This window comes from Nicoliella sp. ESL1120, from assembly GCF_058508515.1.
In genome coordinates this window covers 1-115,343 of record NZ_CP196384.1, presented here as the reverse complement: position 1 = coordinate 115,343, position 115,343 = coordinate 1, and the positions used below count along the sequence as shown (strand labels likewise).

120 protein-coding genes, 2 pseudogenes, 1 CRISPR repeat array, 4 riboswitches and 3 other annotated features (1 of these 130 running past the window's edge) are annotated in these 115,343 nt (G+C 37.8%); of the genes and pseudogenes, 46 read left to right on the top strand and 76 right to left on the bottom strand.

Annotation, left to right across the window (positions count from 1 at the left end; translation table 11 throughout):
* Positions 1 to 61, bottom strand: partial view of a glutamate--cysteine ligase gene (locus ACSYTE_RS07435; protein ID WP_491717428.1) — the beginning only. The gene continues 1,295 nt to the left of window position 1, outside the view; only the first 61 of its 1,356 coding nucleotides appear in the window; it begins with the start codon at positions 59 to 61; its stop codon lies beyond the left edge, outside the window.
* Positions 62 to 225: 164 nt separating this feature from the next.
* Between ACSYTE_RS07435 and ACSYTE_RS07430 the strand changes: the two genes are divergently transcribed.
* The 5 genes from ACSYTE_RS07430 to ACSYTE_RS07410 all read left to right on the top strand — a co-directional run bounded on the left by ACSYTE_RS07430 (position 226) and on the right by ACSYTE_RS07410 (position 2,680).
* Positions 226 to 543: a PadR family transcriptional regulator gene (locus tag ACSYTE_RS07430; RefSeq protein ID WP_491717427.1), complete on the top strand. Its 318-nt coding sequence runs from the start codon at positions 226 to 228 to the stop codon at positions 541 to 543.
* Complete coding sequence (locus tag ACSYTE_RS07425; protein WP_491717426.1) at positions 536 to 739, top strand: hypothetical protein; 204 nt, start codon at positions 536 to 538, stop codon at positions 737 to 739. The genes ACSYTE_RS07430 and ACSYTE_RS07425 overlap by 8 nt, the downstream gene beginning before the upstream one ends.
* Before the next feature lie 183 nt (positions 740 to 922).
* Positions 923 to 1,921 (top strand): DUF4097 family beta strand repeat-containing protein, encoded by a 999-nt coding sequence (locus ACSYTE_RS07420; protein ID WP_491717425.1) that lies wholly within the window; start codon positions 923 to 925, stop codon positions 1,919 to 1,921.
* Positions 1,922 to 1,992: 71 nt separating this feature from the next.
* Positions 1,993 to 2,514 (top strand): GNAT family N-acetyltransferase, encoded by a 522-nt coding sequence (locus tag ACSYTE_RS07415; RefSeq protein WP_491717424.1) that lies wholly within the window; start codon positions 1,993 to 1,995, stop codon positions 2,512 to 2,514.
* The gene (locus ACSYTE_RS07410) at positions 2,507 to 2,680 is read left to right on the top strand and encodes a hypothetical protein (protein WP_491717423.1); all 174 of its coding nucleotides are present in this window, start codon (positions 2,507 to 2,509) and stop codon (positions 2,678 to 2,680) included. Before ACSYTE_RS07415 ends, ACSYTE_RS07410 begins: the two co-directional genes overlap by 8 nt.
* Positions 2,681 to 2,750: 70 nt before the next feature.
* On the opposite strand, the gene ACSYTE_RS07405 is transcribed toward ACSYTE_RS07410, so the two are convergent.
* The gene (locus ACSYTE_RS07405) at positions 2,751 to 3,377 is read right to left on the bottom strand and encodes a DapH/DapD/GlmU-related protein (RefSeq protein ID WP_491717422.1); all 627 of its coding nucleotides are present in this window, start codon (positions 3,375 to 3,377) and stop codon (positions 2,751 to 2,753) included.
* Positions 3,378 to 3,655: 278 nt separating this feature from the next.
* Positions 3,656 to 4,696: a PTS sugar transporter subunit IIC gene (locus tag ACSYTE_RS07400; protein ID WP_491717421.1), complete on the bottom strand. Its 1,041-nt coding sequence runs from the start codon at positions 4,694 to 4,696 to the stop codon at positions 3,656 to 3,658.
* A 160-nt stretch (positions 4,697 to 4,856) separates the two neighbouring features.
* Here ACSYTE_RS07400 and ACSYTE_RS07395 point away from each other — a divergent pair, with 160 nt between their 5' ends.
* On the top strand, positions 4,857 to 5,108 hold the full coding sequence (locus ACSYTE_RS07395; protein ID WP_491717420.1) for a hypothetical protein: 252 nt from the start codon (positions 4,857 to 4,859) through the stop codon (positions 5,106 to 5,108).
* Between the two features lie 335 nt (positions 5,109 to 5,443).
* A complete protein-coding gene (locus tag ACSYTE_RS07390) occupies positions 5,444 to 5,626 on the top strand; it encodes a hypothetical protein (RefSeq protein WP_491717419.1) in 183 nt (60 codons plus the stop codon).
* Positions 5,627 to 5,687: 61 nt separating this feature from the next.
* Here the strand turns inward: ACSYTE_RS07390 and ACSYTE_RS07385 are convergent, their stop codons facing one another.
* Entirely contained in the window at positions 5,688 to 6,497 is an 810-nt protein-coding gene (locus ACSYTE_RS07385) for a carbon-nitrogen hydrolase family protein (protein ID WP_491717418.1), read from the bottom strand.
* A 136-nt stretch (positions 6,498 to 6,633) separates the two neighbouring features.
* Positions 6,634 to 6,725: riboswitch (TPP riboswitch) on the top strand.
* A gap of 83 nt (positions 6,726 to 6,808) precedes the next feature.
* Between ACSYTE_RS07385 and tenA the strand changes: the two genes are divergently transcribed.
* The 4 genes from tenA to thiM are packed head-to-tail and all read left to right on the top strand — an operon-like array spanning position 6,809 to position 9,738.
* Entirely contained in the window at positions 6,809 to 7,513 is a 705-nt protein-coding gene (gene tenA / locus ACSYTE_RS07380) for a thiaminase II (protein WP_491717417.1), read from the top strand.
* Complete coding sequence (gene thiD / locus ACSYTE_RS07375) at positions 7,513 to 8,325, top strand: bifunctional hydroxymethylpyrimidine kinase/phosphomethylpyrimidine kinase (protein ID WP_491717416.1); 813 nt, start codon at positions 7,513 to 7,515, stop codon at positions 8,323 to 8,325. The genes tenA and thiD (ACSYTE_RS07375) overlap by 1 nt, the downstream gene beginning before the upstream one ends.
* Positions 8,312 to 8,956 carry a thiamine phosphate synthase gene (thiE, locus tag ACSYTE_RS07370; protein ID WP_491717415.1) on the top strand — a complete coding sequence of 215 codons (645 nt, stop codon included), beginning with the start codon at positions 8,312 to 8,314 and terminating at the stop codon, positions 8,954 to 8,956. The genes thiD (ACSYTE_RS07375) and thiE overlap by 14 nt, the downstream gene beginning before the upstream one ends.
* On the top strand, positions 8,956 to 9,738 hold the full coding sequence (gene thiM / locus ACSYTE_RS07365; RefSeq protein ID WP_491717414.1) for a hydroxyethylthiazole kinase: 783 nt from the start codon (positions 8,956 to 8,958) through the stop codon (positions 9,736 to 9,738). Before thiE ends, thiM begins: the two co-directional genes overlap by 1 nt.
* 61 nt (positions 9,739 to 9,799) lie before the next feature.
* On the opposite strand, the gene ACSYTE_RS07360 is transcribed toward thiM, so the two are convergent.
* Positions 9,800 to 10,564: a sulfite exporter TauE/SafE family protein gene (locus tag ACSYTE_RS07360; RefSeq protein WP_491717413.1), complete on the bottom strand. Its 765-nt coding sequence runs from the start codon at positions 10,562 to 10,564 to the stop codon at positions 9,800 to 9,802.
* Between the two features lie 85 nt (positions 10,565 to 10,649).
* Positions 10,650 to 11,606 carry an NAD(P)-dependent oxidoreductase gene (locus tag ACSYTE_RS07355; RefSeq protein ID WP_491717412.1) on the bottom strand — a complete coding sequence of 319 codons (957 nt, stop codon included), beginning with the start codon at positions 11,604 to 11,606 and terminating at the stop codon, positions 10,650 to 10,652.
* A gap of 221 nt (positions 11,607 to 11,827) precedes the next feature.
* On the opposite strand from ACSYTE_RS07355, the gene ACSYTE_RS07350 reads away from it, so the two are divergent.
* Positions 11,828 to 12,919: a PTS sugar transporter subunit IIC gene (locus ACSYTE_RS07350; RefSeq protein WP_491717669.1), complete on the top strand. Its 1,092-nt coding sequence runs from the start codon at positions 11,828 to 11,830 to the stop codon at positions 12,917 to 12,919.
* Between the two features lie 157 nt (positions 12,920 to 13,076).
* Here ACSYTE_RS07350 and ACSYTE_RS07345 read toward each other — a convergent pair whose 3' ends face one another.
* Positions 13,077 to 14,159, bottom strand: coding sequence for an Ldh family oxidoreductase (locus tag ACSYTE_RS07345; RefSeq protein ID WP_491717411.1), 1,083 nt, complete (start codon positions 14,157 to 14,159; stop codon positions 13,077 to 13,079).
* Positions 14,160 to 14,280: 121 nt separating this feature from the next.
* On the opposite strand from ACSYTE_RS07345, the pseudogene thiD (ACSYTE_RS07340) reads away from it, so the two are divergent.
* Positions 14,281 to 15,106 (top strand): annotated as a pseudogene (gene thiD / locus ACSYTE_RS07340) (bifunctional hydroxymethylpyrimidine kinase/phosphomethylpyrimidine kinase).
* Positions 15,107 to 15,134: 28 nt separating this feature from the next.
* On the opposite strand, the gene ACSYTE_RS07335 reads toward thiD (ACSYTE_RS07340), so the two are convergent.
* The 3 genes from ACSYTE_RS07335 to ACSYTE_RS07325 all read right to left on the bottom strand — a co-directional run bounded on the left by ACSYTE_RS07335 (position 15,135) and on the right by ACSYTE_RS07325 (position 19,528).
* Complete coding sequence (locus ACSYTE_RS07335) at positions 15,135 to 16,298, bottom strand: aminotransferase class I/II-fold pyridoxal phosphate-dependent enzyme (protein ID WP_491717410.1); 1,164 nt, start codon at positions 16,296 to 16,298, stop codon at positions 15,135 to 15,137.
* Positions 16,299 to 16,363: 65 nt separating this feature from the next.
* Positions 16,364 to 16,607 (bottom strand) — a binding site (T-box leader).
* A gap of 155 nt (positions 16,608 to 16,762) precedes the next feature.
* A complete protein-coding gene (locus tag ACSYTE_RS07330; RefSeq protein ID WP_491717409.1) occupies positions 16,763 to 17,590 on the bottom strand; it encodes a 2-keto-4-pentenoate hydratase in 828 nt (275 codons plus the stop codon).
* A gap of 522 nt (positions 17,591 to 18,112) precedes the next feature.
* On the bottom strand, positions 18,113 to 19,528 hold the full coding sequence (locus ACSYTE_RS07325; RefSeq protein ID WP_491717408.1) for an amino acid permease: 1,416 nt from the start codon (positions 19,526 to 19,528) through the stop codon (positions 18,113 to 18,115).
* A gap of 359 nt (positions 19,529 to 19,887) precedes the next feature.
* On the opposite strand from ACSYTE_RS07325, the gene ACSYTE_RS07320 reads away from it, so the two are divergent.
* Positions 19,888 to 20,955 carry a family 20 glycosylhydrolase gene (locus ACSYTE_RS07320; RefSeq protein WP_491717407.1) on the top strand — a complete coding sequence of 356 codons (1,068 nt, stop codon included), beginning with the start codon at positions 19,888 to 19,890 and terminating at the stop codon, positions 20,953 to 20,955.
* A gap of 49 nt (positions 20,956 to 21,004) precedes the next feature.
* Here ACSYTE_RS07320 and ACSYTE_RS07315 read toward each other — a convergent pair whose 3' ends face one another.
* The 3 genes from ACSYTE_RS07315 to ACSYTE_RS07305 all read right to left on the bottom strand — a co-directional run bounded on the left by ACSYTE_RS07315 (position 21,005) and on the right by ACSYTE_RS07305 (position 23,808).
* Positions 21,005 to 22,051, bottom strand: coding sequence for a hypothetical protein (locus ACSYTE_RS07315; RefSeq protein ID WP_491717406.1), 1,047 nt, complete (start codon positions 22,049 to 22,051; stop codon positions 21,005 to 21,007).
* 129 nt (positions 22,052 to 22,180) lie between these two features.
* Complete coding sequence (locus tag ACSYTE_RS07310; RefSeq protein WP_491717405.1) at positions 22,181 to 22,765, bottom strand: hypothetical protein; 585 nt, start codon at positions 22,763 to 22,765, stop codon at positions 22,181 to 22,183.
* Between the two features lie 113 nt (positions 22,766 to 22,878).
* Entirely contained in the window at positions 22,879 to 23,808 is a 930-nt protein-coding gene (locus ACSYTE_RS07305) for an NADP-dependent oxidoreductase (protein ID WP_491717404.1), read from the bottom strand.
* 178 nt (positions 23,809 to 23,986) lie between these two features.
* On the opposite strand from ACSYTE_RS07305, the gene ACSYTE_RS07300 reads away from it, so the two are divergent.
* Together ACSYTE_RS07300 and ACSYTE_RS07295 are read left to right on the top strand one after the other, a co-directional pair.
* Entirely contained in the window at positions 23,987 to 24,811 is an 825-nt protein-coding gene (locus ACSYTE_RS07300; RefSeq protein ID WP_491717403.1) for an SDR family oxidoreductase, read from the top strand.
* A 27-nt stretch (positions 24,812 to 24,838) separates the two neighbouring features.
* Entirely contained in the window at positions 24,839 to 25,876 is a 1,038-nt protein-coding gene (locus tag ACSYTE_RS07295; protein ID WP_491717402.1) for a zinc-binding dehydrogenase, read from the top strand.
* Positions 25,877 to 25,948: 72 nt separating this feature from the next.
* Here ACSYTE_RS07295 and ACSYTE_RS07290 read toward each other — a convergent pair whose 3' ends face one another.
* Together ACSYTE_RS07290 and ACSYTE_RS07285 are read right to left on the bottom strand one after the other, a co-directional pair.
* Positions 25,949 to 26,326: a DUF2255 family protein gene (locus ACSYTE_RS07290; RefSeq protein WP_491717401.1), complete on the bottom strand. Its 378-nt coding sequence runs from the start codon at positions 26,324 to 26,326 to the stop codon at positions 25,949 to 25,951.
* Between the two features lie 70 nt (positions 26,327 to 26,396).
* Complete coding sequence (locus ACSYTE_RS07285; RefSeq protein WP_491717400.1) at positions 26,397 to 27,233, bottom strand: hypothetical protein; 837 nt, start codon at positions 27,231 to 27,233, stop codon at positions 26,397 to 26,399.
* Between the two features lie 292 nt (positions 27,234 to 27,525).
* Between ACSYTE_RS07285 and ACSYTE_RS07280 the strand changes: the two genes are divergently transcribed.
* The 4 genes from ACSYTE_RS07280 (at position 27,526) to ACSYTE_RS07265 (ending at position 30,563) form a co-directional block, all read left to right on the top strand.
* Entirely contained in the window at positions 27,526 to 28,368 is an 843-nt protein-coding gene (locus ACSYTE_RS07280; RefSeq protein WP_491717399.1) for a histidine phosphatase family protein, read from the top strand.
* Between the two features lie 139 nt (positions 28,369 to 28,507).
* Complete coding sequence (locus tag ACSYTE_RS07275) at positions 28,508 to 29,131, top strand: FadR/GntR family transcriptional regulator (protein ID WP_491717398.1); 624 nt, start codon at positions 28,508 to 28,510, stop codon at positions 29,129 to 29,131.
* 1 nt (position 29,132) lies between these two features.
* On the top strand, positions 29,133 to 29,876 hold the full coding sequence (locus tag ACSYTE_RS07270) for a sulfite exporter TauE/SafE family protein (protein WP_491717397.1): 744 nt from the start codon (positions 29,133 to 29,135) through the stop codon (positions 29,874 to 29,876).
* Between the two features lie 18 nt (positions 29,877 to 29,894).
* Positions 29,895 to 30,563: a type 1 glutamine amidotransferase gene (locus tag ACSYTE_RS07265; protein WP_491717396.1), complete on the top strand. Its 669-nt coding sequence runs from the start codon at positions 29,895 to 29,897 to the stop codon at positions 30,561 to 30,563.
* 60 nt (positions 30,564 to 30,623) lie between these two features.
* On the opposite strand, the gene ACSYTE_RS07260 is transcribed toward ACSYTE_RS07265, so the two are convergent.
* Positions 30,624 to 31,376 (bottom strand): 3-oxoacyl-ACP reductase, encoded by a 753-nt coding sequence (locus ACSYTE_RS07260; protein WP_491717395.1) that lies wholly within the window; start codon positions 31,374 to 31,376, stop codon positions 30,624 to 30,626.
* 48 nt (positions 31,377 to 31,424) lie between these two features.
* Positions 31,425 to 31,514, bottom strand: a riboswitch (TPP riboswitch).
* A 95-nt stretch (positions 31,515 to 31,609) separates the two neighbouring features.
* On the bottom strand, positions 31,610 to 32,266 hold the full coding sequence (locus ACSYTE_RS07255; protein WP_491717394.1) for an NAD(P)H-dependent oxidoreductase: 657 nt from the start codon (positions 32,264 to 32,266) through the stop codon (positions 31,610 to 31,612).
* A 615-nt stretch (positions 32,267 to 32,881) separates the two neighbouring features.
* On the opposite strand from ACSYTE_RS07255, the gene ACSYTE_RS07250 reads away from it, so the two are divergent.
* Both ACSYTE_RS07250 and ACSYTE_RS07245 read left to right on the top strand, forming a co-directional pair.
* Complete coding sequence (locus tag ACSYTE_RS07250; protein WP_491717393.1) at positions 32,882 to 33,019, top strand: hypothetical protein; 138 nt, start codon at positions 32,882 to 32,884, stop codon at positions 33,017 to 33,019.
* A gap of 189 nt (positions 33,020 to 33,208) precedes the next feature.
* Positions 33,209 to 33,802 carry a hypothetical protein gene (locus ACSYTE_RS07245; RefSeq protein WP_491717392.1) on the top strand — a complete coding sequence of 198 codons (594 nt, stop codon included), beginning with the start codon at positions 33,209 to 33,211 and terminating at the stop codon, positions 33,800 to 33,802.
* 57 nt (positions 33,803 to 33,859) lie between these two features.
* Here the strand turns inward: ACSYTE_RS07245 and ACSYTE_RS07240 are convergent, their stop codons facing one another.
* Positions 33,860 to 34,462 carry a DUF3862 domain-containing protein gene (locus ACSYTE_RS07240; protein WP_491717391.1) on the bottom strand — a complete coding sequence of 201 codons (603 nt, stop codon included), beginning with the start codon at positions 34,460 to 34,462 and terminating at the stop codon, positions 33,860 to 33,862.
* A gap of 82 nt (positions 34,463 to 34,544) precedes the next feature.
* On the bottom strand, positions 34,545 to 34,826 hold the full coding sequence (locus tag ACSYTE_RS07235; RefSeq protein ID WP_491717390.1) for a type II toxin-antitoxin system RelB/DinJ family antitoxin: 282 nt from the start codon (positions 34,824 to 34,826) through the stop codon (positions 34,545 to 34,547).
* Between the two features lie 206 nt (positions 34,827 to 35,032).
* On the opposite strand from ACSYTE_RS07235, the gene ACSYTE_RS07230 reads away from it, so the two are divergent.
* Entirely contained in the window at positions 35,033 to 35,341 is a 309-nt protein-coding gene (locus ACSYTE_RS07230; protein WP_491717389.1) for a hypothetical protein, read from the top strand.
* A 179-nt stretch (positions 35,342 to 35,520) separates the two neighbouring features.
* Positions 35,521 to 35,847: a hypothetical protein gene (locus ACSYTE_RS07225; protein WP_491717388.1), complete on the top strand. Its 327-nt coding sequence runs from the start codon at positions 35,521 to 35,523 to the stop codon at positions 35,845 to 35,847.
* Positions 35,848 to 36,117: 270 nt separating this feature from the next.
* Positions 36,118 to 36,616: direct repeats of the CRISPR family, unit length 36 nt; unit sequence GATCTAAACCTCATTGAAATAACCTGCATCTAAAAC.
* A gap of 118 nt (positions 36,617 to 36,734) precedes the next feature.
* Here the strand turns inward: ACSYTE_RS07225 and csn2 are convergent.
* From csn2 to ACSYTE_RS07190, 7 genes are all read right to left on the bottom strand, one after another.
* Positions 36,735 to 37,406 (bottom strand): type II-A CRISPR-associated protein Csn2, encoded by a 672-nt coding sequence (gene csn2, locus ACSYTE_RS07220; RefSeq protein ID WP_491717387.1) that lies wholly within the window; start codon positions 37,404 to 37,406, stop codon positions 36,735 to 36,737.
* The gene (cas2, locus tag ACSYTE_RS07215) at positions 37,403 to 37,708 is read right to left on the bottom strand and encodes a CRISPR-associated endonuclease Cas2 (protein WP_491717386.1); all 306 of its coding nucleotides are present in this window, start codon (positions 37,706 to 37,708) and stop codon (positions 37,403 to 37,405) included. The genes csn2 and cas2 overlap by 4 nt, the downstream gene beginning before the upstream one ends.
* Positions 37,686 to 38,597 (bottom strand): type II CRISPR-associated endonuclease Cas1, encoded by a 912-nt coding sequence (cas1, locus tag ACSYTE_RS07210; RefSeq protein WP_491717385.1) that lies wholly within the window; start codon positions 38,595 to 38,597, stop codon positions 37,686 to 37,688. The genes cas2 and cas1 overlap by 23 nt, the downstream gene beginning before the upstream one ends.
* Positions 38,598 to 38,599: 2 nt before the next feature.
* Complete coding sequence (gene cas9, locus ACSYTE_RS07205; protein ID WP_491717384.1) at positions 38,600 to 42,655, bottom strand: type II CRISPR RNA-guided endonuclease Cas9; 4,056 nt, start codon at positions 42,653 to 42,655, stop codon at positions 38,600 to 38,602.
* A gap of 323 nt (positions 42,656 to 42,978) precedes the next feature.
* Positions 42,979 to 43,992 carry a YdcF family protein gene (locus ACSYTE_RS07200; RefSeq protein ID WP_491717383.1) on the bottom strand — a complete coding sequence of 338 codons (1,014 nt, stop codon included), beginning with the start codon at positions 43,990 to 43,992 and terminating at the stop codon, positions 42,979 to 42,981.
* 110 nt (positions 43,993 to 44,102) lie between these two features.
* Entirely contained in the window at positions 44,103 to 45,074 is a 972-nt protein-coding gene (locus ACSYTE_RS07195) for a glycosyltransferase family 2 protein (protein ID WP_491717382.1), read from the bottom strand.
* Positions 45,075 to 45,091: 17 nt separating this feature from the next.
* Complete coding sequence (locus tag ACSYTE_RS07190) at positions 45,092 to 47,353, bottom strand: glycosyltransferase family 39 protein (RefSeq protein WP_491717381.1); 2,262 nt, start codon at positions 47,351 to 47,353, stop codon at positions 45,092 to 45,094.
* Between the two features lie 132 nt (positions 47,354 to 47,485).
* On the opposite strand from ACSYTE_RS07190, the gene ACSYTE_RS07185 reads away from it, so the two are divergent.
* From ACSYTE_RS07185 to ACSYTE_RS07175, 3 genes are all read left to right on the top strand, one after another.
* Positions 47,486 to 48,172 (top strand): response regulator transcription factor, encoded by a 687-nt coding sequence (locus ACSYTE_RS07185; RefSeq protein ID WP_491717380.1) that lies wholly within the window; start codon positions 47,486 to 47,488, stop codon positions 48,170 to 48,172.
* A 2-nt stretch (positions 48,173 to 48,174) separates the two neighbouring features.
* A complete protein-coding gene (locus ACSYTE_RS07180) occupies positions 48,175 to 49,491 on the top strand; it encodes a sensor histidine kinase (protein WP_491717379.1) in 1,317 nt (438 codons plus the stop codon).
* A 269-nt stretch (positions 49,492 to 49,760) separates the two neighbouring features.
* The gene (locus tag ACSYTE_RS07175; protein WP_491717378.1) at positions 49,761 to 50,375 is read left to right on the top strand and encodes a cadmium resistance transporter; all 615 of its coding nucleotides are present in this window, start codon (positions 49,761 to 49,763) and stop codon (positions 50,373 to 50,375) included.
* Between the two features lie 61 nt (positions 50,376 to 50,436).
* Here ACSYTE_RS07175 and ACSYTE_RS07170 read toward each other — a convergent pair whose 3' ends face one another.
* The 9 genes from ACSYTE_RS07170 to ACSYTE_RS07130 form a co-directional block, all read right to left on the bottom strand.
* Complete coding sequence (locus ACSYTE_RS07170; RefSeq protein WP_491717377.1) at positions 50,437 to 50,646, bottom strand: CsbD family protein; 210 nt, start codon at positions 50,644 to 50,646, stop codon at positions 50,437 to 50,439.
* Between the two features lie 96 nt (positions 50,647 to 50,742).
* Positions 50,743 to 51,558 carry a DUF1129 domain-containing protein gene (locus ACSYTE_RS07165; RefSeq protein ID WP_491717376.1) on the bottom strand — a complete coding sequence of 272 codons (816 nt, stop codon included), beginning with the start codon at positions 51,556 to 51,558 and terminating at the stop codon, positions 50,743 to 50,745.
* Entirely contained in the window at positions 51,551 to 51,895 is a 345-nt protein-coding gene (locus ACSYTE_RS07160; RefSeq protein ID WP_491717375.1) for a PadR family transcriptional regulator, read from the bottom strand. Before ACSYTE_RS07160 ends, ACSYTE_RS07165 begins: the two co-directional genes overlap by 8 nt.
* 230 nt (positions 51,896 to 52,125) lie before the next feature.
* The gene (locus tag ACSYTE_RS07155) at positions 52,126 to 52,329 is read right to left on the bottom strand and encodes an ATP-binding cassette domain-containing protein (protein ID WP_491717668.1); all 204 of its coding nucleotides are present in this window, start codon (positions 52,327 to 52,329) and stop codon (positions 52,126 to 52,128) included.
* A gap of 137 nt (positions 52,330 to 52,466) precedes the next feature.
* Positions 52,467 to 52,982, bottom strand: coding sequence for a hypothetical protein (locus tag ACSYTE_RS07150; RefSeq protein WP_491717374.1), 516 nt, complete (start codon positions 52,980 to 52,982; stop codon positions 52,467 to 52,469).
* On the bottom strand, positions 52,982 to 54,079 hold the full coding sequence (locus tag ACSYTE_RS07145) for an ATP-binding protein (protein WP_491717373.1): 1,098 nt from the start codon (positions 54,077 to 54,079) through the stop codon (positions 52,982 to 52,984). The genes ACSYTE_RS07150 and ACSYTE_RS07145 overlap by 1 nt, the downstream gene beginning before the upstream one ends.
* Positions 54,072 to 54,749, bottom strand: coding sequence for a response regulator transcription factor (locus ACSYTE_RS07140; RefSeq protein ID WP_491717372.1), 678 nt, complete (start codon positions 54,747 to 54,749; stop codon positions 54,072 to 54,074). The genes ACSYTE_RS07145 and ACSYTE_RS07140 overlap by 8 nt, the downstream gene beginning before the upstream one ends.
* A 63-nt stretch (positions 54,750 to 54,812) precedes the next feature.
* Positions 54,813 to 55,094, bottom strand: coding sequence for a hypothetical protein (locus tag ACSYTE_RS07135; protein ID WP_491717371.1), 282 nt, complete (start codon positions 55,092 to 55,094; stop codon positions 54,813 to 54,815).
* 87 nt (positions 55,095 to 55,181) lie between these two features.
* A complete protein-coding gene (locus tag ACSYTE_RS07130; protein ID WP_491717370.1) occupies positions 55,182 to 55,853 on the bottom strand; it encodes a hypothetical protein in 672 nt (223 codons plus the stop codon).
* A gap of 151 nt (positions 55,854 to 56,004) precedes the next feature.
* Here ACSYTE_RS07130 and ACSYTE_RS07125 point away from each other — a divergent pair, with 151 nt between their 5' ends.
* Complete coding sequence (locus ACSYTE_RS07125) at positions 56,005 to 56,946, top strand: phosphoglycerate dehydrogenase (protein WP_491717369.1); 942 nt, start codon at positions 56,005 to 56,007, stop codon at positions 56,944 to 56,946.
* Positions 56,947 to 57,026: 80 nt separating this feature from the next.
* Here the strand turns inward: ACSYTE_RS07125 and ACSYTE_RS07120 are convergent, their stop codons facing one another.
* Positions 57,027 to 57,611, bottom strand: coding sequence for a helix-turn-helix domain-containing protein (locus ACSYTE_RS07120; protein WP_491717368.1), 585 nt, complete (start codon positions 57,609 to 57,611; stop codon positions 57,027 to 57,029).
* 246 nt (positions 57,612 to 57,857) lie between these two features.
* On the opposite strand from ACSYTE_RS07120, the gene ACSYTE_RS07115 reads away from it, so the two are divergent.
* The 5 genes from ACSYTE_RS07115 to ACSYTE_RS07095 all read left to right on the top strand — a co-directional run bounded on the left by ACSYTE_RS07115 (position 57,858) and on the right by ACSYTE_RS07095 (position 59,137).
* On the top strand, positions 57,858 to 58,100 hold the full coding sequence (locus tag ACSYTE_RS07115; RefSeq protein WP_491717367.1) for a hypothetical protein: 243 nt from the start codon (positions 57,858 to 57,860) through the stop codon (positions 58,098 to 58,100).
* A 72-nt stretch (positions 58,101 to 58,172) separates the two neighbouring features.
* Positions 58,173 to 58,388 carry a hypothetical protein gene (locus tag ACSYTE_RS07110; protein WP_491717366.1) on the top strand — a complete coding sequence of 72 codons (216 nt, stop codon included), beginning with the start codon at positions 58,173 to 58,175 and terminating at the stop codon, positions 58,386 to 58,388.
* A 9-nt stretch (positions 58,389 to 58,397) separates the two neighbouring features.
* Positions 58,398 to 58,640, top strand: coding sequence for a hypothetical protein (locus ACSYTE_RS07105; RefSeq protein WP_491717365.1), 243 nt, complete (start codon positions 58,398 to 58,400; stop codon positions 58,638 to 58,640).
* 12 nt (positions 58,641 to 58,652) lie between these two features.
* Entirely contained in the window at positions 58,653 to 58,871 is a 219-nt protein-coding gene (locus tag ACSYTE_RS07100) for a hypothetical protein (RefSeq protein ID WP_491717364.1), read from the top strand.
* A 17-nt stretch (positions 58,872 to 58,888) separates the two neighbouring features.
* A complete protein-coding gene (locus tag ACSYTE_RS07095) occupies positions 58,889 to 59,137 on the top strand; it encodes a hypothetical protein (RefSeq protein WP_491717363.1) in 249 nt (82 codons plus the stop codon).
* A gap of 72 nt (positions 59,138 to 59,209) precedes the next feature.
* Here the strand turns inward: ACSYTE_RS07095 and ACSYTE_RS07090 are convergent, their stop codons facing one another.
* Positions 59,210 to 59,860: a hypothetical protein gene (locus tag ACSYTE_RS07090; protein WP_491717362.1), complete on the bottom strand. Its 651-nt coding sequence runs from the start codon at positions 59,858 to 59,860 to the stop codon at positions 59,210 to 59,212.
* 166 nt (positions 59,861 to 60,026) lie between these two features.
* On the opposite strand from ACSYTE_RS07090, the gene ACSYTE_RS07085 reads away from it, so the two are divergent.
* The 3 genes from ACSYTE_RS07085 to ACSYTE_RS07075 all read left to right on the top strand — a co-directional run bounded on the left by ACSYTE_RS07085 (position 60,027) and on the right by ACSYTE_RS07075 (position 62,422).
* The gene (locus tag ACSYTE_RS07085) at positions 60,027 to 61,124 is read left to right on the top strand and encodes a hypothetical protein (RefSeq protein WP_491717361.1); all 1,098 of its coding nucleotides are present in this window, start codon (positions 60,027 to 60,029) and stop codon (positions 61,122 to 61,124) included.
* On the top strand, positions 61,117 to 61,407 hold the full coding sequence (locus ACSYTE_RS07080; RefSeq protein ID WP_491717360.1) for a hypothetical protein: 291 nt from the start codon (positions 61,117 to 61,119) through the stop codon (positions 61,405 to 61,407). Before ACSYTE_RS07085 ends, ACSYTE_RS07080 begins: the two co-directional genes overlap by 8 nt.
* Before the next feature lie 142 nt (positions 61,408 to 61,549).
* Positions 61,550 to 62,422, top strand: a complete 873-nt coding sequence (locus ACSYTE_RS07075) for a DMT family transporter (RefSeq protein WP_491717359.1) — start codon at positions 61,550 to 61,552, stop codon at positions 62,420 to 62,422.
* A 60-nt stretch (positions 62,423 to 62,482) separates the two neighbouring features.
* Here ACSYTE_RS07075 and ACSYTE_RS07070 read toward each other — a convergent pair whose 3' ends face one another.
* From ACSYTE_RS07070 to ACSYTE_RS07050, 5 genes are all read right to left on the bottom strand, one after another.
* Positions 62,483 to 64,438: a S53 family peptidase gene (locus tag ACSYTE_RS07070; RefSeq protein WP_491717358.1), complete on the bottom strand. Its 1,956-nt coding sequence runs from the start codon at positions 64,436 to 64,438 to the stop codon at positions 62,483 to 62,485.
* An 18-nt stretch (positions 64,439 to 64,456) separates the two neighbouring features.
* Complete coding sequence (locus ACSYTE_RS07065; protein WP_491717357.1) at positions 64,457 to 65,431, bottom strand: alpha/beta hydrolase fold domain-containing protein; 975 nt, start codon at positions 65,429 to 65,431, stop codon at positions 64,457 to 64,459.
* 161 nt (positions 65,432 to 65,592) lie between these two features.
* Positions 65,593 to 66,141: a DUF3278 domain-containing protein gene (locus tag ACSYTE_RS07060; protein WP_491717356.1), complete on the bottom strand. Its 549-nt coding sequence runs from the start codon at positions 66,139 to 66,141 to the stop codon at positions 65,593 to 65,595.
* Positions 66,128 to 66,337, bottom strand: coding sequence for a helix-turn-helix transcriptional regulator (locus ACSYTE_RS07055; RefSeq protein WP_491717355.1), 210 nt, complete (start codon positions 66,335 to 66,337; stop codon positions 66,128 to 66,130). Before ACSYTE_RS07055 ends, ACSYTE_RS07060 begins: the two co-directional genes overlap by 14 nt.
* Before the next feature lie 106 nt (positions 66,338 to 66,443).
* Entirely contained in the window at positions 66,444 to 67,844 is a 1,401-nt protein-coding gene (locus tag ACSYTE_RS07050) for an aminotransferase-like domain-containing protein (RefSeq protein WP_491717354.1), read from the bottom strand.
* A gap of 99 nt (positions 67,845 to 67,943) precedes the next feature.
* On the opposite strand from ACSYTE_RS07050, the gene ACSYTE_RS07045 reads away from it, so the two are divergent.
* From ACSYTE_RS07045 to ACSYTE_RS07020, 6 genes are all read left to right on the top strand, one after another.
* Positions 67,944 to 68,636, top strand: coding sequence for an AzlC family ABC transporter permease (locus ACSYTE_RS07045; RefSeq protein ID WP_491717353.1), 693 nt, complete (start codon positions 67,944 to 67,946; stop codon positions 68,634 to 68,636).
* A complete protein-coding gene (locus tag ACSYTE_RS07040; RefSeq protein ID WP_491717352.1) occupies positions 68,633 to 68,962 on the top strand; it encodes a branched-chain amino acid transporter permease in 330 nt (109 codons plus the stop codon). Before ACSYTE_RS07045 ends, ACSYTE_RS07040 begins: the two co-directional genes overlap by 4 nt.
* A 204-nt stretch (positions 68,963 to 69,166) precedes the next feature.
* Positions 69,167 to 69,880, top strand: coding sequence for a class I SAM-dependent DNA methyltransferase (locus ACSYTE_RS07035; protein WP_491717351.1), 714 nt, complete (start codon positions 69,167 to 69,169; stop codon positions 69,878 to 69,880).
* 103 nt (positions 69,881 to 69,983) lie between these two features.
* Positions 69,984 to 70,622 (top strand): VTT domain-containing protein, encoded by a 639-nt coding sequence (locus ACSYTE_RS07030; RefSeq protein ID WP_491717350.1) that lies wholly within the window; start codon positions 69,984 to 69,986, stop codon positions 70,620 to 70,622.
* Positions 70,623 to 70,734: 112 nt separating this feature from the next.
* On the top strand, positions 70,735 to 71,169 hold the full coding sequence (locus ACSYTE_RS07025) for a GNAT family N-acetyltransferase (protein ID WP_491717349.1): 435 nt from the start codon (positions 70,735 to 70,737) through the stop codon (positions 71,167 to 71,169).
* A 227-nt stretch (positions 71,170 to 71,396) separates the two neighbouring features.
* Positions 71,397 to 72,155 (top strand): hypothetical protein, encoded by a 759-nt coding sequence (locus tag ACSYTE_RS07020; RefSeq protein ID WP_491717348.1) that lies wholly within the window; start codon positions 71,397 to 71,399, stop codon positions 72,153 to 72,155.
* 278 nt (positions 72,156 to 72,433) lie between these two features.
* On the opposite strand, the gene ACSYTE_RS07015 is transcribed toward ACSYTE_RS07020, so the two are convergent.
* The 17 genes from ACSYTE_RS07015 to hisJ all read right to left on the bottom strand — a co-directional run bounded on the left by ACSYTE_RS07015 (position 72,434) and on the right by hisJ (position 87,272).
* Positions 72,434 to 73,642 (bottom strand): dicarboxylate/amino acid:cation symporter, encoded by a 1,209-nt coding sequence (locus ACSYTE_RS07015; RefSeq protein WP_491717347.1) that lies wholly within the window; start codon positions 73,640 to 73,642, stop codon positions 72,434 to 72,436.
* Between the two features lie 10 nt (positions 73,643 to 73,652).
* Positions 73,653 to 74,849 carry a hydantoinase/carbamoylase family amidase gene (locus ACSYTE_RS07010; RefSeq protein ID WP_491717346.1) on the bottom strand — a complete coding sequence of 399 codons (1,197 nt, stop codon included), beginning with the start codon at positions 74,847 to 74,849 and terminating at the stop codon, positions 73,653 to 73,655.
* An 8-nt stretch (positions 74,850 to 74,857) separates the two neighbouring features.
* Positions 74,858 to 75,625: a thiazole synthase gene (locus ACSYTE_RS07005; protein ID WP_491717345.1), complete on the bottom strand. Its 768-nt coding sequence runs from the start codon at positions 75,623 to 75,625 to the stop codon at positions 74,858 to 74,860.
* 1 nt (position 75,626) lies between these two features.
* Entirely contained in the window at positions 75,627 to 76,289 is a 663-nt protein-coding gene (gene thiF / locus ACSYTE_RS07000) for a sulfur carrier protein ThiS adenylyltransferase ThiF (RefSeq protein ID WP_491717344.1), read from the bottom strand.
* 2 nt (positions 76,290 to 76,291) lie between these two features.
* Complete coding sequence (gene thiS, locus ACSYTE_RS06995) at positions 76,292 to 76,489, bottom strand: sulfur carrier protein ThiS (RefSeq protein ID WP_491717343.1); 198 nt, start codon at positions 76,487 to 76,489, stop codon at positions 76,292 to 76,294.
* Between the two features lie 48 nt (positions 76,490 to 76,537).
* Positions 76,538 to 76,632, bottom strand: a riboswitch (TPP riboswitch).
* 82 nt (positions 76,633 to 76,714) lie between these two features.
* Positions 76,715 to 76,808: riboswitch (TPP riboswitch) on the bottom strand.
* Between the two features lie 147 nt (positions 76,809 to 76,955).
* Positions 76,956 to 78,350 (bottom strand): amino acid permease, encoded by a 1,395-nt coding sequence (locus ACSYTE_RS06990; protein WP_491717342.1) that lies wholly within the window; start codon positions 78,348 to 78,350, stop codon positions 76,956 to 76,958.
* Between the two features lie 253 nt (positions 78,351 to 78,603).
* Positions 78,604 to 79,671: a histidinol-phosphate transaminase gene (gene hisC, locus ACSYTE_RS06985; RefSeq protein WP_491717341.1), complete on the bottom strand. Its 1,068-nt coding sequence runs from the start codon at positions 79,669 to 79,671 to the stop codon at positions 78,604 to 78,606.
* Between the two features lie 16 nt (positions 79,672 to 79,687).
* On the bottom strand, positions 79,688 to 80,014 hold the full coding sequence (hisE, locus tag ACSYTE_RS06980; protein ID WP_491717340.1) for a phosphoribosyl-ATP diphosphatase: 327 nt from the start codon (positions 80,012 to 80,014) through the stop codon (positions 79,688 to 79,690).
* The gene (gene hisI / locus ACSYTE_RS06975) at positions 80,007 to 80,345 is read right to left on the bottom strand and encodes a phosphoribosyl-AMP cyclohydrolase (RefSeq protein WP_491717339.1); all 339 of its coding nucleotides are present in this window, start codon (positions 80,343 to 80,345) and stop codon (positions 80,007 to 80,009) included. The genes hisE and hisI overlap by 8 nt, the downstream gene beginning before the upstream one ends.
* Positions 80,342 to 81,103: an imidazole glycerol phosphate synthase subunit HisF gene (gene hisF / locus ACSYTE_RS06970; protein WP_491717338.1), complete on the bottom strand. Its 762-nt coding sequence runs from the start codon at positions 81,101 to 81,103 to the stop codon at positions 80,342 to 80,344. The genes hisI and hisF overlap by 4 nt, the downstream gene beginning before the upstream one ends.
* Positions 81,097 to 81,816, bottom strand: a complete 720-nt coding sequence (gene hisA / locus ACSYTE_RS06965; protein ID WP_491717337.1) for a 1-(5-phosphoribosyl)-5-[(5-phosphoribosylamino)methylideneamino]imidazole-4-carboxamide isomerase — start codon at positions 81,814 to 81,816, stop codon at positions 81,097 to 81,099. The genes hisF and hisA overlap by 7 nt, the downstream gene beginning before the upstream one ends.
* Positions 81,813 to 82,424, bottom strand: coding sequence for an imidazole glycerol phosphate synthase subunit HisH (gene hisH / locus ACSYTE_RS06960; protein ID WP_491717336.1), 612 nt, complete (start codon positions 82,422 to 82,424; stop codon positions 81,813 to 81,815). The genes hisA and hisH overlap by 4 nt, the downstream gene beginning before the upstream one ends.
* The gene (hisB, locus tag ACSYTE_RS06955; RefSeq protein WP_491717335.1) at positions 82,424 to 83,008 is read right to left on the bottom strand and encodes an imidazoleglycerol-phosphate dehydratase HisB; all 585 of its coding nucleotides are present in this window, start codon (positions 83,006 to 83,008) and stop codon (positions 82,424 to 82,426) included. Before hisB ends, hisH begins: the two co-directional genes overlap by 1 nt.
* Positions 83,009 to 83,020: 12 nt before the next feature.
* A complete protein-coding gene (gene hisD / locus ACSYTE_RS06950) occupies positions 83,021 to 84,298 on the bottom strand; it encodes a histidinol dehydrogenase (RefSeq protein WP_491717334.1) in 1,278 nt (425 codons plus the stop codon).
* The gene (gene hisG / locus ACSYTE_RS06945; RefSeq protein WP_491717333.1) at positions 84,285 to 84,929 is read right to left on the bottom strand and encodes an ATP phosphoribosyltransferase; all 645 of its coding nucleotides are present in this window, start codon (positions 84,927 to 84,929) and stop codon (positions 84,285 to 84,287) included. Before hisG ends, hisD begins: the two co-directional genes overlap by 14 nt.
* On the bottom strand, positions 84,923 to 86,077 hold the full coding sequence (locus ACSYTE_RS06940) for an ATP phosphoribosyltransferase regulatory subunit (RefSeq protein WP_491717332.1): 1,155 nt from the start codon (positions 86,075 to 86,077) through the stop codon (positions 84,923 to 84,925). Before ACSYTE_RS06940 ends, hisG begins: the two co-directional genes overlap by 7 nt.
* A gap of 65 nt (positions 86,078 to 86,142) precedes the next feature.
* Positions 86,143 to 86,374: a binding site (T-box leader), on the bottom strand.
* 43 nt (positions 86,375 to 86,417) lie between these two features.
* Entirely contained in the window at positions 86,418 to 87,272 is an 855-nt protein-coding gene (hisJ, locus tag ACSYTE_RS06935) for a histidinol-phosphatase HisJ (RefSeq protein ID WP_491717331.1), read from the bottom strand.
* A gap of 157 nt (positions 87,273 to 87,429) precedes the next feature.
* Between hisJ and ACSYTE_RS06930 the strand changes: the two genes are divergently transcribed.
* Both ACSYTE_RS06930 and ACSYTE_RS06925 read left to right on the top strand, forming a co-directional pair.
* Positions 87,430 to 88,788: a glutamate--cysteine ligase gene (locus ACSYTE_RS06930; protein WP_491717330.1), complete on the top strand. Its 1,359-nt coding sequence runs from the start codon at positions 87,430 to 87,432 to the stop codon at positions 88,786 to 88,788.
* Between the two features lie 203 nt (positions 88,789 to 88,991).
* A complete protein-coding gene (locus tag ACSYTE_RS06925) occupies positions 88,992 to 90,350 on the top strand; it encodes a glutamate--cysteine ligase (RefSeq protein ID WP_491717329.1) in 1,359 nt (452 codons plus the stop codon).
* Between the two features lie 44 nt (positions 90,351 to 90,394).
* On the opposite strand, the gene ACSYTE_RS06920 is transcribed toward ACSYTE_RS06925, so the two are convergent.
* Positions 90,395 to 90,967, bottom strand: a complete 573-nt coding sequence (locus ACSYTE_RS06920; protein WP_491717328.1) for a TetR/AcrR family transcriptional regulator — start codon at positions 90,965 to 90,967, stop codon at positions 90,395 to 90,397.
* A gap of 89 nt (positions 90,968 to 91,056) precedes the next feature.
* Here ACSYTE_RS06920 and ACSYTE_RS06915 point away from each other — a divergent pair, with 89 nt between their 5' ends.
* The gene (locus tag ACSYTE_RS06915) at positions 91,057 to 92,007 is read left to right on the top strand and encodes an alpha/beta hydrolase (protein ID WP_491717327.1); all 951 of its coding nucleotides are present in this window, start codon (positions 91,057 to 91,059) and stop codon (positions 92,005 to 92,007) included.
* Between the two features lie 53 nt (positions 92,008 to 92,060).
* Here the strand turns inward: ACSYTE_RS06915 and ACSYTE_RS06910 are convergent, their stop codons facing one another.
* Positions 92,061 to 92,642, bottom strand: a complete 582-nt coding sequence (locus ACSYTE_RS06910) for a TetR/AcrR family transcriptional regulator (protein WP_491717326.1) — start codon at positions 92,640 to 92,642, stop codon at positions 92,061 to 92,063.
* Positions 92,643 to 92,748: 106 nt separating this feature from the next.
* On the opposite strand from ACSYTE_RS06910, the gene budA reads away from it, so the two are divergent.
* The gene (gene budA / locus ACSYTE_RS06905; protein WP_491717325.1) at positions 92,749 to 93,465 is read left to right on the top strand and encodes an acetolactate decarboxylase; all 717 of its coding nucleotides are present in this window, start codon (positions 92,749 to 92,751) and stop codon (positions 93,463 to 93,465) included.
* A gap of 51 nt (positions 93,466 to 93,516) precedes the next feature.
* Here the strand turns inward: budA and ACSYTE_RS06900 are convergent, their stop codons facing one another.
* From ACSYTE_RS06900 to ACSYTE_RS06830, 15 genes and pseudogenes are all read right to left on the bottom strand, one after another.
* Complete coding sequence (locus tag ACSYTE_RS06900) at positions 93,517 to 95,448, bottom strand: copper-translocating P-type ATPase (protein ID WP_491717324.1); 1,932 nt, start codon at positions 95,446 to 95,448, stop codon at positions 93,517 to 93,519.
* Entirely contained in the window at positions 95,448 to 95,720 is a 273-nt protein-coding gene (locus tag ACSYTE_RS06895) for a cupredoxin domain-containing protein (protein WP_491717323.1), read from the bottom strand. Before ACSYTE_RS06895 ends, ACSYTE_RS06900 begins: the two co-directional genes overlap by 1 nt.
* 14 nt (positions 95,721 to 95,734) lie before the next feature.
* On the bottom strand, positions 95,735 to 96,106 hold the full coding sequence (locus ACSYTE_RS06890; protein WP_491717322.1) for a cupredoxin domain-containing protein: 372 nt from the start codon (positions 96,104 to 96,106) through the stop codon (positions 95,735 to 95,737).
* Positions 96,107 to 96,242: 136 nt separating this feature from the next.
* Positions 96,243 to 97,400, bottom strand: coding sequence for an aminotransferase class V-fold PLP-dependent enzyme (locus tag ACSYTE_RS06885; protein ID WP_491717321.1), 1,158 nt, complete (start codon positions 97,398 to 97,400; stop codon positions 96,243 to 96,245).
* On the bottom strand, positions 97,390 to 98,538 hold the full coding sequence (locus tag ACSYTE_RS06880; RefSeq protein ID WP_491717320.1) for an aminotransferase class I/II-fold pyridoxal phosphate-dependent enzyme: 1,149 nt from the start codon (positions 98,536 to 98,538) through the stop codon (positions 97,390 to 97,392). The genes ACSYTE_RS06885 and ACSYTE_RS06880 overlap by 11 nt, the downstream gene beginning before the upstream one ends.
* Before the next feature lie 30 nt (positions 98,539 to 98,568).
* A complete protein-coding gene (locus ACSYTE_RS06875) occupies positions 98,569 to 99,849 on the bottom strand; it encodes an O-acetylhomoserine aminocarboxypropyltransferase/cysteine synthase family protein (protein ID WP_491717319.1) in 1,281 nt (426 codons plus the stop codon).
* Positions 99,824 to 100,699 carry a homoserine O-acetyltransferase/O-succinyltransferase family protein gene (locus ACSYTE_RS06870; RefSeq protein ID WP_491717318.1) on the bottom strand — a complete coding sequence of 292 codons (876 nt, stop codon included), beginning with the start codon at positions 100,697 to 100,699 and terminating at the stop codon, positions 99,824 to 99,826. The genes ACSYTE_RS06875 and ACSYTE_RS06870 overlap by 26 nt, the downstream gene beginning before the upstream one ends.
* A gap of 565 nt (positions 100,700 to 101,264) precedes the next feature.
* Complete coding sequence (locus ACSYTE_RS06865; RefSeq protein ID WP_491717667.1) at positions 101,265 to 101,636, bottom strand: GNAT family N-acetyltransferase; 372 nt, start codon at positions 101,634 to 101,636, stop codon at positions 101,265 to 101,267.
* A 263-nt stretch (positions 101,637 to 101,899) separates the two neighbouring features.
* Positions 101,900 to 102,610 carry an aspartate/glutamate racemase family protein gene (locus tag ACSYTE_RS06860; RefSeq protein ID WP_491717317.1) on the bottom strand — a complete coding sequence of 237 codons (711 nt, stop codon included), beginning with the start codon at positions 102,608 to 102,610 and terminating at the stop codon, positions 101,900 to 101,902.
* 524 nt (positions 102,611 to 103,134) lie between these two features.
* Positions 103,135 to 104,100, bottom strand: a complete 966-nt coding sequence (locus tag ACSYTE_RS06855) for a ketopantoate reductase family protein (RefSeq protein ID WP_491717316.1) — start codon at positions 104,098 to 104,100, stop codon at positions 103,135 to 103,137.
* Between the two features lie 522 nt (positions 104,101 to 104,622).
* Positions 104,623 to 105,522, bottom strand: a complete 900-nt coding sequence (gene metF / locus ACSYTE_RS06850; RefSeq protein WP_491717315.1) for a methylenetetrahydrofolate reductase [NAD(P)H] — start codon at positions 105,520 to 105,522, stop codon at positions 104,623 to 104,625.
* A complete protein-coding gene (gene metE, locus ACSYTE_RS06845) occupies positions 105,509 to 107,785 on the bottom strand; it encodes a 5-methyltetrahydropteroyltriglutamate--homocysteine S-methyltransferase (RefSeq protein WP_491717314.1) in 2,277 nt (758 codons plus the stop codon). Before metE ends, metF begins: the two co-directional genes overlap by 14 nt.
* A 91-nt stretch (positions 107,786 to 107,876) precedes the next feature.
* Positions 107,877 to 108,134: a binding site (T-box leader), on the bottom strand.
* Positions 108,135 to 108,454: 320 nt separating this feature from the next.
* Positions 108,455 to 109,246, bottom strand: a pseudogene (locus ACSYTE_RS06840) (DNA/RNA non-specific endonuclease); the annotation flags it as partial.
* A 225-nt stretch (positions 109,247 to 109,471) separates the two neighbouring features.
* The gene (locus tag ACSYTE_RS06835; protein WP_491717313.1) at positions 109,472 to 110,494 is read right to left on the bottom strand and encodes a hypothetical protein; all 1,023 of its coding nucleotides are present in this window, start codon (positions 110,492 to 110,494) and stop codon (positions 109,472 to 109,474) included.
* 160 nt (positions 110,495 to 110,654) lie between these two features.
* Positions 110,655 to 115,343 (bottom strand): DUF5776 domain-containing protein (locus ACSYTE_RS06830; RefSeq protein WP_491717312.1); only part of this gene is annotated, 4,689 nt, incomplete at its 5' end.

The window sequence follows — 115,343 nt, the reverse complement described above, 5'->3', positions numbered from 1 at the left end:
TATTTAATAGCGTGTGAACAAGGCGCTGCTTAACAATTTGATTCCCGATTTTATTCAACAAGTTAATCACTTCCCTTTTTAATTTAAATCTTTTTAAATAATGCTTCTAATTTAAATTATAACTACAATACCACCATTTGACTCATAAATACATTTTTTTATCCATTTGGGTTTGAAAAATAATACTATTCATCATATACCATATAATATTAGAGGGGCGATAACATGGCGATTAAAATTAGTACTGATTTGCTCGATGGTTGTGTGTTGGGCCTCCTTAACCAGGATGATTTATATGGCTATGAGCTTACGAAACGGGTTCAAAAGTCAATAACGGTTTCCAACTTGACGATGTATCCAGTAATGAGGGGTTTAAATAAAGATGGATTGGTAACAACTTATGATCAGCCTTATAAGGGACGGAATCGTCGCTATTATAAAATCACCGATTTAGGGATTGAACATTTAAAAATGATTCGATCTGAATGGATTGATTTTAAAAAGGGAATTAATGAATTAATAGGAAGTGATGAAATTGAATAGATATATTGAAAAGTTAAGAAAACTCCTGGGTCGGTTAGATGAGTCTGATTTGGTCGATAGTATTGATTACTACCAAAACTATTTAGCAGATGACTATGTCAATACCGATACTGATAGTCGGATGGCTACCAGGAGGGAAACAAAGGGTAGTTCAACACCATCGATTTGGTTAATAATAATTGCGATCGTGGGCTAGCTGTAATCATCTTTGCCGGAATCGTTACGTTCTTTGCGGTATTTTTCTGGGCACTTACCTATCTGTTGACCTTTTTTACAGTCAGCATCTTGTTGATTGGTGGGGGATCAAAAGGTTCAGCACTTGGCTTGCTCATAAGACGATTAAAAGAAACGATGCAGAAAAGCAGAAGAGGGGTTAATGATGAAAAAATTTACGATTACAGGATTAATATTGCTACTTTTTGGCATCGTGATTTCAGTATTTGGGCTTTCACGAGTTGGGTTCAACTGGCACAATTTACATAATGAATTCTTTTCAGTCAGTGAAAAATCATACGGTAAAGCATCTACCAAGAAATTAGCCGCCTTTGATCGCATTCGGGTTACTGAAAAGGCACACGTCACTATCAAGCAGGGGGATAGCTATCAAGTCAGTGGCGCGGATGCCAACGGGTATCACACTAACTATGCGGTCCAAAACGGCGAGTTAGTAATTAGCGGTAATAATAAGGAAAAGGGCGGTTTTAACATTATGGGTTGGACCACGCCCCAGTATAACGCTAAAATTACGATTATCATCCCTAAGGATAAGGCATTAAGCAGTTACCAGCAGGCAAATGCAAATTCTGATTTAGTGATGGATAATATTAAGATCACAAATAAGTTATCATTGACTGACATTAGTGATGTCACCTTGAATAAAGTTAGCGCCGAGGGAATTAACATTGATTCTGCAGATGGCGATATTAACGTTAAGAACAGTCATTTTAGTGGCAACAGTAGCATTGAAACTACTGATGGTGACATTAAGCTGACTTCCAACCAGTTCAACACTCTAAAGGTTAGTTCAACGGATGGGGATATCAAGTTGAACAATAACACTACTAAAAACGGGATTAGTGAAGTCGGCAGCACTGATGGTGATGTTACTTTAGGTCAAAATAAGTGGAACGACTTAAAGGTTAGCAGCGCTGATGGTGATGTTACATTCGACCACCAGGACGTTCAAAGCTCCCTAAGCATTAAAACCGAGGATGGCGATATTGATGGGGTGGTTGATCGTACAGACAATGCTAAAATTAGTGCTCACGCAAGCGATGGTGACATCTCAATTGATAAGGGTTTGCAAGATACATTTTCTAATAAACCTTATCGGCTTGATTCAGTTGATGGAGATATCAAAATTAAATCTAATAATTAATCAAAAAGGGTGCATTATTGGCGGTTTTTAACTATAATATAAGATATTAAGCCAATGGAAGGATTTATAACATGAACTTAGATGATGAAAATATCGATATTGAATTTAACGCCGCTACTAAATCAGATTTGCCATACATTGTGGATGTATATAACGAATCAATTCCAGGCAGAATGGCAACCGCAGATCTCGAACCAGTGTCAGTGGCTGATCGTGTTGATTGGTTCAGACAACATGATCCTAACCACCGTCCGTTATTAATAATTAATTACGACGATGACAGGGCTGGTTGGCTCAGCTTAAGCAGTTTCTATGGTCGTCCCGCATATGAAGAAACGGTTGAAATCAGCATTTATATTGATAATCAATTTCAACACAAGGGCATCGGAAACGCTGCTGTGAACCACGCTGAAAAAATCGCTGCCCGCCTGGGTGTGAAAAATATCGTTGCATTTATCTTTGCTCATAATGATCCAAGCCTCCATTTATTCCATAAGAATGGTTATGAAGACTGGGGCCACATGCCTAACGTTGCCGTAATGGATGGTAAGCAACGGAGCCTAAATATTTTAGGCAAGCGGATCGTTGATTAGTATGAATAGTCAAACCCAAGCATTCCTAATCTTACTTTCATTAGCCATTTTAACGTGGTTGCTGATTTTCATTAACCATGATCCAGACAGCCGACGAGATCATCGGTTAATGGCAATTGCGATGACGGTGGCAGTTGTTATCTTTGGAATTGTTATATTAATATAAAAAGCAGGGCCAGGGGCTCTGCTTTTTAATATGTTAAAGGGGACGATAGTAACAAGTTCACTAAATCCTATTAATCATTAATATGTTTAGCAACAAATTCATCAATCGGTAATCTAAAGTCCAAGTAGTATTTTTCTAATTTTTCTCGCGACCAATCCCACCAGGCGATTTTTGCTAAGTCAGTCTTGATTTCATCAGGGAATCGATCCTTAATTTTCTTACCAGGAACCCCACCAACAATTGTGTATGGTTCAACATCATGGGTCACGACTGCACCAGCACCGATTACAGCACCATCACCAACGGTTAATCCGCTTTGAATCAATACACCGTGCCCAATCCAAACATCATTACCAATCTTAGTTCGGATTGCCTTACGCTTAGTTAGGTATTCTTGATCCTTAGGCTCAAATCCATAGGCACCACCGTTATAAGAAAAGATGTGCTGAGCGGCACGATCATAAGGATGATTAGTAGGGCCGATTCTTACCATTGCGGCAATACTATTAAACTTACCTAGATCTGTGTTTTGCATAAAACAATATTGACCAGTGTAATCATAGTCACCAAATGTACAGTTATCAATTAAGTTACTTTCACCAATTTCAATCCATTGACCGAACTGAGTATCCTTAATTTTACTATTTTCGCCAATTGTTGGATTATCCTTAGATAGTTTAGGAAAATTAATATGCATTTATTAGCACCTTCTTGTTTATAAATTATGTTAATTATAAGACGATTATACTAGAAATGATATCATTAACATGCTTATTTTTAAAATGGAAAATTTGAATTATAAATTTAACCATTAATAAGATATTAAGTTGTTGCATTTAGAATTGACATTTTCCTATTAAATACAACTTCAGATAATAAATGTTATGTAAAGTAAATGCAAATATCATTAATTCTCAATTCCCTAACTTGCTTTTAACAAAAAAATTCCAACTGATTCAGTTGGAATTTTTTTCATTATTTATAATTTAAATAAAAATCATCAGCAGACATGTAATGGATTTTTGTCATAAAGATATACTTACTCAGGTAACCAATAACAATTGGTACGATCAAGAATGTAATAATAATGATCATAATTTCAGCACCGCCTTTAAGGGCGTTAATTGGGCCTACCAATCCAGCTGAACCAAATCCAGCACTTAAGGGCGTTCCCTTAATTTCAAAAAATGCACTAATTCCACCAGCGATTCCAGCATTAATGGCCAATGGCAATAATACTTTGGGCTTTTTTAAAACATTAGCCATTTGAATCTTAGGAGTTCCGATAAAGTGTGCAATACTGGTACCAAATGAATTAACTTTACTACCATAAATCGCTAGTGCAATTGCGGCAGCAGTGATTCCAATATTTGCAGATCCTGACGCAATACCATTTAGTGATATTGCGGTAGCAACTCCTACTGAAGAAATGGGACTTAAGATTAGGATTGCAAAGATAATTCCAATTACAGTTCCCATTATAATTGGCTGCAGTTCAGTTGCATATAATGCTAGATCACCAATTAATTTTGTAATCATTCGCACTGGTTTGAGGGTCAATAGACCAATACCACCAGCAATAATAATTAATAAAGTTGGTAATAATAAGACGTTGTAACTTCCGAGCCATGGACTAATTAACTTAATTATAATCACCCCAATTGCAATGGTGAGCATAATGTTGATTACATCACCAGTTCCCTTTACAGAGAATCCCCCTACTGGACTAATCATCCAGTTACCAGCTCCCATCGCTCCAACTAATGCTAACGATGCACTTTCTAGTGGCTTCATTTTAAAATACATTGCGACACATAATCCAGAAATGGCTGGTAGCAGGACCATTGCAAATGAAACTAATGAATTGATAATCGATAAACTCGGAAAAAAGCGTTGAGCGTAATTAAGAATTTCATTTAACAGCGCTGCAGGCATTAGGGTAACCACTACTGCGATGCTGACACCATTTAGGACGTTTAAAGTCCCCTCTTTAATTGCGTTTGCGTTTTTAATCATATATTAACTCCTTATTTTATATATTTTAATATCATACCATATTAAACATCTAATTAAAATCTAATACTAATTTAATTAATTTATCTTAGTGATTATTTTAAAGCCCTTTGAATCAACTGTGTTAAAATTAGGCTAATATTAATTAAGGAAGGTGAACTATGTGGATAAGCAAAAGTATGTTGAAGCACTAAAGCACGAATCACCTGATGTAGTATTGGGTAGCCTCATGGATGAACTTGGTTATCCTGATATTAACGGAATTGCGGATGCATGTGATGTTGCTCAATCAACTAGCAATCAAGATGATTTAGACCAAATCGAAACGAATCAACCGATGTTTTATAATTATAAATCACATCGGCTAGTAAATAAAGCTGATGTGTTAAATATTCTTAATCAGCTGAAAAAATAAAATAAGCACCTGGTCAAAAGAAAATTGATCAGATGCTTATTTTATTTGTAAATTATTATTCAGTTTAATTGAACAACTTCGTATGATTATATAGCTATAAAGGCGAAGTCAATCACTGAGCGCGTCTCAGTAACAGACAATAAATCATCCAAATTGGCTTGTATATCACGGTTACTATCTAATAGTGATATAGAAAACCATTCAAAATAATAGTAGATTACTTATTCTACACTTAGTGAATTGATTCACAATTTAAAATTAAGTTATTACATGATTGTTGATTTAAATTGCTCATGTGCTAAAATGAATTGACTAATTTAAAGGGATGGTGTGAAGTGATTATCGTATTATTAATAACGATTTTGATGCTCTGGTTAGTATGGAAGTTTTTCAGTAGTTGGCTTTGGTGGATCCTATTATTTGCAGCTATCATCTGGATGTTGAAAGTGTTTTTCTGGGGAGCAATCATCTTAGTGGTATTAGGAGTTATTGGTGCATTCTCAAATAACAATCAATAATAAAAAAACGGTAGTTCCATAGTGAAATGGAGCTACCGTTTTTATTATTGGATAATTTATTCTAATCATATAGTTCTGGCATCCGTTGTGCAGCAGATGGTAATTTTTGGCGCACCTTCTTAATCACATCTAAATCAATATCAGCATACAAGATGGTTTCGTTAGTTCCTGCTTGGGCAGCGACGATTCCCATTGGATCGACTACTTGACTCAATCCAACTCGGTTGTCACTATCGGGTTTATCGCATCCCACAATGAAGGTCGTGTTTTCAATTGCACGAGCTTTCAATAAGGAACTCCAGTGATATTCTTTTAGTGGCCCGCTAACCCAAGCTGTTGGAATGATAATAATATCAGCGCCATGAATTGCTTCATAACGCGCTACTTCTGGGAACCGAAGCTCATAACAAACAAATAAGCCAATTTTACCGAATGGCGTATCAATCGGTTCAAATAATTTATTACCAGGCTTAATCTGATCAGACTCCTTAGTCCCAAATGCATCGTAGAGATGCGTTTTATGATAGGTGCTAACAATGTTACCCTTATCATTGATGACAACGATCGTGTTATAGACCCGTTTATCATTATTATCATCATTAGTTTCACGCATCCCGAATATGATCCAGACATGCTTTGTCATCGCTGTTTGTCTTGCATTGGTTACAAATGGGCCATCCAGGGCTTCAGAATGTTGATTAATTTCATCCAATCCAGCCGTTGGTGATATGGTGCTCATGAACATTTCTGGAAAGACAACTAATTCAGCGCCGTGTTCCGCAGCTTGATTAACAAAGTCATTAAATTTAACTTGATTAACATTTTGGTCAATATCGGAATATGCTTGGGCTAATGCAATTTTATAAGTCAAATGATCACCTACTTAATATTATTTTAATTGAATTCTAATCTAACCATTAAAGAATGTCAATCTTAACTCCATTATGTGTTTGTGAATAGACACTAAATAGTAGATATGGTATATTAGTTTTGTAATTAAATAATCTAACTGTCCACTGGGGTGCCGTATGGCTGAGATAATACCCATTGAACCTGATTCTAGATAATACTAGCGTAGGAACGTGGCTGAAGTCGAAATAAAAACGATTAATAGGCGCTTTCTGAATTGCTCAGGAAGCTTTTTTTATTTCCCAGGATGGTTATTAATTAGGAGGATTCAACATGTTTTCAGATCAATTGAAACAACAAGCACAACCAATTCTAAAGGTAATTTTCGAACATCCCTTCATCAAGGGGATTGCTAATGGTGAGGTCCCTGCCAAGGCATTGAAATTCTATGTTCAACAAGATTATCAATACCTTAGTGAATTCATTAAAATTTATGGTAATGCGATTGCTAAATGTAATGACCGTGAATTAATGAATTTCTTTAATGGTCAAATTAGTTTTATCTTAAATAGTGAAATTCATCCCCATCATATTTTCTGTGACATTGCGGGGGTCACATATGAAAGTCAACAACACGCTACCCCATCGCCTAAGGCATATTTATATGAATCACATATGCATCGGGCAGGAGAAACGGGTTCGTTACTGAATATTTTAGCCGCTTTTCAACCATGTCCTTGGACCTATTCAGAAATCGCTGATCACTTGGTTAGTGAAGGGTATGCTACTAAGGATAATCCCTATTATGATTGGATTATGTTCTATGCTAGTAAGGAAAACGATAAGACCATGAGTGATACTGTGTTTGAATTTGTTGATCGATTTGCTGAACATGCTTCTAATGAAGAACTAGCAGAAGCAAGTCAATATTTCTTAAAGAGTTGTGAACTAGAATGGCAGTTCTGGGAACAGGCGTTTTATCAACAAGACTGGCAATTTAAGGAATCTCTAGAAGCTGCTAAGGAGGAATATAAGTAATGAAAGAATTTCCTGAAACATTAACGATTGCTGGAACTGATTCTGGTGGCGGTGCTGGGATGATGGCTGATATTAAAACCATGCAGGAATGTCATGTGTTTAGCACTAGCGTGGTGGTCGGAGTAACCGCTCAAAATACATTGGATGTTCAAAAGGTATATCCCCTTCCCCTCGAGATGGTGGATGCTCAGTTTGCTTCAATCGCTGATGATTTTGTGATTAAGGCGGCTAAGACTGGGGCGCTATTTGACTCTAAACACGTTGCATGCGTTGCTAAAAATATTAAGAAATACTCGTTCGGCAGCTTAGTGGTGGACCCAGTTATGGTTGCTAAAGGTGGTGCGAAACTACTGAGCGATGATGCGATCGATACTGTGATTTCAGATCTCATCCCGTTAGCTGACATTATTACGCCTAATATGCCTGAAGCTGAAACGATCGTTAAACATAAGATCGAAGGTAAAGAGGCAATTAAAGATGCTGCTCGAGAAATTCAAAGATTGGGCGCTAGGAATGTCGTTATTAAGGGTGGCCATAGCGATGGTCCCGAGAACGCTGATTATGTACTATTGGCCGATGGCACCGATTTTTGGATGACTGGTAAACATGTTGACTCTAAGCGCAAGCACGGTACTGGTGATACCCTTTCATCAGTAATGGTGGCAGAACTTGCCAAGGGTTGTCATGTTGAAAAAGCAATTAAGTGTGCTAAAGCCTACATGAATGAGATCTTGCAACATGAAATTCATGTTGGTCAAGGACACGGACCACTAAATCATTGGGGAGCTGAAGGAACAGATGTTAAAATTTAATACGGATATGTTGAAGGTCTACTTTATTGGTGGTACCCAAAACATTGATGGAGATAAGGATAAATTTATTGAGCAATTAACGCTGGCTTGTCAAAATGGAATTACTATGTTCCAATACCGTGAAAAAGACCATGGATCTTTGAGCGGTGATGATCGCTTAGCATTAGGAAAACAAGTTCGTCAGATTACTAGCAAGTACTCGATTCCATTAATTGTGGATGATGATTTTGAGTTAGCGCGCCAAATTGATGCTGATGGAATTCACGTTGGCCAAAGTGACACACCAATTCAAGACGTCGTAGCTGAAGCAAATGGGATGATTGTTGGTCTATCAGTTCATAATATTGATGAATTAGTTGCTAGCGGTGACTTAACGGGCGTTGATTACTTAGGTGTCGGCCCAGTCTTTTCAACTCACAGTAAGGATAATGCTAAGGAACCGATTGGTTTAGATGGCCTATTTCAGATGAACCAAGCGACATTGAAGCCCATTGTTGCCATTGGTGGAATCCATGAAAATAATGTAGCATCAGTTCTAAAGCATTCCGTTAGTGGCGTTGCCGTTATTTCTGATATTATGCAAAGTAAAGACGTTGCCCATACGATTCAGGTATTGAAAGGAGAAGCATAATGTTAACGATTGAATCAATTCATAAGCTTAATCCAGTGATTTTAAACGTTGCCAACATGGTGACCCCCCAACACGTAGCGGATGCAATCAATTTTTACGGAGGCTCACCCATCATGTTCACTGATGAACGCGAGGCAGCTGCCCTAACTAACATTGCATCAGCAGCTGTTTTCAACATGGGATCCACTAATGAAGATACGTTGAAAAATGTAATCGCAAGTGGGAAGGTCGCAAATAAACGTGGAATTCCCGTTGTGATCGATCCAGTTGCCATTGGTGCAACTGAACTACGCCAGGATAATTTTTTCCGTGCTGCTAAGGAAGTCAAGTTCAATGTGATCCGTGGTAATGCTGGTGAAATCGCCTATCTTGCAAACGTTAACTGGACTGCAAATGGGATCGATGCTGGAAATGGCGATGCAGATGTTGCGTCAATTGCCCAAAAAGTGGCTCAAAAATACGATTGTTGGGTCGTTTTATCTGGAGAAAGAGATATCGTTACAGATGGCAATACAACCTACTCAGTCGATAACGGCCATCCATATTTTCAAACAAACGTTGGTTCTGGTGACATGCTAGATGGGATCTTAGCTACTGCGATTGCAGTTGAAAATGATCTTAAATCGTTAGTTCGAGCAACTGCTACCTTTAGTATCGCTGGTGAAATTGCGGGGGAAAAATACCCTAACCAACCAGCATCATTTTTCGTTGAATTATATAACCAACTAGCAACGATCAATGATAATGAAATCGACACGCGAATGAAAATCCATCAATTATAATTTACAATTTTTGATTACGACACACAAAAGCGCCCTACCATTAGGTAAGACGCTTTTTATTTTAATATGCTTGAATAAATAATTGGATTGCAAGGCCGAATGCTAAGATGGCCACGATCCATTTGATTACCTTTTCAGGGATGATCCGTACTATCTTAGGGCCAATGTAACTACCGATCAACAATCCAGATCCCAGTGGTAACACTAAAATCCAGTAAACATGGGATTGAAATGCATAAATAATCATGGCAACCAAATTACCGAAGAATGATGAAACGTTTCTAATCGCGTTGTAAACAGCGTATTTCTCATTAGTGATTTTTGATAAGATTGCATTAACGATAATTCCAGAAGCGGCCCCAAAATAACCAACATAGGCTCCCGTTAAAAAGATGGCAACTGAGTATAGGATCTGTCCTAATTTACCAACTTCACGTTTCTGAAGCTCTGCTCCCTTTTTCTTTGGCCATATCATCGTAAGTGCAGCAAATAAGATGAAGAATGGTACTAACTTGGTAAAAGAAGCACTTGAAAAATGAAGTAATAGGAACGTTCCCATGATACTACCACCAAAAATAAAGATGGAGGTGGTAATTAACTGCTTTACGTGTCCCTTCAATTCCGGCATTGATGACAATCCAGAACCGATCCCGTTAAAAATAACTGATGAACTATTGGTGACATTCGCATAGACTGGTGGTAATCCAGCAACGTATAATAACGCTGGATAAGACACTAGTGAAGCCATGCCGACCGTACTACTTACGATTCCCGCAAGAAAGCCGAACGGAAAAAGTAGTAGGAGTTGACTAATACTAAAATGCATTTTTTCACTACCTTTTTATGTAATATTATTCAATTATAGTCCCAAAAGGGTCCCATTTTCCAGTTAAAAATGGGACCCTTTTATTTTATTTGTTCAAATTAACCTCATTGACCAATAATGCACCGTCATATTCATACTCGCGAAGATTTTCTGAGAAAATTTCTAACGATTGTTCACCATACTGATCGAACAAACTAGCAATGTGCGGAGAAATAAATACATTTTCCATTTGCCAAAGCGGGCTGTTATCTGGTAATGGCTCTTGATCCACTACGTCTAAGGATGCTGCACTTACAATTTGTTGATTCAATGCATCGATCAAATCATTTGTAACGACGCTGCCACCGCGTCCCACATTGATGAATATGGGATGATTAGTTAAACGGTTGAAAAAGGATTGGTCAAAGAACTTATCGGTGGCTGGAATCAAGGGGAGTGAATTAATAATAATATCCGCATTCACTACGTCCGCATTAAAGTCCGTCATGGTGAATGTTTCATCAAAGAACTTAGCTTGATGTCCATTGCGATTGATTCCAATAGTTTTAACGTTAAACACATGTAAAATTTCTGCTACCCGCATCCCAATTGCACCAGTCCCATAAATTACCACACTGCGATCTTCTAGGATCTTGAATGGATGCGTCGGTTTTTCCCATCGGTTCATTTTGGTGATCCGCTCTAAGTTCCGATATTGATTAAAAATCATCCCCATGATCGTTTCAGCAATCGGTTCAGAATGAATTCCCTTGACCGTAGCTAATCTAATCCCCCGTTCCCTCATTTTTGCAAGTGGGAAATAATCTACCCCGACTGAAAGGGCTTGGATCCATTTTAATTGACTTTTCGGATTATTAATAATTGCTGGAACCAATTTATGATCGTAACCAATGATGACGTCAATTGAATTTAAATCCATTTCAGATAATTGTTGATCAGCAAAAAAGAGGTTTTCTTTCATCAAACCAGGATGTTTAACCATTTTTTGTTTCATTTGTTCGATATCAAAGTTTTCATTAGGTGCACCAACTAAAATATTCAAGATGAACACTCCTTTATTATTAGTAAACTAAATAATTATACACTGATTTATTTATGAAATCTAAAATTTTGCTTGACGAATTAAAAAGATTATGTTTTAATTATAAACATCGAAAAGAAATTTAATCTAATTCTAATATTTCTAATCGATACATAATATATATTTCATAGTAAAGGAGTTGATTCAATATGATGAATTCGACAGAAAAAGATTCACCACAGATGAATGCTGCTAACATGTCAGATGTTAAAGCAAAGTCTAGTTTCAAAGAAAGTGCTTATCTAGTTTTTAATGGGGTGTCCAATGCAATTTTAGTCACCTTGGGAGTTGGATTATTACTTGGTGCCATTTCGAACTTTGTTCATTGGCAAGCACTTGGTCAAATCGGCTTGATTTGTCAATACTTATTAGCACCAGCAATTGGTGCGGCGGTGGCCTCACAGTTAAAGACGAATACTTTGGTTCTTTTTAGTGCAATGGTTGCTGCTACTATTGGTGCGAACAATGTCTTCTTCACTAGCGGTCCAATGAATGCGACGACTGCAACCGGACATTTATTAGCTCAACCAGCTGGCTCTGCGATCTTCATGATTGGTCAACCAGTTAGTGCCTTGGGTGGAGCAGTTGTTGCAACACTTGTTGGTAAATACTTAACCGGGAAAACCCCATTGGATATGTTCTTAGTTCCATTCGCAGCTACCTTAGTAGGAACGGTTTCAGCATTAGGAATGGCTGCTGTTACTACTCCCGCCCTGGTTTGGCTTTCCGGAGTAATTGCTAAAACAATGACGATCAACCCATTCTTGGGTTCAGTAGTGATCTCAATTGTTTGGTCAGTCTTCATGATGACCCCTGCATCTTCTGCAGCCCTTGCCATCGCAGTTATGCTTGATCCCCTTTCGTCAGGGGCTGCGTTGTTAGGAACGACTGCTCAATTTGTCAGTTACACTGTAATGTCATTTAGAGAAAACAAGCCTGGTGCAAACATCGCCCAAGGCTTGATCACTCCAAAGGTTCAATTTGGTAACATCACTGAGAACCCTTACATTGCAATTCCAGGAATGGTTTCAGCAGCAGTTGTTGCTCCAATTGGGACGCTTTTCTTCCACTTCTCAGTTTCATTTAAGTTAGCTGGGCTTGGTTTGAACTCACTGATTGCCCCAATTACGCTAGCATCCCAAAACATGGGAATGTTCGTTATGTACTTGGTTCTCGGTGTTGTTGTTCCCGCAGTTATCGCTTACGTTCTTGGTAAGTTCCTACGGGCTGCTAAGAAGATCAAGAAGGACGATATGCACATCGACCTAGTTTAAATCGATCAAATTATTAACCACAATTCTTTTAATAAAAACACCGCTAAACTGAAGGCTAAGTTTAGCGGTGTTTTTATGTTTGGAAAATGATTAAAGCATAAAAAATCGGGACATAATTACTCTGCTTACCAGTAGATAATTATATCCCGATTTCAGATTAAAGTGCCTGTGGTGCTGGGATTGATAGTTCCGTAGCAATTTGTTGAATTTGTGCTGACGTTACATCATCGATTGATACCCCATGTTTTTGATTATGCGCATAGTTTTTATATTCACGATCACCAGGAATCTTAATTTCAGTTTCTGGGAGGTGATCTAAGTTTCTAATACGGTTAAACATATCGGTCGCCTTAGTTCTTAGATCAGCTAAGTTGCCAAAAAACGAGGGATCAATTGTAATTAAACATTGACTAAAATCATGTTTTCCAACATTAGTATCAGCAGAAATTGACCCTTGTGCTAAGATTCCAGTTAAAATTTCAACAACTAGTGAGTTGCCGAACCCCTTATAGTTAGAATTGTGTTCGTTTACACCACCAAGCGTTAAAACACCGCCCCCCTTTTGAGTTGGCGTTAATGCTGCAGTGGCTAAAATATCTTCCGCTTGTTTTGCATCTGAGACGACGTTGCGTTGCTTGTCAACCGCCCACTCACCAGGAAGGGGTTGTTTTTTCTTGTCTAAAACTTGAATCTTTCCACCAGAAACGACCGAAGTTGCTCCATCAAATACAAATGGATGTGGTTCAGCTGGGAAAGTAAATGCGAATGCATTCGAACCTAGAAAAGCTTCTAATGCATTTGTCGGCACGACCAATGGCCTTGTATTCGTGAACGCAATGCCGATTAATCCTTCTGCCACTGCCTTTCTTGCCCAATAGCCAGCAGTTCCAAAGTGGTTGGAATTGCGGATGACGGCCATCGAAATTACCGTTTCCTTTGCTTTTTGAATTAGTTTATTCATTGCAACATTACATGCAATTTGGCCCATATTTTGATTTGCGTCCACTAACATACTGGTCGGAGCCTCTTTAAGAATCTTAACCTGATTTTGCGGTTGAATTGTCCCATCATCCACCATTTTTAAGTACCATGCTAACCGCTGGATTCCATGGGATGAGATTCCCCTTAAATCAGCATCCACAAGTGTATCTGCCAATAGTTTACTGTCTGCTTCTGAAAACCCCTTCTTATTAAAAACTTGTTCTAAATATCTTAATTCATCAGTTGCTTTAATTTTCATATTAAAATCCTCCTAGGTATGTAGTTACTTGGTGCCAACTTATTTTTAAATTAACGCCCCCCTTCAATTTTGATATAATTAATACTAATGTTAACTGAATTTAGAAACGAGGTGCATTCGAATGCAACAATTTCCAGAAGCCCTAACGATTGCTGGGATCGATAGTGACGGTGGTGGTGGCATGCCGATCGATCTTAAGACGATGATGGCAATGAAGGTATATGGTCTTTCCGTAGTGACCACCACTGTCGCAGCTAATTCATACGGGATTTTAGATAGTCATATGCTACCGATGTCATTCATTCAAAATGAATTTAAAGCCTTAAGTGCTGACTACGATATTAAGGCTTGTAAAACTGGATTATTAGAAAATGCTGAATTAATTAAATTAGTGGTTAATAATTATCATCAGCATGACTTCGGTCCTCTGGTTGTAGATCCAGTCATATTAGCCAAAACCGGTGAGGTGTTATTGGATCAAATTGCGATTGACACCTTAAAGGAGGCATTAATCCCGATCGCCACCATTATTACTCCTAACTACTATGAAGCAGAGGTGTTGACTGGTTCTAAAATTCAAAAAAAAATCAGATATGGTTAAGGTCGCCAATCAACTATTGGAGCTAGGGTGTGAAAATGTAATGATCAAGGGGCGTCATGATCGTAATGGTCAACAACAAGAAACCGTGAATGATCTTTTATTGTTAGCATCTGGCAAACAAGTATGGCTAAATGGCCCCTACTTTAAAACGAATCGTAAAAATGGGACTGGGGATGCGCTTTCTGCTGCCATTGCTGCTGGATTAGCAAGGGGACACTCAATTGAAAAATCAGTTCGTGATGCTAAAAGCTACGTTGATTTAGCAATCAAAAACGAAATTATTGTTGGTCATGAATTCGGTCCAATCAACAATTGGGCTGGAAAAGAAAATGATAAACCTTATTAATAGATTTATCATTTTAGTCGTTATGAAATTAGTGTTCATCAACAAACTTTTGAACGCGATTCACAACTTCAGTTAGGTCTTCAGTACTAGCGGCATAGCTAAATCTGACATAGCCATCGCCACCAGGGCCAAAGATTGCACCTGGCATGATTCCAATCAATGCCTCTTTTGCAAGTTGATAACCGAATTTATAGCTGTCTTGTTCAAATTGTTCTGGAATTTTGGCAAAAATATAAAACCCCCCACTCGGTTCAGGGCTGGTAAATCCAGCACGCGTTAAACCATCACGAAGTAACTTTCGCCGTTTTAAATAGGTCTTTTTCATTTCGATCCCGTCATTTTGCCCATTTTTAAATGCTTCACTAGCAGCGTATTGGGCATTATCGGTTGCATTAGTATTAATCAAGGTATGAACGGCGTTGATTTTACTAATAATATTTGCAGGCCCGCAAACGATTCCGATTCGCCAGCCAGTCATTGCGAATGTTTTGGAGGCTCCGTTCATAACGATCGTTTGGTCAGGGAGTAGCTTTCCAAAAGAAGTATGCGGTTCATCATACGTTAGCTCACTATAGATTTCATCACTAATCAAAAAGACCTCGTGTTGCTTAATAACATTAGCTAATGCAACTAATTGATCTTTGGTATATGTATTACCAACTGGATTATTAGGGTAATTAATAATAATTGCCTTTGCATTGGGATGTTCTTGAAAAGCATTTTTGAGTTTTTCTGGTGATAAAATAAAGTCATTATCAGATGTATCAATGAATACAGGAGTGGCCTTATTAAACTTTACGTTAGCAGCATATAATGGATAGGTAGGGGTCGGAATTAACACCTCGTCTCCTGGATTTAAAATGGTCGTAAAAACATCGTGAATCCCTTCTGCTAAGCCAACAGTGGTGGTGATTTGAGTATCTGGATCATAATTTAGACCATATTTATCTTTTAAAAATTTAACTGCGTTCTGGCGCAGCGGTTTGATTCCCCTGGGGTCAGTATAGTGACTTTCATCATCCTCAATTGCTTTAATAGCAGCATCCTTGATGTGTCGAGGAGTGGCAAAATCAGGTTCTCCATATGTCAATGAAATTAAACCAGGGATGTCGGCAATTTTTAAATTAAATTCGACAATCTCGTTTGACTTCATTTGTTTTACCGTATTGTTAATTTTACTTGATAGGTCCATTTTCAACGCCTCACTATCTAAATGATTTAATTTACAGATAAACAAAAGCCCCCATTTCTACACTGTCTAGAAACGGAGGCTCCGTGGTACCATTCTAATTTAGACTCGTTATATTATGAGTCACCTTATTAACGTTTTTGAAAGATTCAAAAACGTGTGCACCGTTAATGGGGTGCCAAGGCATTATTATCTAATATCGATAATACCAAATCACAGGTCATTTTCATTAACCAACAGCTAATCCATTTACATCGACCATGGACTTTCTTAGTAGTGTCACTTAATTACTCTCCTGCTCAAATTGTTTATGCAAATATTTATTTTTCTAATTATATTATAATCATTTTCAAATTATTTTCAAGTGATGTTAATTTAGATTAACTTATTGAAAAATAAAAAGCGGATTAATTTCTTGATCGTGAAATTAATCCGCTTTTTATTTTTATTTATTGGCTTAAAATTGATTATTCCTTAACGTTAACGGTAACATCGCTAAATCCATTATCGAACTTAGCAGTCCAATCACCAGCAGTTAAGCGTGGTGGTAATAAGAAAGTACCTGATGATACACGTTGACCAGCTTTAAATGATTGGCCTTGTTCGTGTAATTTCTTCACAAGCCATTGAAGTGAATTTAATGGGTTGCCTAATACTTCAGATGAAACCCCATCGACTTCTTCTTTACCATCATGATAAAGTTTGGTATGGACGTTTTCTAAGTCCTTCAAACTGAATTCGCTGGTATCTCGTTCTTCACCGTAGACTACGTATCCACCAACAGCGGCATCTGCCATGACTAAGTATTTAGATAATGATGGGAACCAGTCAGAGAAGCGGCAATCAGGAACTTCAACTCCTGAAGCAACGGTCGTCTTACGAGCTAAATCTTCAAGTGAATCGTTAACTGATAGGTCTTCTTTGGCCTTGAAAACCAATTCAACTTCAGCAAGTGGATCCATTAAATCACTACTTAATGATAATGTTGCTGGTGACTTAACGAAATGTTCTTGAACTTGAGCTCCATATAGTGGTTCGGTAGAATCGAACATGTCTTGGGTTTGCTTGCTAGTTAGACTAACTTTGTAACCACCTAATGGTTGTGACTTAAGTTCCATTAATCGACGTTGTACTCGATATGATGCATCTTCATCACTAAGTAAGTTTGCCCATTCATCCATCTTAAGAGCTTCGCGGTTAGTATAAGCATTGAAAAGTGCTTGTGCTAATTTTTCTTCAGCGTCATTTAATTCTACTACAGTTAAGTTTTCTTGGTTAGTGTTAGTGTTTGTCATAATAAATCGCTCCTTAATTTTTAGAACGAATCAATTGAAATGATTCGTACTATCATCCTAATGTAATTTTTAATCTGAATCTCGCTGTCATCTGAGTTGTTGCTAATGTCTGATTTCATACGAACCACTTCTTTCTTATTATTATTTCAGAAAAGCAAAAAGCGCCCTTAGCCTCCCAAATTAATTGGGATCCTAAGGGCGCTCACGCGCGTTACCACCTTAATTCGCCAAGCAATAATCGCTTGACCTCGACGTACGGTTAATTTAAAAATCAACGATACGCTGGCATGATAACGGGTGCTTCCGGTAGGACTTACTTTAAGTTCAGTCTACTAACTAAAGAATGATAACTACTCATAATCTCAATGCATTGTCACATCAACCCAATGCTTTCTGAAAGATCGATTAATTCGTTTTTTCTTATAATCGCTATTTGTTTATCTGATTGTCTACAAGTATATACCCTAAAATTATAAAGTCAACACTTTTTGACATTTTATTTTAATTTATTTTCATTTTATTCTAACTTTGCTTTTCTAGCTTGGAGTGATGCTTGCCATATAGGACATATACGACCATCCCAATTGCGAACCAAACGACGAATCTGACCCATGTTTCCCAGTTCAATCCTAAGATCAACAGGATACAAAATGCAATTGAAATCAATGGAACGAAAGGAACCCCTGGAACCTTGAAGCCTCTGTGAATTTCTGGGTGTTTTTTGCGCATCCAAATAATTCCAGCTGATACAAGGATAAATGCGACTAATGTTCCGATATTAACCATTTCTGAGAGGACATTTAAGTTAACGGCTCCAGCAACTAGTGCAGTGATAATTCCAAAGAACCACGTTCCCTTTACTGGCACTTGTTTCTTCTTATTAACTTCACCAAAGAATTTAGGGAATAAGCCGTCCCGCCCCATTGAGTAACTAATTCTAGTTTGGCCGTATAGGGAAACCAGTGTAACGGTCGTCATTCCGAGGATGGCCCCGACACTCACGATTACTGATAGCCATGTTTGACCAGTCGATCTTAATACGGCAATTACTGGATCGTTCAAGTAGTTAGCAAATGCAGTGTATTTAACTACCCCAGTCATGATTAATGTCATTAGGATATATAAAACAGTTGAAATAATCAACGATAGCATAATTCCTCTTGGAAGGGTCTTGCTTGGATTAACGGTTTCTTCAGCACTAGACGAAACGGCATCAAAACCGATAAATGAGAAGAATACGATCGAAGCCCCTGGAATAATTCCTGAAGCAACACCATGGTTGAATGAATACCAGCCATAAGGAGCAAATGGTTTCCAATTGTAACTCTTGATCGCCCAGAAGGTCGAAACAATAAATAATACAATCACCCCAATTTTTACGAACACCATGATGTCATTAATTCGCTTGGTTTGGTTAATCCCCTGTGAGATGATGAACGTAAGAACAATAATCAAAAGAAAAGCAGGGACATTGAAGTATGAAGTTACTCCAGGAGTCGTACCAGCAGCGCTTGCTAACGATGGTGGAATATTAATCCCAAAACTATGTAGTAAGCTCGTTAAATACCCTGACCAACCTACAGCAACGGCGGAAGCACCTAATGCATATTCCAAAATTAGATCCCATCCAATAATGAATGCAATGATCTCACCAAATGCTAGGTAAGAATACGTATAAGCTGATCCAGAAATTGGTGCGAACGATGCGAATTCACCGTAACATAGTCCAGCAAACCCACAACAAATCGCAGCAATAATGAACGATACGATAATCGAAGGGCCAGCAGTTAGGGAGGCCTTCCCTGTCAATACAAAAATCCCTGTCCCAATAATTTCACCAATTCCTAATAAAGTTAAGTCCATGGTCTTAAGGCTTCGCTTTAATGGGGATGCATTGGCAGTTATTTTTGTTAAATCTTTTTTCCTAAAGATATCCATTAATATCACCCCATGAAATATAAAAGTTGAATTAAAATTAAATTATAAATATCTAATTTTTACTAATATTATTCTAATTTTATTCATATGTCAAGGATTAATGTAATAAAAAATAACATAACTCGCTATTACATGTATATATATTAATTATTAACTATCATCATCATAAAAGATCGGTAAAGAAAATGATTTATAATGTAACCCACTTTTAATATAAATATATATATATTAAAATATGTTATGAATAAGTTAGTGATATAATTATCCATAAAGAGAGATGATGATATATGAATAAATCCGGATTCAAATCATTGATGATGGTTTTTATCGTGTGCCTAATCGGGGGATTGGGATTAGGTATGAGTTTTAAAAGTGCCAGCGCTTCCAGTACTAGGTGGCACGGCCTTGATTATGATGATGCAAGGAACCCCACTAATGTTAAGCAGATCAAAATCATGATTAATAATGTAGCTAAACACAAGGGCAATTACCTTAAATTGCATCTGACTGACGATACGGATTTTGCAATTGAAAATGATACAATTGGTCAAACAGTTAAAAAATACCCTAAAATGAAGGATGGTCTTTACTATAATTCTGATACCAAAAAACTATTTATGAGCAAAGCACAATTTAAAGAGTTGGTTAAATATGGGTTAAAAAAACATATTACTGTGATTCCTGAAATTGATGTTCCTTCGCATACGGTTGGGTTACATAATGTTTTAAAGGTAACTAATCCGAAGTTAGATAAGGAAGTATACGATACTGCGTATGAACAACTTAGCTATGGTAAAACGGCAACTAAAGACCTTGTGAAAGCTATTTTTCAGGAATATTTACCGTTGATTCCAGCAGGTAGCCCGATTGGCACTGGTGGTGATGAACTATCCGTAGCGAGTGCAAAGCATAAGCAAGCATTGCTCAAGTTTGATAATGAACTAGATGAAAGCCTCAAAGGTTATCAAATGTGGATGTATAATGATAGTGCTCAAAAATTAACGTTCAAAAAGCTAAACTTAGATATTGTAATTGAATACTGGAGTCAAACTGGTGACCAAGATGTTAAGTCATATACGAAGGATAACTTGGCCAACAATGCTTCTGCTTCCCAATTACTTAGTAATGGGTATAAATTAGTCAACATTAATTCATACTTTCTATATTTACTACCTGAAAAGAGTTTTGTTACCAAGGAAAATTACAAGTACTACTTAAAGGATCTAGACACCTATTTTGGTGAAAATATTTTTAACGAAAAAAATTTTTATACAAAGGTAAAAGCTTCCAAGAATATCATTGGATCTGCCTCTAGTATCTGGTATGATGACAAGCCAGAAATGACCCCAGCTAAGACAGTTAAAGAATTAATGCCATGGGTCAACGCATTTTTAGATTGGGTCCACAAGGGTAAGCTTACTAAATAAAAAAACTAGTCCAGCTGGACTAGTTTTTTTATTCCATATTTTCAAATATTTATTTTAATAATTTATGGTGCCATTTTTGACCATCATAGCTATTATGATACCAATTTTGACTATTAAATTCATAACTATAATATCTAGTTTTACTAAAATCACCATTTTTAGCGGACAATCCAATATTCCAAGATTGGTAGTTAGTATTGTATATGGTATCACCAGCCCTTAACACCACTTTCTGAATCCCGCTTGTGGTTGGCTTTTCTAACGATGTGATCCCATTATTACTAGTGGTGTTGTAAGGTAAAATATTTGAATTACTTGCATAATAAACATGTTTACCAATTTTTACTTGAACTGTTTTATCTTTATATGCACGGACTTTAAATACCTTAGTAATATCTTTTCCCTTATAATTAATAAAATTATTTTTTAAGACCCGCTTAATTTGGGTAGTAAGTTTTTTATCTTTCGAACTGTCGGTATCAGTATCATTATCTTGATTCATTAATTTTTCATAGCGTTTTAACCCAGAATATGATTGAGAAAAAATGCTGTTATTCCCAAGACCATCTGTTAAATTAGCTAATGAAAGATATCCTGATTGCCATTTATCATTCGTAAATGAATTACTGGTTAATGTTTTAACGTTAATTTTACTAATTGGATCGTTGTTACTAGTTAATTCAAAGTTGATAATATCATTATAATTAATCGTCCAATATGGCTTTGTGAACGAAAAAGTGCTTTTTCCATAAATTAGATCATTTTTGCTTTTCGTAATTGCAAAATACGAATTGCTAGGCGGACTATAGGAACGCATCCCCTTGGCATAGATGATTGTATTTTCTGGAATGATTTTTGTTTTAGTGACGATCTTTTGACCTGAAGAATCACTTGGGTAATGAACTAGTTTTGCTTGAACTGGTTTGGTCAATTTAATTTCACGCCAGTAGTCCCAATAAAATTTAATCGATGCTGGAACCTGGTCATTAGATACGATGATGCCATCTTCATTTTTTACTTCGGCATGAACTGCATTTGTTACCAGTAGAAATAATGTTGCAGATAACAACATGGTGGTCGTGATTTTTTTAATCATGAATTCCCCATCCCCTTCAATACATTATCTAATTTAGTCTTTTTACGCTTAAACTAGCTAATAATTAAAAAATAACCTCTGGATGAAGAACCATCATTCAGGGGTTATTTAAATTTTCATTTCTAATGATTATTTTTTAGCAACCACAATGGCGATGCTTTCGTGGGGGAATTTACTATTATTTGGATTGTATCCATAAACGAACCCAACTCCGAGACGCTTAAAGCCCTTAGTCTTAATGAATTTATTATAATTCTTACCAACTTTACCACTACTACCAGCGTTGAATAATGGTTGTTCTACCCAACTTGCTGTCTGGGCAGCATTTAAACGTTTATTGTTCCAAGCTCTAGAAGTAAAAATAGATTTATTGTGGTTTTTAGCATAGTACTTACCTGCAATTTTATTGAATGCTTTATCATTAAATGCTCTATGTTTACCACCAAAGATATACTTCATTGCTTTGCTGGCATATGTCTGTGCTTCCTTGTTTAATTTCTTATCAAATTTCATTTGTTTGGCACCACGAATATTAATATATTTTGCTTCGTTAGCATCATCTAAAATCATTTCCTTAACAAGGGGGACGTAATCTTTTTGAACGTGCTCTACGTGTTTAGCAGCAGAGACGTTCGTAGGATTTGAATATGTAAGTCCAAAGACAGTCCCACTAGCCAGAATTGTGGAAATCAATAAAGTTTTTATTTTTTTCATAATATTCACCTCATAAATATTTTAATTTAATAAATATATTTAATCAATTATTGTGATTAAATGATAATAATCATTTAAATCGTTTCATAATTATTATCTTAAAAATTGATTAATTAAAATATAACTACAATCTTACCCGTTGTATGCCCTGCTTCACTTTCTTCGAACGCCTGCTTAACATTCACCAAGCTAAAATCATATTGCTTTGAAATGGTCACCTTGACTTTATTATCAGCAATTTGTTCTGCAATTGCAGCTAATTGATTCGGCTTAACTTCAGTCTGAATGAAATCACCATTAATGGATAGTTGCTTACAAATATCCTGGTCAGGCATCCCACTAGTTGAAACGATTGCTCCACCGACTTTAATCAGCGAATAACTAGCCGCCAGCGTCTTGCCACCAATCAAATCTAAAATTTTATCAAACTTATCAACGTCTTTAAATGCATCGGAATTGTGATAATCAATTACCTTATCAACTCCTAACCCCTGCAAAAAATCATTATGATCAGGACTAGCGGTCACTGAGACATTGGCTCCAGCATTTTTAGCAAATTGAATTGCAAACATCCCCACTGCTCCTGCGCCACCTTTGATCAATAACCGTTCACCTGCTTGAAGGTGCAATTTATCGAATAATGATTGATAGGCAGTTAAACCAGCCACTGGAATCGTTGCCCCATCTTCAAATGATACTGAACTCGGTAGAATCGCGGTTAAACTATCTAAAGTAACAGTTTCTTCTTGAAGCGTTCCCTTATAGGTATTAACAAATGATACGACCCGATCACCTGGTTTGAATTTGGTAACAGATGATCCAACGGATTCAACCACCCCAGTGACATCGATCCCAGGCGTTGCTGGAAATTGCATGGACATCATCTGTTGCATATAGCCCATCATTAACTTCCAGTCCATTGGATTAATGCTGACCGCCTTAGTTTTAACGATGATTTCATGTTCAACAGGGTTCTTAGTAACTTTGTCTGCTAACTTTAGAACTGAATTATTACCATATTCATTGTATTCAATTGCTTTCATCTTAATTCCACCCTTATGATAATTTACTACTATGCTTAAATGCTAGTATTATCAAAAACTAAAGTCAATTGAATGTATTTTAATAGTGAATCCTAAATTAATAAATAAAAAACGTTGACTTAAACCCAACTTTAAGCTGTAAGCTAATAACATCAAATCAAGAAAGTAGATGAATATTTTGGCAAAAGATGTAATGATTGTAACGGGTGCTGGTCAATTAAGTATGGCGATTGCTAGACGGATGGGTGCCGATAAAAAGATTATCCTAGGGGATAAGAACCCTAATAATGCTAACCGAATTGCTGAAACGATGACGAATGCGGGCTTTGATGTCGAGGCCGTAGAAATGGATCTATCGTCACGGGCATCAATTCAGGAAATGATCCAGACTGCTCAACAATATGGTGAAATTAAACAACTCGTTAACGGGGCGGGACTATCACCTAGCCAAGCATCGATCGAAGCGATTTTAAAGGTCGATCTATACGGAACGGCAGTTTTATTAGAAGAAGTCGGTAAGGTTATTGCCAAGGGCGGAACTGGGGTCACCATTTCCAGTCAATCTGGATTTAGAATGCCCGCCCTTACTGCTGAAGAAGATCAACAACTTGCTTGTACCCCAACTGAACAACTATTGGATTTAGCCTTACTACAACCCGATAATATTGAAAATACCCTTAAGGCTTATCAACTGGCCAAGCGTTGTAACGAAAAACGAGTGATGGCAGAAGCCGTTAAATGGGGCAAGCGTGGTGCGCGGATTAACGACATTGCTCCTGGAATCATTGTTACCCCCCTTGCAATTGACGAATTTAACGGGATTCGCGGTGATTTTTATAAAAAGATGTTCGCTAAGTCCCCTGCTGGACGGCCAGGTACGGCTGATGAAATCGCTAACGTTGCTGAGCTATTAATGAGCGACCGCGGGGCCTTCATCACTGGTGCGACCTTCCTAGCTGATGGTGGTGCGACTGCAGATTTTTACTACGGTGATAAAGATTAAAAACTAATTTTAAGGGAGAATTTAAATATGAAACAAACACGTTTTGTGAAAGCTGGGAAAGTCGAAGTGAAAGACGTTGCCAAACCAGAAATTGAAAAAGACGATGATGTTATTTTACATGTTGTGCAAGCTTGTGTCTGCGGATCAGATCTTTGGACATACCGTGGATTAGATAAGAAAGCACCTAATTCATTGAACAACGGCCATGAAGCAATCGGAATTGTTGAATCAGTTGGAAAAGCCATCACCACGGTTAAGCCTGGTGACTTTGTGATTGCACCGTTCACCCATGGGTGTGGCCATTGTGCAGCTTGTCGGGCTGGCTTTGATGGGAATTGTCAAAGCCATTCTGATAATTTTAGTAACGGGTATCAATCAGAATATGTGCGCTTCCAACATGCAAATTGGGCTTTAGTGAAGGTTCCTGGCAATCCAGAAGATTATAGCCAAGGAATGCTCAATTCATTCTTATCCCTATCCGATGTAATGGCCACTGGATTTCATGCTGCTAAGACAGCCAACGTCCAAAACGGTGATACAGTTGTGGTTGTTGGGGACGGCGCAGTTGGACTTTGTGGAATCATTGCTGCTCAATTACTCGGTGCTAAGCGGATCGTTGCCATGAGTCGTCACGCTGATCGTCAAGCATTAGCCAAAGAATTTGGGGCGACCGATATTATTGAAGAACGTGGGGATGAAGCAGTCGAAAAAGTCATGGAAATTACCCACAACGCTGGTGCCGATGCCGTACTCGAATGTGTCGGAAGTGAATTATCGACTAATACCGCTTTGAAGGTTGCACGTCCTGGTGCCCACGTTGGTCGTGTCGGCGTTCCCCATGGTAACATTGACTACCCAGTTGCATTCTGGAATAATGTTGTCATTGCTGGTGGAATTGCATCCGTAACGACTTATGATAAAAACATCCTATTAAAAGCAGTATTAGATGGTCAGATCAATCCTGGAAAAGTATTTACAGCTAGTTACAACATTGATGATGTTGATGATGCTTATAAAGCAATGGCTGAAAGAAAAACAATTAAGTCAGTTGTTACTACTAAATAATTTAATAAAAAATACCCAATAATTGTTATTAATTTTTAACAACCATTGGGTATTTTATTTAGATTGAAGCAACTACTTAGGATCGATTTCGACGGTTGCAGAAACAGGGCCTGCCTCAACCATTGGTGGATAGTAAGGACTGCTGCCATACTTATCCTGATAGGCTTGGTTGATCTTTGCATCTAATTGTGAATTACCAGCAGCTGATTTGAAGGTTACTTCAAATTCTTGTCCCGCCAATTTGATCTTTCCGGCCCCCTGCTTAATTGCTGATTGGTACCAACTCGAATGTTGACCGTTATAAGCACGAACGTAAAGGTTACCATCAGCAACGACCGACCAAATGAACGTCGGTGTCCCGTAAGTCTTGCCATCGTCGTAAAATGGTGAGATGTGCATATCATCTGCAGTAGCAAAAGCTTCTAACTGTGAAGCATTCCATTTTGTCATAATATTGCCCCCTTCTGTGATTAAGACTATTAAACCACCTAGAGTTAACTATAAGTCAAGCACCACGCACCTAGACGTTGAATACCATGACCAAGAGCAAGAAGATAATGAAACCAAAAAACGCTACCACGAAGAGTGTCCAAATAATAATTGGTAACCCGAAAATAATCGTTAATGTCCAAACGAAAATGTTCTCTATATAACTTGGCTGATCTTCTGGGAGTTCTTTATCAACAGTGTTTTCGAGTTCACTGACCGTACATGGTGCATTCGTTCCAGTTGCCCATATTGCTCTGGCAGGACAGTTCGGACATGCTGAAAAAGTGCTCGGATACACAAAATTACATCGGGAGCACTTTACATTTGGTGCTTGGTCAAAATGTGGTGAAGCCTTCCGCTCATCAGCATGGGTCGGATGATAATCGATTGAACCACACTCGGGACAGGTTATTTGGGTGTCCTGGTAAATACGTTTGCAGCGATAGCATTGCACCTCCACCCCACCTGGTTCGTCATCAGCAACTGGTTTGGCGTTAGCATTGGAAGCATCACAATAAGGACACGCTTTAAGCAAATCATTATAAATATAACCACATTTTTGGCATTTTAACTTTTTTGCCGATGCTAAATTAACGTCAGCATAGTTAATTTTATTGAATTCTGGATGGTCGTATGGGGTTGTTTCACCTAACGTTGCATCGCAATCGAATCTAGGACAAGCATTTAATATTGGGTAATCAAGATCATCAATGCAATAAATGTAGTCACATAAATTACACCTTAAATAAATCCCCTCCCAGGTGCTAAAAAATTTTTTATTTTTATTACTATCTATTTTGTAGCAATATGGGCATTCATTTTTTGAATCAACTCTAATAAACCCACATTTAATACATTTAATGTTCATATTTTAAAATCCTTATTTATGATGATGTTTAATTCATAATTATAGGTTATAAATTAGTTATAAACAATTGTTCTTTTTTTATTTTAGTTAAAGTAAATATTTGCTTGTGATTATGTGCAGTCCTCTATCATGTTAGCCCCCATTAATTACTTATTTTTTACATTTTTATGCTAACTTTTTTACAATTTCAGAGATATGATAAAGATGCATCAAAAAATTAAATAGAAAAAAGGCGATTATTTTGAAGCATTTTAGTAAATTGATTCCCATCAGTGTAATTGGTATTTCGTTATTGACAGTAAGTAGTTCGACTCTCAACGTTAGTGCAAAAGCAAGTTCTAACAAGAATGAAGTTACGATCTACCTAGCTCGCCATGGTGAAACTACGGGAAACGTAATGGAGCTTGCAGAGGGTTGGGATGATTATCCATTAACCCCTAAGGGCGCAAAAGTGGCTGAAGAAGTTGGTGCTGGATTACGCGGGATCAAGTTTACTGATGCAGCGTGCGGAAAGTTAATTCGACACTTAGATACGGTTAAAGACATGTTGGTTTACTCTGGTAATGGTAAAGTTACCGTTAACGAAACGCCCCTATTTAGAGAAGCTGGTAACGGTGAATACGAATTAGACAATTATGACCAAGAAGATGCTGTTTTAAATAAGTACTACAACGCCACTAGTCGTGCAGAGCTACAAAAGAAATTTGGAACTGATTTTGTAGTTAAGATGCATGATGCATTGTACGAAATTGACAAAGATAGTACCAAACTCCCTAAAGCTGATCGAGCAGAAAGTGGTACTGCAATCGTTAAACGTGAAGCCAAAGGCATTAAAGAAGTAGCTGAACGGACTGCTAAGGAAAAGGGTAAAAACGCCCTTGTCGTTAGTTCCGGAGATATCATTACTGCATACTTATCAAAATATGATCACAATATGAGTGCTGCTGATAAGAAATTAATTACCGATGAAGCAATGCCTAACTCAGGAATCACAAAGGTTTATTACAATGTTAAGACCAATAAAGTTAGATTTGGTAAAGTCGGCGATACCAGCTACGTCAATAAGGGCATTAAATACTTAAAGGATCACAAAGTTAAGGATCAAAAAACAATTGATGTAAAATATCAAGATTAATCATTAAATATTAAAACGACCTAATCATCTTTATTATTAGGTCGTTTTTTTTTAGCAAAAAACAATAATCACCCTTGTAATAAAATACATCTGATGTATTATATAAATGATATGATGTATTTAAGGAGGGAAAGTTAACATGCAATCTAAAAATATAAGTCTTGGCACGGAAACGATCCAAAAAATCATTATGTATATTAAGGAACACCACTTAACTACTGGTGATAAGTTACCCAAAGAAGCTGAATTAATGAATGAACTAGCGGTCGGTCGCTCCACTATTAGAGAAGCAATGCAAATCCTCGCCCATTCAGGCGTGGTTAGCATTAAACAAGGATCAGGAACATACGTTCAACAATTGGAGCTGATCGACGAACAAAATCCCCTGCTATGGCGAACTGAGAAAATGCTTGAAAAAGAGGCCATTGTTGAATTGGTTGATAATGATATTACTCCTGAAGAATGGATTACACTCAAAGCATATCTTAAGAGAAGGAATCAATTATTATCACAAGGCAAGTTCAATGAATACCTTGAACAAGATATCCTATTCCATGAACAAATCGTCAAAATGGCACAAAATGCGTATTTAATTAAGTGGTTCAAGGAACTAAAGCCACTATGGAAAAGTCATCTAAGTCAATCAATTGCTAAGAATCCACACTATAAAGGGAAAATTAAGCATCATAATCAGTTGTTCGATGCATTGATGGATCGAAATGCAGAAGCTGCCATCAAGTTAATTCAGGAAGTAGGCAAATAAAATGTTATCAATCCCAACAATTATTTTCTTAATTATCGGTGGACTGGCGGCTGGGGTTTTAAATGGGATTGTCGGGATGGCGGTCTTAACGATCTATCCCATCCTGTTGTCAATTGGCGTTTCTCCCATCATGGCAAATGTAACGGCCACCATTAGTATTATATTCAGTGGTTGTACCTCGGTCCTATCATCTGCTAAGGAAATCAAAAGTTATCGCAAACAAGCTGGGGTCATCACATTACTTTCAGTATTTGGTTGCATAATTGGCACGTTCATCCTAATCAAAAGCAGCAATGCTCAATTTAAACGGATCGTCCCGTTTATCATTATGTTTGCCGGAATCATGATGTTGATCCCCAAAAAAGACCAGCCCCATGACAACCGCTTCATACGAAGCATTCAGTACCTGTTTCTCCCCATCATCGGTCTTTATAACGGCTACTTTGGTGCGGGTTCAGGAATTTTAGAAACCGCAGTGTTGTCCAGAATTATTCATGCCCCGTATTATGTCTACAATGCGATTAGAAACGTTTTGTCACTAGCTAGTAACATTATCAGCGCCATTATCTTCATTTTGATTTTACCAGTGGACTGGATCGTTATCATTCCACTAGCGATTGGACTAGTGGTCGGCGGCTATTTAGGACCGATCATTGTTAAATTCATCCCTACTAAAGTGATGGAAATTTGCGTGGGGATTTTTGCAATCGGATTATCAACCTATCTATTTATTACTACCTATTAGAAAAGTGAGGTTACCAATATGAGAATCAATATCTTACAACACACTCCAAATGAAGGCCCAGGCTCAATTTTAGACTGGGCGCAAGCACACGACCATGAAGTCTATACCTATCATCCATACCAATTCGGCTACTTACCCACTGCAGATGAAACCAATATGTTAGTTATTTTAGGAGGACCGATGAGTCCCAACGATAACTTTCCCTGGATTCAACAGGAACGCGATTTAATCAATACCCTTTTAAAGCGGAATACGCCAATGCTTGGGGTCTGTTATGGCGCGCAACAAATCACCAAGGCCATGGGATACCCAGTTGGTAAATCGCCAGTCAAGGAAGTTGGTTGGGCAGCTGTTAAACTAGAAAGTAATGCCATTTCTGGATTACCAAAACAAGTCACTGCCCTTCACTGGCATGAAGAAATGTTCAAAATTCCAGCAGGGGCAGAACGTTTATTTTCCACCCCTGGCTTAAAGAACCAAGGGTTCGTGATGAAGCATCGAATTGCTGGACTCCAATTTCATTTGGAACCCAAGGCTAATAACGTTCGTGAGATGGTAGTGAATGATTTTCCATATATTAAGGACTCGATATTAGGCCAAAGCGCTCAAGAAATATTGAACACCCCAGTTCCAATTGAAAATAAGGCAGTCATGTTTAGAATACTAGATTACATTAATGAACAATAATCAATGAAAAAAGGCAGTAGCATTCACGAATGTGATTACTACTGCCCTTTCATTTGATATTTAGTTCATTGTTAATCCACCATCAACAGTGTAATTTTGACCTGTAATCCCATCACTTTCGTCTGATCCTAAGAATACCACCATCTTAGCAACCTGTTTCGGAGTAGTTACTGATTTAAGTGGTGTTTGATTGGCAATTAAGTCAAACACCTCGGGAGTAGTAACAGCACTGGCATTAGTGGTTCTAAGTAATCCTCCTGATACCATATTAAAACTAATCCCAGCACTCCCTAGCTCGGCTGCTAAGTTTCTAGTAAATCCAATCAATGCTGCCTTTGCAGTGGTGTATTCATGGTAAGGAACCACCGGATTTTGAAACAGGTTCGTCCCGATATTAATGACCTTTCCATAATGATTTTTAATCATATTAGGAAGCGCACTTTGGGTAACGTTAAAAGCACCCTTCAAGGTCCCGTCAATTTGTTTTTGGTAGTCATCCCATGATAAATCTTGAAAAGCCTTTTGCTTAACGGGATCAAATTTAAACCCGACTAAAGCATTATTAACAACGACGTCTAGGCTTCCAAAATGATCAATTGCCTGCTTAACTAGTTCATCGATTTGACTTCTGTCCCTAACGTCGGCCTTGATCGCAATTGCATGGTCTGATCCAATTTCTTCAACTACTTGGTCAGCAGCGTCTTGATGATGGTAATAATTTACCACGACGTTAAAGCCCCGTTCACCAAATTGTTTCGCAGTTTCAGCGCCTAATCCTGAACTTGCTCCTGTAATTAAAACTGTTCTTGCCATTTGAAAAATCTCCTTAAAAGACTAATCGAATGAAGCAATAGCTTGATTTTATACACCTTTAATAATCCCTCCGCTAGCATTACCTAGATCAGGTTCATGGGTATCATCTCAGCCATTCCAGCACCCCATTAATCGGTATATTATTTGAATCCACTTATATATTAAGCGATAAAAATGAATTAATCAACTCCATATAAAAACACAATCCAATAACGAATTGTGCTTCATCTTAATTATTTAATAACTCGGTAGACAGCCTCCATTGGTTGGCGTTTCTTAGGCGTAATTGCTTGGTCACGATAACCAAAACTGACCATTACAGAAACGCTCCACTTTTTAGGATCGAAAGCTCCATAATCAGACAGAATCCGATCAATGTTGGCACGGTTAAAGCCCTCGATTGGACAACTATCAATGTCTAACGCTGCAGCGGCATCCATCATGTTCGCCAATGGAATGTAGGTTTGCTTTGAAGCCCAATCAAATAATTCTCGGTCAGTATTTAACTTAAAATCATTTTCCTGAAAACTAATGATTTTTTTAGAGAACGGTGAATCAATATCAAACGGGTGGCCTTGAACATCTTCGCTCATATGCTTAATATGAGGGGAATGAATATTCATATCCTTACGAGCTAAAATTACAACAAATTTGTCAGCGCCGTCAAGGCTCTTTTGCGCCCCCCAGGCATCGTTATACATTGCCTGCTTCAATTCTTTGTTTTCGATCAACAAAAATTGCCAAGGTTCAAGTCCCATTGAACTAGGTGATAATCTAGCGACCTCCATAATGGTATGCCAATCCCTATCGGAAATATGTTTGTTCGGATCATACTTTTTAGTCGCATACCTACGATGGGCTAAGTTAATTAAAGCTTCGTTTTTATCCATAATTGTCATCCTTTTTAATTGATATAATAATAAATTATCATTGATAACAATGTGCCGCAATTAATTCGCCCTCGCTCAGCTAATTATCGATCAGATTTTAATGGATTAGGCCTTTAAATCAAGGCATCATCATGATTAAGCGATAATTTGAAAATAATTATAAATAAATTAGATAAAACCCTTTACATTCTAATTTAATTGCGTTATATTATTATCAACAACAAATCAAAGGGGATGTTTCCAATGCAAACTGAAGGCTTTACCGCAGATTAAATTGTAAGGGATGTGTTTCCACCAATGAGATTATAAGTGAGTTACCCAGCTAATGAAAGAGAGGTACCTACCATTCACTTAAAACATCGATTTACCGCAGATTCTAAATAAGAAAGAAGTGTTTCCACCATTTTGCTAAATAAGATTCAAACTCATAATAATAATGCCTGATAGATCATCTAAAATGGTCTATCAGGTATTTTGATTCCCGCCCTTTTCCCTATCAACGGATGATTAAAAAATAATTAAAAAAGATTAGAAAAAATCGTTCAAAAGGGTTTACTTTATCATTTAAAAGGTATATTATAATGACAATAAATCAAAGGGGATGATTCCAGTATCATGAAGAACGATTTACCCCAGATTTTATTCAAGGGAGATGTAATCACCAACTTAGTACAAAGTTCGTTTTACCCAGCTAATGAACAGGAAGGTGTTACCATTCACTTAGAAAGTCGATTTACCGCAGATTCTAAATAAGAAAGAAGTGTTTCCACCATTTCGTTATTAAAGATTCAAATCCATAATAATAATGCCTGACAGATCATGAATAATGGTTTGTCAGGTATTTTGATTTTAAGCTATTTTATTGCCAAGCTAAATTGAAATATTTAGAACGCATATTTTTACAACTGCACATAAATCATTCATAATATACATATCAATCGAATGAGTCAGGAGATTTTGCCAATGGATAAGCATAAGATCAATAAGTATATCGGAAACGATAAACCATTAGAAATTTATTCAAAATCACGTGATAATTATAAGTATGAAAACTTTGCGCTTGGTTATATCGTAAGGGACTTGGGGATGTACTTAATTTTACAAACGATCGATGACTATGGATTTCTTGATTCATATACAATCATCTTAAAGGATGATATTTCAAAAATTTCATTTGGAACTACTTATTCAAAACTGTTTGACCGTTACGTTGCTTTTACGAAGGAAAATCAACTTTACGATCCGTTTAATCTCCAGCAACAATTTAAAAAATTTAAAACTGATGATTTTTTTAAAATTATTGATTATTGTTTTAAACATCAAATAACCCTTTCGGTTTATAGTACCGAGCACGATTATGTGCAACAGGGTCGTATCATGACGATTGAAAATGACTCAATAACTTTGAACGAAGTTGAATTTAGTGAATTAAATGGATTTAACGATGTTGATGAAAATGAACCCATTAATTTAGTTGATATTACTGCGATCGATATTTTAAGTAAGGAAAGTTTCTTATTCGATCGATTGAGCTAAAAACAATTAATAAAACAGGCCAGCTGCTAATTCAATTGCAACTGCCCTGTTTTTATTTTACTTTAATTCACTATTGGTAATTTGAGTCACTTTATCATTACTAAACACCAAACTGATGGATTTACCATTTTCACCTGTAAGATAGACAACGGTTTTTAACGGTGTTCCGCCACTGGCACTTTCTGATTCCGCAGAAGGCTGCCCTAACTTTTCAATTACACTATTATAGCTATTGCCGATTTTAATTGAATTGATCTTATTATTGTTCAATACGCTTAATTTATTAATATCAGAATTGGAGAATCCCTTAGAAACCACACGATCATTTTCAAACGTAACCGTAACATCTTTTGCTTTAAATTGATTACTCAACCTACTAAAGAGATAACTTTTTACTTCTTTTCCACTACTAACCTTGGTAGTAGTAACTGATGATGGCTTACCAAGCACCTTTCTGACGTATGCAGATGTTGAACCACTGTTATCAACAAAGCTACCAACTTTAATGGACTGAAAATTGTGATAATTTAGACTAGCTTTATGAGAAACTTTAGAAGGATTTGCTCCCCTACTGCCCTTTTTATCTGTATTAGAATTGCTACAACCAATTAATATAAACGTTAGCAATAAACCAGCCGCAATTGAAAATAATTTTTTCATATCTGTAGCTCCTTAAAATTATTTACATCTTAATTATACATTAGGTACAAACTTTGAAAAAGGATAAGACAATGCTAAAAATTTAAATAATTTTTTTATCATCATTAGCTAACTTATTCATCAACTCATCAAGGCTTTTAATAGAATTAAACTCATATTGCGTCAATGGTTCATTCTGATCTTCTTCGCTAAATTGAGAATCAGCATCTAAGGTTGGCTTAAAAGGTAACGAACGCTCCCTTAAAGATTGTTTTAAAAACATATTGATGGCTGTACTCATATTAAATCCCATTTCATTAAACATTTTAGCAGCGTCATTTTTTAAATCGGCATCAACTCGAACTATAATTTGTGATTGCTTCATTTAATATCATCATTCCTTTTTAATAACTATTAATTATACTATACATTGAGTATAAAAACAATTATAGTAAATCGAATAATTCTTAATAATTATTTTTAATTTAATTAATGATATTATGCTTAAAAATAAATATTATAAATTATATTTATTTTAACTACCCTATCTGTGATATAATGGAAATTGAAATTTTTTGGAGGTTAAAAATCATGAATAAAGCTAATATTTCATTAGTTAAAATAGTATTAAGTAATTCAATTGCAATCCAAGCACCCATTTCTGCAATGGCCGCATCAATCAACGGTAATTGGCACGGGAATGATTATGACGTAACGATTTTCGGTGATAAACAAAAACATATGCGCGTTAATAACACTTACGTTAACTTAAAAAGAGTTGACGAAAATAAATGGCAAACTCAATCAAACGGTGCATTCAAAAACTTTAATCTAATCTATAAACATGGGAATTTATACGTTGGTGGCGACTTGCATTACTACTACAAGTTACATAGATAATTAAATTAAAAATTTTTTATATATCATTTTTCTAGGTGGAAAGCTTTAGATGTTGAATTTAAGGCTTACCACCTATTTTTTGATATTAATTGGTAATAAAAATTTAAAATTAAATGTATTTAACCAAATTAATAAAAAATGTTACAATTAAATAAATACATATATGGAGGATTAAGGTTATGGCAACATATTTAATCATCGGTGGGATTGGATTAGTCATTTTATTCATTGCTTACTGTATATTAATAATTAAATCATCGAATAAAAGGGTTAAATCCGAAATTGATTCCGCCCCACAAATTGCTGAGGAAATGAACCCCGGTCAAAAAATAGTTAAAGAGCTTTCAACTACTGGTAGCGAGGCAATTTCGAAATTCCTGGAATCATTTCCAACTGATCAATTTTCTACCCATGTTCAAACTCGACACATTCGTAGAAATGATAGGGATTATTATACTACCCTTGTTACTATCGTTAAATTTCAAGATCATCAAAAAAGAAGATAAAAAAGATTGCTAAAAGCCCATAGGACTTTGGTAATCTTTTTTTATTTATGGGCGGGAAGTTGCTGGTATTGAACTAGGGACTTGCCGTTTTTATTTGTTTTAGATTTTATTAAAAAATTGCCATATAATAATTAGATAGAATCTAATTATTATATGGCAATTAGTTTTTGAGGGAAAATATTATTATAAAATTTAAAGTAAATCAAACTTAATATCTAGTACATAATTCATCTAGAAACGCCATTTAACTATATTGTTTCAGTTAAGAATAATCTAAAACTCATTGAAATAACCTGCATCTAAAACAATTGAGTCATTATATCGCCCTTTAGGCCAGATCTAAACCTCATTGAAATAACCTGCATCTAAAACTAGTATATTACAGATTTAGAATTAAAATTGTGATCTAAACCTCATTGAAATAACCTGCATCTAAAACCTTTACAAAATGGTGATCCACAATATCTTGGATCTAAACCTCATTGAAATAACCTGCATCTAAAACATCATCAAGGGCATCAAGAACCTACAAGCAGATCTAAACCTCATTGAAATAACCTGCATCTAAAACCCAGTGTTAGTCGATCTCAGTAGGAACTTTGATCTAAACCTCATTGAAATAACCTGCATCTAAAACCGGAATCAAAAAAAGAAAAAATCCCGCTTGGATCTAAACCTCATTGAAATAACCTGCATCTAAAACTTAACATGCGAAATCGATTCGTTGAACCGCGATCTAAACCTCATTGAAATAACCTGCATCTAAAACCATTAAATTATAATATAATTTCACTAAAAGGCTATTAAAATAAGATTTCTAAAGATTGAAAAATTAATTTATTTATAATATATCTAAACTCATAAATTATTATACTATAAATAAAAATTCATGTCCCTTTCCATTCACAAAAATCTTCATCAATAAATAAATAATTATAATTATTATTCCATACCCTTTTATGACTATTAAAGTTAAGGGTAAGTATCGTCTTTTTGGACTCGTTTAGTAATTGATTAGTTAATTTTAATTCTGATTCGCTTAAGTAACTAGTTAAATTTAATAAAATAATTAACTTATTATCCTGTAAACTAGTGATGGTCTTAACTAAAGTTTCCAATATTTGATATGGTTCAACTAATTCATCATGAATAAATGATAATTTAGATTGTTTTAATAATTTATCTATATTGGACGTAAAATTCATTCTAATTGGTAAATCAAGAAAATAAGCTTCTTGTAGAAAAATTGAAAACATTTTCCTTTGATTATCAAAAACATCAGCAATGACATTATCTTGTATATCTTGTTCTATTTTCTTTTCAATTTTGGAAATAAATATTTTATCTAAATCAAGATTAATTAAAATATCTCCATAATAATCATACGCATACTTAGGACTAATAACATTGTAGTCTTCGTCACTAAAAATAAGTTCGTCATCATAACTTTTAACTTGATTAATAATCTTAGAATTTAGGGAAGGGCTAGCAATATCTATAATATTCAAAGAGTTATCTAGTATACTATACGGTTCAAAAGGATAAATAGTAATTTTCATAATATTAAAGTCCGATCACTAGAATTAATAGCATCATCATTCTTTTTACCAGAAATAAACTTCATATCTTGATATTGTCGTTCGGTTAACATAAATGATTGAACAAGCCCTTCCTTAGGTGCCAAAACAGTTAATCTATTCTCTGTAAATTTAGCAGATTGACGACTCGTACATACTTTTACATAAACAGAGAATTGCATCATAAAGAAACCTTCTTTTAATAATTCCTTTCTAAAATGACGGTAATTTCTTCTTTGTTCACTAGTTTCAGTTGGCAGATCAAACATTATCATTAAACGCATTATTCGATACCTCACTTGGAATTCCCACCTCAATTTTTATAGAATCTTTTTTCTGATTTAAATAATCAAGACAATTTCTAACGTGATCGTAAATTGCATTTCTTAATATAATCTTTTGGTTATTATAAGTGACCTCTACATCTAACAATCTAATTAAACTAAATTTAACTTCTGGAGTTAATTCTTTAAATTTTTGATTACCTACCCATTGATCAACTATTGGACGAAACGGTTCCATTAAATCCGAACCTAAATTAAAGTAATTTACATCACTATGATGGTGAATTCCTAACTGAGTTAGTTGACCATAAGTGGTAATTTGAAGATTAACTGAAGATAAAATAATCGAATAGCCATAGTTAAGGGCATCGTTAATTGGAGAGATTCCATCCCTACTAAAATCATTTCCAAATAGTAGTAAAAAGTACTTTCTTGCTGTAACCGCTTCGCGATTAGTAATATCATCTAACTCTACACTATCTAACTCTAATACTAGCGAATCAGAGTTAATTCCAAAAAAATTAAGAACTTGAATTTGGTTACTAATCTTACTTATCACAATTTGGGTCCATAACTTCTTAGACAATAGATTTTTATTAGACCAATCAAACTGCTTTTTTAATAAACTAACGTTATTGAAATTTCTAGTATAGTTAATAACTTCTGATATTGGCTGATTAGAATTGTCACTAAAAATAATTTTGACATTATTTTTTGATAGTTCACAAATAGCAGCTGAAGTAATTACGACCTGTAAAGAAGAAACTATTAAAACTTGAATATCCTTTATATGGACATGATTAATTTCAGTATCTGTTTGGATTAATAAATTTCCTAAACTCAAAGATATCTTAGCGTGCTGAGTTACAACAACTGTTCTCCATCCCATTATTATTTTCCTCTTAGACTTGAAATTTTAATTTCTTTATTTAATAATCCTGTTGGCGAAGAATAAATTATCTTGATTGAATCTTTTAAGGTCACTGGTCCCTTACTAATTTCACAATAAAGTCTTCCGAATCTGTTACCTAATTTAATAGCCCCTAAGTCTTCAGAATGAGCATCTGTATGAAGTGCACCTAAAATTTTACTAACTATTTTAATCTTATCGTTTCCCTTATTATCTCCATTATAAAGAGGCAACGAATAGAATATTTTTTCACTCTCTTTAATTGATTCTAAATATCTTCTTTTATGGTACATCGGGAAATAATTAATGATCTGATCACAAATATAATCAAAAATACTATTCATCTTTTCATCATCTATATCATCTTTCTCATCAATTTTCATTTTCTTTAGTGGCCTTTCAAGCGATAACTGCATTGATCTATTCATACAAAATTGTTGATTACTTCGATAATCACCGCTTATTCTATAGTTTCGATTGTATCCATCAACATAGTCTCTGAATGATTGTTCCTTGTATACCTTTGGAATTAGTATTTCGAATTTTTCATTAACAAAACTAGAAATATATTTTTTTAAATAATCTAGCTTATTCGCTGATCTATTTAATTCACATACGACTGAAGTTAAAACCTTGCATATCTTTATGGTTTTCTTTTTCTTTCCAATAATTCTAATAATTGAATAATAAGAAATTTCTCCATTTGAATATCCTCCATAAAGATTTACAGGTTTATTCTTCTTTATAGGGAAAGATGGTTTAGGCTTTTTATTATCAGCTTTTAGTATTGTTTCTTTAAACATTTTATTAGTATCAGTAAAAACTCTATGCGTAACTAAGATACACTTCCAATTAAAAATTTGATCAAGATATTTAATTTGCTTTTGTTTATCCCATATAATTTCACCAGTATCTTTTGAAACTAGCTTGTCCTTCTTAAATTCTCCAAGAACATTATAATTATTAATTCCATTTAGCCTATCTAAGGATACTTTATTCTTGGGATAGTCTCCATACATTACAAATTGATTCCATGTCTTGGAACGACGCATTAAATAGTTTCCAATCATAGCAGCTAGGTATGCATCAAAAGCATGATGAAAATCATTAACAACTCTAATTTTAGGGAATTTAAATTCTCTTCTAAAGTCGGACGAAAGCTTTGCCTTTACATTTATAATTTTCGTTTCTGGATACTGGTTACTAATAATATTACTTACCAGTTTAATTACCTGTCTTGTTTCTACCAGCTGACGAGCAATAAATCGATTAGCTTGTTGATTAAATGTCTCCCTACGCATAGTTAAATTATTATACTTGGTCTTAGTAATAAATCCTCTAGTTTCCAGACTCTTCCAATGACTAATCATACTACTTCCAAATACATCCATTGCGAGTTGATTTTTCTTTACATGTTCATTGTTAATTCTAGAGGTTAAAACCCTGTTGTTTAAAGAATCATCTTTAATTAACGATTGAGGAATAATGTGATCAATATCATAATTATCTATACTATTAATGTCTAGCTTGTATGATTTATCATAAATATCACGACCGTCTTGTTGGAAATAAAGCATTAAGGCATCAGTAAAAGTAGCCCCAGAATCAACCTTTTCTTTATATTCTTTTTTAACATCCTTAGAGAACTTTTTTGACATTGTAGCTAGTTGTTCAGATCTAGATACTGTCTTTTTCCCTTTTTTCTTGTTATCTCTAGCAGCTTCAATAAAAATCCAGGAAGGTTCATAACCCATTACTTTTACAATATCCTTAACTACTAAAATTACCTGACTAATAGATCGTTTATTTTGTGGTGAAGTAAACAAATCCTTAATTGTATCTTTTAATCCACCATCAATTTTTCGATTTCTATCTAAGGTTTTATTATTAATATCAATTATCTGGGATTTAAATTCAGGACTATTAACAATCTGCATAAAGTTACGCTGAGAATTCCAAAGATGATCCATAATTGATTGATCATTATCATCTTTAATCTCTAACAATAATTTATTAGATAGCCTTCCCCAACCACGATAGCGAATGTTGGAAATTATACTTCTTTGGTTATCACTTAACCACTCAATTCGGTTTAATTGTCTTTTGAAAATTTTATTATCTTCAAAAGTTGTTGACCATGTAATTATTTTCTCAATATCATTAAAATATTTATGGTTATCAATCTTTTCATTAATGATGTTTTTTAAGTCAATGTATGATGAAAGAGAATTATTAAAATGTTTGCCATCTGATAATCCCTTAATTATCACATCGGTTGGTACTTCTGAATTCATCTTCAGATTTTCAATAATATCTTTATCCGTTACGCTTTTCTTAGATTTAAATACTTGATTAAAAATTCTTTGCTTTTGATTAACAGTTAGTAGTTCTCCACCTTCTTTACTACCATTAAACAGAACCCTGATTCGATTTAATTCATTTAAAACTGTAAATTTTTGATATGTGAGACTTTTCTCTGAAATTACTTCCTCATCAATTAAGTAACTATCAGTAGTCTTCATTCGCTCAATAAAATTCATAGCAGACTTATCACGATCTACAATCTCATCAAAATTCCATGGGGTTATTTCCCGATTATTTTTACTGTTATTTTTTCTTTCCATCCAAGCAAATTTTGAATCTTTAGAGCTTACTAGTGGTCCCACATAGTATGGCACTCTAAAACCAACTAGTTCATCTAAGGCATATGGAAAGGCCTTTTTTCTAACGGCATCACTAGTTGGATTTGGAGTTGATAATTTTTTATGGAATTCAGCTTGATTTTTAATTATTTCATCCATCTCACGTTGATGAACTTGATATGGAATCGATGAATTAGCAGCGGTTCTTTGCTTTACCAAATAATTTGGATTATTCGTATTTGCAGCAGCTATAATTCGTTTAGAAAAATCATCCTTTCTTTCCTTCAGTATCTTCTTCAGTTTTGGATAAAAAGTTTCAATCTTACCGTCGGAATTATAAATATCATAAGCTGACATTAACTCCTTACCAATTTTAGGATTTGCCTTACTAAATGCCTTTAGCTGATTTAATTGTTTCCCATATTGTTCATATGAACTAATCATTTTTTCAGATAGACTCTGATTCCCTGGGATAATTCCAGAAAGCTGCACTTCAGCATGCAACTTTTTCATTTCATTAATCAAATCATACACATCGGGAACTTTAGATAAGTAACTACTAATGTCATCTACTTTATCATCCCAATCCTTAATATATGTCGGAAATTTACTTTGATCTTCATCAGAAACATCAAGTCCAAATAATTCTTCAAAGTTAGTTTTATTTCCTAAGATACCACTAATTAAATTATTTAAAATATTTTCATCAAGCTTGTTTTCTATTATTTCATCAACAATATCTTTTTTCTTATCTGCATTAGATTTTTTATGATCAAAAGCAATTTTCTTAACCAAATCAAAATCACCACTGAAACCGTTAAAATCCTTGTTAATTTTTAAGAGTTGTTCTTTGATACTATCAAATGATTCTTCCCAGTTAGAATTTTTAACATTAAAACTATCTGCTGAACCATCCATTAAAAAATTCCCACGATACTTAACAATATGATGAATTGCTAAATAAACTAATCTAATATCAAAGGGCTCATGCTTGGTCATCAGAGCATTTCTTAGATGATAAATCGTTGGATAAAGCCGATGGTACCTTTTATCTGTCATCCCAGCTATTAAATTGCTTGCATAACCATGTCGATTAGGATCATCAGGATGTTCACTAAAGTATTTTAGCCGTTGGAAAAAATTAGGGTCTTTTTCAATAATTTCATCATAAAAAAAGTTATCTAATATTTTCAATCGCCATTTTCTTCTTTTGTAACGCCTTCTAGCAGCTCTGTATGTTCTAGTTTTAGCTGCTGTCTCACCTTCATCGAAAAGGCGAACTCCAATGGCATCCTTTCCTTTAACTCTGAGAATCTTACTATTACCATCAACGATTGTCCATCCAACTGATCCGACACCCATGTCTAATCCAATTCCATAAGGTTTTTTATCCATAATAGCCTCCTAAAATTAAATCAATCTAATAAAATATACTAAAATCATAGAAAAAAAGGAGAAAAATCATTAAATGTGATTTTTCTCCCCTCAACGTTTTATATGTATGGCACTAACGAAGTGCCTAAAGATACTTAAATAAGCATCTAAAAAGAAAACTCAGCAAAAGCCTTGTTTGATTTTAACGTTACGCAGATTACTTCAATGAGTTTTAGATTAATTAAATTATATACCAATAGTATTTTTAATGTCAACAATAAACTATATTAATTTATTGTTTTTGAATTAATTTAAATTAAATTATGATGATTGTGAATTCTTCCCTATCTCAACACCATCCCCAACACCGAAACAACTAATATCAAACCAAACATCACCGCATGAAACTGCTTATGATTCATCAACAACGCAATGTATTCACGAATCGTTGCGTTCGGTACAAAAAAGCGACTCGTTTTAGCACCAAGGCCTTGAATATTCAACCCTGCTTGTTGCGCATAGATTCCTGCTCTAAAGATATGATAATCATTGGAAACATAAATCCCCTCGTTAAGCGGAATATGCATTGCTTCAAGGATTTTCTTCGAATACAACATGTTCTGCAGCGTCGTTTTTGACTTCTTTTCAGCTATTACATGTGCTGATGGAACACCTTTTTGAATGGCATAATCACGCATCGCTTGGCCCTCAGGCACCGTTTCATCGCCCCCTTGACCACCTGAACAGATCAATAATGGTGCATGGCCAGTCTTGGCAAGTACTTGATGATAAAATTGGATGCCCTTATCGATCCGCGAAGCTAGTAATGGGGAAACTTGATCACCATTCAATAGTCCTGCTCCTAAAACAATAATGAACTGTTTGTCTAGTCGCAGTTTTTTGAACGTAAACAACGTTGCTGCGGCCATAAACGAAATCACACAGAATAGCACGTATAGGACGGATAAGATTATGAACGTATTAATGAATACACCAAGCGGTCCCATTCGATGTTTATCAAATACCAAGTTCACAATTGGAAATAAAAGCGTAATGACACCAATAAATAGAGTTAACATATTGGCTAACGTGTGGTTTTCGCGTCGCCAGACGATCCAAGCATTCCAGAGCCAAAAGAAACCCTGGAAGAAATAGATTAATGCTGCGATCAACACTAAGATTAAGAAAAAGATTACATACAAACGCACCAAAACCGAGTTATTAAAACTAAGAATCAAAATTGAAAGCGTAATAAAAACCCCACCAGCGGCAATTGTGGCTAAAAAACCATTTAGCAAGCGAACAGGGTTACTACGGTAACTTAAACATAGTAATCCAATAAATAAAACTGTAATCATAGCTGAAATCATGTAAACAGCGATTGGAAACACCCCTTCTTTTATGAATCTAATAAATTCATTTTAGCATAAAAAAGAGCCCCTCCAGATTAAGGAGAGACTCTTCTTCATTACATTACATGTTCATTGATCTGTTTTATCTCTGGACGGCGTTCTTTTTGAAACCCCGACGTCTTAGCAACCACGTATAATGGCCGTTCACGTGAAGTTTCAAAGATTCGGTAGAGATATGCACTCATAATTCCTAACATTAATAGGGAAATTCCGAATAGTTCAAACATTGATACGATCGCAAATTGCAAGGTTGCAAATCCGGTAAAGAGGGAGACTAAGCCGTAAATCAAACCGATTGCAATCATTAATCCACCAACGACGTTCACTAGTTTTAGTGGTACATCTGAAAATGACGTGATTCCATTCATTGAAAGGTGCAACATTTTTGATAACGGATACTTAGTAGTTCCCGCCGTTCTTTCGTCACGTTCGTACTCAACTGCGGTTTGTTTAAAACCAACCCAACTGACCATCCCGCGAACAAAAGGATCTGGCTCATCCATCTTGGACAAGACCTTAACTACCTTGCGATCCATTAATCTAAAGTCACCCGTATCCAGCGGAATATCGATATCAGCTAGTTTATGCAAAATCCGATAAAAAGCGGATGCACTAAATTTCTTAAACCAGCTTTCACCATCACGTTGCAGTCGTTTTCCATATACTACGTCGTAGCCTTCCCGCCACTTATTGATCATTGCAGGAATTACGGAAGGTGGATCTTGTAAGTCCGCATCCATCACCACGACTGCATCTCCAGATGTATAACGAATTCCTGCGGTAATCGCTAATTGGTGGCCGAAGTTCCGTGAAAATTGAACTAGGCGAATGTTGTCATATTGTTGTTCAGCTTCCTGAATAATTGTGGCACTCCGGTCCACGCAACCATCATCCACAAAAATTAATTCGTATTCTTCAGGTTGGCTGGCAACGTAGTTTTCTAAAATTTCAATCGTATGCTTAATTCCGGCTTCTTCATTGAACACCGGCAGGACAATTGAAATTAAAGGATTTTCAGTTCTTGCCATGCCCTAACCTCCTATTGTTATTTGTAAATCGTTGATAAGTCGTAAAGCGTACCGCTATTACCACCCATCATACCACCACCAGTAGGCATTTGTTGATTATTGCTCTTACCCTTTGTGCTGGATGGCTTCATAGATGGCCGCTTGCCATTAAACTTACCACTTGGTTTCATTCCACTAGGGCCACCACTCATTTTGCCGCTTTGTGTTGGCATTTGGCCCTTAGTTTTAGTACTTCCAGTTAATTTAGAACTAGTATTCGTAGTAGTTGTAGTGCCACCGTAATCACTAGCCTTAACCTTCTTCGCATGTTTCTTGATCCAGTTGACAATTGCACTATTAGCAGAACCAGACTTACCACCTGAGTAGTAGTACTTCAATTCGCCACTCTTAACCAACTTCTTAAATTGGCTCAGTGTAATTGCAGGATCGGTCCCATTAAATCCACCCATTGCCATAACTGCTTTACCAGTCTTGATAATGTATGGCGCAGCGGTACCAGAATCATCAGTCGCAAAGAGGTACTTCGCATTGCCTTGATTCTTTTCAAGATAATTGAGCAACTTAGTGTTAACGCTTCCGTTTCCGATACCACCACCGGCACCACCTTGACCATTGCTACTGAGTAGATCAGGCCCTGCAGTTGGGATGGCAGCTGATTCACCAGCAATCGCTGGTGTCATTGACCAAAACGCTGGGGCTAACATAATGGTTACCAAACCACCAATGGTAAACGACTTCAAAGGCTTACCTGGTTTGAGCAATAGAATCAATCCAAAGCCAATTCCAGCGATGATGAGCAACCAAGTTGCCCAAACGTAGTAACTACTTACATACCATGCTTGTAGTAATGCGGTTGCTACCACTGAGAATGGTAGCAAGTAGCGTTTCCAGTCTTTAAAACTAGCCGCTGCTTTGAGTTGTTTGAACATCGTTACCAATCCGATTCCAAAGAATGCGGCGATTGGTGGGGCAAGCATGATCGTGTAGTATGGATGGAAGAAACTGGCAACGGAGAAGAATCCATATACCGGTACTAGCCAACCAGCCCACATCACGACTTGCTTTTGGTTCGCGGTTAATTGATACCATTTCCGCTTGCGATCTAAGAAGAATACAAAAGCACTAATCATCCCAACTAACGAGAATGGTAATAACCAACTAATTTGTGGTCCTAATTGGTCTTGGAACAATCTTAATGGTCCAGCGGTTCCGATGTTAAATGCGCCACCGGCACCTCCCATGCCACCGCCGTTCATTCCACCACGACGGTTTCCACGACCGGTCATCCCAGTTGGAGGAGTTCCCCCAGCTTGACCATTAGCAGACCGTTTCCCAGTGGTATTCCCACCAGGTTGTCCACCTTGTTGCATTCCATTATTTGACTTCGACTTGCTAGTGCTCCCCATTCCTGGGAACGCACCACCAGTTCCAGTCGTTTGTCCTAATAGTCGTTCCGTTCCGTTGTAACCAAATGCTAATTCTAGCACGGAGTTATGTTCAGAACCACCTTCGTATGGGCGCTTGCTTGCAGACGTCATGTCGACTGACAATGGCCAAATTAAGGTAAAGACAACTAATGCAACGGTTGCTAATGAAAGGTGAGCCAACTTCTTCTTCCAATTATAATGCGAAGCTAACCAGTAAAACAATAACATTCCTGGTAAAATCATAAAGGCTTGCAACATCTTAACGTTGAATGCCACCCCAATGACTGCAAAACTGGTTACTAGATACCAAAGTTTATGCTTATCGACTGCCTTTTGCAGCAGGTAGATTGCGAATAATAGGAAGTAAATTAACGTTGCATCCATGTTATTCGTCCGCGAGTCAGCAACTGCAATTGGCGTAAGCGTCATTGCAAGTGCAGCTAAGTTCCCAGCAACGCGGCCAAACTTTGGTTTTACCAAGCGGTACATGAGGTATACCGATCCAAGTCCAAAGAGGACTGATGGTAAAACGACACTCCATTGATGAACCCCAAAGATTTTAGCACTGATCGCCATAAACCAAAGTGCAACTGGTGGCTTATCAACCGTAATATATCCAGCGGGATCAAAACTAGCATACCAGAAGTTTTTAAAATTCTGGGTCATACTAGTAATGGCGGCCGTATAGAAATCATTGGCACTCCCTGCTTCCCAAATTTTCCATGAATAAAGTATTGCAGCAACGACCAGCGTGGCTACTAAGAACCAATCCAGCCGAAATCGTTTTTGCTGTATTTTTGCATCGTGATGCTCAGCTCGTGTTGTTTCAACTTGATTTGATTGATCTGGCATTTCACATCATGCTCCTTTCGAATTGAATAACCATAGTTTAAGACCCGAACCATAAATTAACCTTAAAAAACTAAATTAAAATGATATTTATTTCATTTCCGTTTACAATAGTTGATATTAGGAGTGATTTTGATGCAAAACTTACAAATATTAATTGTGGAAGATGATGAGGCATTAGCCAAGAGTATCGCTGGCTTCTTAGAACCACTTGGTCAAGTCAACATTGCAACCGACGGGTTGATTGGCCAACAGATGGGGGAAGACAATATCTATGACATTGCGATCTTAGATTTAATGCTCCCAGAAAAAAGCGGCTATGATATTTTAAAACAGTGGCGCAGCGTTGATCATCTCAACCTTCCCGTCTTAATCTTAACTGCAAAGGATACGATTGCCGATAAGGTGCAAGGATTCTCGAACGGGGCTGATGATTATCTAACAAAACCGTTTCATCGTGAAGAGTTACTACTACGGGTTAAAGCGTTATTAAAACGAGCTGGTCACCTAGGTGATAACAATCAATTATCAGTCGGCCCGTTTCACGTTGATTTAAGTAATCGCACAATTACGATCAACGACCAAGCCGTGCAATTGAATGGTAAGGAATATGATCTCCTCACCTACTTCCTTCAAAATCCAAATATTATTATAACTAAGGATCAAATTTTTGACCGTCTATGGGGATTTGACTCTGAAACCACCTTAACGGTTGTTGAAGTCTACATGAGCAATGTTCGCAAAAAAATTAAAGCGGTCCTAGGGGCCCAACCAATTAAAACAATCAGAAGCGTCGGCTACCTATTCGAAACGGAGGGGTAATCATGAAGCCCAATAATCCACAAAAACAGCAGCAATGGCGCCTATTCATTAAAGAATTAGTAGCGTTCGCCCTGCTCTTTTTAAGCCTAGGCTTAATTATTTACCTCTTCTTTAGTCAATCTATTTATCGCAATATCGACCATAGTTTAACGGTCCAAAAGCAACAACTAATGGTCCAAAACACAAATCAAAAGAAGCGAATGGCCCCTCCTAAGTTCCAAAACGGCCGTAATTTTTCCCAACCACCTTCGTTGAACAGTCCCTTTCGGACTAACGAAATTATCTTTAATAGCAAGGGAGAGATTGAAAACGCTGCTGCCTTAGGTAACCGAACCTACCAATTATTTAGCAAGGCGAAGTTAAACCCCGCTGCTTTAAACAAGATCCAGGATATGACTTTGACCTATAATGGTATTATCAGTCATTTTCGTTCATTACTAATCAAGGTACCTAACACCGCCCCTGACGAAAGAACTGCTGGTAAATACGTATTAATTCTAGAAAACGTCGATAGTGATTTACTAGCCATCAATAGTTTTAAAAATGCTTTGATCGGGACATTAATCCTATTTTGGCTATTAGCAATTGCAGTTGCGTTTCTACTATCTAAAGCAAGCATGAAACCAATCATTAAGTCATGGCAACGACAACGTGAATTTAGTTCTAACGCCGCCCATGAATTACGCACCCCATTGACGATCATTCAAAATCAGATGGAATCAATGCTTACCAAACCTAAGGCAACCATCCTTAGTGAGATTGATTCAGTCTCGACCACTTTAAATGAAACCCGCCATTTAAAAATTTTAACCGATCGTCTGTTAACACTCGCTCGTTCCGATTCAGACATTATCCAAATTCAAAAACAGTCAGTGGAACTCAAACCATGGTTTGAATCAATCCTGCCACCCTATCTAGAAATTGCGACCAGCCAAAATAAGGCTTTCACCCCCTGGATTGAAACCAACGCGACAGCCCAAATCGATCCTGATTTAATTCGTCAACTGGTAACGATTATTTTTGATAATGCATCTAAATATACCAAACCTGGTGATAGCATTGGCATCACCGTTTTAAACGATGAACGTCACTTTACCATTCGAATCAGCAATACCGGTGAACGGATCCCTGATAAGGATAAAAAGCGGATTTTTGAACGCTTCTATCGAACTGATAAGTCTCGTAATTCAGAAACAGGTGGTCATGGTCTCGGCCTAGCGATTGCTAAATGGATCGTAAGTGAACATCACGGTAAGATCATGGTCCGTGATCAACAGCCCAAGGGGACCGTCTTTGAAATTCAAATTCCATTAGAATAATAAAAAACTAGACCAAACTGGTCTAGTTTTTTATTGCTTTCAATTTGGTCTTCCAACAAGATGCTGCGGATGCAACCAGCAGTACGGACGATCAGAATCACCTGGGTGTCCTTATCGCTTGCCCAGTGCCAAGCTTATCGACCGTAGGACTAGAAACATCTTTATTTTTTAGTTAATGTAAGAAATTATTGAAAACAATTTATTTACAACTTAGGTTTCATATGCTAATATTTACATATGAATTAATTAACATATGAAGGAGCTTGAATATGATAAATGCAATTTTTACTGGAATTACAGCCTATATTTCCACTGGTGTTGACTACCTATTAATTTTAATGACCGTCCTCACGTTCTATTCAGAACCATCAGAAAGAATCAAGGTTTACCTGGGCGACCTAATCGGAACCATCTTTTTAATTAGCATCAGTTTACTCTTTTCACTCAGTTCACGCTTCCTTCCAGCAGAGTGGATGTTGGGATTATTAGGAATTATCCCAATTTTAATTGGACTTTATATTCTAATTCACCTGGATGGTGATAACGAGCAGGAACAGGTGACTAAACGCCTTTCCAAAAACAATCTGATCTTAAGTGTTATCATCATCACCATTACCACTTGTGGAGCTGACAACATTGGTATTTACGTCCCTATCTTTGCTCAAATTAGCCATTGGGGTGAACTAATAATAATCTTAATGACATTCTTCGTCATGCTTACCATCTTCTTTTTACTAGGGTTAGTATTTGTCAGACTGCCAGTTGTGGCAAGAATACTAGCTAAGTATGGCGATCTTTTCACGGCAGTTGTATACATTGGAATTGGTGGATTCATCCTAATTGAAGCTAACACGATCAACCATTTCATTGGGCTCATTATTTAAAAAAGCCAAATAAAAAACTGACTAACCCATTTGCTGCGCTAGTCAGTTTTTTAAATTTAAATTAGTTTTTGTCGCTTTGGTCACTATCTTGATCGTCCTTTGAACCAAATTTTTCCTTGGCTTTATCAACTTCGCCATCAACAAAGTCCTTAGCTTTGCCTAAGAAACCTTCTGCTTTCCCCTTGGCTTCGTCAACTTTATCGCCACTGACTTTGCCTTTGACTTCGTCAAATTTACCCTTTAATTTATCTTTTTCATTTTCTAAACTCATTGCAATTCCTCCTCAAATATTAATATGCCTTCATTATAATTCATTCTGATAAAAAGTAACGTAATATGCTCATGTGTTCAATCTTTTTTAAATGATTTATTCACTTTTAATATTTTTAAAAGATAACCACGCTGCAATTAATAGTAAGCCAAAAAGGATAACGGCAGAGATAACCATCCCAGAAAAAGTACTTAATAACCAGTTGCCAATAAATGGCAAACGGTTAATAATTCCTAAACCACAACTGCCAATTAAATAGATGACAAATGGTAACACCATCTTATTATTTTTAAACTTCATATAGATTGCAAAGATTATAATTGCAAATAGCGCGACTACAATAATTCCAATGATTCCATCTAACTTGAAACGAAGTGGTGTTTTTAAGAAAATTAACAATAAGAATCCAATTGATATTAATCCTGCTAATGCAATAAAGACAAGTATTCTACCAATCCGATTACTGAGTGCACCATAAACAGTTATTCCAACTGCCTTAATAATTACAAAAGTAAGGATCGTAAAATAGATTGTTGCAACTAATAGGTTTCCAAAATCAAACTGAATTTTGGGTGAAAGAATTTGTCCATCAATAAAAAAGAAAATTAAAATTGCCACACACATTCCAATAATTTTAGCCAATCCGATTGAATCAAAATGGGTTTGATTGATAATACCATCAGCTGCTTCCTTGGGTTGCGTGCCAAAATAGTCAGCAGCACTGATTCCATCTTTTTGGGCATCAATTATATCGTTTAAAATTGATAATAATTGTGATTCTATCACCCCCTCATTCCTAAATATCCCATTAATTCTTATGTATACCAGTAAATCATCATAATATTTTTTATTTTTTTCATTAAGCTGCTCCCGCAACTTATTGTTTTCTTCAACCATTTGTTCATTATTCATTGTCGTTTCGCTCCCTATCAATTAATTGATTAACCGCTGTTTCCAAGCGCAGCCACTCCCCAGTAAAATCTTCTTTAGCTTGCTTGCCAAGTGGCGTAATAAAGTAATACTTCCGATTCGGCCCATCCTCAGAATTTACCATTTTACTTTCGATCAACCCGTTTTTTCCCATTTTCATTAATAATGGATAAATGGTCCCCTTAGGAACTTCAGATAAACCATACTGATTCAGCTGCTTACTTAGTCCATAACCATATTCTGGCTGCTGATTCAAAATCATTAATACAATCCCTTGTAAAATACCCTTTAACATCTGACTAGATATATTTGTCTTCATTCTCATTCCTCTTCACTAGTTTGTTTAACATAATAGTAATATATATTATTTCAACTAGTTTGTAAAGCATACTAGTTGAAATAAAAAAACTTAGTCATAAACGACTAAGCTTTTTAACTAGTCAACACCCTTCAGTTCCCTTAGCATATCAATATTTTAACCTTTCAAGCCATTCAGAATATGCGGACGAATGAAAATTTAAATTCGCGAAAGATACTTTTATTTAAAATCTACTTCATTTTATCGCACCCTACCATTCTATTTTGGTAACGGGAACTGGAAATCGAATGGCGGCGATAGGTGGTCAGCTGCTTATCATTATAATTAGCAATATTTTTGCCATTAATGAGTATGTCGCCCTTAGTGTTCTTATCCAGACCGCAAAGAATGTTCAACAGCGTTGATTTCCTAGCACCAGAGGCCCCAACGTTAATCGTTAGTTCTCCCTAATCGATTGCAAATGAAATAGCATCATTATCCCTGGTTTCATTCTCATCAGTTCCATAGATTTTAATAACAAAGTCTCAAGATCATTAAAATAAAAAGCGCTCTGCGCTTCTTTAAATCAATATTAAAACAAGCGGTGCGCTTTTTTACAAGTTTCATCGATAACATCATACACCTGATTAAATTGTGATTCTAAGCGGCGCTTTGCATTCGCCACCATCCGCCGCTTAATAATTGGCGGTAGCGTCCACAGTACTATTCCAGGAACGCCAATAACCAGGGCTAGTGTTAACCCAGAATTTTGGTACGCTAGGTAACCGATGCCAACTAGGCAGGTCCCGAGGACGCCAATCAGCATTGCCATGATCGTGGCCGTTAGGACCTGCTTTACATGCAATTTTTTTAACTGGTCGATGCCGAATTCAAACTTGCTTTGCAGCCGCCTTAATTCAGCCTTATTGTTAATGTTTCGGTTTCGTTTCATCTTAATGAGCACTCGGTCGATCGAAGCCCGGTAAGCAGTTTGTTGAATGATCACCCAACCGAAGTTCGGGTAATCATCTAAGTAGCGGTCAAGCATCCGCCTGGGAACCACTACTTCGTGGTATTCATAGTTAACGTAGTCTTCGTTTGATTTCATTATCGTCCCTCCTGAGGCCCTTCATTAATTGGTCGTTGCGGTAACCAGACCGTAAAGATGCTTCCACTCCCCACCTTACTACTTACGGACACCGTCCCGTTCAACATGGTCACGATCTGTTTGACCATTGCCAAGCCGAGCCCGTTGCCTAACTTAGAGTGCGACGCATCCCCCTGGTAGAATTGGTCAAAAATGTGCTTGACCGTTTTTTGATCCATCCCAATTCCAGTGTCACTGATCGTTACCAAGACCCCGTTATCATCAACCGTTTGTTTCAACTTGATCCGCCCGTTTTGCGGGGTGAACTTAATCGCGTTATTTAAGAGGTTGTTCCAAACGATTGCCAGCAACTCTTGATCAGATTGAATTGGGTAGTCATTCAAAAGATCCACTTCGAACTGAATATTTTTGACTGACCACTGGGTTTCAAGATCCAATGAACAATCAACTAGTTGGCGAGTCAAATCAAACTCGGCGCATTTTTGGTTAATCGACTGGTTGACTAGCTTATTCAAACGCAACACGTTCGTTACTAGCGAAGAGAGATTGTCCGTTGCCTGCCCGATTGCTTGGGCCGCTCGCTGCCGTTGCGCTGCACTTAAATCATCGCGGCTCAACTGCTTGGAATAGCTTTGAATCACCGCCAGTGGTGCCTTAAACTCATGGGAGACGTTGCTGATGAAATCATTCTTCAGTGTCTCGGTCGAACCCAATTCAGCCACCATTTGATTAAAGTTTTCAAATAGTAGGTCGATATAATTATACTGACTCGGTCTGTGGACTGGTGCCAAGTAGACCGAAAAATCACCATCAGCAACCTTTTTAGCGGCGGTGCTTAATTTGTTAACTGGTTTTTCGTACTTCAGATACTTTCGAATGGTAATAAAGGTAACAAAAATGGCCGCCACCAATATCCAATAGAGTAGATACCACCCCACGTATTGATTATGAAAGACCTGTTCAATGTCTTTAGTATACAGGATTCCTGGAAGCCCCCCGACAACGGCGAACAATATTAAAGTTATTAGGTATTCCCACCATGAAAAGCGGTTGTGGTTCAATCGGCCCCGCGTGGTCCATTTTTTATGCTTAACCATTATTCATCACCACTTTATAACCTAGTCCGTGAATCGTTTTGATATGGAATTCACCGACCATCTTGACCTTGTCCCTAATTTTAGTAATGTAGACGTCGACCGACCTTAAACTACTGGATGAATCGATATCCCAGAATTCATCTAGTAGTTGGGATCGCGAAAATGCACGGTTCGGATACGAAAGTAGCTTATATAGGATGTCAAATTCACGCACCGTCATTGCGACCTCTTGACCCTGATAGGTCACCGAACGCGAATCCGCGTCCATTAGAAATCCACCCAACTGAACTTGTTGGCTCTGAGCAATGTGGGAACGCCTTAAAATCGCGTGAATGCGTAAAATCAGTTCGTCAATATCGATCGGTTTGACCATATAATCATCAATTCCGATTCGAAAGCCATCCTGCTTGGTCTTAAAATCATCCCGAGCGGTTACGAATAAAATCGGAATCTGCTCGTCGACTCCACGAATCGTCTGGGCAAATTCAACCCCGTCAACATCAGGCATCATTACGTCGGTAATAATTAAGTCAAAATTTTGATCATACATTGCATCATAGGCAGTCAAAGCATTCAAACAACCCACTGCAATAAATTGATTCTCCCGTAAATACTGACAAACGATTTGGTTGAAGTTTTCATCATCTTCAACCACTAATACTTTTAACATCTTGATTTTTCTCCTTGCATTTAAAAATTGACTCTCCAATTGGATTGAAGAGCCAATCGTTATTTAATCATGATCTCGTAATTTCAAAAAGGCTCTTTTAAAAAGGTAAAAGCCACAAATTGCAACTAACGCTAAAACAATGCTTCCCACCACGACTGGTACAATCATGATTCCCAGCAAAGTCGGTCCGTAGCTTAAGAGTTGATCGGCAGAAAGTGACCCTAAGCCACCGAACACCCCCGCAATCGGGTATAACATAAAACTACTCCGTGCACTGACTAATAAAAATAACCAGGCGACCCCAACTCCTAAAATCAATCCAATCAATCCAACTAAAAATTCCATTAAAATCGCTCCCTTAATTTATTAATTTACAAACAATAGATTAGCGGGAACTTATTGATGAAATGTTAATCAAATGTTGCTGAAATGTTAAAATCCATTTTTTCGATAAAAATGACTCCGCACTAAAATCACGACCCCAATTAGAAACAGGCATCCTCCAATACAAATGCCGAACAACCCAGTTGCAGAAGACGCACTGGGTGAATGCTTGAACGAAAGAATTGCATACTGGGTCATCACGATTGCAACCAAGCCATCGGCAATGCTAAGCGACTTTAAGAATAAGATAATCGGACTATTTAACTTGCGGGCCTTGAACCAACCAATCACTGATGAAATGAGTTTAATAAAGCCAACTAACGCAATTAGCTCCACCACGATTTCACTATACGACTCATTGTTAGCACGGGTATACATATAAGCAGAGATTGCAGCTAAGATCAGGCCCAAGCAGCTATATAGAACCCCACCCTCACGGAGGTAAAAAGTTTCCTTGGCCGCTCGTTGCACTCCCGATATTCTTTGGAGCCGAATCTGGGTGTAACGACGCAGAAAATACACCCTGGTCACAAATAAAACGAAGTAGTAGATGCCGAAGATAAAAAACCAAGTTGATAAATAAAAGATGCTCAGACCAATTTTAAAAATCGCGATCAAGGCATTTGTGATCGTGTTGAAGACGCTGAACAACGCAACTTGATCGGATTTAGTATTAACGTGGCGCTTTAAATTTAATTTTTCCAGTAGTTGATTAAACATTGAACTATCCTTTCAATTGATTATCACTATTATTAGTATAGCAAAATATCACTAAAAGGATAATTCAATTAAAAGCAAAGGCAATTAACTGTATTTTAATCTAGTGCTCACTTATAATTAACTTTAAAAATTGTAAAGAAGGAATCACGCCATGGCTAAAAAAATTTTATTAACCCCTACCATCGATCAATTCATCGATCAAAGAATCAAGGCCCACGGAATCGAACCAGTCGTGGTAGCCAGTCAAAAGCCAGCAGATATCTTATCTCAGGCTCAAGATGTCGATGCCATCATCTTAATGGCGAGGGAATTTCCAGACACCATGTTCGACCAAATGCCGAACCTAAAAATCATTGCGCGCCAGGGGGTCGGATATAACAACATTGATATCGACGTTGCTGCTGCCCATGGAATCTGGGTAACCAACGCACCAGGTGGTAATTCCAAGGCGGTCGCTGAAAACGTGATCAACGATATGCTAATTCTGTCTAAGGATTCCTACAATATTTCTAAAGAGATGCGCGAGGGGAACGACCGCTACGGACAACGCGAAATGGCAACCGAAATTAATCATAAAACTTTGGGAATAATCGGTTATGGCCACATCGGTCAAGATGTCGCTAAAATGGCAACGGGCTTCGATATGAATACCTTGATTTATAACCGGACACCGCGTGAATCACCATACGGCAAAATGGTCTCAATGGATGAGATTTTTAAGCAGGCCGACTACATCTCGTTGCACCTGCCCGCCACCAAGCAGACCATCAACACAGTCGCCAAACCACAGTTTGAAATGATGAAGCCATCCGCATACTTGTTGAACCTAGGCCGTGGTCCACTGGTCAACCAGGATGACTTAATTGCGGCGTTGAAAAACCATGAAATTGCTGGGGCGGCATTGGATGTCTATGATGAAGAACCACTACCGATGGATAGCCCACTGCGTGAATTGGATAATGTTTTCATTACTCCGCACTGTGCTGGCCACACCAAGGAAGCCTGGGAACAGATGGCTAACCATGCGTTGGATAATATTTTAAACGTGTTTGATGGCAAACAACCGCTCACTCCGGTAAACACCGTCAAGTAATGCATTAAAAAATGGTTCCTAACAACCGAAGTCCAACCTCCAGCTGCTAAGAACCATTTTTTAGGATGCAGTTTCCATTGTTAATTATTTTTTGATTCAACAACGAGTGCAATCACCATTCCAATGCCCCCACTTGCTATCCCGATCAAAAAGTAATCATCATTGAGCAACCCAAAGATGCCCATGCTCACCATTAAAATAACAATTGCCGCTAGCATTTTCTTACTAAACGGCCTGTTAGATTCAATTGATAGTGAATTATAAAACTTCCGAAGCCTAGCCAGGGCAAATACGACCGCCATTGAAATGATGATGATGATCAGCCTTAGTACGTGGCCGTTGTTGATTGGCCAGTATTGATTCCAAATCATTACGGCCGTAAAGAAGAAATCAATTAAGAGCAGCACCCATAAAATCGGTTTTAACGCCATTTTGACGTCTGCCTTCTTCAAATAATCACGCATCCCCGTATCTTCTTTTAATAACGTATCCAACGAAACGTGGTAATAATCACTCAATTTCACCAAACTATCAATATCTGGATAGCTCTTTTCATTTTCCCAACTGGAAACTGTTTGCCGCGTAATTGAAAATTGCTGCGCCACATCCGCTTGGGTTAACCCCATTGCGATGCGTTGCTTTTTCAGTCGTTCGCCAAATTTCATGCTGATTCCTCCTAAAGTCATTTCCTTATTAACGATATTATTACTAAAACTCAAATTGATAGCAAGCAAAGAATCATTGACATGTTGATATAACAGTCTTTATGGATGAAATTATTTTTTTAATTGATAAAAATTAATTTAGTATTTAGTTCGTAAAGAAAGGTTAATGTAGTATTTACTATTCAAATCAACTCAGTTATATTGATAATTATCAAACCATCAGTAATTCAAATAGAGGTGATTATCATGAGTAGAAAAAATTCATTTTCCTTTGGCGTTGCGGTAATCAGTTTAACGATGATTATCATTCCATTCACCATCATTTCATTATCAATTCAATCGACATTGTTCAATATTATGTTCTTTACCCTCTTTTTTACTGGTTCATTTTGCTACGGCAGATTCGTTTATGATAAGAGAAACAATAACATTTGGTTCCTTAGCTTGGCGGTACTATTTTGGATCGCATCCATTACGACTATTTTTTGATATTTTTGAATGAAATCCGTATAATTAAATTAAATTTTTGCTCAAAATAAAGTTAAAGGATCGGTATCAGACATGCAACCAATTTTATTTAAGGGCTACCAATTTGAATTTGAACCAGGGACCCCAGAATTCATGATCGACCAAAATAGTCTGGTTTTTTTCAAAACTCAAAACGAGGTCATGATTCATATTAGTGTTAAGGATGATCAATTAATTTTAAAGCCCCGTTATGGGGTCTCATTCCAAAAACTAGCAACCAAAAAGTATAAAATCATTAAAAATCAATAGGAGAAATGAATGGAGCAAGAAGTCTCGATTGGTAAGTTTAAAATTAAATTTGATTCACGCAGCGCAAACATTGTTAATAATAAAGACTTAAGCAAAATTATTTTTTTAGATCATCATTATGCAGATGTGATCTTAAAAGTTGAATTAGTGAACGAACAGCTAGCGTTTTCGATTCCCACAGAATCTGCGGTTGACGCCGAAGTGCAAATAATTGGAATGAACACCTTGCAATACCAAATCATCTTGAAGTAAAAGGGATAACAAATGAAAATAGCTCAAATTAACAATTATTTATTTAAATATAACGAAAAGCAAACCACCTGTTTTGCAGATTTCAATAATGAAAGAATTGCATTCATTCATAATTCAGAAACTCAATTAGTGATTGATATTATCGATGGCAAATTAACTTTTCATCCCGAAAAATTCATCAATATTTTTGAAGAAACTGAAAATCATTATCTAATTGAAATGCTAGATTAGTTATATGGAGAAAAGCAATGCAAAATGTAAAGATTAACAATCAAACTTTTTACTACCAAGATTCGATGGTTTACTTTTATGATCAGCAGGATAATACTCTCTTATTTATGCTTACCATCCCCACCGATGATACGATCACTGCTTATGATGACCCGCAATTAATCATTGAGTTTAGTGGTTCAGATGTCACTTTCACTCCACTTTGGAACATTGAAGTTAAGCAGTTAGGTCCAAATGAATACATTTTAGAAGAACCAGATGATTAATAATGAACTGTAAACTATTTTTTGAATGCAAATAAAAAACAGGACGTGGTCTAAAACCAGGTCCTGTTTTTTTTATTTTAGCTTCGCAAACACTTTTGAAAGTTCAGTTAGATATGATTTTGATAATTCCCAATCACGAGTAATAATCGCATATCTTTTTTTACTAGGTTTATCAGCAGCATAAACTTCCTTTTCTATTTTCTTATTACTAAAATCTTTAATAATTTTTGAATGAATTAATTGAAGCTTTTTATAATCCTTTTGATTAATTTTATTTTTAATTAATGGTAACGCCCCTCTATGTGCACCATCAACAGCATTTGACAAGCCAACTACCGCCTGACTTCTGCCAACAAAATCTTCCTTTGGTTTGGTACTTTTGTCGCCTTTAACATATTTATCCATCGTTTTATTAAGATTCTTTACTAATCCAGCAGCAGCCTGACTAAGGCCCTTAAAGGAATTAGGGTACTTTGGACTTAAACTAGACAAATTATCATTATTTTTAGGAACTTTAATTGTGTAATCATAAGCATCACTAAAAGTAGCAAGGTTGAGCTGAATTGCCTTATCATACTTTAAGGAAACTTTAGTAACTAAGGATTTACTACTTTGACTAGCAGCGTGAACGGTATTTGGATTAAACGAACTAATCATTTGGGCAGAAAAGCCACTTAATGCTGTCACAGCCAACAATACTGATAAATGCTTTTTAAATTTCATATGTATATCACTCCAAAATTAATTTTAATACATATTAAACTTATAATATAATTATAAAAAAGTCAATCAGAATTGCTTAAATTGTATTATAATTTCTAAAACCATATAATTATTATATTATATAATTATACTTACTTTTTAAGCCACCAATAATCAATTAGAAGGGATGTTTTTCATGGTTGAACTCAATCCGACCTTAAAGCCAATTACGACTCATTATGATGATAATAACCATCAATTGTTGATCATTGATGATCCCATTCAATTCGGTAAACAACACGTTTCGGGGATGCAAAAGAAAGGCACGCTTAAGTTTCCAGATGCCCCCACGCGAGAACCATTCTTAAAATTAGATGCTCTGACTCCGAACCAAAATGGGAGTTGGGAAGATCAATATGACTATAAATATTCAGCCGTCGCTGAGGCCATGGTTAGCTGCTTGGCACGTCACATTCAACCTGAACCTTATAACGGACGGTTCGTTGACTATCGTTATCAACCCGTTGCTAACGGTAAACAGGTGGAACACGGGACTCTTTCCAAAAACTTTCTCAAAAACGATTATGAATTTGAATTGAACTTAGGGATAAGAAATGATGAACAACATGGATTCGTTGATCAAAAATATTTTGCGAATGAAATTTATGATCAAGATGCCCAGACACGCTTGGATAATTTGACCAAACAGTTCGTTAAAATGGGAATGGATGAACCACTTGCAAAGCAGTTCTTAATTCAAGAGACTGGATTTGATATATTAACTGGCAATTCCGATCGGATCGGCAACCCCGGCAACTTTACAGTTATCCAAAACTTCAAAACTAACCAAACCATTCCGTTGAACATGGACTATGGTCGTTGTGCTAGATTACCCAGTTGGACGCCTGGCTTCGAAGCTAAATACAGTTTTGATGATGATCCAGAGTTTCATGAAATGCAAGTAAAATCTAACGTATCGGACATGATCCAACAAGAGACGTCGATGCTCAGTGGAACAGCTAAAACGATTGACGCACTGAGATTTGAAATTGAATTCTTAAATGACCATCACTTCAAACCATTTCAAATTGACATGGCAGCGGTTAATGCTGATCTAGCAGCTCTAAACGATCAAATTCAGTCTGAAGACGTACCATATAAAAACTTTGCTAAAATGAAGATCATTACTTTCAAACAAATGCTTCAACATCCCCAATTGAAAACCCTTTATCAAGATATATCTAACAGCCAATCATTTAAAAGAAGGGAATCTAAAAATGACTGATAACGTTGAACTCACTTTTTCAATCGGTGACTTACCATTCCTAATCTTAAAACTAAATTTAAAGAATCAAACATCCCAAGTAGTGTACCACACCGACAATCAAAACCTTATCCATGTTACTTTTCAAGAAAACGAATGGACATATCCAGGAATCCAATACCGCCTTCAATGGTGGTTCAATACTAAAAAGGCCCTTCCTGAAATGCTAGTAGATTTTCAACAATATGGATTTCACTTCGGTGGTCAAGCTAACATTCATTTAAAAATTAAGGAAATTGCATAAAATTAAGAAATGGATGCTCAAGGACGTTTCAAAACCCTTGAGTATCCATTTTTAACTAAATAAATATTTTGCGATAAATGTTATATTTATTGACTATTGGATATAAATAAACTCAAGTTACTAAACAGTTAGGATAAATCAAATGAAAAATACTAAAAATTCTAAAGCAATCACATATGCAATTGGCTCAGCATCACTATATGCATTGTACCCGCCAATCGCTAAGTTAATAATCCAAAACTGTCCACCAGCATATTTATCAGCATTTTTATACTTGGGAACTGGAATTGGCACACTCATTTTACTTTTAATTTTAAAGCCCACCAAGATGGACTTCGGATCTCGATTAATGATTTCTGATATTCCAAGTGTTATTGCAGTGATTGGATTTAACATTGCGGCTAGCATTTTGATGAATATTGGAGTGCAATTAACCTCTTCTTCCAATATCGCACTGCTTGGTAATTTTGAAATTGTTGCTACTGCAATAATTGCATTGCTATTTTTTAAAGAACAAATTAGTAAGCTCACTGCACTAGCAATTTTTATTATTACCATCGCTAGCATCATGTTAAGTATCAATGATGCGGCACACCTTAGTATATCGTTAGGATCAATTCTAGCAATCATTGCAACAATCTGTTGGGGATTAGAAAATAATTTTACCAAAGTGTTATCCGATCGAAACCCACTCCAAGTCGTAGTTGCTAAGGGGATGGGGGTAGGCATTGGGAGTCTCTTCTTTGTTCCAGTACTAAAGGAAAAAATCCCTAATCTAACCACCATTCTAATCGCCCTTTGCCTTGGTTTTATTGCATATGGGATTAGTATTATTTTATATATAATGGCCCAACGATACATTGGAGCTGCCAAAACTAGTGCATACTATGCGATTGCTCCATTTATATCAGTAGGAATTTCATTTCTATTATTCCAAGAAAACATTACTGCCAATTTTATTTTTGCTTTAATATTCATGATTATTGGTAGTATCCTACTTGCTCGAAATGATTAACTAACCTGTTTATGTCATAAGGGGCGTTTTATATTAATTATGACAGATTCAGTTATGATTTTATTTCGCTTTTGAGAACGTGGCGTTTAACTTAGTAAAATTAACCGTCCCCAGACCACTAGCCTGATTGTAAATTTTACCTGGTTGCCCAGTATAGTAAAGATTATTATCGTCAGTACTATTCAGCGGTGTGAACGGTGATGTCGCTGTCTTAGCAAACCGATAAATTTGCGGGTTCCAAAAACCCATCCGTTTATTTTGTGCACTATTAATCACCGCTGCCATTGCAGCCATTTGAGGAGTAACAACGCTCGTCCCATCCCCTGATGGATCATACTTACCGTCAATATAAATATTATAACCGGTTAAAACATCAGCATTTCCAGATATATCTGGCACGTTTCTGCCACTTGCATGCCCCGTTATTAACTGCGAGTTAGCATTTAATACCCCCTTGGTGATATCAATGTATTGTCTAGCGTTATAAGTCCCCACACCACTGATGCCAACTTGATAATCTGGTCGCTTAAAGTAGGCACTAAACCCACCCCCGCCACCAAGGAAAACATTGGCAAGATAGGTTGAATCAATTTTACTATCTGATGCATCATCAAGCACTTTTTCAATGGCTTGTCTTTCTTTGTCGGTCTTAGCCGCTGACAATAGATGTTGAAGAAGCTGTTCAGCAACAAATTTCCCGCCAAATAAATAACTCAAACTAGTCGTATTGCTCCAAGTTGATTCATGAGCTAATGAGACTGATCGATTCCCTGTAGTGGGCGTAAAACCGAATGCATCCGAAAATGAAACATTTTTAAATGGTAATGTCGTCCCACCAACTGCAGTAACGTACGGTGAAGAAGCAGGAAGAAAAACGCCCCGTTCTTTGCTGCCCATCGCAAATCCATAAGCACCATTATCACCCGCTGCGTTAAATACGGTAATTCCTTGAGCAGCGGCTTGCTTTAACAGCATTTCCAATAGGTCAGTTTCACCCTTAATTTTCCGACTACTATTTGCCAACTGGTTTTCTAACAGCCCAAAACTACTGGAAATCACGTCCACATTATCCTTAGCAATGGCTGTTGCATACGAAGTAAGAAAGTATCCTGAGTAATTATCGTTTCCTAAATAGACGTTGATATTTGCCTTGGGAGCAATGGCACTAGCTTGCTCAACGTCCATCGTTACTTCCATTCTATCGCCCTTATCTTTGGCCAGTTGCTTATTAACGTAGACTCTTTTGATCCGTTCATTGTCAGAATCAACCCTTTGTTTTTTGAGGTATGCGGAAACATCACTCATTTTAAAATTACTATCACTAATAATTCCAATCGTTTGCTTCTGACCATAACTCCCCTTTGCATATAATGAACCAGTATCATAAGCACGACCGAATTTCCTATAAGAACGATCACTGATGTTTGAATCCTTTATTTTATCCAACGTACTAAGCGTTTGCTTACTAGGATCAGTCTTATTATCGGTAATGGGGATCCTTAAACCGAGCTGATCGATGAACGTAACGTATTTACTAATTGATTGCTTTACCCTGGCAGTGCCAGAATCAATTTGATAATTATGCTTTTGATTCGTTGTTTGTCTTAACTTAAAATGAAAGGTTCGCTCCAGATCCTTCGTTTTTCCAGTAACCGTCATTAATAAATGCCCTGGATAGGTGTCTGCTTTCAAGTGATTCTTAGCCATGAACTTCTCAACCACAGCCACATTTCGATCAGACAAACCATACTTAAGCCCAAATTGTTGGGGGGTTAAATACTTGCGATAATTTTTACTTTTGGGATCTACGGTTTGGTAAATAAACCGATCCAGTTGTTGATTATTGTGATTTTTCAAGCCGATTGTTACCGTTTGTTCTTGATTGGGGTTCACATTTCGATAAATCGGATTAGCGTTACTAGCATTCACATTGATCCCATTTACACTATCGATAGTTAGGCCCACTAACAAGGTAAATAAAAATTTCAGCAAAGGGTGCCCATATTTAATCTTCATTATTCATTCCACCATTCATTAAAATTTTAATTCACCATCTTTTATAAAATCAGTTATCTCTGTCAAAGCGCGCTTAGCTTCTGGAATTGGGAATAAGATAAAGTCGTGATTCATTGCATGATAACTATTCGTAAAGACCGCCCAATGATTGATATCAGCTAAGTGCTGTAATTTCAGAGCATCAGGTGCCAAAATATCTGCAGTGCCAGTGATCGTTAGAATGGGCGGTAAATCAGCTAAACTTCCATAGATGGGACTAACTAATGGATCAGTAGTCCCAACCGATTTAGCATAGATACGACCGAGTCGCGTTAAGTTCGCTAGGTTCAACACTGGATCATAGGTTTGAACCGCAAGCATCTTGGGATTCGTATTCGAAACATCCAACCAGGGCGATAACAAAACGGCCCGCTCAGGTAGTGGCAAGCGTTGGTCGCGCAGTTGTTGCATTAATGATAACACCAAACCACCACCTGCAGAATCACCAACTAAAATGATTCGAGCTGATTCACTTTTATGAACCCGTTGATAAGTTCGCATCACCATCGCCACTGTATCAAGCGCATCATGAGCAGGTGCTTTCGGGTAAATGGGCATAATTACCCGACTTCCTAGTTGGTTTGCCAACTTATCAACTAATTGAAAGTGTTGCGGAAACGGTTGCCCAAAATAACCACCACCATGCAAATAAAAAACGACTTGGTTGGGATTACTAAGACGACTGGGATTGATCACCAAAACATCCCTAGCACCATTATAATTATGAACGTGGTAAGTCTTTTGAATTAACGTTGGTAGCAAATAAGGTTGCTTACTCTTCTGAAGTGCACGCTGATAATCAGCCGCCGTTTGAATCGATGGTACTGCGTGAATGAAGGGGAGAAAATGGCGAACTACTTGGGCCATAAAGCTCCGTGAATGATGCCGTGCAATTAACTCTTCAGCGGCCAAAGTGATTAAAGCGCTACTAGTTATGATTTTAATGTGCTTCAATTCGACCAGCTCCAATTATGTAGTGGGGATGCTGATTACAACATCCCCAATCAAGTTTACCTATATTTTAACCCACTTCGGAGTTTTTTGAACCAACCAAGATCATCGGTTTGCAATATTCTGACAAGCAATGAATCATTGCATGGCTGTTCATCAGCATTTTATTCTTGATTATCACGATCAATTTTTCGTTTTTGAAGCCAATAAATGGAAAGAGAGACAGATATTGAAGTAACTAGCATGCTTAAATTGCTCCTTAGATCCCAAATTAAGCTGAAAATGGACTGATGGTTATATGGATCAAAAATAACCATTAAAATAAATGTCGTCCGCCCCACTAAGAAAAATAAAATCGTTGACAAGATTATCCGACGTTTTGCTTTTTGGATTAAATGCCGATATTCATCGTTGCTATCCACTTCGACCAGATCTAACCTTAACTTGGATACTTGGCGGGCCGTATGCATACAAATTCCCAAGAATACTAAAAAGTTAGTAATTAGAATTATCCATAATAGCACTTTCGCATCAAACGTAAAAATCAATAAACTAGTGATGAATGTTTCAAGGCTTAGGTAGCTAAATAAAAACAAAAATGACCGATTACCGATTTTATTAATTGCACTTTCCCGATACTCATCGAGCGGCCCCTGAATCCCGTAAAATTGTTTTAAAAATCGCATGTACAGTGACTCCTTATTTTGCTTCATCCTTATTTTCCTCCCAAAATAAACTATTCAGATCAGTCTGCAACGCCCTGGCAATGTGAATACATAGCTTCAAGGACGGGTTGTACTGCCCCTTTTCGATCAAACTCAGCGTCTGCCGTGAGATCCCCACCATTTTGGCCAATTCATTTTGCTGGAGCCCCCTGGTCATTCGCGTTATTTTTACCCTATTATCCATTTCAATTACTCCATTCAGGTAACATATATATTCCTTTATGTAATTTATATATTACATTAAAAAATTAATATGTCAATTCTAAAATTATTTTGAATATCAATACCCACTATTTAATAAACCCATTGATCAATAATATTCGTTTTAAATTCACTAAGGTGGCGTGCAGTTCTTCTCCACTTTCTAAAGAGGTTAACGAGACCCGCAAAAAGGCCGTCTTTTCTTCTGACCCCACCAAAAATTTATCAGAATGGAACAGTCGAATACCACTTTTCAGGAATGTCTCTTCCATCTGCTTGCCAGAAAACGCCCGATCAACTTTAATGATCCTAAAGAAACGGTAGTCATTGGCAACTTTTGGAATTGCGAACACTTCATCAAAAATTGTATTGGCTTTCACAACCGCATCCAGTTTGCGTTGCATAATTTTACCAGCGACCCCGTTTTGTAACGCCCGAGTCACAATTTCAACATCCAAAGCAGACGTCTTCACATTGATGTTGAAGATCGCATTTTCAAGCGGTTGCTTAAATTGATTGGCCATTCGGATAAAGCCGACCCGTAATCCTGAAACTAGCGATTTGGACATGCTGCAGATGTAAACACTTTGGTTTGGGACGAGGTTACTTAGCTTCGTCAACGGTTTGGTTCGGTATAAATTTAAAAAGTTTAGGTAATCATCTTCAATCAAAATGAGTCCTTGCGCTGCAATTACGTGTGCCAATTCGCCCCGCCGTTGTTCAGAAATCGTAATCGTGGTCGGGTTACTGTAATCAGGCATTAAATAAACACCACTAATATTTTTATTGCGACATTGTTGGGCTAATGACTGGGCGGACATCCCCGCTTCATCCCCATTAATTGGGATCAACTCGATTCCCCGCATCCGAGCGAGCTCAATTAGGTTCGCATAGGTGAATTGATCCACCGCAATCTTATCGCCACTATTAAAGAGGCTCATTAAAATTACGGTTAGACCGTTTTGCCCACCCGAAATAACCATCGTATTTTGCTTATTAACCGTCATCCCAACTTGATCCAGATAGTGGCTGGCAATCAACCGATGCTTTAATATCCCCGTCGGTTCCTCATAGTTCAATAAATCAATTAAGTTGCTCTGATTGGCGACTTCCTCAATTGTTGATTTTAAAAGGCCGTTGTTGTTCTCAAAGGAGGCGTTAAAGCCTAATTCCTTGATGTTTTGCGCATCGTTTCTTGAAATGGTTTGCAGGCCACGCACATTTTTAGCCACATAGGTACCACGGCCCACCATTCCATAAGTCAACCCTAACTGTTGGCTCAACTTATAGGCCCTGGTCACCGTTGCAAAGCCAATGTCTAAAAAGTCTGCTAATTCACGTTGCGGTGGCAGCTTAGTATCTGGTAGTAGGGTTTCGTTATCAATGGCTTGTTGCATCTGGATAACTAGCGATTGATAGTAGGGCCGTTTCAATTGCGCACGGTCGGGACGCCAACTGAGCGGGTAATCAGTAAAAATATTGATCGACATGTCGTTCGCTTCTTTCGATTAAAATTGTAATGAGTACAATTATAGCATTGATTGTACTCACTTATGTTCTTATAATCGGATATAAACATAATTAAGGACGTGATTAGCTTGAAAAATCAATCATTTCAATTTGCGTTTCAAAAAACGATCCCGATCATGGCGGGATTTATCTTTTTGGGCGCTACATACGGAATTTACATGCACCAAAGCGGCTTCAATTTTCTATACCCAACGTTAATGGCTGCCACTATTTTCGGTGGCTCAGTTGAATTTGTGATTGCCAACCTACTATTGGGCAAATTCAACCCCTGGTTAGTGTTCTTTTTAACGTTCATCATCAATTCGCGCCACCTGTTCTATGCGATCTCAATGTTACAAAAGTACCGCGGGACCGGTCGTAAACAGATTTTCATGGTCTTTGGAATGTGTGATGAAACCTTTGCCATCAACTATGCGACTAAGGTCCCAGAAAATATTGACCATAAGGAATTTATGTTCTACGTCACCCTCCTAGACTATGCGTACTGGGTCTTTGGTGCCTTTTTAGGGGGCGTCTTAGGTGGCTTGATCACCATTAAGCTGCCCGGATTAGACTTTGTGATGACTGCATTATTCTTGGTCCTATTTGCTAATCAATTCATGAACGAAAAGAGTCATTTTAGTACCATTACTGGACTGGTCGTCACCTTTTTCGCACTATTTATCTTCGGATCCCAATGGTTCTTATTGGTTAGCTTAATTGTAATGGTGTCTATCTTACAGGTGAAGTACAAACGGGAGGTGGCAAAATGAGCTTAACTGAACAAATTTTAACAATCGCGATTGCCTCAATCACCACAATGGCGACGCGGTTCGTGCCGTTCTTCGTCTTTCCCGAAAATAAACCGACCCCTAAGTTCGTAAAGTACCTGGGTGATTATTTGCCTCCAGCCATTTTGGGAATCTTAGTGATTTATTGTTATAAGGATCAAATTATAAATGTTAACCAAGAGACGCTCTTTGGCATCATTGCTGGGGCGGTCACGCTGGGGCTGCACTTTTGGAAGAAGAACATGATGATTTCAATCTTAGCGGGAACGGCAACCTATATTGTATTGGTCAACTTTGTGCATTTTTAAAATCATCAGATCAATCGCCCCGTCAATTCAATTTAATATGCAATTTTGAACTAACTCCCCTATAATTAAAACTGCTAGGGGAGTTTTTTGACTGAGACCATTTTTGGAACCCTTCGAACCTGTGAGACAATGCTCGCGTAGGGAAGCGAAAACCAAAGTGTCGATTGAACTCACCAAGTATTAAATTCTTGGAGGTTTTATAAAATGCACAAAGCAATTTTTGACGGCTATGCAACTAAATACGATCAATGGTTCATGGCTAATCAACAGGTCTTTTTAAGTGAATTAAAGTTATTGAAGGCCACCTTAACGGGGGCATCCACCGAACGCGTCCTTTCGATCGGCTGTGGGAGCGGGTTGTTTGAAGATGCCCTCCATCGCCACTACTCGTTGCCACTCTTTGATGGGATTGAACCATCCACAGACATGGCAGCAATCGCAAAAAAACGGGGACTAAACGTTACGATCAGTACCGCCGAAGCCGTCGAGCTACCAGCGGATACTTATGATGTGATCTATTTCAACGGCAGTTCGAGCTATATTAAGGACCTCAAGTTCGCCTATCAACACTGCCTTAAAGCTTTAAAACCAGGCGGACGCTTTATTTCACTTGACATCCCGTTAGAAAGTGCATACGGAATGCTTTATCACATCGCGTCAAGCGAAGGCAGCTACGATTCAAAATACCTGCGTGCGATTGCACCAGCACACCCCTACCCCGTTGAACTGACTGGTTCATTTTATTCATGGACCGCACGGGATAAAAAGGCACTGTTTGAAAACGAGTTGCAATTAATAAACGTTAATACCCAACAGACCCTCCTTGCCAATCCACTCTACACTAACGATTTCGTTGAAGAACCCGTTGCGGGTTTTAGAAGTGGCGGTTACGTAGCAATCATGGGTCAAAAGCAATAATCAAAGGCATTTATTGATTTTTTCATAAATTAAACTCCCAATCTAAATTTATTGATTATCATTCTGTTAGAATATAATTATTAATTATACAAGGAGTATTAATTTGGGTGCTTTAATTGATTTTATTTTAAATATTGATCAACACATTATCAATATTGTTAACACATTTGGTAACTGGACTTATCTCATTTTATTCATAGTGATCCTATTGGAAACTGGGGCGGTAATTATGCCGTTCTTGCCGGGAGATTCATTACTGTTCGCAGCTGCCGCGCTATCTGCTAACGCTAGTTATTCGTTGAACATCTGGATTTTTATCGCAATCTTCCTAATCGCCGCCATTGTTGGTGATTCGATCAACTTCTGGGTCGGTGAGAAGGTCGGCTTAAAATTACTGGACCACAAGTGGGTTCAAAAAGTCATCAAGCCCAGCCACCTTGATAGTACGCGCCAATTCTTTGATCAACACGGTGCAGCGGCGGTCTTTTTAGCACGCTTCATCCCAATCTTACGGACGCTGGTGCCTTTCATTGCGGCCACCGGGAAGATGAATTACAAAAAGTTCATTTTTTACAACGTGACTTCCGGATTCGCCTGGGTATTGCTCTGTTGTGGGGCTGGTTACTTCTTTGGTAACATTCCGTTCATTCAAGAGCACTTCTCGGCAGTCGTATTGGGGATCATCGTGGTTTCATTAATCCCAGCATTAATTGGCTTGATTCGCCAAAAAGTAAAGAAATAACATTCAGAAAAGCGGTCCCCTTAAGCAAGTAGTAAGGGGGCCGCTTTTAATTGTAGTCAACAGTTGTCTAGCATATAATGATAATTAAGATATTAACTGGGGGCTTTAAAAAATGATCACTAAAATCAACCAAACTATTAAGGCGCAACTAAAGCGCATCATGTCAATTTGGCTTACCAGTAACTTGGCAGCAAACGCCTTTGTCGGCAGTGATTACTGGATGAATCGTTACAGTCCGATTAGAAAACAACTTTTGGCAGCCACCGTTTACGTTGCTATTAAGGATGAGCAGATCATTGGAGGCGCAGCAATTTTAGATGACCAGCTGATCGGTCCATTCGTTGATCAAAATTTTCGCCAACAAGACATTGCTACCCAGTTACTAAATCAATGTAAAGCTGAAGTTGCCCAGATTAGTACCTCAGTGTACCTAAATAACCCCACTGCCATTATGTTCTATGAACAAAACGATTTCGTGATCAAGGGGCAGTTCATTGAAGAAGCCACCAACGAAGTAAGGTATCAAATGAAATGGCATAAAGACTAAAAGCGCTACGACATAAAAGACTTACTGAGACTAATGATAATAATTTTCCATAATTCATGATTAACCACTTCAATTATGTTTTTAAAAATCACTTTAAAGATTTATTGTTTTAATGAAGCGTTTACATACGGTTGGGGGTAGAAAAATCTTTTTTAATTTAATTCCTAAATATAATTATGATATACTATAATATATCAAATGTTTATATTGGAAAGGATAATATTCTTATGTCATCAGTTAATATTCCAGGTCAATGGGACTTGTACTCATTTACTGGTTTACCAGATATATATCATTGGAAACCAGGGATAGAGGCTAACAATAGATGGTCGATCGCATATAAGGAATATAAACGTAAAAGCAGTTCTTATCATGCGACTTCTGTAGCGTTTTCAATCATTGGTATTTTTTTAGTAGCTTCATCTAGTTTACTTACTGCTTTTGCGGGAATACTGTTATTTATAGCTTCCTTTCTTTTGAGTAGACGTGGACCATTTTTTAATGCAGCGCTTGATAAGAACAGTCGCGCTCAAAATCATTTTACAAACGTTAGTTACCAGCACACAGATACTTTTATTCAACCATTAGTTAATTATTTTAACTTAGGACCATGGAGAAGTTTCAGAGTTAAAAGAGAATGTATTATCTATAATCAAGATATAGTTATATATTTCGATGCTGATAATTCACTACTAGTTGTCTATAATAGAGACTGCATAAAAGAAGTAAGTCGGGAAAGAGTACATACCGGTTCCCATTCTACTGGTTCATCCAATTCATTTGGTGTTGCTTACGCTAATGGAAATACTGGTAATGCTGTTGGAACAGCATATACTAATAGTGAAATAAATAGCACAGATAACTATGAATGGCATTTTGACCTTTTAACCAACTTTATGAATCATCCTAGAGTTTCTTTTGTATTGCCAGATTCACCACAAGCAGAAAACTTTGTTAAAGAAGCTTGTGGGATCCTACAAAAATAAGAATGTTTTTATTTTTCATTTCATCCTAAATATTAAGCACTACACCCTTAAGTTTGTAAAAAATTTAGGGGTGTTTTTGTATGGCCAACATTAGTGCTAAAAGATCATGAAAGTGATTGGAGAAATTATTTCTTTAACATCAAGGAGCTAAATTACAAAAACTAGGCGGAAAGTCCTCGATCCAATACCGATAACTTTCCGCCTAGGAAAAACAATATATTAATGTACAAATTTTAGAGTTTACATCAACTATGATAAAGCTTTTTTATTTGCATTTACTAATTTTTCAATCGGTCTAAATCAATGGAATGCTCATCCTTAGCAATCATGATTGACGTTGTAACATCGCCCATCACATTTAAGATGGTCCTGAAGATACCGATCAACCAATCGGCTCCAGCAATGATCCCCACTCCACTGATTGGTAGACCAAGGGTTGGTAAAACGATTGCTAGTGATACCAATCCACCACCTGGGATAACGACCGTCCCAAGACAGGCCAGCGTCGATACCATGATAATCTTCAATCCGATGCCCACCGTCAACGGGACTCCGAATAATTGCAACATCGTAACACTTGCTAACCCTAGATACATGGATAAGCCATTACTATTTAGGGTCATTCCTAATGGCAGAACCAATTCGCGAACGGATTCCCCGATACCGAGACGTTTATTGGCATCAAGCATTTCCATTGGTAATGCTGCGGCTGATGATGCCGTAGTCGCAGCAATTAGAATGATTCGTGAACACTTCAAAAAAATTTTAAATGGCGAAACCTGTGTTTTAAAACTACAAATACAGATCAAACCAATCAGAAATAAAATCACAGCAACCGCATAGATGATAATAAACATCAATAGCGGGAATAAAATTTTTATCCCGTTGGTTGCGATACTACCGATTAGTAAAGAGCAAATCCCCAGCGGCGCACCAATTAGGATTGTATTCATCATTTCGATCAAAATATGATTACACTTATCAATCGCACCCAAGACTAAATCGAATTGCCCCCGACGATTGATTCGCATAATTGTAAATCCACAAATAATTGCAAAAATCGTGATTTGAATGACCTGACCGGCACTTAAAGCTTCAAAAATATTCTGCGGAAAAAATGATAGAATCGTATCGGAAATCGAAGGCGACTGTTTATGAACCAACCCGCTGGCGTGACTTGCTAGGTTCAAGTTCAACCTAATTGGTAACCCGACTAATAAACCAACCACAGCTGCAGCAATCGTGGTGGCTAGAAAAATCATCACCATTTGCATTCCAATCTTACGAAACTGACCGACGGAAAAGTGGCCCACAGCTGAAATTACCGAACAAGTTACCAGTGGGATTACTATCATTTGAAGAAGGCGTAAAAAAATTTCACCAAATATTTGTAACCACGCCACCTTGGAACCACCAATTCCACCAATTAAGATTCCAATCAACATTCCCAGAAGAATTTTCAGGGTTAAGTTCTGTTTCAACTTCATTTTCAGTCTCCTAATAGGCTTGTTTTTGTAAGATCATCGATAAGAAATGTACCCCCGCATTTAGATCAGTAGCGACTGTAAACTCATCGGGACGATGGCTAATTCCATTACTGCTGGGAACAAATACCATTGCAGTCGCAACGGCCTTGCTCATTATCTGACTATCATGTCCTGCTCCAGATGCCATTTCTAAAAATGTGATTTCAGATTGACGCGCTAAATCTTGGTTAACATTTAGAAGCTGACGGTTTAACTGGGTAACAGGAACCTGTAAATAACGATCGATGATTCCACGCTGCCTTTTAACTAATTCATTTAAGCGGGATTCAAAATCATCCAGTTGATCCTCAGAATCAGACCTGCAATCAATCGTAAAGCTAAACTGTCCACTGATAACGTTGCTAACGTTGGGGTGGTTCATGACTTTACCAATCGTCAAAACGAACGGTTGTTTAAAACGATCGCCCAATTGATAAATCGAATCAATTAGATGACACCCTTTTCTTAGCGCATCACAGCGCCCCTGCATCGGTGTCGTTCCAGCATGGTTAGCATGTCCATTAATATCCACAGTATAGCGCCGTTGCCCAACGATAGAATTTACTAACCCGATTGATGCGTTCGTTCCTTCTAATTGAGGCCCCTGTTCAATGTGTAATTCCGTAAAAGCATCAGGTAACTCACAATTACGCAAAGTAACTTGTGGTTGATTAGTCAATTGCTCAACGGCCTTTTTTCTAGCAGCTTCAAAGCTAATCCCATTTGCATCAACTAACTTGGGCGGAAGCGTTTTATTGACATAGTATTTCGAACCCGTAAAAGTGGCAGGAAACCGACTCCCCTCTTCCTCACTAAATGAGATCAAGCGCAGCGTTTTGTTCGGCTTGCCATTTTTGGATACTGTATCAACAATCGCCTTTAATCCACCCAAAACGCCATATAGTCCATCATACTTACCACCATGATCGACCGTATCCATATGGGAACCAACCGCAATCACCGAATCCGTTTGCCCGATGAAGTCTAAAAAGACGTTTCCAACCATGTCAACGGTCGCCTTAAAACCCAGTCGCTGTCCTAAGTGAATCAACCGAATTTGATTTTCAATCCAGTATTCATCATAAACCAATCGGTGTTGTCCTTCATCGGAATCAACAGTAAATTGATCTAACCAATCGTTTAAATTAAGCGTTCCTTTCATCACCATGACAGTGCCTACTTACTAACCCCAAGAAGTGGTGAAGAAGCAACCGCACCACTATTAACTACCCGTCCTGGCTTAGCAAGGTATGCTTTGCGCCCAGCTTCAACCGCTAGCTTAAATGCTTCTGACATTAATGGGATGTCGCCAGCAGTTGCCATTGAAGTATTCGCCATTACGGCATCAATTCCCATTTCCATAGCTTCAGCAGCTTGACTAGGCCGTCCAATTCCGGCATCAACAATCACTGGTACTTCGATTTCGTTGACCAAAATTTGAATTAGGTCCTTAGTGGCTAAGCCGCGGTTAGTCCCAATCGGTGCGCCTAATGGCATCACCGCTGATGCTCCAGCTTCAACTAACCGCTTTGCAGTGATTAAATCTGGTAAGAAGTATGGCATTACGGTAAAACCTTCATCAGCTAAAATGGAAGTCGCCTTAATCGTTTCTGCATTATCGGGCATTAAGTATTTTTTGTCTGGAATCACTTCGAGCTTAATGAAATCACTGCCGCTTAATTCGCGCGCGATTCGAGCCATCCGAATTGCTTCTTCAGCATTTTTACAACCGGATGTATTCGGTAAGATAGTGACATTTTCTGGAATAAAGTTTAAGATATTTTCGGCTGCTGCTTCGGTTCTCCGCAATGCCATTGTGATAATTTCAGCCTTGGCATTATGAACTGCAGCATCAATTAGGTCGTATGAATATTTACCTGAACCTAAGATAAACCGTGATGTAAAATGGTGTCCGTTAATTACTAAATCGTCTTTAATTGCCATGTTAAATTTCCTCCTTATTTTCAACCACTGGTAGTTGCATGAGTAATCTTAAAATTGCGTTTGCTTGATGACCGGCACAAATAATTACCCGTGGTGCCATCAATCCCTCTGATCCACTCGTCTGGCCATCACCACTAATGTAGACGTTTGGGGATTGTTGTTTGGTTTGAATTTGATTTGCACCATGGACCCCCGCTAATCCGTTGCCCATTACTAATGATTTATCTGGAAAAGCACTGGTCGCCCCATCGAGTAGCATCGCCTTGGCAGCAGGGTTATCAAAAGCTTCACAAATAATGTCACAGTCAGCAAAGAGTTGCTCAATATTTTCAGCACTGACCTTTGTTTTAATCGCATCCACTTTAATAAAGGGATTAAATTCTAATAAATTTTGCTTTAATGCAGTGACCTTTGGCATCCCAATTTGACTGAACTTGAACTGTTGGCGGTTCAAGTTGCTTAATTCCACATCGTCAAAATCGATTAGGGTCAAATGGCCCACACCAGAACGCGCCAATGCAATTGCAATGTTAGATCCTAACCCGCCTGAACCTGCAATCGTAACGTGTGCATTCTTTAGGGCCTGATACGAGTTATCAACATTACGATCCTTCATCTGCATAAAAAAATCTTCAACACTGATTCCATCAATTTGAACCGTCATTGCTAACCACCTCCTACGAAAGAAATTAATTCAACGTGATCATTTGGATTTAAAGTAATTCCATCGATTTCATTGCGATGGACGATTGATCCGTTTAATTCGACCACAACGTTATCTTGATGCTGAGCATATTGAGCCAATAAGAATGATAGCGGTTTTCCCGCCAATGCTTCCACTGGCTTTCCATTAATGGTTACCAAAATAAAAACCTCCTTTCTAGACCCAAGAAAGGAGGTTTTTTAACGCACTAGTTAAGATTAAACCCCTTCCTTCGGTAGTATCAACTACATCAGGTTCAATGAGTATAATCTCAGCCAATTACTTGGCACCCCAGTGTTTAAATTATCATCACAATTGTAAATAAAAAAACGGTTCCCCTAGTAAAACCCAGGAGAACCGTCCTAATTATTCGATAATTAATCAGCGATAAAAGAACTGCATCTCCCTTCGCTGGTATTAACCAAATCAGGTTCAATGGGTATAATCTCAGCCAATTACTTGGCACCCCAGATACAATGTGATAAATATTTAATTTTGAACAACCTTATATTAACATTAAGGTGAAAAATTTGTCAATAATAAAATTTTAAGCCAAGGACAATTTGATAAAAAGCTAGCAACAAAAAAATATCTTATTATCGATCGATAATAAGATATTTTTTAATATTATCCATTTATACTTGCTTCTGATTTTCTTTGGCTAATCAATACATATCCACCAAATCCAACTGCCCATACAATTGCAGCAATGGCACCTACAACATCATCGGGAATGAAGAATAAACTAGCGAAGATTACCAAAAAGAAAGCGATGGTGAGCGGACTGGTAACATTGTACCAAGGCATTTTAAACCCATTTTCAATATAATCACTTGATTGACGATATTTCCGATGTGCAAGCATTGTTAATGCGTATACCAAGATATACATATCACTAGATGCACCAGTTACGATTGTAAAGACTGCTCCAGTCGCTGCACTAAGGCTCATAATTGGAGTGATCAATGCCAAACTAGCTGATAGTAAAATGGCAGCTGCCGGAACCCCAGAATTAGAGATTTTACCAAACTTTTCCTTCATGAAGCTGCCTTCCTTTGCTTCAGTCGCTAGTTGGTAAAAGTGACGACCAGCTGAGAAGATACAGCTATTTAATGCCGAAGCAGCAGAAGTTAGAACCACAAAGTTGATCACAGCTGCAGCAGCTGGAATTCCAACCAATTGGAAAACTTGAACGAATGGACTTTTATCTGGTGAAAGTGAAGTCCATGGAATAATTCCCATAATTACCACCAATGCACCAATGTAGAATAGTAAGATGCGAAGTAAGGTTTCATTAACTGCCTTCTTGATCACGTGCCGTGGATTCTTTGCTTCACCAATCGTGATACTTACGAATTCAATTCCTTGAAAGGCGAAGAATACCATTGGAAACGCAGAAATAAAGTTAAATGAACCGTGGGGGAATAATGTCAAATTATTAGTAATGTTAGCGAGTGATGCATGACCAAGTGGCGTTGCGCTGTGTCTAAAGATCATAAAAATCCCGGTAACGATCAAAGCAACGATTGCGATAATTTTGATCATTGCGAACCAGAATTCGGTTTCACCAAACAGACGCGCAGCCACTAGGTTTAAGCCACAAAGAACAGCCAAAAAGACGACTTCAATCAACCATGCTGGCAGATTAGGAAACCAGAATTGTACATAAGTGGCCACCGCAGTTACTTCAGCCATACAGACAAACACCAACCCGATCCAGTAGGTCCAACCTGTGAATCGACCTGCAGCAGGTCCTAGATACTTAGTAATAAATGATACAAACGTGTGGTGCGATGGATCTGAATAAAACATTTCTCCAATTGCACGCATCATCAAGAAGAAGAACAATCCTAAGACTAAGTATACGATCAAAATGGATGGTCCCGTTTTAGAAATCGTCGTCCCTGATCCTAAGAATAGCCCAGTTCCAATCGTGCCACCAATTGCAATCATTTGCACATGTCGGTTACTCAATGAACGGTAAGTTCCATCTGGATTTTCTCTAATGTTTGAGTTAGCCATGATCAACACATCCTTTACCAATTTTGTATTTACCCAAAATAAATGTAATAAAAAGTTACGTGACGTCCCGTTGATTCACATAACATTAAAATCAAATTAGCTTTTTTCTCATTTAATTTTAATTTATTCTATCATATTTATTTCGAAAAGCAAAGCTTTTTTCAAAAAAATTGGTTTTTATGCTTTTTTATCGTGACAAAGAGGTTATTTATTCAAAATCAGCTGACTATTATACATGTAATTATTGATAACATTATAAGGAGCTTTTAATAATGTCCTGAATCGCTTTATTATCATCTTGTCGCCCAATTGTAATTCGGATCCAATTTGGTTGTTGGCCAACCCGAACTTGGTAGCCCTTTTGGAGTAATTCATTTGCGATTTTATCGGCATCAGCACTTTGAAAATAAATAAAATTGGCTTGCGATGGATAGTATTTTAAATTAGCTTGCTTTAAAAATTGTTCCCATCCATCACGTTCAGTCTTATTATTATTTACCGTTCGTTGAACAAATTCTGGATCGCTAAGCGCAGCAACTGCGGCAACTTGGGAAAGCGTATTGAGGTTATACGGTAGGCGGACCGCTTGCATATACCCCGCGCGTTTAGCGTCCATAATGATATAGCCAACCCGATAGCTAGCTAAACCATAAGCTTTTGAAAAAGTCCGCATCACCGCTAAATTATCGAACTCTTTTAATAATGGGACGGCTGAAGAATCCTTAGCACTGGTTACGTATTCAATGTATGCTTCATCAATGAGCACCAAGACATCCTTAGGCACTTTTAACATAAACTGGCGGATCGATTCGACTGAATTATAGCCCCCAGTCGGGTTATTAGGATTACAGAGCCACACTAAGCTCGTATTTGCATTAATTTGGCTCAAAAATGCAGGAAGATCATTTTGACCATCAGCATTCACTGCAACCTTGATCGTCTTAGCGCCTTCGATTTCAGCATTGATTTGATACTCAGAAAAAGTGGGTTCTGAAACAATTACCTCATCGCCAGCATTCAAAAAAATGCGCGAAACCATTGAGATTATTTCATCCAATCCACAACCAAAAACAATATTTTGGCTAGGAACCTTTAACTTGTTAGCGATTAAGTTGCGTAGCTCCGTACAATTACTATCAGGATAATAGTTTTCCGACTGTGGAACTGCAGAAGTGACTGCCTTAGCAACCTGTGGAGAAGTCCCGTACGGATTTTCATTTGCTGATAAGCGGACAATTCGATTTAATCCGTACTTTTTCTTAAGTTGCTCAATCGCAACTGGGGGGACGTAGTTTTCTAGCCCTTTAACTGCACTCTTCATTGGAAATCACTCCATTCTATAACTTTTTAATTGGGGCCCGATCTTTGTATTGACTCATTTTACCCACTCGCGAACCAAGTTCGGTCTTAATTTGATCAAAAGACACGCCAGATTCGACCAATAACACCATTAAGTGGTATAGCATATCAGCGGTTTCATATTGTAATTCCTTAGGATCCTTATTTTTGGCGGCAACGATGACTTCCGTTGTTTCTTCACCGACTTTTTTAAGAATCTTGTCCAAGCCCTTGGTGAATAAATAATCAGTATATGAACCTTCGATTGGTTCTGCTTTCCGTTTCTTTACCATTTCATATAATTCTTCTAAGTTTTGTTTATCCATTATTATCGACTCCTTTTTTAAATTCAACTGGGTTAAAAAAACAACTTACATGACCAGTATGACAAGCTGGCCCATTCGGCACAACGGATACTAATAGGGTGTCGCCATCACAATCCAGTTCCATTTTAGTTACCCGTTGTGTATTTCCACTCGTTTCACCCTTATGCCATAATTCATTTCGCGAACGTGACCAAAACCACGTCTCACCGCTTTCGATCGTTCGCTGATAACTTTCTGGATTCATCCAAGCGACCATTAATACTTGTTTAGTGTTCGAATCAATCACAACGGTGGTCAATAGTCCAGATAGCTTACTAAAGTCTGGTTTCATATTCTAACGGAGACCCCCTCATCTTTTAATTGTTGTTTGACTTCCGGAATCGAAAGCATTTGATAGTGAAAAACAGATGCGGCTAGTGCCCCTGTGACCTTGGTATTCTTAAATAAATCAACAAAGTCAGCTACTCGGCCCGCACCACCAGAAGCAATGATTGGCACATCAACTAATTGACCGATCTGCTGGTATAATTTTTCATCAAATCCGTCCTTAGTTCCATCTTGATCCATACTAGTGATCAACAATTCCCCAGCTCCCTTAGCAACCGCTAATTGCGCCCATTCAATTGCTGAAATTTTAGTATTTTTAGTCCCACCATGGGTATAAACAACATACTTTTGAGCTGCTGCATCCCATTTCACGTCAATGGCCACCACAATTGCTTGACTACCAAATCGTTTCGCCCCTTCGGTTATTAAATTCGGATTGGCAATTGCGGATGAGTTAATTGAAATTTTATCAGCTCCGGCGTGTAATAACGATTCCATATCTGAAATCGAACTAATCCCACCACCGACCGTCAGGGGCATAAAAACCTGTTGAGATACATCAGCTACCACGTCGACCATCGTTTTACGCTTCTCATTAGTTGCCGTAATGTCTAAGAACACCAATTCATCAGCTCCCTGTTGCTCATAGGTTGCTGCAATTGCAACGGGGTCACCAACATCTTTTAAGTTAACAAAGTTAACCCCCTTTTTAACCCGTCCATTTGCAATGTCTAAACATGGAATGATTCGTTTTGCTAACATTTATTCGCCTCCGCAACTTCTTTTAGCGTTACCTTTTGATCTGCGATTGCCTGACCAATAATGACATCGTCAATTCCAATCGACTTTAGTTTGATCACGTCTGAAAGGTCTCTAATGCCACCAGAGGCAACGAGCGTTAATTCTGGAAATTGGTGTTTTAAACTTCCTAATAAGTCTAGATTGGGGCCACTTAACGTCCCATCAGTTTTGGTATCTGTAATGATAAACCGATTCGCCCCAACGGATGCCATCTTATTGATCAAGGTAGCCATTTTAACGTTCGATTGCTCTACCCAACCTTCGGTAGCAACCATTCCGTTGGCCCCATCAACACCAATCGTAATGTGTTCACTACCGTATTTTTGAATCATGGCAGTGGTAAATGCTGGATCCTTTAATGCTACCGAACCCAAGATTACCCGTGAAAGCCCATTTGCCAAATACATCTCAATTGTGGCTTCATTTCTAATTCCACCGCCAATTTCAGTTTGTCCATCAATGATGGCCGCAATTTGCTTTGCTAATTCAACGTTGGTCGGTAAGCCATCCTTTGCCCCATCCAAGTCAACCAAGTGTAAATTTTGAATTCCACTGGTGCGAATCGATTTTGCTTGGTCGATTGGATCTGCGTTCACGAGGGTTGGCTTTTGATAGTTACCTTGGTACAGTCTAATGCTGCTACCCGCCCGCAAGTCAATTGCTGGATAAATCATTTGACCACCGCCTGTTCGAAGAATGTTTTTAAAAGCGTTAAACCAACTTGGCCGCTTTTTTCGGGATGAAATTGAAAACCATAGATATTATCACGATTGACAATTGCCGGAATTTCAACCCCGTAGTCAACACTGGAGATAATAAATTGCGGATCACAAACTGCGTAATATGAATGAGTAAAATAAGTATATTGCCCTTGCACTCCATTAAAGATCGAATCACGCTTGACTTGATTTTGGTTCCAACCAGAATGTGGAACGATTCGATTGCCATTATCATTGGGAATTTTTTCAATCTTACCAGTGATCAGTCCTAAACCTGCAGTATTGCCAAATTCAGTTGATGAATCAAACAATAATTGCATCCCGAGACAAATCCCTAAAAATGGGGTGCCGTTAGCAACGGTTTGCTTAATGACATCGACTAACCCACGTTCATTAAGGGTATCCATAGCATCCTTAAATGCACCCACGCCTGGGAATAAGACTGCATCTGCATTTTGAATCGTTTCTGGATCTGCAGTCAACTGCGCCTCAATGCCTAGTTTTTTACAGGCCTTTAAAACGTTATAAACATTTCCAGCGTTATAATCGATAATTGCAATCATCAAATGACCCCCTTGGTTGAGTTCACACCCTTAATTTCTGGATTGATGGTAACAGCCTTTCTTAATGCACGACCCGTAGCCTTGAACAATGCTTCGATCTTGTGGTGGGTATTACGACCGTACAACACCCGAGCGTGTAAGTTAAATTGGCCGTTGAATGCTAAGGCTTGGAAAAAGTCTTCGGTAACCTCCGTTTCAAAGATCCCTAACCGTGGATTAGTCAATTCAGCATCAAATACTAAGTATGAACGGCCACTCAAATCAATCACTACCTGAGCCAGTGTTTCATCCATTGGAACGAATGCATCACCGTAGCGTTCGATTTGTTCCTTATTTCCAAGCGCCTGCGTCAAACATTCTCCAATGGCGATTCCAACGTCTTCTACCGTGTGGTGAGCATCGACTTGAAGATCGCCACGGGCTTTGACTACCAATCCGAATCGCCCGTGCTTTGCGAATAATTGCAACATGTGATCGAAAAAGCCAACTCCAGTATCAATTTCAATGCCACTTTGTTCATCTAAGTTTAGTTTCACTGTGATATCAGTTTCATTGGTTTTTCTAGTAATTTCAGCTTTCCGCATCTAAATCTCCCCCTATTTCTTAAACCGTGATTCAACGGCTCTAGCGTGGGCTTCAAGCCCTTCGGTTCTTGCTAACTTAGCGATTGCTGGAACATCTGCTTGCAAACTTGGTTTATCGAATTGTACAAATTGGGTCCGCTTAACAAAATCATAAACCCCAAGTGGAGAAGCAAACCGTGCAGTCCCACCTGTTGGCAAGACGTGATTAGGACCTGCAACGTAATCACCAAGCGGTTCACTAGCATATCGACCCAAAAAGACTGACCCTGCATTTTGAATCAACCCTAGGTATTGAGTCGGGTTCTTTAGTTGGACTTCCAAGTGTTCTGGAGCGACTGTGTTCATTAGTTCGAACATCTCATTCACATTATCCATCACGGCGATAAAACCACGATCAGAAACCGCTGCTTCGGCAATTTCTTTTCTAGGCAGCGTAACTAGTTGTTGATCGACTTCCTTGGAAACGGCGGTAGCTAATGCTTCGCTATCGGTGATCAACATTGGCCGAGCTCTCTTATCGTGTTCGGCTTGCGATAACAAATCAGCTGCCACTTCGGATGCAATCGCACTGTCATCAGCTAAGATCCCAATTTCAGAAGGTCCTGCCACCATGTCGATAGCGACCTTGCCAAAGACTTGCTTTTTAGCAGTCGCTACGAAAATATTCCCTGGCCCCATAATCTTATCAACTGCTTGAATACTATCAGTCCCATACGCTAATGCTGCAATCGCTTGAGCACCACCGATTTGGTAAACTTCATCGACTCCGGCTAATTTTGCTGCTGCTAAGACGGCTGGATTGACACCATTTGGTTGTGGTGGTGTAACCATGACCACCCTTTTAACTCCTGCTAATTTGGCTGGAATCCCGCACATCATAATCGTTGAAGGGTAAGCGGCTGTCCCGCCTGGAACATATAGTCCAACGCTTGCCATGGGAGTAATTTTTTCACCCCGCATAATCCCAGGGGTACTAACGTCCACAAAACTATTTTCAATTTCTTGTTTGTGAAAACTAGTAATGTTGCGCTTGGCAAGCTCTAACGCTGCTCTTAAATCATCATCAATGTTTTCAAGAGCCTGATCTAATTGAAACTTAGGAATTGAAAAGTCAGCTAAGTTAACGTTATCGAATTTTCTTTCATAATCGCGAAGCGCTTCATCACCATTTTGAGCAACGTTGGCGATGATTTCGCTGACCGTTTTTTCAATTTCTAAATCAATCGTTTGACTAGTGTAGTTATCAACAATTTTTTTCATTTCTGCTAATGATTCTTTATATATTTTCATATTCATTCACTCCTACGATTTCACTTAATTTATCAACTAATTCAAAGATTTCCGTCCGTTTTTGTTTTAATGCCACCGGATTGGCCACCAATCGACTCGTAATTACATCTAACCAGTCATGTACGACTAGGTGATTAACCCGCAGCGTAGTCCCAGTTTCCGTTAGATCGACAATCGCATCTGCTAGCCCGGTCAATGGTGCTAATTCAACTGATCCTGAAATTTTAATAATTTCAACATCTTCACCCTTTTCATTAAAATAGCGGCGGGCGATTCTTGGATACTTAGTTCCAATCACCTTGCGTTTCGATTGGTTCCAATTAAAATCTTGCTTAGAAGCAACGATGAATTGACAACGTCCCGTCCCAAGATCCAATAACTCATCAACTTGATTCAAAGCATCCTGTTCAGCCAAAATATCACTACCAACCACTCCTAGATCAACCGTTCCAGTTCGCAGGTAGGTACAAACATCCTCACCCTTAACCAAAATAAATTGGTAACGATCTGCTAAGTTAATGATTAGCTTGCGTTTCTTATTAACTAGTGGTTCGCAATCAATCCCACATTTCTCTAGTAGCGGAATTAATTTCTCTTCAACTCGCCCCTTCGTTAATGCAATTCTTAACATTCAACTAACCCCTCTCCTGATTTCCAAATCAATAGCTTTACTCCAGCTAACTTTGCCTGTTCTTGAGCCTCTTCTTGGCTATCGAATGGAGCTAGTGAATAGTTCGGGTTAGCCTCAATCAATGGTGCCACTTGACTCATTTCTGCTAATTTTGCGTATACAAAAACCGGTCGCTGAATTTGCGATTCTACATCTGCAATTTTGGCTAATGCATCAATGTTAATTCCCAATCCAACGGCCGGTTCAGTTTTAGCTTGAAAGTTAGCCAGCAGTCGATCATAACGACCACCACTGATAACATAAGTATTTGAACGGGCTGTATATCCCTTAAAAATGATTCCAGTATAATATTTTTGCGGAACCGCGCTGCTTAAGTCGACAATTACCTTTTGGTTCGGTAAACTACTTGCAAATCGAGCAAGTGTGATTAATTCATCGACTAGCGGCCTGGCAGCTTTTGGAATCTTGACTGCTTCCAGCATTTGCTGAAGTTCTGCAATCGTTCCAAATAATCGTGGCCATTTCTTTAGGAAGGGAAGTTCATCACATGCACCAACCTTTTCCAGCAATGCTTTATACGCTGGAAAATTCTTATGATATAGCGCTTGCGCCAATTGACGATGCAATTGATGATCAAGATGAAGTGAATCTAAAACTTGATCTACCAATCTAGCATGTCCTAATTCAATTGTTAATTGATGTTGATGTAAAAAGTGTTGACTCAATTGATGCATTATGATCACCTCCTCCATTTCGGCCTTAATCGTTCGATATCCAATTAATTCAATTCCTAATTGCGTTTGTTCATTCTGTCCACCAGATAGTTCTGGGGAAATTTCAAACTTAGTTCCCACATAATATAATTTCCGTGGGAGCGATAAGTTCATATTTGATAAAAAGCGTGCCACCGGCAAGGTCAGATCTGGTCTTAAAACCAGGTCATCACCGGCGGGATCAAAGACCCGATACGGTGGATTAGCACTTGTAAAATCATTAAATAAGTCACGTTTTTCAACTATCGGCGTGTTGATTCTGGTATAACCGCGTTGACGAAATTGCTTTAAGATCCAAGCTGTTACGATATCTTTTCTTTCAGCAACCTCACCAAATTCATCACGCAGCCCAGTTGGCAACTTAATACGATTCATGTTAACTACCTCCTTTAATAATCATTTGAGCTAATAAAAAAGCGTCCTCCTTATCCAATCTGGATAAAGAGGACGCTATCGCGTGGTTCCACCTCATGTTCAGATGCTTCTCACAAAGCATCTCTCAAGTTGAAGAATAACTTCAACCCTGATAACGAGTGGTCCCGAAATTGCTTACTTTAAGTTCAGCAACCCAGTTCATCGGTGTGGTTCATAAATCAGCTTGGTCCCTTCACAACTTCAGCGGGACTCTCTCGTTCAAGCATAACTTACTACTCTCCGAATCAGAACTATTATATTTAAATTAGACTCAAATGATGTTGAACTAATAATATTCTAATCAATCTAAGATGTCAAGCTTTTTTAAAAAATTATTCATCATGTGCCAGCCATGGCCAACTTCATCGATACTATGGGCGTCAGAGCCAAAGACAATTGGTAATTGAGCATTCAATGCCCGATTTAAAATCTGTTCACCAGGATAAAAATCATTACAAAATTTTTTATAAAGTCCCGCTGAATTATAATCTAAACTCAAATTATGCTTTTGCATTTGAGCTATGATTTGATCAACAATTTTTAAATTATCATCATCAAACAATTCTGGTAAATTAAAATAATCTTGATACTTTTTAATTAAACTAATGTGTCCCAATTCAAGTGGTTTTTGATGTTCCCAATTAACACTGGCGCTATCTAAGACCGTATTTAAGTATCTTTGGTATAACTTTTGGGGGTGCTTAAGATCAACGTTAAAGCCATCAATTAATTCTTCAGGAGCATAATCAATGCCCCAGTATTGACCATCATCCGCTTGTAAATAGTGGACTGATAAAATATTATTTTGGGTCACTGGTTCGTACTGTTCAATAAAGTGCTTCGTTTCAGCTTCAAAGCCACTTAAATATTCAATTTCAAATCCAACACTGATTTTAATTTGAGATTGATACTCATTTTGCAGCTCCACCGCTAGTTTCAAATAATCATCAACCTGGTCATTATTTAGACCTTCAGTAGCAATATTATCTGGCAATCCTCCATAGACTCGGTCAAAATGTTCAGGCATTGGAGCGTGCTCAGTAATATGATATTCGCTAAAACCAAGTTCAATTGCACGTTCAATCATTTTGCGAGTCGCTTCACCGCTGCCATGCGGACATAATTCCGTGTGGGTGTGTCCATCAACTTTAAGCATTAAAATCACTCCATTTTAGTTTAATCATACCATTTAATCAAATGAAATTAAATGAGAAAATTATTAGAGTGAACTTTACATATTGTTATAAAAGATTTATAATTTCTTAACTTGACTATGCAAACATCAAGAGCAAACTATCGAGGAGGAATGCCCAATGTTTAGTAAAATCGGTAATATTATTTTTCAAAATGAAGCTGTTGCAAGAATCTCTGACTTTAGAATGGGGATCGAAATTGAAATGGATCGAGCAGATGAAGATGGTCACCTCAGCTCTGAACCATACCCAGATACGATTGGCGATGCCCATAGTAACCCCTGGATTACAGAGGACTTTTTGGTTGCCATGTCCGAAGTGGTAACACCATCAGCCGATAGCCCCATCGATGCAATGCATTACCTATATCGGATCAATAATGCATTGCGGAATGCACTCGCCCCTGGTGAAATCCTTTGGCCGTTGTCAATGCCACCGATTATGCCTAAAAATAAAACCAATGATATGTTGGCGGATTCCACTACAGAAAAACACGAATTTTTAATTAAGTTGGTTAAACTCCATCATGGAATGGCGAAGTTCTTACCCTGCGGTGCTCACATTAATTTAAGTATCAATGACCATATTATTGATTTAATCCAAGCCCAAATGAGCGACAAGTTCAATAACAAACAAGAAGTAAAAGATTACTTATATATGCGATTAGGGCAGGGATTCGTTCGATACCGTTGGTTACTTACATACTTATTTGGGGCCAGTCCCATCGCTGAGCAAAACTACTACGATGAAGACGTGGGACCAGATCATCCCATCCGTAGCCTCCGCCAAAGTCAACGGTATGGTTATGGAGCTAAATTTTTGGTCGATTACACCAGCATCGATAAATACATTCAATCAATTCAAGATGCCGTTAAAAATAAACTCATGATTAGGGATTCAGAAGGCCAAGGACCCATTCGGTTCAGGGGTGGCAAAGACCTTGCGGATTTAAGAAACACGGGAATTCAGTATCTCGAATTGCGAATGTTGGATTTAGATCCTGACAGTGAGATTGGTATCCAGACCGACACGATTCGATTCGTTCGGATAATGGCAAGTTATTTTATAATGAATCCACCATTAAAGCAATCAGCGGTTAATGAAACCCTCGCACAATCCAACCAGTTAAATGACGAAGTGGCTAGTGAACATCCCAATCAGTTCGCTCACCAAAAGCAAGCGATTTCATTTATTCAACGCTTAAAACTATTCGTTGATCAGATTCAAGCTGGACCTGAATTTAACGAGGTTATTAAAAAAATGGAGTTACGGATTCGCTATCCTGAATTGACCCCAAGCGCGCAACTAATTAAACACATTAAAAACAATTCATTAGTTGATTATGCAGTTGAGCTAGGGATTAAGTATCAAAAAAGTGCGTTAATGGCGTTAAGGCCATTTGATGGTTTTGATGATACTAAGCAGCCAACTGCTGAAGAATTAAAGAAATACCTATTTCGGAGTTCGTTTAAATCTTAGTAAGAGCAGGGGCATAAATGAAAACCAATTCATTTATGGCTCTTTTAGTTTGCAATTAAATAATATTAATCGTTTATCCATTAATAAATTTAATATTAGTATTTGATATTTAAATCGTCCTTTACATATTTGTCTAAAAGATTTATAATATTCTAACCGAATTCTAATAATGAATTTAGTGAAAATCTCAAGGAGGGATGCCAATGTTTAGTAAGATTGGTAATGTTATTTTTGAAAATGAGGCGGTTGCAAGAACCTCTGATTTTAGGATGGGCTTGGAAATTGAAATGGATCGGGCGGATGAAACCGGCCACCTAAGTTCCGAACCATATCCAGATACGATCGGTGATGCCCATAGTAATCCATGGATCACTGAAGACTTTCTCGTCGCAATGTCCGAAGTCGTGACCCCACCTGCTAACAGTCCGTTAGATGCGATGCACTATTTATACCGCATCAATAATGCGTTAAGGAATGCGTTAGCCCCCGGTGAAATCTTATGGCCGTTATCAATGCCACCAATCATGCCCAAAAATAAAAGTAATGATTTATTAGCAGATTCGACCCAAGAAAAACATGACTTTTTAGTTAACTGGGTTAAGTTACATCACGGGATGGCCCAAGCGTTACCATGTGGAGCACATATTAATTTAAGTATTCACGACCATGTCATTAAATTGATTCGTTCTAAAATGAGCGATACATTTGAAACTGATCAAGATGTAAAGGATTATTTATACATGCGATTAGGACAAGGTTTTGTAAGATATAGATGGCTAATTACATACCTATTTGGTGCTAGTCCAATTGCCGAAAAGAACTACTATGACGAAGATAAGGGGCCAGACCATCCAATTCGAAGCCTTCGGCAAAGTCACCGTTACGGATACGGAGCCAAATTTTTGGTTGACTACACCAGTATTGATAAATACATTAAATCAATTCATGATGCTGTTAAACATAAGCTAATGATTAGAGCATCAGAAGGTCAGGGCCCAATTCGGTTTAGAGGTGGCAAGGATCTGGATGATTTGAAAAATACTGGAATTCAGTATCTCGAACTACGAATGCTCGACTTAGACCCTAGTAGTGCCATTGGAATCAAGACCAATACGATTCGTTTCATTCGACTAATGGCTAGTTACTTTATTATGAATCCACCTTTGAAGCAGTCTGCAGTGAATTCGGCCTTAGACAAGGCGAATCACTTAAACGACGAGGTCGCAAGCGAAGATCCAAATCACTTTGCCCATCAAGTTCAGGCCATTTCATTTATTGAACGCTTAAAATTATTCGTTGACCAACTTCAAGCAGGCCCAGAATATACAGAAGTGATTCAAGAAATGGAACTCAGGATTAGATATCCAAAGCTAACACCAAGTGCTCAGCTCCTTGAGCATATGAAGGATGGTTCATTAGTTGATTATGCTGTTTCACTAGGCATCAAGTATCAAAGAAGTGCGTTAGTAGCGTTAAGACCCTTCGATGGTTTTGATACTACTAAACAACCCACCGCCGATGAATTAAAGAAATATCTATTTAGAAATTCATTTAAATCATAATCAAACGCCCCTATATGAAATCAGTTCACCTCGGGGCGTTTTTTTTATAGAAAATTGGCAATCCCACCTTCAATCAACTTCACCGAAGTATCAATAGCATCAGACATTGATATCTGCTTCCCATTATTGATCCATTCCCGATAAACATTGAGGCCGGTTTGTTGAATAAATGAAGTGACCATCTTTTGTTGCCATTCGGATAAGTTTTGAAACTGCTGTGACTGCCCCCAAGTCTTACCCATTACTTCATCAATCATTTCCTGGCGAATCCCGACGTATGGGATGTTAGTACTGATTGTAATCTTTTCATATGCTTGATCTTGGTTGACTGAATACTCAAAAAACGTTTGAATACTTTTCGCTAAATCAAGTGGATATTGATAATCTTTGGTCAATGCTAAGTAGCCTCTTGAATACTCAGATTGAATTTCAGCCAATAGTGCATCTAAAGTTGGATAATAACGATAAAAAGTTTTTTTATTAATTTGCGCCCGTTCTGCCAGTTCCTTGACGGTGATTTTGGCATAATCTTTTTCACAAATTAATGTTTTAAAAGCATCATGAATGCTGTTGATCGTTCTTTGAATCCGTAAGTCTTCATGACCAGTTAATTCCATATCCCATATCCACCCCGTTAATTAAAATTGTGTATGATCTAATTATAATGCTAAAATAAAAATAAAATTTATAGAAAGCCTGTTAGTTAATGAGTCTCAAACGCAAAATTACAATTATAATTAGTATCCTCCTCGGAATCATATTCATTATTTTATGTGCTGCTAGTGTCTATCTGTACACCGTCGTATCGGTCCCTAGTCATAAATCATTTTTATCTAATAATCAGATCACCAGCAAAAACCCACTGTATAGCAATCAGCAATGGTTCCTAAAAGCACATAAGCAGCGTTGGTATCAAGAATCAGCCACCGGGCATCTGAAGTTAGACGCATACTATATTCCAGCAGCCACCAAGACTAATCAAACTGCAGTAATTGCCCATGGTTATATGGGGAATAAGGATGAAATGGGGGTTTATGGCGCCCTTTTTCATCAACTCGGCTATAACGTTTTAATTCCAGATGACCGTGGGCAAGGTGATAGTCAGGGTAACTATGTCGGGTATGGATGGCCTGATCGCCTTGATTACATTAAATGGATCAATAAGGTCATTAAGTACAATGGCCAAAGTTCTAAAATCATCATGTTTGGTGTCAGTATGGGTGGAGCAACGACTATGATGACCAGTGGCCAACCGAATGTTCCCCACCAAGTCAAAGCATTTATTGAAGACTGTGGATATGATAGCATTCATAATGAATTAAGATATGAAGCCAAACAACTATACCATCTCCCCCTAATTCCATTTTATCCAATCGAACCGATGGTTAGTCTGATCAACAAGGTCAAAAACGGCTTTTTCTATGAGGATGGCAATGCTTTGAAACAAGTTGCTAAAAACCATAAACCAATGTTATTCATTCATGGTAGCAATGATCATTTTGTGCCCACTAAAATGGTCTACCCCCTCTATCGAGCCACCAAGGGGCCCAAAGAACTATTAATCGTTAAGGGCGCTGCCCATGCGCAGTCTTTCCAACATAATAAACAACTATACGAGGAAACAATTCGCAAATTTTTGGCTAAATACGTTAAATAATTAGTTAGTAAAAAGCGAGTTAGCAAGTTAATTCCCTGCTACTCGCTTTTTTACTACAATTTGTTCAGTAAATTCAGTCGAATTAAATCATAGCTCGCCTTTAAAATATCGTTCCGCGAATAGTTTCGTGAATCAGCTAAGTGTAATTTTAATAGGTTGACTAGGGTCCCCGTTAAATAGACGGCAATAATTTTTTTTTGCTTTTCATTCAGGGTAAAATTAAGCTTACTAATTGTTTTATAATTCATGGTATTAAAAAAAAGTTCCAATTTATTAATAAAATGAATATCACCATGATCACTTAATAAAAAATGAATCGTTTTGCGGTGTTGATCGAATATATCAATGATCTGACCAAGCAACAAGCCATCTGCCAATCGCTTCCGAATCGAATGAATATCCATATTAACAATATCCATTTGGCATTGAGCGACCTGGTCTAAAATATGCGCTTCCACGCGCGTGATCACATCATATTTATCATTAAAATAACGATAAAAAGTGCCCCGTTTGATGCCCACATTATTTACGATCTCGTTAACCGTTATTTTTGCTAACCCCTTTGCATCTGCAAGTGTAATTGTCCAGTCAACTATGCTTTGAATTGTTCGATTCCGTTTATTATATTCCCCCATCAAAACGGCCCTCCTTCATAAAAATGAACATTTCCCCAATTTTGTTCATTTTATCAAATCAAAATTACATTAATATATATCATATCAATAATAAGGAGGAATTACGATGATGAACAAAGAAATCCTTTTCCAACACGGGACTGGGGCATTAATCGTCCCAGGCTTATTTGATGGAACGTTAACGATTGGCGATTTATTAAAGCATGGTGATACAGGAATCGGAAGTGGCGCGGGATTAGATGGTGAATTAGTCATTAACAACGGTCAACCATTCCTGATTCATGGCGATGGGAACGTTGAAATTGTGAACGATCAATTTAGCATTCCATTTGCCAACGCCCACTTTGCTAATTACCAAATTGAAAATAACGTTCAAATCGCTAATTATAATGCCCTCGGTGATCACATATTTAGTAACCATCAATATCGAAATTTAATGTTTTCTGCCAAATTACATGGGCGTTTCGATTACGTTAAAGTCCGCTCCGTATTCAAACAAAAGAAGCCTTACCCTTCGTTAGTTAAAACAGCTGAAAGTGAAAAGATATTTGAAGCAGAAACAATCTATGGCACATTAATTGCTTATTACTATCCAGATGCATTTAGCAAGCTTGTCGTGCCTGGTTTTCACGCCCACTTCATCTCAGATGATTTCAAGTTGGGCGGCCATCTGATGAATTTCAAAGGATTTAGTGGTGTTCTTGGCACCCAGGAATTTAATAATTTAAATTTAGAGCTCCCCAATGATAATGAGGATTATCGGACTCATGACTTTTCAAATGACGATATTGAAGCAGCCATCAACAAAGCCGAAAAAGAATAAACCAAAAAGGGATTTTGATCTGACCCATTCGGTCAGCAAAACCCCTTTTTATTATTTCATATTCGGACTCAATTGTTTATCGTTACCCACTCGTTCCCATTTCAACAGTAACGAACTAAATACCACTGAAATTGAACTTAGCGCCATTGCCATCCCGGCAATTTCTGGACTAAGGGTTAGGCCGATAAAATAAAACATCCCGGCTGCAATTGGGATCCCCAATACATTGTAAATAAAGGCCCAAAAGAGGTTCAGTTTAATCCGATTAAACGTTTTATGACTTAACGTTAACGCCCGACTAACATCTTGCAAATCATTTTTCATCAATACGATGCCGCCAGATTCAATTGCAATATCAGTTCCAGACCCCATTGCAATTCCAACATCAGCAGTTGACAATGCAGGCGCATCATTAATGCCATCGCCAACAAAGGCCACCTTGCGTGCTTGTTGAAGATTTTGAACAGCCTTTGCCTTTTCATCAGGCAACACATTAGCGATGATACGGTCAATTCCGACTTGTTGGCCGATCACATCAGCCACTTGTTGGTTATCTCCAGTTAGCATCACTGTTTGCAACCCCTGTTTCTTTAAAGCAGCAATTGCCTGCTTGGCACCATCCTTTGGGGTGTCTTGAATAACAATCAAACCGAGCACCTTATGTGCATCCCCAACGTATACAACGGTCTTGGCAGCTTTTTGTAGTTCATCTGCACTCTGCTGTAAATCGTCACTAATTGATAAAGCACCAATTTTACCAACCGTGAATGATTGGCCGTTCAGATCGGCACGAACACCTTGACCGCTAATCGAAGTGAAGTTTTTTACTGAAACAAGATTGACATTTAATTGTTTAGCGTATTTGACCACCGCACTGGCGAGAGGATGTTCTGAATCATGCTCTAAACTAGCAGCAATCTGAAGCACCCGTTCTTGATCACCAATGACATCAACAACTTGTGGTTTCCCCTTGGTAATCGTACCGGTTTTATCAAAGACAACCGTTTGGATGCCATCAACGGCTTCCAAAACTTCCCCATTTTTAATCAAGATACCCATTTGAGCACCACGACCAGTTCCCACCATCAATGCGGTTGGGGTGGCTAACCCAAGTGCACATGGACATGCGATCACTACGACTGAGACAGCAAAGACCAAGGCCTGAGCAACTGGAGCGTTTAATAAAACGAACCATACTAAAAACGTGATGATTGCAACGATTAATACGATTGGAACAAAAAAGTCAGAAACCCGATCGGTCAAATTTTGAATGGGAGCATGGCTATTTTGGGCTTTTTTAACTAGTTCCACGATTTGAGATAGCATCGTTTCGCTCCCCACTTTTTCAGCACGGAACTCCAAAGTCCCATTATTGTTGATCGTTGATCCAATTACCTGATCGCCAACGTGCTTTTCAACGGGGATGCTTTCACCAGTCACCATTGATTCATCGATTGAAGAAGCACCCTTTAAAATAACCCCATCCACAGCAATTTTTTCACCAGGTCTGACCTTGATGGTATCACCCTTTGTCACTTCTGAAACGGGGCATCTTTGAAATTGGCCATTCCGTAGGACCATTGCATCCTTTGCCTGTAAGTTTAACAACTGCTCAATTGCCTTTGAAGCGCCCTTGCGCATCCGCGTTTCTAATCCCTGTCCTAGTAAAATAAAGGTCGTTACGAATGCAGCTGTTTCAAAGAACACTGGCTGATGGTTTAACATTGCATAAACACTAAATAGGTACGCAGTTGCGGTTCCGATTGCCACCAGCGTATCCATATTAGAGTGATGTTTTTTGAACGATGCCAACGCACTTTGCAAAAATGGTCTAGTGGCGACTAGCATAATCACCGTTGTGAGTAGTAATTCAGTCACATCGCCACCTGGTAACATCCAACCATCTAGCGGCATCAAGATCATTTGAATTAACATCGGCAAAGATAAGAGCAACGAAATGTAAAACCGCTGCATGGTAGTCATTATTTAACCACTACCTTTCCGTGGACCATGTTCATTCCACAGCTAAAATCAAATTCACCAGTTTGATCAGTATTTACATCGAATGTTTGTGGTTCATTTAATGGTAGTTCGGACTTAAATCCTAAATCACTGGACTGAACAGTATCTAAACAGCCCTGATCACTATTCCGCACAAAACTAAGCTTGGCTGGCACGCCCTGCTTTAAATTTACAACGGCTGGTTGGTAACCACCATCAACAACAACTGTTACAACTTGTTCTTTTTCACTCATATCATTTACCTCCATTATTTAACAACTACTTTGCCATGAAACATATCCATCCCACAGGCCCACTGATAAGTGCCCGGCTTGCTGGTGTCGATATTAATTGATTCGGTCTGATTTTTGGGTAACGCTTGGTTAATCCCAAAATCATTGAAAATAACGTGATCTAAACATCCCGATGCGTCCTTGCGGGTAAAATTGAGGGTCGCTGGGATCCCAACTTGAAGCTCGACTGTCTCGGGAGAATACCCGCCGTTCACTTCAATGTCAACGGTTTGATGGTTATCAACCACTGCTGAAGTTTCACTATCTTCAGCATGGGGGCCAAAGTACCACCATAAAATGAATCCAATTAATAATAAACCAATTATTAGTACCATTAATTTAACCACTTTGCGAACCACTCCTTTCAACTCTTGTTTACATGTGTAAACTTAACTATGCTTATATCCTAGCGCTGTTGTTTACATTTGTCAACAATAACCACAAAAAAATGTTGGACCATTATTGATCCAACATTTTCTGATGCTATTTAATTTGGTCAAAAGCTTGCTTCAGGTCTGCCTTTAGGTCCGCAACTGATTCAAGACCAACTGAGTATCGTAACAAACCATCAGTGATGCCCCGCGCATGCCGTTCGGCCGGACTCATTTCGGCATGGGACATCTTCGGTGGGTATGAAATGATGGATTCGACCGCACCTAATGAAACTGAGAAGACTGGAATTTTAATTAGGTCAACTAACTTTCGGACATTATCTTCACTGCCAATATCAAAGGAAAGCACCGCTCCACCCGAAACAGCTTGGGATAGTTGAACTTGGTGTTCTGGTGATGATGGGAGGCCAGGATAATTCACCTTGGTAACTAGAGGCTGTTCTTCTAACCACTTTGCTAGTTCAAGTGCATTTGCAGATTCCTTTTCCATTCTTACGGCAAGGGTTTTAATGCCCCGCAGCAATAACCAACAATCAGAGATTCCGAGGGTGGCACCCATTGCATTTTGCAAAAAGTAAACTTGTGCGCCTAGTTGTTCGTCCTTAGTGACGATCAAACCGGCTAAGATATCACTATGCCCCGCTAAGAACTTAGTGCCACTATGCAATACTAAGTCAGCCCCCAAATCGAGTGGTTTTTGTAAAATCGGTGTCATGAATGTGTTGTCTACAAATGCAAGTGCGTCGTGTTCATGAGCAATTTTAGCCACATCTGAAATATTGGTTACCTGCAGCGTTGGGTTCGATGGTGTTTCAATGTAAACAACCTTTGTGTTGGGCTGAAAAGCATTCTTTAATGCATCTTCATCGCCCAGATCAACAAACGTGTACTCAATTCCATACTTGACTAACACTTGAGTGACGAGGCGAAACGTCCCCCCGTACACATTCTTGGTCAAGATAATGTGATCACCTTGGTTCAAGGTCAATAGGGCCGTTGAAATGGCCGCCATCCCCGTAGCAAAAGCAAAGCCACGCGTGCCGTGTTCTAGACTGGCGATACTTGCTTCCAAAACATCGCGGGTCGGGTTACCACTTCTGGAGTAATCCCACTTTCCAAAATGATCGAAATCACGTTGCTCAAAAGTGGATGATAATTGAATTGGCGGATTAATCGCACCAGTTTCTGGATCTGGTTTAGTAGTACTTTTAATAACCTTGGTCCAATCAGAAAATTGTTTATTTGCCATCTAGATTCACCTCCGTTTGCTTAGCAGCAACAGCTAAAGAATGATTCAAGTCATGAATCAAATCTTCACTGGCTTCAATTCCGCATGAAATCCGTAAAAGATTATCTGTAATACCAGCTGCTGCACGTACTTCGGGACTGAGATTGGCATGGGTTTGAATTGCAGGAACGGTTACCAGACTTTCAGTTCCACCCAAACTTTCAGCAAAGGAGATGACCGTCAAATTCTGTAAGAATTGATCAACGTCTACTTCAGGTTTAACATATACGCTCACCATTCCACCGCGTCCTGGGTAGCGAACTGATTCTACTAAATTGGAATTATTCAAATCAGCTACGATTGCCTGCGCATTTTCCTCCTGTTTGTGTAAACGCAGAGGAAGCGTTTTCAAACTCCGAATCAGTAACCACGAATCAAATGGTGCTAAGTTCGATCCAATTGTAATTAAATTTTGACCAATTACTTCTGCAGTTGCTTCTGACTTGCAAATTACTACTCCGGCAAGTAAATCATTATGTCCAGATAAGTATTTAGTAGCACTGTGAACGACAATGTCAGCTCCAAGGTTCAACGGTTGTTGAATCAATGGGGTAAAGAATGTATTATCAACGATCAATTGGGCATTGACTTCATGGGCGTGACTGGCAACCTCTTCAATATTAATGACCTTCATCGTCGGATTGGAAGGCGTTTCAATCCAGACTGCCTTTGCGTCATCTTGTAATAGGCGATCTAATTCTTGGTAGTCATGCCCGTCCCACTTACTAAAGCGTAAATGATAGTGTTTCGTTAATAGATCAAAAAATCTAAATGAACCACCGTATAGATCATCTGAAACGACGATGTGATCACCAGTATTGAACTGGGTAAAAACTAGTTGAATCGCAGCCATCCCTGATGAAACCGCATAGGCTTTACAGCCATTTTCTAACTGTGCCAAGACATTTTCTAATACGTCACGAGTTGGTTCGGTCATTCTGGAATAATCATATCCAGTTGATTTACCCAACCCCGCATGCCGATACGCGGTGGAAAAATAAAGCGGCATCGAAATCGAACCCGTCACATTATCAATGCGGTTGCCCGCTTGCGCTAAAATCGTATCAATCTTCTTTTGCCATTTACAATCACTACACATAAAATCACTTACCTTTCAAACGTTTTAGTTTTAAACCTTATCTAAAGCCTGCTTCAAATCTGCGATTAAATCATCTGCATTTTCAATTCCAATTGAAATCCGAATCAGATCTGGAGTCACCCCAGCTGCTTTGAGTTGTTCATCATTCAACTGCGCATGGGTAGTTGAAGCGGGATGAATAATTAATGACTTTGCATCAGCCACATTTGCCAACAATGAGAATAACTGAAGGTGACTGATCAATTCCTTCCCTGCTTTTTCACCATCGGTCAAGCCGATCGTAAAGATTGAACCAACACCCTTAGGAAAGTACTTTTCAGCAAGCTTGTGGTACTTACTATCCTTTAGGGCTGGATACTTGATCCAAGCGACCTTTGGATGATGGGCTAAGAAGTCCACCACTTTTTCGGTGTTCTCAACGTGTCTTTGGACCCGCAATGATAGCGATTCTAATCCTTGTAATAACAAGAAAGAGTTGAAAGGACTAATCGTTGCTCCGAGGTCCCGCAATGTTTCTGCACGCACCTTGGTAGTGAACGCAGCACCCTTCAAATCAGCGAAAACAAGGCCATTGTATTGATCGTTGGGTTCGGTGAATCCAGGGTACTTACCACTCGCTTTGTAATCAAACTTACCATTTTCAACGATAACTCCACCCATTGTCGTTCCATGGCCACCAATGAATTTAGTCGCAGAGTGTACGACCACGTCAGCACCATGTTCTAATGGTTGAACCAAGTATGGGGTACCAAAGGTATTATCAACAATGAATAAAATCTTATTATCATGGGCAATTTTGGCAATTGCTTCAAAATCGACTAAATTAATATTGGGGTTACCAATACTTTCCACGTAAACCGCCTTTGTTTTAGGGGTAATTGCCTTAGCGAAGTTTTCTGGATCATCTGGATCTACAAAGTGCGTCGTAATACCTAGCTTAGGAAGGGTGACCGCAAATAAATCATAGGTGCCACCATAAAGGGTACTGGCAGAGACGATTTCATCGCCTTGCCCCGCAATATTTAAAATTGCAGCTGTAATGGCTGCGGAACCAGTTGCTAGGGTAACCCCTGACGTTCCATTTTCAAGGGCGGCCACTCTTTTATCAACTACGTCGGTCGTAGGGTTGGTAAGCCGCGTATAAATGTTTCCTGGTTCTTTCAAGCCAAATCGATCGGCTGCTTGTTTGGCATCCTTGAATACAAATGAAGTGGTTTGGTAAATTGGAACTGCTCTAGCTCCTGTTTCTTGATCTACCACTTGTCCTGCATGAACCTGAAGCGTTTCAAAGTGCAATTTTTTTTCTGTCATATTCTAATTCCTCGCTTTCAATTAAATCAATCCAGTTTTGATATAGTTGGATACTGCTATTTTGCCAAGTGTTATTGATCTGGTGAACCCGATCATAATAATTTGCTGGTGCATCGATCGCTGAATGTTTTGCTAGGTCCCGATGGTATTCTGCATCCAAGGTATCTAAGCTATATTCAGGGTGGCCGCTTAAATACGTTTGCCTTTTTTCATCGGAATGCAAAATCAATGGGCCAGTGAAGCGATTATCAGCAGCAATGGTCAATCCTGCTGGGAGTGCATTGCGGTCGATCACTGATTGAGAATGTCTTGATTGGGGATTTATGAATCGAACTAAGTTATTACACAATCTACATTTATCATCAATGCTACTAGCTTGATAGATTCCAAATAACTTTTGCTTTAGTTCAATCTTTGGAATTCCAAAATCGGAGTACAACGCAGCCTGACAAGCCCAGCATTCGTTAATGGTTTGCTGAACATGTTTAGATGCCCAACGCTTGATTTCTAAAAATTCTTCCCAGTAATCAACATCTTCAAAGTTAATCTGTTCAACGGGGGCTCCAGTAACAATCAATCCATCGTAGTAGTTATTACAAACCTGCTGCAGACTACAATAACACTTGGCAACCTGTCCTTGATCAACCGTCTTAAAATGATGGGTCCGTGGGTACAAGAAAGTTACTTCAATATCTTGTTTCAATGAATTCAGGATATTCAAAAATTGCCATTCAGTTGTTTTTTTGGTCGGCATTAAATTTAAAATCAATACTTTCAATGGTTGATCTAATTTTTGATTGTTCCATTCATGATCATTTTTTAAAAATCCATTCTTAACGTTAACTGCCATTGCGATTTCCTCCCTTTCAAATAAAAAAAGCACCCCTAGAATTCGAAAAATTAATTTCAAACTCTAGGGGCGCTCTATGTAGTACGCGGTACCACCCTATATTAACTAGTCATATTGACTAATCATCTCCGGACACTGTAGTAGCTATCCTTCAACACTTTAACGGGTGTTAAGTCGTAAATGGCTCATTATCAAACTCACCACTTAAAATTACTCCAAGACCATCTTCAACACCAATTGAAATCCCTAATCTCATCAAACAAGGGTCTCTGTTAAAATCAACTTAGTGTTTACTCATCTTTTCTCAGTAACCTTTAATTAATATGTTAAAGATATAATAATCCGTTTAATATTGAATGTCAACAACAAAAATAAATTTTTTTAAGCTTAATTTTACATTAATAACGTATAACCAAATGATCGGTAATGGCTTGTTTCTTTTTAAAGTCAATGCTGTCATGTGAATAAACGGGATATTAATCTCAAATATCACTTACTTTTTATAATTATCAACGCTATATATTAAAGCATCTGGAGTTAGGATCACATAAGTTAAAACTAACCATTATAGGTTCAATTCAAACGCAAGCTGTTTTTGATTTCCATCGTAAACAACCCAAATAATGCCACGGTATTCAAAGCCAAACCGCTTTCCCAATTCTTGCATTCGTTTATTAACGGGTCTGGTATCAAAGCGAACGTTACGATACCCCTTCATTACCGAAACGGTAATGAAATTAGAAAGTAAGTACGAGCCCAAATGCATACCATGGTATTGGCTCGCAATTGCAATTCTATGGATAGTGGTATATTGCTCAGCAGGACGACTCCAACTGCCATCAATTTCTTGATAAATTGGTTCGTCCACCGTCATCAGATATGCTGTTCCAGCAACGTTTCCATCAACAATTAAAACATAGCTAGACTCACTGTCGATATCTTATAGCAGTGTTTCACGATTCGGATACCCGTTTTACCATTGATCACTACCATCTGCTTTTAGCAATTCCCGTGCTTCTTCAATAATTGATGTAACTTGATCTAAATCAGTGTCTCTAGCAACCATTAAGTAAATTTCAGCCATTATATTTCCTCCTTAAAATAAAAAAGTGCGCATTGAAAAGATGGAAAATTGATTCCAGTCGTTTCAACGGCACTGTTTATTGAGTTACGCCTGCACATACCAATATTTAAATATTTTTAGTGTAGAACATTATTTTCTAAAATGGTATTAACAGCGGCTTCAATTTGAATTTTGGCAATATCAAAGGTCGCAACTGGTAAATCGGTTGGTTTAATAATGAGCGGTAACTCGGTGCATCCCAGAATCACCCCATCCAATTCATCGTCTATGATTAGCTGATCAATCATTTGAGTTAATTGCATTTTGGTATCTTGATTAACAATCCCATTTTCTAACTCACTTATAATTTTTAAGTGTAACCAATTTTGTTCATCATGGCTTGGCAAGTAAATTTTAATTCCTGAATCTGTGAACGGCTTGCTAAAAAAATCGTTATTCATTGTAAACTTAGTTCCCAGTAATAATAGTCGGTGTAAATTTAGTTGCTTAGCTCGAGTTAAAGAAGTATCTACGATGCTTAGCAACGGCAATTTAGTTCGTGCCTGAATCTGCTTGAAAGCAATGTGAGGAGTATTGCCGCACATCAATCCAAAGTCGGCTCCCGATTGTTTTAAATAATCAGCAGCGCTACTCACGTAATCTGCAACTTGATTTATTTGATTGGCATCTAATAACTTGAACATATGATACATATTGATGCTTTCAATTGTGATTTCTGGTAACGATTGGGTACTCCCAATCTTTTCCTGGTAGCCCTTAATGATATCATTATAATATCGAATGGTTGCTTCAGGCCCAATCCCACCAATAATTCCTAATTTTTTCATTTTGATTTCCTCCGTTAGTTAATGTAACAATCACTTATTACTAAGTTGTTTAATTAATTGTAAAAATAATCCCATAAATTAGATTAGTATGAATTAAAAATTACCTTTTCCACCTTATAACGAAATACATCTTCTGTATTATATAAACAATCTGATGTATCCAGAATAAGAAAATTCAAATGGAATCATCATATTAGCTGAAACATCGCAGCCTTTAACTAATAATTTAATACTGTGTTCTTTTGAATATGATTTTAGCATAGTAAAGAGATCCTTTTAATAATAATCATTCCTGAAAGGCCACAACATAAGTCTGTATTATTATCATATGATCAAAGAAAATTGCGATTTAAAATATTTATATATCAATAAAAAAAGACCTGAAAATAAAATTACAGGTCTTAATTATATCAATTTTGATATCTATTTATGTGGGTAAAACTATGGGATAACTTAAAATTAAATCGAGCAATATGTGGTGTTACTATGTCATGTTACTATGTGATTTGTGTATATTTATTATTCTAATTGTTGTGCTTATACTTGCGCATTAATTCAACCATGTGGACTTCATTTACGATAAATTCATGGGTGCGACAAACGTAGTCATTTTCCCGACCAATTTCAGCAATATAGCCATTGATGTAGTCCACTTCTGTCGGGCGACCCTTGGAGAAGTCTTGATACATAGAAGGATAATGATATTTGAATTGATGACTAGTGGTCGTAACAGAATCAATTTGTTCTTGACGAGTCTCGATCATTTGAATGCCAGCTCGTTCACAGGCATCGAAAGATTCATTAAATAGTTGCGTTGCCATTTCTGGCACCTTCGGATATTCAATAAATTGCCCCATTTGAAGTTCGAACATGGTACAAAGGGTATTCACAACCGCGTTGTAAACAACCTTGGACATACACATGCCCTTCCATTCCTTGGCCATTACAGGGCCTAATTTAGCAGCCTTGAAATCTTCAAATACTTGCTTAGTGGTTTCGTCAGCTGGTTCATTATCGTAAGGTGCCATGTGCATGACTTCCCCGTCAACGGGACCCATAAAATCAACATCTGCAGGAGCATCCATTCGAGTAGCAATCATTGCAGTTCCACAGATGATTTTATCACGATCAAAAAACTTTTCGATTTTTTCAAAATGACCCATTCCGTTCATCGCCGAGAATGCGTATTGATCACGGTGAAAAATTCCTGCTGCATTATCACGTTCTAGTTCTTCTTCTAGCTGCATTTGTTTTTTAAAGATAATCCAAACGTCTGGATGACCAGTGTATTCTTCTGGATAATAAATGTTGATTGGGACAATATGTTGATTTTCATGATCACGGGCAACCTTTACGCCACCTTGTTCACGAACTTTTGTAACGTTTGGTTCCCAAGTATCGATAAAATCAACATCAATTCCTGCGTTTTCTTGCATCATTACTCCGTAACGATAACCCATTGCACCTGCACCAATAAATCCATATTTCATATCATCTATCCCCTTTATTGTATGTATGAACTAAAAAACGCCCTCCAGAAAAATTCTGAAGGACGTTTTAAAACGTGGTACCACCTATCTTCAAGCCATATTGGCTCCTCTTTTCGGATTGTAATAATCCTAATCACTTTAATGGGTGATGACCAGTTCGCCTCGAAAAGCAAACAATGTTTTTGAATCGATCTTTAAGAAATTAGAATTTAATGCCCTCCCATCAAACGGCACTTGCTTAGTAAATCTAATATCCGAATCCATCGAATCAATCAGTTCATTTATTGATTGGTGATAGTATACCTTGAAATAAATGAGGATGTCAACAACTTTTTAATTTATTTCTAATTTACTTTTTAATTACTACTCTAAAAAGCTGATTTAAAAACCTTCACGCATGCATAGTAAAATATGAAGACGATTAACTATTATTAATAATTTATTATAACTAATTTATTTTAATGATTAATTCATGGATGAAAAAAGGAGACAAGCAAAGATTAATTGCTTGTCTCCCTCTGATTATTTAACCTTTAATTTACCATTCTGAATTTCACTAGCACCAAAGATGTTCTTAGTAGCATCCCAAATTCGCTGAGCTACCTCAGGCTTGTTCATCGTATATAAATGAATTCCATCTACCCCTTGAGAAACTAGATCAACAATTTGATCAATTGCATAAGCAATCCCAGCATCCCGTAGTGCAATTTTGTTATCAGCGTAACGGTTCATCATTTTTTTGAACTTTTCTGGAACTGGAACCCCTGAAATTTGGGTAATCCGTTCAATCTGGTTCTTACTGGTACAAGGCATAATCCCCGCTTCAACTGGAACATTAATCCCAGCTAATGCTAATTTTTCTTGAAAATCATAGAAGTGATTATTATCGAAAAATAATTGAGAAATTAGATGATCGCTCCCTGATTCAATTTTTAACTTTAAATGATTGATATCATCAACAAATGAAGTGGCTTCTTGATGGCATTCTGGATAACACGCACTCGCAATATTGATATTAGGATACTTTTCATGCACATATGAAATTAGATCACTAGCATGGTTAAATACTCCCCGTGGTGATAAACCTGGAATCGCATCACCACGTAAAGCTAAAATGTTATCAACGTTAATTGATTGGAGCCGTTGAATTAGCTGATCGACTTGAGTCTGATCTTGATATAAACCCGGCACATGCGCCATTGCTGGAATATTGAGATGATTTTGGATTAGATTAACTACGGCCACCGTCCCATCGCTTTGGGCAGAACCACCCGCTCCTAAAGTCACTGATATAAAATCAGGATTAACTTCTTTTAAAGCCGTCAAGGTCGGTAATATCGTTTCCACGGAAGAATATTTCTTAGGTGGAAAGACTTCAAGTGAAAACACAGTTTTGTGTTTAAAAAGATCAGCTATGTTCATAAATGCTCCCCCTTACTACTTTGGTTGCTTCAACCATGTTCTTTAAGCTATCAAACGATTCTTGTTCTGAACGCGTCTTTAACCCACAATCTGGGTTGATCCAAATCTTATCAACTGGTAACTTGCTAATAATTTGTTGAATTAAACCTTGGATTTCATCCTCGGATGGAATTCGTGGTGAATGAATATCATAAACCCCAGGTCCCACTTCAGTTTGGAAATTATCATCAACTAATTCGTCGATTAACGTGAAGTCGGCACGGGAAGCTTCGAATGAGATCACATCAGCATCTAGGTTATCGATGGCTCTTAAGATGTCACCAAATTCGCTGTAGCACATATGCGTATGAATTTGGGTACTTTCTTGGACACCACTGTGGACCAATCTAAATGCTGGCACTGCCCAATCAAGATATTCTTTGTACCAGTCAGACTTACGAAGTGGTAAGTTTTCACGAAGCGCTGGTTCATCAATTTGAATGATCTTGATGTCGTTCTTTTCAAGGTCTAGCACTTCATCTCTTAATGCTAGTGAGATTTGTGTAACCGTTTCTTTTCTGGCAATGTCTTCACGTGGGAATGACCAATTAAAGATGGTTACAGGACCAGTTAACATCCCTTTGACCCACTTATCAGTCAGCTTGTTTGCATAAACTGAATCTTCAACGGTAATAGGTGCGTTTCTACTAATGTCTCCCCAGATGATTGGTGGTTTTACTCCACGGGTTCCGTATGATTGCACCCAACCATTTTGGGTAAATACGAATCCATCTAGTTTTTCACCAAAGTATTCAACCATGTCATTTCGTTCGTATTCACCATGGACTAATACATCTAAACCTAAGTCTTCTTGAATTTTAATAATTCGAGCAATTTTATCACGGTTAAATTGATCGTATTGTTCACGAGTGATTTCGTTGTGTCTAAACTTCCGACGGTTGGCACGAACGTCAGCAGTTTGTGGGAAAGATCCAATTGTCGTGGTAGGTAAAATTGGTAACTTAAATTCAGCTTTTTGAACTTTTTCACGTTCACTTCTTTTAGGGAGACGGGTGTAATCTGAATCACTCAAAGCGTTGATTCGATCGTGAACTGCTGAATTGAATGGATGTTTAACGTTTTTGAATAATGATTCATTCTTAGCTAATAGGTCGGCGCCTTCAGCATCTTTGTTCACGATATGGTCTAAGTCAACTAATTCAGCTAACTTTTCAATGGCAAATGCTAAGTGTTGTTTAACGTCGCCAGTTAATTTATCTTCATTGGCTGCTGAATATGGAACGTGCAGTAATGAACATGAAGTGCTTAATACGATTGGTGCATCGGTTTTGATTTGATCTAGTAACGCTAAAGTATGGTCATATTCGTTTCGCCAAATGTTTTTACCATTCACAACCCCTGCAAAGAGGTGCTTGTCAGCTGGGAAACCATGTTGCTTAATTAATTCGATATTTTGATGACCTTCTAAGAAATCTAACCCGATTCCATAGAATGGCTTGTTAATTATGTCTTCATAAACGTCGCGAATATCACCAAAGTAATTTTGGAGGATCACATTGACCCCAGCAGCGTTAGCTAAGATTGCATCGTATAATTGATCAAAGACAGCCTTTTCATCTGCATCAACATCAAAGGAGAGTGCTGGTTCGTCAATTTGCAAGAATTTAACGCCTTCACCGTTTAGCTTAGAAAGCAATTCTTGGTAAGCTTCGATCAATGGTTGTACGAATTGACTTGGCTTCGTGCCATCAAGGAAGCGGGATAATTTCAAGAGTGTATAAGGTCCCACGATAACGGCCTTAGGATCAATGCCAAATTCCTTAGCTTCTTTAATTTCATCGAATAACTTATTGCCAATTAACTTAACGTCAGTGTCCTTAGTAAATTCAGGAACGATGTAGTGGTAGTTAGTGTTGAACCATTTCTTCATTGGTAATGCACGAACGGTTTCACCATCAGCTTGGTAACCACGCGCTTGAGCAAAATATTCGTCTAATTCTGAAACGTCTAAGTCACGGTACCGCTTGGAAACGATGTTCAATGAAACCGCCGTGTCCAATAAATTATCAAAAAATGAAAAGTCACCAACGGGAATTAAATCAATTCCGGCATCTTTTTGAGCTTGCCAGTGAGCAACTTTAATTGCATGTGCTTTTGCCAATAATTCTGATTGATCGATTTGGTGCTTCCAGTAATGTTCAGTAGCAAACTTTAGTTCACGATGTTCCCCAATTCTTGGAAATCCGATAATTGTTTTTGTCATATGCTAAAACCCCTTAGATTTGTATTTACATAAATTGATTAAAAACGTGCATAAAAAAACGCCCCTAGACAAACAGCTTTTCTTCTGCTTGTCTAGGGGCGCATTATATGTACGCGGTACCACCCTACTTCAGTTAGTCAAGATTGGACTAACCCTCAATAAGTACACTCAACGATAGCTATACTCAAACATTTTAACGGTTGTTAATCGTAGTCAGCTTATTATCTATAACTCACCGACTATGTGGTTACTCCAAGACCATCTTCACTAGCCGCTTACATACCACTTCTCAACAACGTGGCTTTCTGTGATGCTTACAACTAATTACTCATCTTTTCTCAGTAACTTTTAATAATTTATGTTGAACCTATAATATTCCTTTTATTTTGTTTTGTCAAACTAAAATGCAAAAATAATTAAAAAAATTCTACTAAATGAATTTAGTAGAATTTAAAATGAGTATTAATACTTATGACGATAATAGTAACTTGGCCTGTAATAGTGAGTTCGATCACTGTAGCTATGGCGATAACGATAATGTTGATAAACCTTATGGGCTGCATATGCTCCCGCAAAATAACCTAAGGTAGAACGGTGCCGCCGATATTGATGATAGCTACCACTTGATGAATAATCGCTATCGTCATGAAAGGTTGGCGCTCCAGCTGGTGTTGGGACTGTCATCGAATGGTCGATCGTGGAACGCCCAGTTGCATAGTCAAATGAAACCCCTGGTTGAACATTAAACAAGTAAACGTTAAAGTTTAAGGAACCATCAGTCGAAATCGCTTGTAGGTGCACCCCACGAGCCATTAATTCAGACCCCCGAAAGATTGGTTGAACTTGATAAACCACTTTTTGACCCTCTCTTAGGGCTGAACGAACCTGTGATTCATAAATGGTCTGCACCCGTTGATTACTAAATGCCGTTTGCGTAAATAAATTTTTAGGGTTATTTTGATCCCCTGACTGATCATTCGGATTATAGGAACCATCAATCGAAATTCCCTTTGAAAGACTATATGCAATCATATGCCCACGATTAATAATTGCCTCGTTATTAATAAACTTTTGGTGCCATCCAGTAGGATAAACTGTTTGCGTAGTTCTCAATGAATCATTAGCAACATTGCGACTTTCCAAATAGGCAGTATTAGCCGAAGAGGTTCGATTCAAATCATCTAAATTAGCATAACTGATATGATTACTGGTCCAATCGCTTGCCTTTAGGGTACTTTGCCCTCCATTTACATTTATGTAAGCAGCATCGCCACTATGATAATTCTTAGCTGCTAGTTCAGCAACAATTCCTTTATCATTATTATCTTTAGCCTTCTTTTTAACATGAACGGCTTTTTTATGGACAGTGGCTTTCTTTTCAGCATTAGAATGACTAGTGGCTGAATTTGATTCACTACTATTTGATGAACTATGTTCAACTTGACTACTTTGTTGACTGATACTTTGTTGACTGCTACTTTTTTCATCACCATTTGATAAATTACCAATAAAGCCCATTGCCAAAAAGAATGCAAATATAATTCCTATCCATTTCCATTTTTTATGCATTTTTATCACTCCCTTTATTCATATATGATTATTAAATATTTTTTAAGATTATTCAACAAAAAATAGCACCCAAAATAAATTTGAGTACTATTTTTATAATAATTAAATTAAACTGAACTAGAATGAACCATGCATTGCCATGATTTCATCAGGACGAAGCGCGATTAAATAACCAGTTCCATTACTACTAAAGAACATCCCTTCAAATTCACGATCTGATGCAGCATGAATATATTTAATATCTGACTTAGAAAGATTATTTAACTTGCTAGCGGGGGCTGAAACGATACTTCCATCAGAAATAAAGTAAAGCCGATCATTAGCTGGGTTGTAAGCAAAGCCTTGTGGAATTGCTCCAGCAGAATGTCTGATTGCACTCTTCATTAAGTCGAAGTGAACACCCTTAGTGGAAATCGTTCCACGATAAATCTTGTAAGCACCTTGAGGAACACTACCCCCACCACTCTTAACATAAGTATAAGCACGTCCATACTTATCAAAAGTTAAGTTGTTATCAATGGAACTACCATTGGTGGAGAACTTAAATTGAACCTTATTAGTTGGTGTTAATGAGCTTTTACTAATTAATTCGGCAGATGCACTGGTAGCAGAACCACGAGCAATGTTTAGGAACCATAATTGATTAGTCTTTGGGTTATATGATAGGGATTGACCATGACCACCCCTAAAGGTAGGTCCTACTTTAATCGCATCTGCAGAAAAGACGTTGTTTTTTAGCTTGCTAGTATCATAACGAACAATGTAGTCATTAGCATCATTATCGCTTTCACTACGATTTTGATTGTACATTGCATATAAATACTTACCAACTAAAACAGCACTCTGTGGGGAACCTTGACTAGTCATCAAGAACGCAGTGGTAGTAAAACTAACACCAGTAGCACCAGCATTCACAGCAATATGGTTAAGTCTACCCTGATCATTCAATTGATTTTTACCATAACTATACTTTGGTAAGCTTCTTGTTATGTTAGGATTTTGAACTACATTGACTTTTGGAATACTAGTAACAGCAGTCTGCTTTTGATTATATGTAGACATTGCATTTGCAGAAGTAGCACCAATGCTAGAAAATAAGACAACTGCTGCTAAAGCCGTTGCCCATTTTGAAAATTTCATAATTAACAACTCCAGTATTAAATTTTTAACTTAAAAAAAGTTAAATAATAAACTAATTACATTGTATCATAATCTATTTTTACTTAAAACAATTTTATAAATTCCAATCAAAAAACCCCAATTTCTGAATAATAATCAGAAATTGGGATTTTTATTTTAACTATATAAAACGAACAAATTTTTTATTACTAGTCAAATATTTACCATGACCAACATAGAACCTAGTTAAACTTTTATATTTAACTACTTTACTTACGTGAATTTTAGTACCAGGACGATAATAAGTGCCCTTTAAATTGAATGCTTTATCAGGGTGTAATCGCGCTCCCTTAGGATTAATTACTTTCACCGTTTTATTATCAGATTGATCATAATCTTGATCTTGATAATAAGCGTTTTTAATAAAATCACGATTTGCAGTAATGTATCCATTATCATGATAAATCGCATTTGTTAAATGATTTTGAACATAATAACGAACTAACCCATTTTCAGAAAGTGAGATGCGTTTAACCTTGAACTCATGAATCTGATTCCGCTTAGCTTTAGCAAACCGTTTGATTCTACTTACCCTGGTAAAAGTAGGTTGTGAATATACATAAAGCGTTTTTTGATTATAAACGTAGATTGGTTTTTTACGTAGTTTCTCATTAAAGGCCTTAATATAACCATTTTTATAACCTATTGACTTACCAGCGAGTGATTCTACCGCAAGTGAATCATGATTAGCGGCAGCTTCACCCTTAGCATAATCAGAACGATAAGTGGAATGCCCTAATGAATAAGCTTTTGCATAATCAAGTTGATAAATTGTAGATAATCCAGCAAAGTCTTGCTTAGCCTTTTTACCACTGGTTCCATCTTTATAGCCGTTATAACCAGCTTGATAAGCATCCTCATTTACCATTTCGGGGTCCTTAGCAAAGCCAATCTTAGCATCAGAAACACCATTTTGATAAAGATCATTGTTATAAACACTAGTAGCTGAATTCAAATTAGATAAGATCGCATTTGATGCTAACACAAGGGTTGCATAATCAGATGCTGCCCGACTAGCTGCTGAACTAGCAGTAGAATTTGCCGAGCTAATCAAACTATTTGCATTGGCAGCGGTACTAGCTGCACTTTGGGCTACCGATGCATTCACACTTGCTAACGCAACGAATTGACTTCCTTGCGTAATATCGCCACTCGCAAATGCAGCAGAAGCAGCAACATTGGCGCTGCTAGCGGCTTGATTAGCACTGTTTGCAGTTTGAACGGCATTAGATACAGTTTGAACCGCTGTACTTGCAATTTGTGCTGCTGAGTTAGCTTGACTAAATGCAACTGAAATATCCTGTGATACAGAATTACCATTGATCATTGCTGAACTAACGGCATCTGCATAACTATTTAGTAAACTATTATCAGGATCCTTAGCGATCATGCTAGCAACCTTACTATTATTCAATCCATTTTGTTGAGCATTCGAATTAGCAATACTTGATGTCAAGCTAGTGTTATTAGCATAACTAGACGCAATGTTTGCAATCGAACTTATGGCTAAGCTAGTCATTGCAGCAGATTGATTAGCCTGGCTAGCAATAATTGCATATGATGCCGCATTATTATTTATACTTATATTTTCCTTCGCAGCAGCATTAGCACTACTTGCAATTGAAAGGGCGGAACTTAAAACTGTTGATGCAGAACTCATTATTACTAATGCAGAACTAGCTACTGAATTAGCACTAGCAACGGTTGATTCCGCAATCACTGCATTGCTGGCATATGAACTAGCTAAAATAGCAGCTGATGAAGCAGCAGAATTAAGCTGACTAGCAGATGTAGAATTCCCTAAACTAGCAGCACTCTTGGCAGCGCTAGCGGCACTACTTGCAATTGAAGCTGCAACAGAAGCAGCGGCATTATTAGATGAAACGTTTTGTTCTGCGGAACTAGCAATCACGTTCGCACTTTGGACTTGACTAGCAGCACTACTAGTAACTGAACTTGCTGAGCTGGCAGTTGATGCAGCCGAACTAGCAACCGATGCAGCTGAGGAGGCTACTGAGTTCTGTGGGTTATTAGATGCATTAACACTCGCTTGACTTGCAACTGCCGAAGCTTGCGTAGCGTTACTCTGAACCGCATTACTAATTGGCAGTGCTTGACTCGCAATGCTACTAGTGGCACTACTGTTAATTACGGCACCGCTATTCGCCCCACTAGCAATACTGGTTGCTGAATTAGCATTACTTTGGTAACTATTTGCTTGTGATACTGCGGAACTAGCAACAGAAACAGCTGAATTAGCGGTACTAGTTGCACTACTGATTGCATTAGCAGCACTGTTAGCAGATGATAAGGCACTATTTATAGCACTTGCCACCGAGTTCACGACACTACTTGCTGAAGATGCAACACTCGATGCTGATTGAACAACACTAGCTGCTGAATTAGCAGCACTAGTTGCACTATTTGCTTGCGAGGTCGCACTATTAGCAACACTGGTATCCCCTGCAGCAGCGGCACTCGATGCAATTGAAGCATAACTAGATGCTTGTGCGGCATTGCTGGAAACAATACTATTGGCTGAACTTGCAATTGTATTAGCATCACTAGCAACACTTTTTGCAGCTTGAGCAGTCGAATTTGACTGATCAGCCTGCGAACTCAAGGAGTTAATCGTCGACTGAGCTGCATTAGCAACTGAGTTAGCACTACTAATGACAGCATTAGTAGTATTAGAGCTAGTGATGCTATTAACTGCACTCGTGTTTGTACTTGCTTGACTAGCCACACTTGACATTGTTGAATTATTATTGCTTACGCTTGAAGCTACCTTACTAGTGATACTGTTTGTTGAACTAACAGTTGAAGCAACTGAGTTAGCGCTAAAAGCAATGCTATTAGCACTACTTGCATCTTTATTAGCGGTAGAAGAGGTCCCATCTTGAGCAACACTAGCTGACAATGCAGCAGATTCTGCATTAGAAAGAACTACATTTGCACTTTGAGCGGCAATCACGTCATTTGATGCTCTAACAGAAGCAGAAGATACAGTAATATTGGCACTAGAAGTTACCATTACTGCACTACTTGCAATGGCCATCAATGAATTGATTGAATCCGCGATTGAAGTAGCTGCTGAGTTCAAGCTATCTGCAGTACTTGAGTTCCCTAAAGCTGCATTTTGACTTGCTGAGTTCGCATAACTAGATATAATCAAACCAAGCGATTGAACTTCAGTATTAGCTGAACTGGCAATCATGGTATTTTGGTTCGCAATCACACTAGCAGATTGAGCTTGTTGGTTGGCAATTACAGCATCCGCAGCAGCAGAACTAACTATCGTTGCAGCAGATGAAGCAATTGAGTATGCAGATTTAACAATTGCATTACTTGGATGAGTAGATAATACCGATGTAACAGAGCTTAACATTGCAGAAGCTGCACCACTGTTTGAAGTTGCTAAACGATTAGAATCACTAGTTTGGCTAGCCGTAATTACTGCTTGACTACTTGTTTGTTGAGCTTGTTCAAGCCCTGAACTAACGCGAGCAGTTGCGCTGCTATTCGATTGAACGATTGCTGTTGCACTAGCAATTTCGGCATCTTCAACCTTTGCAGCTAAACTGGCAATGGTGAACTGATCAGTAGTAACTGAATTAGCAGATGATACATAATTAGCAGCATTATTAGCAGCAACATTGGCTGAACTAATCAAATTATTATAACTAGCAACTGCACTAGCTGCTAAGCTAGCATTGCGAGCATATGAGTTAGCAGTACTATTGCTAATAATCGCCTCAGAATTCAATGAGTCAGCAGTGGATTGAGAACCCAATTGAGCTGATACGATTGCAGCACTAGCAGCACTACTTGCCTGTTGAGCATTAAATTGAGCCAAGGAAGCATTTTGGCTTACTTGAACTACACTTGAAGCGGCATTATTAGCTAGTGATTGGGCAATCGAATTAGCACTAACAACCACATTATTTTCAGAAGTAGCAGTGCTAATTGCAGCAGCAACGCTTTTAGCTGCATTAATGATCACCGCATTACTGGTGTGAGCAGCTAACAACGAATTAACTGAACTGGAATTAACAATCGCATGGTTACTATTAACCGATGCAACGCTGGCAATGTTGCTAATATTTGTAACTAAGCTTAATCCATTAGCATTAGCCGAACTTGCAGGTGAGCTTGAAGCCGCAACACTCACTTGCATTTGCTGTGCTGAAGCAATTACTGAATTTGCATCATTAATTTCAGCATCTTGTATTTGAGCAGCAGACCGTGCTGAACTAACCGCATTCGACGCAACGCTAACAGCATTATTGGCAGATTGTGCCACACTATTGAGTTGGTTATTAGCAGAAATAATACTATCTTTGATAGTGTCAACAATAGCGACATATGAACTAGCTGCACTAAAATCATCACTAGCCATTTGCGAAGCATGCTGTGCCTGTGAAATTAGTGAATCAGCAACTGAACTATCCCCTATTTGTGCAGCACTGGCAGCGCTGACAACGTTTTGGGCTGCTAATGAAGCATTTGCAAGGGCATTTGCATTCGCTAAACTAGCTTGACTAGCTGCACTTTGAGCAGTGGCACTAGCAGATTGAACTTGTTGAGCAATCACAGAAGCAACTGAGCTAGCATCATTAGCAGTACTCATCGCCATATGAGCATCACTAGCAGCCTTAATCACTGCGGCATTACTTGCATATGATGAAAGCAATGAATTAACAGCCACATTAGCAGAAGCAATTGAATTACTATCATTATCGATGATGATTGCATTTGAACTAAGTGAAGAAACCGCTGAGCTTATTTGTCCATTTTCACTACTCAAAGC

Coding starts and splice junctions, on each gene's coding strand:
- ACSYTE_RS07430 (WP_491717427.1), top strand. CDS start 226: ATGGCGATTAAAATTAGTACTGATTTGCTCGATGGTTGTGTGTTGGGC.
- ACSYTE_RS07420 (WP_491717425.1), top strand. CDS start 923: ATGAAAAAATTTACGATTACAGGATTAATATTGCTACTTTTTGGCATC.
- ACSYTE_RS07415 (WP_491717424.1), top strand. CDS start 1,993: ATGAACTTAGATGATGAAAATATCGATATTGAATTTAACGCCGCTACT.
- ACSYTE_RS07405 (WP_491717422.1), bottom strand. CDS start 3,377: ATGCATATTAATTTTCCTAAACTATCTAAGGATAATCCAACAATTGGC.
- ACSYTE_RS07400 (WP_491717421.1), bottom strand. CDS start 4,696: ATGATTAAAAACGCAAACGCAATTAAAGAGGGGACTTTAAACGTCCTA.
- tenA (WP_491717417.1), top strand. CDS start 6,809: ATGTTTTCAGATCAATTGAAACAACAAGCACAACCAATTCTAAAGGTA.
- thiD (WP_491717416.1), top strand. CDS start 7,513: ATGAAAGAATTTCCTGAAACATTAACGATTGCTGGAACTGATTCTGGT.
- thiE (WP_491717415.1), top strand. CDS start 8,312: ATGTTAAAATTTAATACGGATATGTTGAAGGTCTACTTTATTGGTGGT.
- thiM (WP_491717414.1), top strand. CDS start 8,956: ATGTTAACGATTGAATCAATTCATAAGCTTAATCCAGTGATTTTAAAC.
- ACSYTE_RS07360 (WP_491717413.1), bottom strand. CDS start 10,564: ATGCATTTTAGTATTAGTCAACTCCTACTACTTTTTCCGTTCGGCTTT.
- ACSYTE_RS07350 (WP_491717669.1), top strand. CDS start 11,828: ATGAATGCTGCTAACATGTCAGATGTTAAAGCAAAGTCTAGTTTCAAA.
- ACSYTE_RS07345 (WP_491717411.1), bottom strand. CDS start 14,159: ATGAAAATTAAAGCAACTGATGAATTAAGATATTTAGAACAAGTTTTT.
- ACSYTE_RS07335 (WP_491717410.1), bottom strand. CDS start 16,298: ATGGACCTATCAAGTAAAATTAACAATACGGTAAAACAAATGAAGTCA.
- ACSYTE_RS07330 (WP_491717409.1), bottom strand. CDS start 17,590: ATGACAAACACTAACACTAACCAAGAAAACTTAACTGTAGTAGAATTA.
- ACSYTE_RS07325 (WP_491717408.1), bottom strand. CDS start 19,528: ATGGATATCTTTAGGAAAAAAGATTTAACAAAAATAACTGCCAATGCA.
- ACSYTE_RS07320 (WP_491717407.1), top strand. CDS start 19,888: ATGAGTTTTAAAAGTGCCAGCGCTTCCAGTACTAGGTGGCACGGCCTT.
- ACSYTE_RS07315 (WP_491717406.1), bottom strand. CDS start 22,051: ATGATTAAAAAAATCACGACCACCATGTTGTTATCTGCAACATTATTT.
- ACSYTE_RS07310 (WP_491717405.1), bottom strand. CDS start 22,765: ATGAAAAAAATAAAAACTTTATTGATTTCCACAATTCTGGCTAGTGGG.
- ACSYTE_RS07305 (WP_491717404.1), bottom strand. CDS start 23,808: ATGAAAGCAATTGAATACAATGAATATGGTAATAATTCAGTTCTAAAG.
- ACSYTE_RS07295 (WP_491717402.1), top strand. CDS start 24,839: ATGAAACAAACACGTTTTGTGAAAGCTGGGAAAGTCGAAGTGAAAGAC.
- ACSYTE_RS07290 (WP_491717401.1), bottom strand. CDS start 26,326: ATGACAAAATGGAATGCTTCACAGTTAGAAGCTTTTGCTACTGCAGAT.
- ACSYTE_RS07285 (WP_491717400.1), bottom strand. CDS start 27,233: ATGAACATTAAATGTATTAAATGTGGGTTTATTAGAGTTGATTCAAAA.
- ACSYTE_RS07275 (WP_491717398.1), top strand. CDS start 28,508: ATGCAATCTAAAAATATAAGTCTTGGCACGGAAACGATCCAAAAAATC.
- ACSYTE_RS07270 (WP_491717397.1), top strand. CDS start 29,133: ATGTTATCAATCCCAACAATTATTTTCTTAATTATCGGTGGACTGGCG.
- ACSYTE_RS07265 (WP_491717396.1), top strand. CDS start 29,895: ATGAGAATCAATATCTTACAACACACTCCAAATGAAGGCCCAGGCTCA.
- ACSYTE_RS07260 (WP_491717395.1), bottom strand. CDS start 31,376: ATGGCAAGAACAGTTTTAATTACAGGAGCAAGTTCAGGATTAGGCGCT.
- ACSYTE_RS07255 (WP_491717394.1), bottom strand. CDS start 32,266: ATGGATAAAAACGAAGCTTTAATTAACTTAGCCCATCGTAGGTATGCG.
- ACSYTE_RS07250 (WP_491717393.1), top strand. CDS start 32,882: ATGAAGAACGATTTACCCCAGATTTTATTCAAGGGAGATGTAATCACC.
- ACSYTE_RS07245 (WP_491717392.1), top strand. CDS start 33,209: ATGAGTCAGGAGATTTTGCCAATGGATAAGCATAAGATCAATAAGTAT.
- ACSYTE_RS07240 (WP_491717391.1), bottom strand. CDS start 34,462: ATGAAAAAATTATTTTCAATTGCGGCTGGTTTATTGCTAACGTTTATA.
- ACSYTE_RS07235 (WP_491717390.1), bottom strand. CDS start 34,826: ATGAAGCAATCACAAATTATAGTTCGAGTTGATGCCGATTTAAAAAAT.
- ACSYTE_RS07230 (WP_491717389.1), top strand. CDS start 35,033: ATGAATAAAGCTAATATTTCATTAGTTAAAATAGTATTAAGTAATTCA.
- ACSYTE_RS07225 (WP_491717388.1), top strand. CDS start 35,521: ATGGCAACATATTTAATCATCGGTGGGATTGGATTAGTCATTTTATTC.
- csn2 (WP_491717387.1), bottom strand. CDS start 37,406: ATGAAAATTACTATTTATCCTTTTGAACCGTATAGTATACTAGATAAC.
- cas2 (WP_491717386.1), bottom strand. CDS start 37,708: ATGCGTTTAATGATAATGTTTGATCTGCCAACTGAAACTAGTGAACAA.
- cas1 (WP_491717385.1), bottom strand. CDS start 38,597: ATGGGATGGAGAACAGTTGTTGTAACTCAGCACGCTAAGATATCTTTG.
- cas9 (WP_491717384.1), bottom strand. CDS start 42,655: ATGGATAAAAAACCTTATGGAATTGGATTAGACATGGGTGTCGGATCA.
- ACSYTE_RS07200 (WP_491717383.1), bottom strand. CDS start 43,992: ATGATTACAGTTTTATTTATTGGATTACTATGTTTAAGTTACCGTAGT.
- ACSYTE_RS07195 (WP_491717382.1), bottom strand. CDS start 45,074: ATGGCAAGAACTGAAAATCCTTTAATTTCAATTGTCCTGCCGGTGTTC.
- ACSYTE_RS07190 (WP_491717381.1), bottom strand. CDS start 47,353: ATGCCAGATCAATCAAATCAAGTTGAAACAACACGAGCTGAGCATCAC.
- ACSYTE_RS07185 (WP_491717380.1), top strand. CDS start 47,486: ATGCAAAACTTACAAATATTAATTGTGGAAGATGATGAGGCATTAGCC.
- ACSYTE_RS07180 (WP_491717379.1), top strand. CDS start 48,175: ATGAAGCCCAATAATCCACAAAAACAGCAGCAATGGCGCCTATTCATT.
- ACSYTE_RS07175 (WP_491717378.1), top strand. CDS start 49,761: ATGATAAATGCAATTTTTACTGGAATTACAGCCTATATTTCCACTGGT.
- ACSYTE_RS07170 (WP_491717377.1), bottom strand. CDS start 50,646: ATGAGTTTAGAAAATGAAAAAGATAAATTAAAGGGTAAATTTGACGAA.
- ACSYTE_RS07165 (WP_491717376.1), bottom strand. CDS start 51,558: ATGAATAATGAACAAATGGTTGAAGAAAACAATAAGTTGCGGGAGCAG.
- ACSYTE_RS07160 (WP_491717375.1), bottom strand. CDS start 51,895: ATGAAGACAAATATATCTAGTCAGATGTTAAAGGGTATTTTACAAGGG.
- ACSYTE_RS07150 (WP_491717374.1), bottom strand. CDS start 52,982: ATGAAATCAAACGAAGACTACGTTAACTATGAATACCACGAAGTAGTG.
- ACSYTE_RS07145 (WP_491717373.1), bottom strand. CDS start 54,079: ATGGTTAAGCATAAAAAATGGACCACGCGGGGCCGATTGAACCACAAC.
- ACSYTE_RS07140 (WP_491717372.1), bottom strand. CDS start 54,749: ATGTTAAAAGTATTAGTGGTTGAAGATGATGAAAACTTCAACCAAATC.
- ACSYTE_RS07135 (WP_491717371.1), bottom strand. CDS start 55,094: ATGGAATTTTTAGTTGGATTGATTGGATTGATTTTAGGAGTTGGGGTC.
- ACSYTE_RS07130 (WP_491717370.1), bottom strand. CDS start 55,853: ATGTTTAATCAACTACTGGAAAAATTAAATTTAAAGCGCCACGTTAAT.
- ACSYTE_RS07125 (WP_491717369.1), top strand. CDS start 56,005: ATGGCTAAAAAAATTTTATTAACCCCTACCATCGATCAATTCATCGAT.
- ACSYTE_RS07120 (WP_491717368.1), bottom strand. CDS start 57,611: ATGAAATTTGGCGAACGACTGAAAAAGCAACGCATCGCAATGGGGTTA.
- ACSYTE_RS07115 (WP_491717367.1), top strand. CDS start 57,858: ATGAGTAGAAAAAATTCATTTTCCTTTGGCGTTGCGGTAATCAGTTTA.
- ACSYTE_RS07110 (WP_491717366.1), top strand. CDS start 58,173: ATGCAACCAATTTTATTTAAGGGCTACCAATTTGAATTTGAACCAGGG.
- ACSYTE_RS07105 (WP_491717365.1), top strand. CDS start 58,398: ATGGAGCAAGAAGTCTCGATTGGTAAGTTTAAAATTAAATTTGATTCA.
- ACSYTE_RS07100 (WP_491717364.1), top strand. CDS start 58,653: ATGAAAATAGCTCAAATTAACAATTATTTATTTAAATATAACGAAAAG.
- ACSYTE_RS07095 (WP_491717363.1), top strand. CDS start 58,889: ATGCAAAATGTAAAGATTAACAATCAAACTTTTTACTACCAAGATTCG.
- ACSYTE_RS07090 (WP_491717362.1), bottom strand. CDS start 59,860: ATGAAATTTAAAAAGCATTTATCAGTATTGTTGGCTGTGACAGCATTA.
- ACSYTE_RS07085 (WP_491717361.1), top strand. CDS start 60,027: ATGTTTTTCATGGTTGAACTCAATCCGACCTTAAAGCCAATTACGACT.
- ACSYTE_RS07080 (WP_491717360.1), top strand. CDS start 61,117: ATGACTGATAACGTTGAACTCACTTTTTCAATCGGTGACTTACCATTC.
- ACSYTE_RS07075 (WP_491717359.1), top strand. CDS start 61,550: ATGAAAAATACTAAAAATTCTAAAGCAATCACATATGCAATTGGCTCA.
- ACSYTE_RS07070 (WP_491717358.1), bottom strand. CDS start 64,438: ATGAAGATTAAATATGGGCACCCTTTGCTGAAATTTTTATTTACCTTG.
- ACSYTE_RS07060 (WP_491717356.1), bottom strand. CDS start 66,141: ATGAAGCAAAATAAGGAGTCACTGTACATGCGATTTTTAAAACAATTT.
- ACSYTE_RS07055 (WP_491717355.1), bottom strand. CDS start 66,337: ATGGATAATAGGGTAAAAATAACGCGAATGACCAGGGGGCTCCAGCAA.
- ACSYTE_RS07050 (WP_491717354.1), bottom strand. CDS start 67,844: ATGTCGATCAATATTTTTACTGATTACCCGCTCAGTTGGCGTCCCGAC.
- ACSYTE_RS07040 (WP_491717352.1), top strand. CDS start 68,633: ATGAGCTTAACTGAACAAATTTTAACAATCGCGATTGCCTCAATCACC.
- ACSYTE_RS07035 (WP_491717351.1), top strand. CDS start 69,167: ATGCACAAAGCAATTTTTGACGGCTATGCAACTAAATACGATCAATGG.
- ACSYTE_RS07025 (WP_491717349.1), top strand. CDS start 70,735: ATGATCACTAAAATCAACCAAACTATTAAGGCGCAACTAAAGCGCATC.
- ACSYTE_RS07020 (WP_491717348.1), top strand. CDS start 71,397: ATGTCATCAGTTAATATTCCAGGTCAATGGGACTTGTACTCATTTACT.
- ACSYTE_RS07015 (WP_491717347.1), bottom strand. CDS start 73,642: ATGAAGTTGAAACAGAACTTAACCCTGAAAATTCTTCTGGGAATGTTG.
- ACSYTE_RS07010 (WP_491717346.1), bottom strand. CDS start 74,849: ATGGTGATGAAAGGAACGCTTAATTTAAACGATTGGTTAGATCAATTT.
- ACSYTE_RS07005 (WP_491717345.1), bottom strand. CDS start 75,625: ATGGCAATTAAAGACGATTTAGTAATTAACGGACACCATTTTACATCA.
- thiF (WP_491717344.1), bottom strand. CDS start 76,289: ATGACGGTTCAAATTGATGGAATCAGTGTTGAAGATTTTTTTATGCAG.
- ACSYTE_RS06990 (WP_491717342.1), bottom strand. CDS start 78,350: ATGGCTAACTCAAACATTAGAGAAAATCCAGATGGAACTTACCGTTCA.
- hisC (WP_491717341.1), bottom strand. CDS start 79,671: ATGAAGAGTGCAGTTAAAGGGCTAGAAAACTACGTCCCCCCAGTTGCG.
- hisE (WP_491717340.1), bottom strand. CDS start 80,014: ATGGATAAACAAAACTTAGAAGAATTATATGAAATGGTAAAGAAACGG.
- hisI (WP_491717339.1), bottom strand. CDS start 80,345: ATGAAACCAGACTTTAGTAAGCTATCTGGACTATTGACCACCGTTGTG.
- hisF (WP_491717338.1), bottom strand. CDS start 81,103: ATGTTAGCAAAACGAATCATTCCATGTTTAGACATTGCAAATGGACGG.
- hisA (WP_491717337.1), bottom strand. CDS start 81,816: ATGATTTATCCAGCAATTGACTTGCGGGCGGGTAGCAGCATTAGACTG.
- hisH (WP_491717336.1), bottom strand. CDS start 82,424: ATGATTGCAATTATCGATTATAACGCTGGAAATGTTTATAACGTTTTA.
- hisB (WP_491717335.1), bottom strand. CDS start 83,008: ATGCGGAAAGCTGAAATTACTAGAAAAACCAATGAAACTGATATCACA.
- hisD (WP_491717334.1), bottom strand. CDS start 84,298: ATGAAAATATATAAAGAATCATTAGCAGAAATGAAAAAAATTGTTGAT.
- hisG (WP_491717333.1), bottom strand. CDS start 84,929: ATGTTAAGAATTGCATTAACGAAGGGGCGAGTTGAAGAGAAATTAATT.
- ACSYTE_RS06940 (WP_491717332.1), bottom strand. CDS start 86,077: ATGAATCGTATTAAGTTGCCAACTGGGCTGCGTGATGAATTTGGTGAG.
- hisJ (WP_491717331.1), bottom strand. CDS start 87,272: ATGCTTAAAGTTGATGGACACACCCACACGGAATTATGTCCGCATGGC.
- ACSYTE_RS06930 (WP_491717330.1), top strand. CDS start 87,430: ATGTTTAGTAAAATCGGTAATATTATTTTTCAAAATGAAGCTGTTGCA.
- ACSYTE_RS06925 (WP_491717329.1), top strand. CDS start 88,992: ATGTTTAGTAAGATTGGTAATGTTATTTTTGAAAATGAGGCGGTTGCA.
- ACSYTE_RS06920 (WP_491717328.1), bottom strand. CDS start 90,967: ATGGAATTAACTGGTCATGAAGACTTACGGATTCAAAGAACGATCAAC.
- ACSYTE_RS06915 (WP_491717327.1), top strand. CDS start 91,057: ATGAGTCTCAAACGCAAAATTACAATTATAATTAGTATCCTCCTCGGA.
- ACSYTE_RS06910 (WP_491717326.1), bottom strand. CDS start 92,642: ATGGGGGAATATAATAAACGGAATCGAACAATTCAAAGCATAGTTGAC.
- budA (WP_491717325.1), top strand. CDS start 92,749: ATGATGAACAAAGAAATCCTTTTCCAACACGGGACTGGGGCATTAATC.
- ACSYTE_RS06900 (WP_491717324.1), bottom strand. CDS start 95,448: ATGACTACCATGCAGCGGTTTTACATTTCGTTGCTCTTATCTTTGCCG.
- ACSYTE_RS06895 (WP_491717323.1), bottom strand. CDS start 95,720: ATGAGTGAAAAAGAACAAGTTGTAACAGTTGTTGTTGATGGTGGTTAC.
- ACSYTE_RS06885 (WP_491717321.1), bottom strand. CDS start 97,400: ATGGCAAATAAACAATTTTCTGATTGGACCAAGGTTATTAAAAGTACT.
- ACSYTE_RS06880 (WP_491717320.1), bottom strand. CDS start 98,538: ATGTGTAGTGATTGTAAATGGCAAAAGAAGATTGATACGATTTTAGCG.
- ACSYTE_RS06875 (WP_491717319.1), bottom strand. CDS start 99,849: ATGACAGAAAAAAAATTGCACTTTGAAACGCTTCAGGTTCATGCAGGA.
- ACSYTE_RS06870 (WP_491717318.1), bottom strand. CDS start 100,699: ATGGCAGTTAACGTTAAGAATGGATTTTTAAAAAATGATCATGAATGG.
- ACSYTE_RS06860 (WP_491717317.1), bottom strand. CDS start 102,610: ATGAAAAAATTAGGAATTATTGGTGGGATTGGGCCTGAAGCAACCATT.
- ACSYTE_RS06855 (WP_491717316.1), bottom strand. CDS start 104,100: ATGAAATATGGATTTATTGGTGCAGGTGCAATGGGTTATCGTTACGGA.
- metF (WP_491717315.1), bottom strand. CDS start 105,522: ATGAACATAGCTGATCTTTTTAAACACAAAACTGTGTTTTCACTTGAA.
- metE (WP_491717314.1), bottom strand. CDS start 107,785: ATGACAAAAACAATTATCGGATTTCCAAGAATTGGGGAACATCGTGAA.
- ACSYTE_RS06835 (WP_491717313.1), bottom strand. CDS start 110,494: ATGAAATTTTCAAAATGGGCAACGGCTTTAGCAGCAGTTGTCTTATTT.